Source organism: Kitasatospora sp. NPDC034035 (assembly GCF_055575755.1).
Genome location: NZ_JBVISA010000003.1, coordinates 1 through 89,072 on the forward strand (window position 1 = coordinate 1; position 89,072 = coordinate 89,072).

Genomic DNA, 89,072 nt, shown 5'->3' on the forward strand with positions numbered 1-89,072 from the left:
TGCGGTAGATGAACGGCCACGCACCCCACTGGTACGCCAGCACCCAGATGTTCTTGGGCGCGAAGTAGAACAGCGTGGGCGCCACCGCGGCCTGGGGCAGGCCGCTCTGGCCGGCCGACGCCATGTCCGACCAGTTCGAGAAGGGACTGAACATCATCGAGCCGTACGACGACCCGTTCACGTTCGACGCGTAGACCAGGTGCTTGCCGTTGTAGACCACGTCCGTGAAGTCCTTCACCGAGGCCCACCCGTTCGCCGGCTGCGCCAACGCACCCGTCGACGACCAGCGGTACGTCGACGGCAGGGCACACGTGCCGCCCGGCGGGGTCGACGTCCCGGACAGGCCGGCCCACTTCTGGTTGCTGCCGCCGGACCAGCAGGTGTACAGCTGGATCTTGGTGGCGTTGGCGGTGCCCGCGCCGACGGCGTCGAGGCACAGCCCGGACCGGACGCCGGCGATCGAGCCGTCCGCGTTGATGTTCCACTGCTGGTCGGCGCCGCCGTTGCAGTCCCCGATGACCGCTGCCGTGCCATTGCTGGTGCCCTTGGCCTTGGCGGCCAGGCACTTCTTTCCGTAGACCATCAGCTGTTTGCCAGAGGTGTAGGTCCACCGCTGGTTGGTCTGTCCGTTGCAGTCCCACAGCTGCGCCTGGGTGTCGTTGACGGTGGTGAAGCCGTTGATGTCGATGCAACGACCGGAGGCGACGCCCTTGATCTCCCCGGTGCCGCTCCCTCCGCCCGTCCCACCCGTTCCGGTGCCGGAGGCGGCCTTGAAGGCGTTCATGACGGCGGTGTAGGCGGGCTTGGGGTTGCCGTTGCGGTCGAACAGCAGCGGGTTCTCGCCACTGCGCCAGGAGTCGCTGTCGCGGATGCCCCATACCGTGATGCCGGTGCACCGGGCGACGGACAGGCAGGCGTTCACCGCGTTGGCGTACGCGGTGGTGGACGCCTGGGCGATGTCGAGCTCGGTGAGCTGGACGTCAACGCCCAGAGCGGCGAAGTCGGACAGTGTGGTCCGGAAGTTGGACGGCGGGCCGCCGGCGCCGAAGTGGCTCTGGAAGCCGACGCAGTCGATGGGCACGCCGCGGGACTTGAAGTCCTTGACCATGGTGTAGACGCCCTGGGTCTTGGCGTCCGTCCAGTTCTCGATGTTGTAGTCGTTGTAGCAGAGCTTCGCCGAGGGATCGACGTTCCGGGCGGTGCGGAAGGCCTCCTCGATGAAGCCGTCGCCCAGCACGTTCTGGAACACCGAGCTGCGGTGCCGGCCGCTGCCGTCGTCGGCGAAGGCCTCGTTGACGACGTCCCAGGCGTAGATCTTGCCCTTGTAGTGGGACATCTCGGTGGTGATGTGATTGTCCATCACGCCGCGCAGGGTGTTCGCGTCGCCGATGGAGCTGACCCAGGACGGGAGCTGCGAGTGCCAGACCAGGGTGTGGCCGCGCATCCGCTGGCCGTGCGCCGAGGCGTGGTTGACGATCGAGTCGGCGCCCCCGAAGTTGAAGTTGCCGCGGGACGGCTCGATCGCGTCCCACTTCATCTCGTTCTCCGGGGTGATCATGTTGAACTCCCGGTCCGCGATCGCGGTGTACGTCGAGTCCCCGAGCCGGCCGGCGGCCACAGCGGTGCCGAAGTACCTGCCGGAGGGGGTCGCCTGGGTACCCAGGGCGGCGGCTCCGGCGGAATTGGGGAGGAGCGCCACGACACCGGCCACCAGCGCCGCGGCCGACGTTGCTACCGCCACTACCTGGCGACGCCGGCTGAGCCGGTGCAGACCCTTCATGACTCTCCCCGCGGGTTGCGGGTCACCCTTGGCGCCGCGATCGTGCGCGCCTCGGCCGGGGGTTCGTGGGTGTGTCGCATCATTGGAGCGGCTTTCTTCCGGGGATTCCTCAGTGGGGAAGCACCTCCCATGCCGGCCCGTCAGGGTGAGCGGCGGGAAGAGCACCCCACACATGGGAGGCCTCCGGACTCACGGCCCCGTAACGAAAAAGGTGGCGCGATCCGGACGATTGCCCGGTGATGCATCTCGCAGGCGGAAAGCGTTACGCCGAGCCCTGCGGCCTGGTCGTCCCCGTCAGGCCTTGCGGATGATGAAGGAAGCCTGGCCGGCGAAGGCCCGAGTGCCGTCGGAGCCGTCGAGCCAGATGCCACCGTCGCGGTAGCGGAGGACCGATCCGGGATAGTTGTGCGCGTGCAGGGTCACCGACCCGGCCACCGCCCCGGGGAGCGGACAGAAGGTGGCGTCCTCACGGAACAGCTCGCTGCCGTCGTCGGTGCTCAGCCGTAGCCGCAGGTCGCGATGGCGCAGGTAGCGGCCGTCGGCGGCGCGGAAGGTGACGCACCGGGTGTCGGCCAGGCCGCCGATGACCGTGAAGGTGACCCGCTGCCGGGTCTGCGCGCTGCTGGACGCGTCGACGCGGCCGAGCGTCGCGAAGTCGCCGGCGTACGTGAGGTACAGGGCGGGGTCGTCCACGGACTCCAGCGACTGTGCGCCCAGCGGAACCACGGCTGCGATGGCGGACGGGCTCACCGGAGACGGTCCGGCCGAGGTGGTGGTGCCCGGCGAGGTCGGCGTGGGACTGCCGACCGTGGGAGCGGCGGTGACGCCGGGCACCCGAGGCGCCGGTTCGGGCCAGGTCGCGTAGGTGGTGGCGGCGCCGGTGATGAGCACCGCGCCGGTGGCGAGGCTCACCAGAGGATGAGCGGTCACCGCGGAGAGTTTGGCGATCAGCGAGCTGTGCAGGCCGCCTCCCCCCGTCGCCGTGCCTGCCGCGACCTGTGCCGTGGCCAGGCCGGCGGCGCTCGCGGCCGTACCCGACAGCAAGCCCTTGGCGGCCAGCGCGGCGATGAGCCCGGCCGGGACCGCCAGCGGCGCGACGCCGAGGAGCAGGAGTTCGGCCGGAATCCGTTCGGCCGTCGTCGCCGCGCAGACCGGGCATCCGCGGGTGTGCCGCGCGATCCGCTTGCGCCACACCGATGCGGGGCGACCGTCCCAGCCGACGACGGTCTCGTCCAACTGCGGACAGCGCGGGTCGGCGTTCAGCGAGGCGACGATCGTCCGGCTCAGATCCAGCTGCTCGCGCATGCGTTGCAGGCGCACTCCGATGTGGGCGGCCGTGAGCCCCGTCGCGGCGGCGAGGTCGTCACGGCTCAGCGAGCCGGCGCCTTCCTGCCACCACAGCGACAGCAGCACCCGATGGTCCGGGTCGAGCCACCGGCCGGCTTCGACGACCTGGCGGCGCTCGTCCGACACGTGCAGACGCAGGATCGTCATGTCCTCGGATTCGGCGCCGGCGTCCGGTATCTGGTGCGCCTCGTCGATGACCGCGCTCCGGCCGGCGAAGACGCGTTGCCGGTGGCGGTGGGTACTGATCTGACGGAGCGTGATCGACACCAGCCAGGACCGGAAGCTCTCCGGGGCACGCAGGGCAGGCAGGTCGCGCACCACGCGCAGCAGGGCTTCCTGGACGACGTCGTCGACGTCGGCATGTCCGCTCAGCGCACGCCCGACGATGTTGTAGAGCAACGGCAGGTACGCGGCGATCAGTTCCTCGCGCGCCCGGTCGTCACCGGCCTGCGCCGCGACCACCAGCCCCGCGTGGTCTGCATCCATGAGCCCCATCCCAACCTTCCTCAGGGGAGCGATCCGCCGCGTAGGCGCCACACCTTAGCGTCGGCAAAGGACTGCGGCCAAAGGCGGCCGAAGCAGGTGCCATGGGTCACGGACCGGCCCGGGGTGTCAGTCGGGTGGGAGGGTGAGGGTGGCGAGGGCGCCGCCGGCGGGGTGGTTGGCGAAGGTGAGGGTGGCGCCGATGACGCGGGTGTGGCCGGTGGCGATGGTGAGGCCGAGGCCGTGGCCGCGGCCGCGTTCGGGGACGTTGGTGCGGAAGCGCTGGGGGCCGTGCCGGAGCAGGTCGTCGGGGTAGCCGGGGCCGTGGTCGCGGACGGCGATGCGGTGGCCGTCGACGTGGAGGTGGACCGGGGCGGCGCCGTGGCGGTGGGCGTTGAGGATCAGGTTGCCGAGGATGCGGTCCAGTCGGCGCAGGTCGGTGCGGACCTGCCGGTCGGCGGTGGCTTCGGTGACCTCGACCGTGACGTCCAGTCCGGTGAGGGAGACGGTGCGGCGCACCGCGCGTTCCAGGGGGACGGCGCAGAGGTCGGGGGACTCGGCGTCTGCGTCGAGGCGGGAGACCTCCAGGAGGTCCTCGACCAGGCCGCGCAGGGCTTGGACCCGGTTCTGGACGAGCTGGGTGGGGCGGCCGGGCGGCAGCAGTTCGGCGGCCGTGACGAGGCCGGTGAGCGGGGTGCGCAGCTCGTGGGCGACGTCGGCGGTGAAGCGCTGCTCGTCGGCGAGGCGGCGGTGCAGGGTGCGGGACATCAGGTCGACGGCGGCGGCGAGGTCGGCGACCTCGTCCTTGCCGTCGACGAGTTCGCCGATCCGGGTGTCCGTCCCGCCGGCGGCGATGCCCCGGGCGGCCGTGGCGGCGGTGCGCAGGCGGCGGCTGATCCGGTCCGCGACGAGCACGCCGGCCAGCACGGTGGTGAAGACCGCGGCGACGACGGTGAGCAGGATGATCCGGTCCAGGTCGGCGATGGCCTGCCGGTCCTGGGCGAAGCCCACCCGGACGGAGAGCACCCCGTCCTGGACCGGGGAGGCCGCCCACATCGACTCGCCCTTCCCGTCGGCCGCGAGCAGCGAGCCCTGCCGGCCGCCCCCGGCGAGGGTGCGCAGGGGGCCGGGCAGGGTGGGGTCGTCCAGCGCGGCGCCCCGGCCGGCCAGTTCGCGGTTGCGGCCGTAGTCGGTCAGGGCCGAGTCGAGGGCGGCGAGCGCGGTGGCCCGGGCCTGGTCGACGTGCTGACGGATCATCGCCTGGTGGACCAGCAGGCCGACGGCCACCGCGACCAGGACGGAGATGGCGGCGACGGCGGTGGCGATCTGGCGGCGCAGGGTCATGCCGGGCGCCGCAGCTTGTAGCCGAACCCGCGGACGGTCTCGATCCGGCCGGAGCCGATCTTGGCGCGCAGCCGCTGCACGTGGACGTCCACGACCCGGGTGTCGGCGCCCCACTCGTAGTCCCAGACCCGTTCGAGCAGGGTGGAGCGCTCCAGCACGATGCCGGGCGCGGCGGTGAACTCCAGCAGCAGCCGCAGTTCGGTGGGGGTGAGCGGGACGAGGCGGTCGTCGACCCGCACCTCCATGCTGTCGGTGTCCACTCGCAGGCCGTCGAAGCTGCGGACGGCGGCGGAGGACGGGGACGCAGGGGCGTCCGGGGGCTGCGGGGCGTCGGTCGCGGCTGCGGGGATGCCGACTGTGGGGGAGCCGGCTGCCGGGGAGTCGGCCGAGGGGATGCCGGGCGCGTCGGCCGCCGGGACGACGCGGATGCGGCGCAGCACCGTACGGATCCGGGCGACCAGGACGGCGCTCTCGAAGGGCTTGACGACGTAGTCGTCCGCGCCGGCCTCCAGCCCGGAGACCACGTCCACCGGGTCGGTGCGCGCGGACATCATCAGGATCGGCAGCTGGCTCTCCTCGCGGATCCGGCGGCAGAGGCCGACCCCGTCGAGCAGCGGCAGCATGACGTCCAGCAGGAGCAGGTCGGGCCGGACGGCGTGGAAGGCCTCCAGGCCCTCCAGGCCGTCGGCGGCGGTGGTGACCGGGAAGCCGTAGCGCTCCAGGGCCATCCGGGTGGCCTCGCGGATCACCTCGTCGTCCTCGACCAGGAGGATGTGCGGGTGGGCGGGGGCGGTCATCGCTTCGGCTCCGGGGTCGCGGTGGGGGCGGCGGGCTGGGAGGTCGGGCGGGCCGCGCGCGCGGAGGGGACGGCCGCGCCGGGGGCCGGTTCCGGCGGTCCGACGACGGGGGAGCGGGCCGGCGACGCGGGGGACCTGGGGGTGGCGCTGGGCGGCTGGGCGCTGTCCGGGCCGGTGGGCGGCAGCACGCCGAGGCCTTCGTCCTTGCGTTCCAGCAGGACGAGCCTGACCCCGTCCCAGCGGTAGTGGCTGCTGGTGCGGACGTAGACGCTGGTCGACTCGTACAGCCACAGTTCGGAGCCGATGGTCTCGGCGCTGAAGGTCCGTTGGACCTGCACCCGCAGGACGGGCAGGAGCCGGTCCTCGGTGGGGGCGAGGGTGTAGACGTGCAGCACCACCGGCCCGGGGGTGCTGACGGTGGTGATCAGCGAGAGCCGTCCGTCCCCGGTGAGGTCGCGGAACTCGGGGCTGCGGACCTCGCACCCGGTGCAGGAGCCGAGCGCCTGCCGCTCCTCCGGGGTCACCGCCGGGTCCTTGGCGAGGACGGTGCGGACGTCGAGCGCGGTGATGTCGCGCCCTGGGACGGTCAGGTCCGGTACGGGCTGCGGTGGCGCCTGGGTGGCGCCGCCGGCCCCGGTGTCGGACGGGGGCGTCGACTGCGAGGAGGCCGGGTTCGGCCACAGCGGCCGGGGGACGGGCGATGGCGTGACGGCCCGGGCCGGGCCCTGGTCCCGCAGGCCGCCGGGGGTGGCCCGGCCGAAGGCCAGGGCGGCGAGGGCGAGGAGAACGACCAGGCCGGCCAGGGCCGCCACGGGGACGGCGCCGGGCCGGCGACGGGGTGCGGGTGGTGCTGCCACGGTCGGTGTTCGTCCTCCTGGTCTGCGGCGCGGTGCCGGTTCGTCGCCCCGTGGCCGTCCTGGTGGTAGGTCGCCCGGACGGCGGCCCGCGGTTCCGCCCGGGCCGGAGCGGCGCGGGTCAGGCCGGGACGACGGGCAGGTCGGGTCAGGCCGGGACGACGGGCAGGTCGGGCCCGGTCAGGCCAGGTCCGCCAGCACGATGATGTTGTCCGTCCAGTGGCCGTCCGAACCGATCCGCCCGCCGCAGGTGATCAGCCGCAGCGCGGGTGCGGGCGTGTCACCGTAGACCTGCTCGGTGGGGAAGCCGTCCTTGGCGGCCTGGAGCAGCGTACGGACCTTGAAGTCCACGGTGCTGCCGTCCGCGCGCCGTACCCGGACCAGTTCGCCGGGCTGCAGCTTCGGCAGCTGCCGGAAGACCGCCGGGCCGTGCACGGTGTCGTAGTGCCCGATCAGGACGGCGGGCCCGGTCTCGCCCGGGGTGGGGCCGTTGCGGTACCAGCCGACCTCGTCGCCCCGGTCGGCGGGCGGCACCTGGACCGTCCCGTCGGAGTTCAGGCCGAGGTCGGTCACCGGCGCGTCCACCCCGGCGGAGGGGATCAGCAGGCGGGTCGGCGGCGCGGGCGCGAAGGGCTTCGGCGCGCCGGGCACGGCGGTCGTGGGGGCCGAGGCGGCCCCGGTGGCCGGTGCCGCCGGCGGGGTGTCGGCGGTGCCGCCGTGGCCGGAGGTCTCGATCCGCACCACCGGGGTGTCCCGGCCGGAGAGCGCCAGCGAGGTGCCGAGCACCAGGCAGAGCAGGCCCGCCGCGCCGAAGGCCGTACGGCGCAGGGCGCTCGGCCCGGGTCTGGCGGCTCGACGCCGCCCGCGCGCGTGCCCGCGGCCGCGGGCCTGCCCGGCCCCGGCGTCGCGGTGGCTGCCGGTCCCCACCGCCGGGGCGGCCCCGGCGCCGCTTCCCCGCCTGGCCAGGTGCGGGGGAACGGCGCCGGGGTGCCCGGCGGACTCGGGACCGGTGTCAGCCGCGCGCACCGGAACGGCGGCGCAGGACGGCGAAGCCCAGCGCCCCGGCGCCGACGGCCGCGACGGCGCCGCCGCCCGCGAGCATCAGGCCGGAGCCGTCGGCGGCACCGGAGCCGTCACCGGCCTGCGCGGCGCCCTTCGGCACCTCACGGACCTGCGGCTGGGCGCCGTTGGGGGCCTGCGGAGTGGGTACGGCCCGCGGGCTCTCGGACGGCGAGGCCACGGCGGCGGGGGCCTTCGGGTTGGCCGGCGCCGGGGAGGCGGTGGGCACGGCGCCCGAAGCCGGCGAGGCGACGGCGCCGCCCGGGGCGGTCGCGACGGGCTTCGGCGCGCCGTCGGCCCAGGCCTGCCCGCCGGTGACGACGGTCAGCAGTGCGGCCCCGGTCAGGGTGCAGGCCGCCAGGAGGCGGCGGGCGGGCGAACGGTCGGTACGGCTCCTGCTCGTGCTCATGCGGTGTTCTCCATCTGCATCGGTGGTGTACGTCGGTCGTCGGTGCGGACCGATCGCGTCACGCGCGGCCTCGCGGATCGCGTCGCTCGGGACGTCGCGGATCGCGTGACGCGGCGTGATGCGCAGCGGTCGCGGACGTTCGTCGTCGGCGCCGGACGCGCACGTCCTCGTCACGGACGCCCACCGGCCGGTACAGCCGGAGCCGGTACGGCCGGAGCCGGTACGGCCGGTGCGGCCGCTACGGCCGGGGCGTCGACAGTGACGGTAGGAGGGCCGTGTCGCGGTCCTCGGCCGGTCGTGTCACGGTCGGCCATCGGCTGCGTAACGGCTGCGGGCGGCGACGTCACCGCGCCCCGTGACGTCGCCGCCCGGTGCCGCCGGAAGCACCCGCACCGGCACCGACGAACACTCCGCGCCGCCCACGAAGTCACTCCGCACCGCCCATGAAGACCCTGCGCATCGCACCGACGCGCCGGTGAGCGCCCCCGCCCTCCGGCGCGTACCTCTGGGTGGGGGACCGAGCGGGACCAACAGAGAGGTGACAGCGATGAGCATGCTGGCCAACCTGGTGCCGGCGATGCGGCATCCGCGCAAGCGGACCGGGACCGGCAAGGAGACCAGGCACTCGAAGACGAACGACCGTCGCCGCCGTCGTGGAAGCAACTCGCGGCACTGACGGCTTCGCCGTCCTGTCAGGGCCGGGCCGTCACAGGCCCGGCCACGTCCCATGGGCTGGATTCGTACCGTGTGGTCGCTGCGGCGCCTGATGGCCGTCGACGCGGGTGACGGCGACGGCCGGGCGGACCCGGTCGTCGAACCGGCCCCGGCCGTCCCGCTGCGGCGGACGTTCGGGCGGTTCTGGCCCTACACCCGAGGCGGCCGGCGCTGGCTGGCCCTGTTGCTGGGGTTCGTCCTGCTCGGGCCGCTGGTCGACGTGGCCGCGATCTGGCTGTTCAAGGTCGTCGTCGACGATGTGCTGGTGCCGCGCAGGCTCGGGCTGTTCCTGCCGGTCGCGCTCGGCTACGCCGGGCTGACGCTGGTGGCGGGGGGTCTGCGCTTCGCCGACGAGACGACCTCGACCTGGGTCAGCGAGCGCTTCCTGCTCGCCGTGCGCACGGACGTGTTCCGGCATCTGCAGGGCCTCTCCCTGGGTTTCTTCGAGCGGCGGCGGCTCGGCGACGTCCTGTCGCGGCTGACCTCGGACGTCGAGGCGGTCGAGACCTTCCTCCTCTCGGGCGTCCTCGACGCGGTCGCGTACGTCGCCGAGCTGGCCGTCTTCCTCGCCGTGCTGTTCTACCTGCGGTGGGACCTCGCCGCGGTGGCCCTCGTCGTCGCGCCGGTGTTCTGGTTCACCGCGCGGCGCTTCTCCGTGCTGGTGAAGGCCGCGTCGCGGGAGCGGCGGCGGCGCAGCGGCTCGGTGAGCGCGCTCGCCGAGGAGACCCTCGACAACATCGCGCTGGTGCAGGCGTACAACCGGCAGGACTGGGAGCAGGACCGGTTCCACCGGGAGAACCTGGCGCGGTTCCGGGCGACCATGGCCGCGACCCGGCTGCGGGCCCTGTTCGCGCCGATCGTGGAACTGCTGGAGCTGGTCGGCGCGCTGATCGTGCTCGGGCTGGGCGCCTGGGAACTCGCCACCGGCCGTCTGACACTCGGCGAACTCCTCGTCTTCGTCGCTCTGCTGAGCCGGCTGTACAGCCCGATCCGGGGCATCTCGCGGCTCAGCAACGGCTTCTACTCCGCCTCGGCCGCCGCCGAGCGGATCATCGAACTGCTCGACCAGCGGCCGCAGGTGGCCGATCCGCCGACCCCGCTGCGCCCCGGCCGGATCCGCGGCGCGGTGGCCTTCGACCGGGTGTGGTTCCGCTACCCGGGCACGACCCGGGTGGCGCTGTTCGACGTGTCCTTCCGCGCCGAGCCGGGCGAGACGGTCGCCCTGGTGGGGGAGAGCGGGGCGGGCAAGTCGACGAGCGCCAAGCTGCTGCTGCGCTTCTACGACCCCGAGCGCGGGGCCGTCCGGCTCGACGGCATCGACCTGCGCGAACTCGCCCTGTCCGACCTGCGCGAGCACATCGCGGTCCTGCTGCAGGAGACCCTGGTGATCCACGGCACCGTCCGGGAGAACATCGCCTACGGGCGGCCGGGCGCGACCGACGCCCAGGTCGTCGCGGCCGCGAAGGCCGCCGACGCCCACGAGTTCGTCAGCCGGCTGCCGGACGGCTACGACACGCTGGTGGGCCGGCAGGGCGGCCTGCTCTCCGGCGGGCAGCGGCAGCGGATCGCGATCGCCCGGGCGATGGTCCGGGACGCGCCCGTCCTGCTGCTCGACGAGCCGACCACCGGGCTGGACGCGGAGTCCGGACGGCGGATCCTGGAGCCGCTGGGCCGGCTGATGCGCGGCCGGACGACGATCATCATCTCGCACAACCTGCTGACCGTACGGAACGCCGACCGGATCGTGCTGCTCCGCGGCGGCTGCGTCGCCGCCTGCGGCACCCACCGGGAACTGCTCGCCCGCGACGACGGCTACGCCCGGCTCGACGGGCTGCACCGGCCACCGCTCCAGGGGGTGGCCTGATGGGCTCCCGACAGCCGCTCCCCGCAGGCGAGTCCATCGCCCCCGGCTACCGGGTCCTGGCACATCTGTGCCGCACCGGCTGGCTCGACGTGTACGACTGCTGGAGCGAGGAACGGGACTGCCGCTGCGTGGTCAAGGTGCTCCGGTCCGACCGCCGCCGCGACCGCCGACTCCGCGAGCGCCTGCTCCGCGAAGGCCGCTGGCTGGCCGAGTTCACCCACCCGCACCTGGTGCGCGGCTACGGCACGGGCGAGCGCCCGCAGCCGTACGCCGTGCTGGAGACCCTCACCGGCGAAACCCTCGCCCACCTGCTGGACACCCGACCGCGCCGCCCCGCCGCCACCGACCTGGCCATGCTCGGACTGCACCTCTGCTCGGCGACCCGCTACCTGCACGGCCAGGGCCTCCTGCACCTCGACCTCAAGCCCTCCAACATCGTGATCGACTGCCGGCGCGCCATCGTGCTCGACCTCAGCATCGCCCGCCCCCCGGGCCCGGGCACCCCCGGCATCGGCACGGACGGCTACCTCGCCCCCGAACAGGCCTCCGGCGGCCTGCTCACGGCGGCCACCGACGTCTGGGGCATCGGCATCACCCTCTACGAAGCCGCCACCGGCACCACCCCCTTCCCCGGCCCGTCCCCGCACGGCCCGGTCCCCCCGGTCGCCCGCAGCCGCCGTCTTCCGCGCCCCCTCGCCGCCGCCATCGACGACTGCCTCCACCTCGATCCCGCCGCCCGCCCGAACCTGCCCCAACTGGCGGAAACCCTGGACGAGTTGCTCCCCCAGGGGCGCCGTTGGGTGCCGCCGGAGGAGTGACCGGCGCCTGCCGCGCCCGGGCAGCCTCGGCTACCGCGCCGCTCGCAGCTGCCGGAGGGTCCGGCCCGGCCCGAGCTTCCCGCTGTGGCCGGCGAAGAGTTCGGCGGCGCGGCGGTAGGAGAGGCGGGCGCGGCCGGTGTAGGGGCAGCGGTCGGGGGCGGGGGTGCCGGCAGGGGCGCGGCGGTCGGTGAGGAAGAGCGGGCCCGTGCTGCGGCCGGCGAGGAGGAGGGGGAGGAGACGGGCGGTGCCGGACTGCCAGTGGACGGGGGTGTGCCCGGGGCGGGTGCGGCGGCGGGGGAGGTCGAGGTGGTCGGTGTCCAGGGCCAGGACGGTCTCGATCGCGGCGCCGGACTCGTGCAGCAGGTGCCAGAGCGTCTGACTGCTGATTGCTCGGCCGCAGGCCGGGCCGCCCGCTCGCGGTGGCCACCGTGGTCGGCCTGGGCTGGGCGCTGCCCTCCGGGGCGCTCGCGGCCGGGGCGTCATTGCTCTGGGTGGTCGCCGGTGCGCTGGTGGCCGGGGTCGGTTCGGCGGTCTGCGGGACGCTCTACAGCGCGACGACGCAGAAGTGGGTGCCGGTGGAACTGCTCGGCCGGCTGACCTCCTTCGGCGCGCTCGGTTCCTTCGCTCTCGGCCCGCTCGGCCTGGCGGTGGCCGGTCCGTTGGCCGGCCGGTTCGGGACGGACAGCGTGTTGCTGCCCGGCGCGCTCTGGCAACTGGCCTCCGGAGCCGTAGTGTTGGCCATACCGGCGGTACGGAATCGCCGCTGGGAGGAGGGCCCGGAGAACTGACCCACCCCTCGGACGGCTTCGGGGCGCACCCCCGGCCCCCGGTGCGGCCCACCGCGCACCGCGCCCGGCCGGCCCCGGAGCGCAACCGGCTGCCCCACCCGCGCACGCACGCCTCCGCGGCGGGCGGGGCGGCCGACCCGGTCGTACCGTGGAGGGTGCGGGGGTATGGAGGAGGTTGTCCAATGCCCGGTTCGCTCACCATCAGCCACCACGAGTCCGCGGTCTCCCTGGACCACGCGGACGCCGAGCGGCTCGCCACCGTACTGGCCGAGCTGGCGTACCTGCTGGAGATTCCGGGCCCGAACCGGATCAACGACGCGCAGCTCGCCCTCCTGTGCGAGGGCCGCGCCCCGGACCGCGCCGGCCTGGCGCACTGGTCGCAGGCGCTCGCCACCCAGCTGAAGGGGCGGCTCTGACCGAAGCCGACCGCGGCCGGGAAACCGATCGCGACCGGGCAGCCGATCGCGACCGGGCAACCGGCCACGATCAGGCTGCCGACCATGACCGGGCAACCGACCGCGGCCAGGCCGTCGGCCGCCCGCCGTACGATGGCGCGCGGGGCGGGGACGCCCTCCGGGTGCCGGGGTGGCCGGCGGCCGGTCCGGCGGAGGGTGGGGGCCCGAGCGTGCCGCAGTCCTGGTCGATGTCCTGGCTGACCGTGCCGACGCCGCTGCCCAGCGGCCCGATGCACATCGCGGTGACCCCGCTGGGCGTGGCGGCGGCCGGCTACGGCGGGCGCGAGGACGAGGCGCCGCCGTGCACCGACGAGTCGAAGGTCGCCGCCGTCACCGAGCGGATCGGCGCCTACCTGGCGGGCCGCACGCGCGAGTTGGGCCTGCCGATCGACTGGAGCCTGAGCTCCGGTCCGCACCGCGCCGTCCTGCAGACGCTCTGGCGCGAGGTGCCGTACGGCCGGACCGTCACCTACGGCGAACTGGCCGCCCGTAGTGGGGTGTTCGAGGACGTCACGGAGCCCGGCCTGGCCGCCCGGACGGTCGGGCAGATGATGGCCGCCAACCCCGTCGCCCTGCTGGTGCCCTGCCACCGGGTGGTGGCGGCGGACGGGATCGGCGGTTTCGGCGGCGGCCGGGTCGGGATCGAGGTGAAGCGCTGGCTGCTCACCCTGGAGGGGGTGCTGGAGCCGACGCTCGACTGGAACGGGCCGCTGTAGCAGGCGAATCGCCGTCGCCGTCGCCGGGGCCGTGGGAAGATGGGGTTCGGGATTCCAGTACTTTCGAATAAATAGTCGAATGAACTTCGATCAGGTGATCGAGTCGTACTATTTGTTCGGTTATTCCAAACCACTCGAATGAGTGATTGCGGGCTGCCCTCGAACGGGCCCACCATGAAGCTGCAACACGAATGTGCAGAGCGACACTTCATCGGGCACGCGAAGGGTTCCCCTCATGTCGACCGAAACCAATGCCGGTATTCCTGCGCCCGGCGCGCAGGCGGATATCCGGCAGCAGCAGAGTCTGAGCACGGCGGGCGCGCGGAACCTCGCCACGACCACCAAGTCCGCGCCGCAGATGCAAGGCATCAGCCCGCGCTGGCTGCTCAGGCGGCTGCCCTGGGTGCAGGTTTCCGGCGGGACCTACCGGGTCAACCGCCGCCTGCGCTACGCGGTCGGCCGCGGCCGGGTGAGCTTCGTCAAGACCGGCGCCGAGGTGCGGATCGTCCCGCCGACGCTCGCCGAGGTGCCGGTGCTGCGCGGATTCCAGGACGAGGCCGTGCTCGAGGAGCTGGCCTCGCGCTTCGTGCAGCGGGAGTTCAACCCGGGGGACGTCCTCGTCGAGGCCGGTACGCCGATCAGTGAGGTCTTCCTGATCGCGCACGGCAAGCTCGACCGGATGGGCACCGGCAAGTACGGCGAGGAGACGGTGGTCGGCACCCTCGCCGACGGCGACCACCTCGGCGACGAGGCGGTCCAGCAGGACGGCGGCACCTGGCCGTACACCGTCCGCGCCGCGACCTCCGGCACCGTGATGGCGCTGTCCTGGCCCTCCTTCGAGGAACTGCACGACCGCTCCGAGGCGCTGCAACTGCAGGTCATCGAATACCTGAACGGCTTCCAGCAGGCGCAGAACAAGCACGGCGAGGCCGCGATCGACCTCTCCGCCGGCCACCTGGGCGAGTACGAGCTGCCCGGCGCCTTCGTGGACTACGAGCTCAAGCCGCGTGAGTACGAGCTGAGCGTCGCGCAGACCATCCTCAAGGTCCACAGCCGCGTCGCCGACCTCTACAACCAGCCGATGAACCAGACCGAGCACCAGCTCCGGCTGACCATCGAGGCCCTGCGCGAGCGCCAGGAGCACGAGCTCGTCAACAACCCCGAGTTCGGCCTGCTGGCGAACGCCGCGTACGACCAGCGGATCCAGACCCACTCCGGCCCGCCCACCCCGGACGACATGGACGAGCTGCTCAGCCGCCGCCGCAGCACCAAGATGTTCCTGGCCCATCCCAAGGCCATCGCCGCCTTCGGCCGGGAGCTCAACAAGCGCGGCATCAACCCGGGCACGGTCGAGGTCGAGGACAAGCAGATCATGTCCTGGCGCGGGGTGCCGGTCTTCCCGTGCAACAAGATCCCGATCGTCGGAAACACCAGCTCGATCATCGGGATGCGAATCGGCGAGGACAACCAGGGTGTCATCGGGCTGCACCAGACCGGAATTCCGGACGAATACCAGCCGAGCCTTTCGGTGCGGTTCATGGGAATCGATGACAAGGCCATCATTTCCTACCTGGTGAGCGCCTACTACTCCGCCGCGATCCTGGTGCCGGACGCGGTCGGCGTCCTGGAGAACGTGGACATCGCGCAGCGCTGACGGGCCCGGCGGGGCCGATCGGAGATCCACGCCGTCCGGCCGGAGGTGCCCACCGCACCCCGGCCGGCAGGCGTTCCGACGTGTTCCGGCGCGTTCCGACGCATCCCGGCCCCGATGCGTCCCGCCGCGCCCGGACACTGCCCGACACCCACAGCGGCACGACCCCGGCCCGCCCGCGCCGGGCCATCCCACGACAGGCGCCAACAAGGGGGAGAGACCCATGACGAGTCCCACGCTGGAGCGGGACCACAAAGAGGGGCACGAGGCGGCCGAGATCCTCGCCCGCGCCCGCGCACTGGTCGACCCGGTCATGCGGGCCGCCGTCGACTCACTGCCCGGCACGATGCGCAAGGTCGCCGGCTACCACTTCGGCTGGTGGGAGGCGGACGGCACGCCCGCCGCGGCCTCCTCCGGCAAGGCGATCCGGCCGGCCCTGGTCCTCGCCGCCACCCAGGCCCTGGGCGGTACGCCCGGCGAGGCCGCCGCCGCGGCCGCCGCGGTGGAGCTGGTGCACAACTTCACCCTGCTCCACGACGACGTCATCGACCGGGACGACACCCGGCGCCACCGGCCCACCGCCTGGCGGGTGTTCGGCACCACCGAGGCCATCCTGGCCGGAGACGCCATGCACTCCCTCGCGCTGCGCCTGCTCGCCGAGGACACCCACCCGGCGGCCCACGGCTCGATCCGCCGACTCGCCGACTGCGTGGTCGAACTCTGTGAGGGCCAGCAGATCGACTGCGCCTTCGAACAGCGCAACGACGTCTCGCTGCCCGAGTGCCTGGCCATGGCGGAGGCCAAGACCGGCGCGCTGCTCGGCGCCGCCTGCGCGCTGGGCGCCCTGTACGGCGGCGCGTCCGAGGAGGCGGCGCAGGCGATGGACGGCTTCGGCCGGGAGATCGGCCTGGCGTTCCAGCTGATCGACGACCTGATCGGCATCTGGGGGGACCCGGCGGTGACCGGCAAGCCGGTCGGCGCGGATCTGGTCGCCCGGAAGAAGTCCCTGCCGGTGGTCGCGGCGCTGGGCTCCGACACTGTCGAGGGCAAGCGGCTGGCCGAGCTGTACGCACTCGAACGCGCCCTGAGCTCCGAGGAGTTGGCGCAGTGCGCGGCGGCCGTCGAGGGGGCCGGCGGGCGCGGCTGGGCGCAGGGGCAGTCGTGTGAGCGGATGGCCACGGCGATGGCGCAGCTGGCCGCCGCCGTACCGGAACCGTCCGCGGCCGACGAACTGCTGGCGCTCGCCGAGCTGGTCACCCGCCGGACGCATTGAGGCTCTACGCCCTGAGGCTGTACGCACCGAGGCCGGACGCACCGAGGCCGTACGCACCGAGGCCGGACGCACCGAGGCCGTACGCGCGGGGTGCCGTTGGTGAGTGGGAAGTCGGCCGGTCCGACTTCCCACTCCGCCGGCTCGCTCCGGCCCTCGCTCACCCGGCTCGCTCCGCGGGCTCGCTCACCCGAAGGCGGCCAACAGCCGTCGCTCCTTCGCGGGTTCGATGCCCTGTCGCGCCACCGCGCCCGGCCGCCCCTTGCGCCCGTCGGCATCGGTGTCCTCGGCGGGCCCGCGGGTCCGCAGCCACTCCCAGGTGTCCCGCGCGGTGTCGGCGAACGGCCGGCAGCGCAGCCCGGCCGCCTCCGCCCGGCTGGTGTCGGCGAGCCAGGCGCCCGCCATCCCGGGCAGATCCGGGGCCCAGAGCGGCAGTTCGGTCCACGGCTCGACCCGGTCCGGCCCCTCGGCGAGCAGCGGCCCGTCCGGGACCCAGACCAGTTCGGTGTCCGGGGCTCCCGCGACCGCCCGACAGGTCTCCAGCCACTCGCCGAAGCGCAGCCGTCCGGGCGGCGCCGTGGTGAGGAACCGGCCCGTCGTCCGGGCCGTCAGCAGGTCCAGCCCGAAGGCGGCGAAGTCCCGGACGTCGATCACCTGCATGGTCCGCTGCGGATCCCCCGGGGCGAGCACCCGCCCGCCGCGCGCCATCCGCTCCAGCCACCAGGGCAGCCGGCCGCCGTTCTCGTACGGTCCGATGAGCAGCCCGCTGTTGAGGAGCAGCGAGCGCTCGGCGCCGAAGCCCTCCAGCACCGCGCGTTCGCAGCCGGCCTTCAGGGCGGGGCTGAACGGCTGGTCGGGCGGGGTGTCGGCGGGGCAGGGGTGTCGTGGGGAGTCCTCGCCGATCACCCGGGCGGGCCAGTCGGTGAAGGCGTGCACGGAGGAGACGAAGGTGTAGTGCCCGGCCCGTTCGCGCAGCAGCCGCGCGGCGAGCGAGGCCTGGGCGGGCTGCTGGGCGGAGGTGTCGACGACGGCGTCCCAGTCGCGGCCGTCGACCAGCCGGGCGAGGTCCTCGGCGCTGTCGCGGTCACCCCGGACGGCCTCGACCCCGGGCAGGTCGGCGGCGCTGTGGCCGCGGTTGAAGGTGGTCACCTGGTGCCCCCGGGCGAGGGCTTCGGCGGCGTAGGCCCGTCCGAGGAAGGACGAGCCCCCGAGCAAGAGGATCTTCATACCGCTCACCTTCTCCCCGCCGCTCCGCCCGTACGCCCGGATTCGCGCTCAGCAGATGCCGCGGTGTCGAGCGAATGCCGTGGCGCCGAGCGAATGCCGCGGTGTCGAGCGAATGCCGCAGCGTCGAGCAGATGCCGCGAGGCACCCGATCCGACATGCCGCCCCCTCCCGCCCCACTTAGCATCCCATCTGTACAGGTCTGTACAGATCTGTGGCGGTTCCACCGGATTCGGAGTGGGAGAGCGACAGCATGGTCAACCCGGCACTCGTGGACCCGGCCACCGTCCGCGCGACCGCCGCCGAGGCCTGGATCCGCGCCCAACCGATGCTGCGCAACTACCGCGCCCTCTACGCCCAGGCCCTGGACGACGCGGACCCGTCGTACGTCGGCGGCTTCGGCGTCTTCCGCCACCACCCGCAGCCACCCACCCCCGCCGACACCTCCGCCCGCACGCCCGCCGAGCCCCTGACCGGCGGCGTCACCGGCGGCATCACCGGCGGTGTCACCGGCGGCGAGGCCGGTGACACCCCGTACTCCCGGGCCTGGCTCGACCTGCGCACCGAGCCCTGGGTGGTCTCGGTCCCCGCTGAGGACCGCTACTACGTCCTCCCGTTGCACGAACTCGACACCGTGTACGCCGGTTTCATCGGCTCCCGGACCACCGGCCCGGAAGCCGGCGACCACCTGGTGGCCGGCCCCGACTGGCACGGCGAGCCCCCGCCCGGCATCCGCGGCGTGATCCGTACCGCCACCCGGCTGGTCGGCATCCTCGGCCGCACCCGGCTCGCCGGGAACACCCCCGCCGAGGTCGCCGAGCTCGCCGCCGTCCAGGAGCGGTACCGGCTGCGCCCGCTGCACGAGTACGCCGGTACTCCCGCGCCGCCGCCCGCCCCGGAGCCGCTCTGGCCGGTCTGGCGCGAGGAGGTCCCGGACGGCGTCGAGTTCCTCGCCTTCCTCGACTTCCTGCTCGGCTTCTTCCCGGCGGACGGCCCCGTCCGGCTGCCGCCCGCCGAGACCGACCTGCGCGGCCGCCTCGCCGACCTCGGCGTCGACGGCCGCGGCGAGTTCGAGCCCGCCGCCCTCCCGCTGGAGCTGCGCGCCGAGATCGAACGAGGCATCGCCGACGGCCGCGCGCAGCTGCGGCGCGCCACCGCCGAACTCCGCGACCGCGCCGGGCTGTTCGGCACCCGCGAGCAGGTCGGCGCGGACTTCCTCCGGCAAGCCGTCGGCGCCGCGGCCGACCTCCACGGACTGCCCACCGAGGAGGCCTGGTACGGCCGTTGGGAGGCGGACGGCACGGGCCGCCGGCCGCCGGACGCGAGCGACCGCGACCACGTCATCCGCTTCACCCCGGACGCGCTGCCGCCGGCCCGCTTCGCCTGGTCCGCCACCCTGTACGCGCTCCCGGACCACCGGCTGGTCGACAACACCCTGGACCGCTACTCGATCGGCGACCGCACCCCCGGACTGGTCCGCGACCCGGACGGCGGACTCACCCTCTATGTCCGGCACAAGCGGCCCGCCAACGCCGAACACTCCGCCAACTGGCTGCCCGCCCCGGACGGCCCGTTCACCGTGGTGCTCCGGCTCTACGGCCCGGACCGGGCCGTCCTCGACGGCCGCTGGCGGCTCCCGCCGCTCGACCCGCGCTGACCGAAGCCCCTCGTCCTGACCGAAGCCCCTCGTCCCGACCGACCCCCTTGTTCCGACCGACCGTACGAAGGACCCCCGATGAACCAGCCCGAGCTGGAGGCACTGGCCGCCGACGCGTACGTCTACGGCTACCCGCTGGTCGCCGGCCTCACCATGGTCGATCGCTTCACCCGGGGCGGCCTGGGCACCCTGCCGGCGGCGCCGTTCAACCACTTCAGCCACGCCACCCGGCTGGCCGGCCCGTCCGACGAGTTCGTCTCGGTCAACAACGACACCATCTACTCGATCGCCCAGCTCGACCTCTCCGAGGGCCCGCAGGTGCTCCACGTCCCGGACACCGCGGGCTCCTACTACGTGCTGCAGTTCATCGACGCCTGGACGGACAACGTCGCCTACCTCGGCCGCCGCGCCACCGGCACCAGCGCGCAGACCTGGCTGATCGTCCCGCCCGGCTGGCACGGCACCCCGCCGGACCCGGACCGGGTGATCGAGCTGCCGACCACGGTCGGCACCGTGGTCGGCCGGTTCGCCTGCACCGGCCCGGACGACCTGCCCCGGGTCCGGGCCCTGCAGTCCGCCCTCGTCCTGGAACCGCTGGAGCCCGGCGGCCTGGTCGCCGGACTGCCCGAGCCCGACCCGAACGTCCCCGAGCGGCTGGCCTTCTTCGAACGCCTTCGGGTGTGGATGCAGGCCTTCCTGCCGGCCACCGCGGACATCGAGTACCAGCGGCGCTTCGCCCCGCTCGGCCTGCTGGACGACGGCGCCTCCCCGTACCGCGCGGCCGTCCCCGAATGGACGCTCTCACTGGCCAAAGGCCTGGCCGCCGGCCGCGAACGGGTCGAGGACGCCACCCGCCCACCCGAAGACCACCCGCCCGGCGAATGGCGCTCCGCACTCCACCTCTTCGACTACAACACCGACCACCTCGGCCCCGGCACCCTGGACGACCCCGAATGGCGCATCCCCGACCGTCGCGCCGCCTACCTCAGCCGCGCCGCCGCCGCCCGGGCCGGCCTCTGGGGCAACCACGCCTACGAGGCCTCGTACGCGATGACCTACGACGACTCGGACGGCCGCCCCCTCACCGGCGCCAACAGCTACACCCTGCGTTTCGACCTGCTGCCCCCGACCGAGGCCTTCTGGTCCGTCACGATGTACTCCGTCCCGGACTACTACCTGGTGGAGAACCCGATCGACCGCTACTCGATCGGCGACCGCACCCCCGGCCTGGTCTACGGCGACGACGGCTCCCTCACCCTGACCCTCCAGCACGACCAGCCCGAGGACCCGACCGCCGCCGCCAACTGGCTCCCCACCCCACCCGGCGACTTCCGCCCCATCATCCGCCTCTACCAGCCCAAACCCCTGGTCCTGGACGGCACCTACCAGGTCCCCCCGATCCACCGCACCTGACACCACCCCAGCCCCGGCACCGAAGCCCGGCCAAGCTCCGTCACCCGTGCACGGGAAGTCGGCCTGGTCGACTTCCCGTGCACGGCTCACGCGGCTCGGAAGCCCGAAACGCCCGCCGGGTGACACCTCTCTGCCGAACCGGCGTTCGCCCTAATGCGCCGATGCCGGTGCCGATGCCGGTGCTGACGCCGGAGCCGTGGGCCGCCCCGTCGGACGTGGAGAGGCGCTGCTCGTCGGCGCTGCCGTCGGGGTGCCCGAGGGGGACGGCGAACCCGTCGGCGGGCCGGACGGCGTCGCCGGTGACGAGGGCGACGACGGCGAGCCCGACGGTGAAGGCGCGCCCGTGGCGGTCGGCGAAGGGGTGGCCGTCGGTGGGGCGGTGGCCGTCGGGGACGGGTCGGTCGGGGAGGGGGTCGAGCCGCCGCGGTTGTGCGGGCCGCCTTCCAGGGTGACCACCGCCTGCGAGGGCGGCAGTGCGATCCGGGCGGTCCAGTGCGTGGTCGGCGCGAGGTCCTCGTCCACGGTGACGATCACGGTGATCCGCTGGCCGGGCGCGAGTGTGCCGGAGTCGCGGCTGAGCCGGAGCCAACCGGCGTCCGTCACCGCGTGCCAGCGGATCTCCGTGGTGCCGGAGTCGGTGAGGGTGAGGACCGTACGGCTGCCGTACTCGCCGGCTTCGACGGTGAGGAGTCCGGTCGGGGTCGGTTCGGGCGCCCCCGGTGCGGAGGCCCGGTCGACGACGGGGGCCGGGGCGGCGACCAGGGTCGGGCTGCTGAGCGGGGTGGCGCCGTGGGCTGGGACCGGGATCACCGCGCCCTGGAAGGTCAGCCGTGGAAAACCTGGAAGCAACGTTTCTGCACCGCTGACACCGCCCGCGCCGGCACCGCCCGCCAGCTCCAGCCCCGGTACCCCCGGCCCGGCCGGGCCCCCGACCCCCGATTGCGGCGGCCGCTGCCCGGTCTCCCGACCGGCCTCGTCCACTCGCACCGCCGACACGGAGGCCGCCGCGCCCGGCCCGCCGCCGTTCCGGTGCCCGGCCCAGAGCGCGACCACCGGTGCCGCCAGGACGGCCGCGAGCACCCCCGTGGTCACCACCCGTCGGCGGACCGCCAGCCCGCGCCCGGCGTCCGGCGCCCGGTGCCGGGGAAAACCGCTCTGGTCGAACCGCAGCGCGGGCTCCGCCACCCCCCGACCGGAGACACCCCCGACAACCGCGGCACCCCCGACAACCGCGGCACCCCCGACAACCGCGACACCCCGGACAGGCATGGCACCTGCCACCCCCACCACACTCTGCGGAGCGCCCAGCAACGGCAGCCCGGACAGCCCCGCCGACCCCTCCGCCGCCTCGCCGGCCACCCGCTCCGCCGTCCCCCGGCAGGTCGGGCAGTCCACCACGTGCTGCACCAGTTCCCGCCGCAGCGCCGGGCCGAGCACCCAGTCCCGCCAGGACTCCGCCCCGGCCCCGCCGAGCCGGTCCAGCTCCGGGCAGCTGCCCACACCGAGCACCAGCAGCGCCGCCCTCGTCCGGGCGACCTCGGCCTCGGCGCCGGCCAGCAGCTCGCGGGTCCGTTCGAACGGCTGGCCCAGCACCGCCGCCACTTCCAGCGGGGTCAGCCGGTGCCGGACGGACAACTCCAGCGCCTCGCGCTGCTCCGGGTCGGTGCCGGCCGCTTCCGGCCAGGCGAGCGAGGCCAGCTCGCGGCGCCGCCGGGCCGCCTCGGCCTCGCTCGGCTCCACTCCGGAGGCCCGACCGCCCTCGAACCCATTCCCGCCCCCGACCCCGACCCCAGCGCCGGCCCCGGTCCCGGCCCCGTCCGCGAGTCGCCGCAGGCAGCAGTACCGGGCCAGCGAGAACAGCCAGGCCCGTACCAGCCCGGGCTCGGCCAGTCGGGCGCCGTGCCGTTGCGCCAGTTCACGGACCTCGCGCAGGGCGTCGGCGGCGGCGTCGTGCTCGCACAGCACCGAGAGGCAGTAGGTGAAGAGGCCGTCCGCCTGCCGGTCGTACGCCGCGAGTACGGCGGGTGTCTGCGGCCCGGCCGGCCCAACAGTTCGCGTTGTCACCCGTCCGACGGTAGAGACCCCGGACGCCCTGTCCCCGCCAATCGACGGGTATGTACTTCTTTCGGGTAACAACATCGCCCATCTGTGTGGATGCACGGCGAGTCCGGTGGCGGACGGTCGCTGTCGTACCCAGGCGCTACCGTGGGCCGCATGCCTCCGCGTTCCAAGACCACCGCCAAGCCGCGCCCGGCGTACCGCTGCACCGAGTGCGGCAACCAGCTGCCCAAGTGGGTCGGCCGCTGCCCGGAGTGCAACGCCTGGGGGACGGTCGAGGAGTACGGCGCCGTGCCGATCCGGACGACGGCCGCCGGCCCGGTCAGCGCGCCCGCCCGTCCGATCGCCCAGGTGGACGGCCAGGTCGCGACGGCCCGTTCGACGGGCGTGCCGGAGCTGGACCGGGTGCTCGGCGGCGGGCTGGTCCCCGGCGCGGTGGTGCTGCTGGCGGGCGAGCCCGGCGTCGGCAAGTCCACCCTGCTGCTGGACGTCGCGGCCAAGGCGGCCACCGACCGGCACCGCACGCTCTACGTCACCGGCGAGGAGTCGGCCGGCCAGGTCCGGCTGCGCGCCGACCGGATCAACGCCCTCTCCGAGCACCTCTACCTCGCCGCCGAGTCCGACCTGGGCGCCGTGCTGGGGCACATCGAGGCGGTCAACCCCGGCCTGCTGATCCTGGACTCGGTGCAGACCATCGCCTCCGCCGAGCTGGACGGCGCCCCGGGCGGCCCGGCCCAGGTCCGGGAGGTGGCGGCCGCGCTGATCCGGGCGTCCAAGGAGCGCGGCATGGCCACCCTGCTGGTCGGTCACGTCACCAAGGACGGTCAGATCGCCGGCCCGCGCCTGCTGGAGCACCTGGTGGACGTGGTGCTCAGCTTCGAGGGCGACCGGCACGCCCGGCTGCGCCTCATCCGCGGGGTCAAGAACCGTTACGGCGCGACCGACGAGGTGGGCTGCTTCGAGCTGCACGACGAGGGCATCGTCGGCCTGGCCGACCCGTCGGGCCTGTTCCTGACCAGGCGTGACAAGCCCGTCCCCGGCACCTGCCTCACCGTCACCCTGGAGGGCAAGCGCCCGCTGGTCGCCGAGGTGCAGGCGCTGATGGTGGATTCGCAGATCCCTTCGCCGCGCCGGACGACATCGGGCCTGGAGTCGCCCCGGATCGCGATGATCCTGGCCGTCGTCGAGCGGCACGGCGGTGTGAAGCTCGGCAAGCAGGACATCTACACCGCGACGGTGGGCGGGGTGAAGCTGAGCGAGCCGTCCGCCGACCTCGCGGTCGCGCTCGCGGTGGCCAGTTCCTCCACCGACACCCCGCTGCCCAGCAACCTGGTGGCGATCGGGGAGGTCGGCCTGGCGGGCGAGGTGCGGCGGGTGACGGGTGTGCAGCGGCGGCTCGCCGAGGCGCACCGGCTGGGCTTCACCCATGCCCTGGTCCCGCCGGACCCGGGCAAGGTGCCGACGGGCATGAAGGTGGTCGAGGTGGCCGACATCGGCGAGGCGCTGCGGGCCATCCCGGGCCGCCGCCGGGCCGCCGCCAAACCGCGCGGTGAGGCCCGTGCCGAGGCCCGTGGCGAGGCCCGCACTGAGGCACCGTCGGCGCCGCCGGCCCCGCGCTCGGCCCGGGTCGCGGCCTACCCGGAGGAGCTGATGGACGGCTGGGAGCCGCTCGACTCCGACGAACTCCGCTGACCCAAGCCCTGCCGAAGCCACACACAGTTAGACTTTCCCCAGTCTCATTGGCCAGAAGGCAGTACCGAGCGGTACTGAGCGACAGAGCAACAGACCGCGGACCGTCGCACGGCGCGAGGCGCGCGGCACGGGGTCGACCGGAGGAGTCACGTGGCAGCCAGCGACCGGGGGGCGGACAAGGCCTCCCGTGAGGAGGCCCTGCTGCGTGCCTCCCTCACCGCCATCGCGCCCGGCACGGCGTTGCGTGACGGCCTGGAGCGGGTCCTGCGGGCCAACACCGGTGGCCTGATCGTGCTGGGTTTCGACAGGACCGTCGAGCCCCTCTGCACCGGTGGCTTCGTCCTGGACGTCGAGTTCACCGCCACCCGGCTGCGCGAGCTGTGCAAGCTCGACGGCGCGGTGGTGCTCGACAAGGACATCACCAAGATCGTCCGGGCCGGCGTGCACCTGATGCCGGACTCGACCATCCCGACCGACGAGACCGGTACCCGCCACCGCACCGCCGAGCGGGTCAACCGGCAGACCGGCTACCCGGTGGTCGCGGTCTCGCACTCGATGCGGCTGATCGCGATGTACGTCAACGGCACCCGCCGGGTGCTGGAGGACTCCACCACCGTGCTGTCCCGCGCCAACCAGGCGCTGGCCACCCTGGAGCGCTACAAGCTGCGCCTGGACGAGGTGGCCGGCACGCTCTCCGCGCTGGAGATCGAGGACCTGGTGACGGTCCGGGACGTGACGGCCGTGGCCCAGCGCCTGGAGATGGTCCGGCTGATCGCCACGGAGATCGCCGGCTACGTGCTGGAGCTCGGCATCGACGGCCGTCTGCTCTCGCTGCAGCTGGACGAGCTGATCGCGGGCGTGGAGCCGGAGCGCGAACTGGTCGCCCGGGACTACTTCCCGGAGCGGGCCGCCAAGAAGGGCCGGACGGTCAACGAGGTGCTGGCCGACCTGGAGGCGCTCACCCACGCCGAGCTGCTGGACCTGCAGACCGTCGCCAAGGCGCTCGGCTACTCGGGTACGCCGGAGTCGCTGGACTCCGCCGTCTCGCCGCGCGGCTACCGCCTGCTGGCGAAGATCCCGCGGCTGCCCAACACGGTGATAGAGCGCCTGGTCGAGCACTTCGGCGGCCTGCAGAAGCTGCTCGCCGCGAGCATCGACGACCTGCAGACGGTCGAGGGCGTCGGCGAGACCCGGGCCCGTTCGGTCCGCGAGGGCCTGTCCCGCCTTGCCGAATCGTCCATCCTGGAGCGCTACGTCTGACCCGACGCGCGAACGGCGGACGGCCCCCGGGGGAAACGCTTCCCCCGGGGGCCGTCCCGCGTCCCGGCCCGGTGCCCTTGCCGCAAGCCTGAGAGCCGGCAAGCCCGAAGGAGCCCGTAAGCCCGAAGCCCGAAGCCCGAAGCCCGAAAGAATTGGAAGAGCCCGGAACGCCGGAGCCCCCGGCCGCGCGGCGACCGGGGGGCTCCGAGGGAGTCGACCGTCCCTCAGTTGTCCAGCCGGATCGAGGCCCGCGCCGAGACCTTGTCCCCGGAGAGCCCGGTGAGCTCGGCGAGCACCACGTAGGTGCCGTTCGCCGGCGGCGCCGCGTCCGCGGTCGCGCACTGGGGCTTGCTGCGGCTGCGGTCCCAGGTGAAGGTCTCGGTCTGGCTGCCGTTCGCGGCCAGCTGCACCCAGATGCTGCCCTTGTCGGCCGGGCAGTCGCCGGAGGACCAGACCCGGTCGCCGTTGCTGGCGCTCACGGTGATCGCGGAGGCGACCCGGCCCAGGTCCACCCGGCAGTTGGCGCCGGAGGAGTTCTTGACCGTCAGGGCGAGCCGCGGCTTGTCCTTGGGCTGGTACGAGTTCTGGGCGCCGGCCAGTTCCAGGGCGACCTGCGAGGAGGCGCAGACCGGAAGTGCCATGACCTCGGGGGTGTTGAACGCCGGGGCGCCGCCGGAGCCGCCTGCCGCACCGCCGCCGGAGCCGCCCGCCGCGCCGCCACCGGTGCCGCCGGCCCCACCGCCCGTGCCGCCGGAACCGCCTGCGGGGGCCGGGTTGGCTCCGCCGGTGCCGCCGCCGCTGAGGTTGACCTCGGTGCCGCCGCTGCCCGCCACCGGGCCGCCGGCGGGGTTGCCCGATCCGCCGGGGCGCGCCGCGGGGCCGCTCGGCGAGGCGCCGGGCGTGATGGCCTGGGCCGGAGTCTGGTTCTGGGACGGAACGGCCTGGGCGGCCTTGCTCGGTGAGCCGCCGTCACCGCCCCCGCCCTGATCGGTCATCAGCCAGGCGATCAGGGCGATGACCGCCGCGACGGCGGCGAGCACGACGACGCGCCGACGCCAGTAGATCGAGGCCGGCAGCGGTCCCACGGGTTGACGCAGAGAGGGCACGATCAAACTCTACGAGACTGTGTGTGGCGTTTGACTCACCAACACCGCACAGTCGTCCCTTCCTTCACATGATCCGCCATTTGATCCGTTCGAGGGAGCCCCGGAGGGCTGATTTCCGGGAAATCCTCCGGGGGATCCGGAGTAATTTCCTCCGCTTCGACGCCGCTTCTCCTCCACGTCGACTCCGTCCCGACTCCACTTCGACCGGGTCGGCGGGCATGGGAGGATCGAAGGGCCATGACTGCCATCACCGCCACCGCTGCCGCCACCGAAGCCGCCCGGCTCCCGATGCCCCTGCCGCTGTTCCACTCGACCGTCCTGGACTGGTACGAGGCGACCAAGCGCGATCTGCCCTGGCGGACCCCCGACGCGACGCCCTGGGCGGTCATGGTGAGCGAGTTCATGCTCCAGCAGACCCCCGTCAAGCGCGTGCTGCCCGCCTGGGAGGCCTGGCTGACCCGCTGGCCGACCCCGGCCGACCTCGCCGCCGAGGCGCCCGGCGAGGCGGTCCGGATGTGGGGTCGACTGGGCTACCCGCGCCGCGCGCTGCGGTTGCACGCGGCCGCGGTGTCGATCACCGAGGAGCACGGCGGCGAGGTCCCGGACGACCACGCCACCTTGCTCTCGCTGCCCGGCGTGGGGGAGTACACCGCCGCCGCGGTCGCGTCCTTCGCCTTCCGCCAGCGGCACGTGGTGCTGGACACCAACGTGCGCCGGGTGTTCGCCCGCGCGGTGACCGGCGTCGAGTACCCGGCCCAGGCCACCACCGCCGCCGAGCGCCGCACCGCCACCACGCTGCTGCCCGACGACGCCGAGACCGCCGCCACCTGGGCGGTCGGCGTGATGGAGCTGGGCGCGCTGGTCTGCACCGCGCGCGGCCCGGAGTGCGGGGAGTGTCCGCTGTTCGCCGGCTGTGCCTGGCAGCGGGCCGGCCGCCCGCCGTACGAGGGCCCGGCCCGGCGCGGCCAGTCCTACGAGGGGACGGACCGCCAGGTGCGCGGCAAGCTGCTCGCGGTGCTGCGCGACGCGCACGGCGAGGTCGAGCAGGCCCGGCTGGACGCGGTCTGGCCGGACGCCGTGCAGCGGGCCCGGGCCCTGGACGGCCTGGTCGCGGACGGTCTGGTCGAGCCCGTCGAGCAGGGCGTCTACCGACTTCCCCAGTAGGCGCCGGAACGCGACGGCGCCCCGGGAGCGGAACTCCCGGGGCGCCGTTCGAAGCGGGGGCGGTCAGACGGCCGCCGCCTCCAGCGAGGCCTCGGCCGGCTTCTCGCCCTTGCCCGCCCCGCGCAGCGGCACCTCGCGCAGGAACAGCGCGGCGGCGATCGAGATCACGGCGACCCCGGCACCCACCAGGAAGACGGTGTGCATGCCGTTGGACACCGCGTGGTGGTAGGCGTCCTGGATGTTCTCGGGGAGCTTGCGCAGGGCGGCCGGGCTCATCTGGCCCGGGTCCTTCACGCCACCGCCCGCCGCGGCCTGCTCGCCGAGCTTCTCCTTCATGGTGTCGGTCACCCGGTTGTTGAACAGCGCGCCGAACAGCGCGACACCGAAGGAGCCGCCGATGGTGCGGAACAGGGTGGCGGTGGAGCTGGCCACGCCCATGTCCTTGAGCTCGACGCTGTTCTGCGCGACCAGCATGGTGATCTGCATCAGGAAGCCCATGCCGGCGCCGAGCACGATCATCCAGCAGGCCGAGGTGAAGCTGCTGGTCCCGGTGCCCATGGTGGAGAGCAGGACCAGGCCGCCGGTCATCACGATCGTGCCGATGATCGGGTAGATCCGGTACTTGCCGGTCTTGGTCACCGCCTGGCCGACCACCAGCGAGATCACCAGCATGCCGAACATCATCGGCATCAGCAGCAGGCCGGAGTTGGTCGCCGAGGCGCCCTGGACGACCTGCTGGTAGAGCGGCAGGAAGACGGTCGAGCCGAACATCACGAAGCCGACGATGAAGCCGATGATCGAGACCAGGGTGAAGTTCAGGTTCTTGAAGAGGCTCAGCGGCAGCATCGGCTCCTCGACCCGCTGCTCCACGTAGCAGAAGGCGATCAGCGAGGCGGCGGCGAGCGCGGCCAGGCCGAGGATCTGCTTGGAGCCCCAGGCGTACTGCTGGCCGCCCCAGGTGGTGATCAGCACGAGCGAGGTGATGCCGGTGGTGAGCAGGATCGCGCCGAGGTAGTCGATCTTGGCGGTGCTGCGGACCTTCGGCAGCTTCAGGGTGACGATGACCACGGCGAGCGCGACCACACCGAGCGGCAGGTTGATGTAGAAGGTCCAGTGCCAGCTCAGGTGGTCGGTGATGAAGCCGCCGACCAGCGGGCCGCCGATGGTGGCGAGGGCCATCACCGCGGCGAACATGCCCTGGTACTTGCCGCGGTCGCGCGGCGGGACCAGCGCGCCCATGATCGACATGACGCCGACCATCAGACCGCCGGCGCCCAGGCCCTGCACGGCGCGGAAGCCGATCAGCTCGTTCATGTTCTGCGACAGGCCGGACAGCGCCGACCCCACCAGGAAGATCACGATCGAGGTGAGGAAGGTGCCCTTGCGGCCGTACATGTCGCCGAGCTTGCCCCAGATCGGGGTCGAGGCGGCGGTGGCCAGGGTGTACGCGGTGACCACCCAGGACAGGTGCTCGGCGCCGCCGAGATCGCCGACGATGGTCGGCATCGCGGTACCGACGATCAGGTTGTCGAGCATGGCGAGCAGCATGGTGACGACCAGGCCGATCATCACGAGGCGGATCTCGCGGGGCGACCGCGGCTGCTCCTCCTCGGCCGTCTTGTCCTCCGGTACCGGGCCGGCGGTCTTGGACTGTGACATGAGGTGGTGTCTCCCGGAGGGGTGGTTCGGACGGAGCGTCGGGCCGTGCGGCGGCTCACTTACTTGTCGCCCGGCTAGTTTTATCGATCGTCGGCACGGTAAGTTGTTTACTAGCCGGTCGTCAAGCCAGTTTTCGAACCGGCCACCTGGGCAGGGAGAATGGTGCCCGGGGCGGACGCCACCCGGGAGTCCGCAGCAGTCACCGACGCAGTCATGAGGCAGGCCATGGGCACTCCGCACAGCCCCCGCAGCGACACCCGGGCTCGCATCATCGAGGTGTCACTGGAGCTCTTCTCCGAGCATGGCTACGAGCAGACCTCACTGCGCGAGATCGCCGACCGCCTGAGTGTGACCAAGGCCGCCCTCTACTACCACTTCAAGACCAAGGACGACATCGTCCTGGGCATCGTCGAGCGGATGGCCGCGCCGATCGACGAGACCATCGAGTGGGGTCGCAAGCAGTCCTGGAGCCCGGAGATGCGGGACGAGCTGATCCGCCGCTTCGCGGACGGGATGGCCGAGCGGGCCCCGCTGCTGCGCTTCTTCCACGAGAACCAGCCCGCGCTGCGGGAGTCCCCGGCCGGGCTGGCCTTCCGGGACCGCATGGTCACCATGATCCAGCTGGTGCACGGGCCGGAGGCGGACTTCCCGGACCGGCTGCGGGCCGCGATGGCACTGTTCACCGTCCACTCGGCGCTGTTCCTGCTCAAGCAGGACAACGCCCCGGACTGCGCTCACGCCGAGAACGTCTGGGGCGAGCCGCTGGAGACGGCGGCCACGCTGGACGAGGCGATCGGCGCGGCCCGGGACGTCGCGCTGGAGATCGGCGGCCGGATCAGTCACCCGGCACCGGCCGCCCCGGCCCCCGTCCCCGCGCCTGCCCCGGCACCGCCCGCACCCGCGCCGGAGCCCGTCCGCTAGTGGCGGGCGGTCAGAAGTCCGTGACGCCGTGCCCCGCGAGGTACGCGAGCGGATTGACCACCGCGCCGTAGCGGTTGCTGGTGCGGATCTCGAAGTGCAGGTGCGGCCCGGTCGAGTTGCCGGTGCTCCCGGACAGCCCGATCCGCTGGCCGGCCGACACCTGCTGGCCCGCCGAGACCGCGAGCGAGGACAGGTGCGCGTACTGCGCGAAGTGCCCGTCCGCGAGCCGCAGGACGACCTCCTTGCCGTACGCGCCGTCCCAACCGGCCGACACCACGGTCGCGTTGCCGACCGCCAGCAGCGGCGTGCCCGGGGAGACCGCGAAGTCCACCCCGGTGTGGTACCCGGCCGCGTACCCGCGGTTGGCCACCCCGTACGGGTTGCTGGTCGGCGCGTTCGGCACCGGCGCCGACCACTCGGGTGCGGGTGCGGCCGCGGGTGCGGCCTCGGGTTCGGGCGCCGGCGCGGCGGCGGGCTCCGGCTCCGCGGCCGGGGCGGGCGGCTCGAGCGGCAGCAGGTTGACCGCCACCGCCACGAACTGCTGGGCCGTGTCGCCGTCCTCGGGCAGCTTGTACGGGCTGGGCCCGGCCACCTGGACCAGCCCCGCGTTGGGCACCTCCGCCCGCGGGGCGGTGAAGGCCGAGCTGCCCGGCGTGGTGGGCAGTACGGTCTGCGCCGAGGCGCTGCCGGGCGCGGCCACCAGCAGCACGCCGGCGAGCAGTGTGGCGGCCGCCCCGACCGAGATCAGCGCGTGGTCGTGCTCGGCCCGCTGACGGCTGCCCGGCAGGGTGGTGTGCCGGGGCGTGGCGAGCGTGCGCAGCGGAGCGGCGTGGGTGCGGACGGCGTGGCCGAGTCGGGGCTGCCAGGCCGCCGCCTGGGCCGCCGTTCGGGCGGCGAGCCGGCGCAGGGCCGGCCCCACGGGCGGGACGGTGGACATCGGTGGCCGTACCTCACGGGTTGTACGAGGGCAGCACGAGAGACCCGTTCGGGCGCGTGCTGAGCGGGGGACCACTCAGGTGTAACCGCCACCGAACGGACTCCCAAACCGTGTGACGTACTACCGCGTGTAGTCGGCGTGGCGCCGGATGTTCGAACCGACGGGGTGACGATCATGAGATCCGGTCGCCCACCGCCGCTTCGGGGTGGCTCGCGGGCCCGACCCGACCCACTACTACCCTCGGTCGTACCGGGCCGGAGGCCTGTGACCAGGCCCACGCGCGGCCGGGGTTTGACGGGCTCGGACCGCTTCCGTCCGCACCGCTGACCGGCCCGGCCCGCTGCGGGACCATCGACCCATGTATGGCAACAGGAGCGAAGACCCCGACGCCAGTGACCGCCAGAACCCGGCGGACCGCCGCTTCGCCGCCCTGCGCGGCTGCGAGCGCATCCTGTCCGGCGCCCGGCCACAGACCATCCGCGAACGCCTCGCCGCCCTGGCCGACCCGCTGTCGGAGGCGGCCGGGGCCGCCCCCGGCCTGGACCGCCGGCCGGACCAGTACGGGGACGGCGTGGTCCGCGCCCTGGAACTCCGGGTCGCCGGGCTGCTCGGCACCGAGGACGCGGCCTTCTTCCCGACCGGCACGATGGCCCAGCAGATCGCCCTGCGGATCCACGCCGAGGCCGCCGGGCTGCCCACCGTCGCCACCCACCCGCTGGCCCACACCGACCGGCACGAACGGCACGCGCTCGGCGTCCTCACCGGTCTGCGCAGCGTCTGGCCGACCACCGCGCCGCGCCAGCCCACCGCCGCGGAGCTGCGCGCCCTGGACGAGCCGTACGCCGCGCTGAGCCTGGAACTGCCGCTACGCGACGCCGGGTTCGTGCTGCCCGACTGGGAGCGGCTGCGGGCCCTGGCCGCGGTGGTGCGGGAAGAGCACGGTGCGGCGCTGCACCTGGACGGCGCCCGGATCTGGGAGTCCGCCGTCGCCCTCGGCCGTCCGCTGCCGGAGGTCGTCGCCCTGGCCGACTCCGTCTACGTCTCCTTCTACAAGACGCTCGGCGGGATCAGCGGCGCCGCGCTGGCCGGTCCGGCCGGCTTCGTCCGGACCGCCAGGGCCTGGCGGCACCGTTACGGCGGGCAGCTCTTCCAGCAGTGGCCGTTCGCGCTGGCCGCGTTGGCCGGGCTGGAGCGCGAACTGCCGCTGCTGGAACGGTACGTGTCGCACGCCCGGACGGTCGCCGAGGCGCTGGCCCGGGCCTTCGCCGCCGTCCCCGGTGCCCAGGTGCACCCGGCCCCGCCGCACACCCACCAGTTCCGGCTCTGGTTGCCGTACCCGGCCGAGGAGTTGGAGGAGGTCTCGCTGGCGCTGGCCGAGGAGACCGGGATCGGGCTGTTCGGCGCCTGGCGCGAGCGCGAGCTGCCGGGCCTGGCGATGACCGAGGTCACGGTCGCCTCACCCGCCCTGGACTGGACGGGCACCGACGTCGAGGTGGCGGCGGCCGCCTTCCTGGACCGGTTGCCCGCCGTCCACAAGGCCGACAGCACCTGACCGACAGCACCTGACCGGCAGGGCCTGACCGACGGACCGACAGGGCCCGGTAACCGGCAGGGCCCGGCAAAGCGTCCGGCCCGCCCCCGCGCGATGCGGGGACGGGCCGGACGTGGAGTTGTCAGAGCTGCCTGGTCACAGGCTGATCGCTACGGGCTCGATCAGTTGTCGACCGGACGGACCCGGATCCAGGTCTCCAGGTAGTTCGAGGACTCGTTCTCGACCTCGATGCTGGTGCCGGTCTTCGGCACGTCCACACCGCTGTACGGGTTGTCCTTGGACCACCACGACTTCAGGTCGTTGAACTCGTCGACGCCCTTCGCCTTCGGGATGACGGTCTCGACGCCGGCCTTGTGCAGGGTCAGCGCGGGGACGCGGCGCGAGCCGAAGGTGGAGTCGGCGCCCTGCACGCGCGGACGCATCAGGCTGCCATCGCTCCACTTGACCGGGGTCGGGTGCGAGTCGACCGGCAGGACCAGGCCGTGGCCCGGGTGGGCGCTGACGTTGTTGTCGGTCTGCGACGCGTCCCAGTACCAGATCAGCAGACCGGGCTGGTACGCGTAGTGCTCGACCCAGCCCGGCTTGTCGGCGAAGCCGAAGTTGTACGGGCCGGTCTTCAGCGTCTGGTCGAACGACACGTACTGCTTGTTCTCCGCGATGTAGTACTGCGCGTAGTCCTTGGTGTACGAGCCGCCGAAGCGGGTGAAGCCGGTGGCGGCCCAGCCGTTGACACCGTTCTCCACGTCGTCGCTGAACACGGTGGCGCCGTCGGCGGTCACCGAGACGTTGTCCACCGCGAAGCCGCGGTAGTGCAGGCCGCCGTCAGTGGTGTTGTGGTAGCGGAACTGGACCTTCTGGCCGGCGTAGGCGTCCAGGTTGAAGGACAGGTCGCCCCAGGCGGCGGCGAGGCCGTTGACGGCCGGGCGGCCGTTCTCCTTGGGGAGCGGGGCGCCGTTCCAGGTGCCGTCCACGACGGTCCAGGTCTTGCCACCGTCGGTGGAGACCTCGCCGAAGGCGTAGTCGAAGTCCGGCTCCAGCTCGTACCAGGCCTTGGCGTTGATGCTGGCCTTGGTCTTGCCGGTCAGGTCGAGCTCACGGGTGAGCGTGACGTTGAGGTTGTCGGCGCTGCCGCTCCACCACTCGTTGCCGCCCGCGAACGGCTTGTTGATGTCGGTGGTGATGCTCTTCTTCGGCAGGTCGACGAGGAGCGCCTGCGGCAGGTTGGTGTTGTACTCCACCGGGCCGATGTGGTGCGTCGACTCGGTGCCCGCCTTGGCGCGGTCGACCTTCAGCCAACCGAGCTGGTACTTGCTCCAGGCGTCGAGGTCGTTCGGCATGTCGCCGATGCTGTCCTTGCCCTCGCCGAGCCAGGAACCGGAGGACATCAGCGACCAGAAGCCGACCGAGTTGTCGATGCCCTTGCCGGCGGTGTCGTAGAGGTCCGGCAGACCGAGGTCGTGGCCGTACTCGTGGGCGAAGACGCCGAGGCCGCCGTTCTCCGGCTGCATCGTGTAGTCGCCGATCCAGAGGCCGGAGCTGCCGACCTGGACGCCACCGAGCTTGTTGCCCTCGGGGCCGGCCTGGCCCGTCAGGTTGCCGTAGACGTAAGAGCGGTGGGCCCACAGGGCCTTGGTGCCCTGCTTGCCGCCACCGGCCGACTTGTCCTCACCGGCGTGCACGATCTGGAAGTGGTCGATGTACCCGTCGGGCTGGTTGAAGTTCCCGTCGTGGTGCGAACCGTAGCGGTCCCACTGGTCGTACTGGGCCAGCGTCGCCTTGATCTGCGCGTCGGTCTGACCCTTGGCCAGCTGGTCCTTGTACCAGATGTCCACGGCGTCGCGGATCAGGTCCTGGGCGCTGGCGCAGACGTTGGAGCCGCAGTAGTCGGAGCCGTACCGGGCCTCGTTCCACGGCACCCGGACCCAGTCCGAGACCACGCCGTCGACCGAGTAGCGGCCCGAGGACTGCTTCTCGTAGAAGGTCTTCAGCGAGGGCTTGTCCTTGGAGAAGTACAGCTCCTGGTAGTGCTGCTGGTTGTAGTCGGCCTGCCAGGCGGTCGAGTTGTTCGTGGCGCGATCCGGCGCCGCGATCTCGTTGTGCTTGGGGCCGGCCTCGCCACCGTACTTGACCTTGCCGTCGGCGGTCTTGGTGGTGTTGTCGACCTGGTCGCCGAAGTCGACGAGGATCGTGAAGATCTTGTCCGTGCGCTCGCGGGCGAGCTCCACGTACTTGTCCTTGCCGAGCTTCACGCTGGTGCTGCCGTTGTGCTGCTCGACCTGGGCGGTGCCGTTGAGCACCTGCTCGGTGGCGGCCTTCTGCTCGGCCTCCACCTTCGCGGTCAACGGGCCCGGGATGTTGTGCTCGGTGTTCGACTGGACGGCATCAGCCGGGTCCTTCGGCACGGGGGCCGAGCCGGCGGCGACGGCGGTGCTCGGGAAAAGACCCGCGCCGAGCGCGACTATGACCGCCGCGGCCGTCGCGGCCGCAGCGGTTCTCCTGGTGTTCTTCAACGGTGTGACGTCCTCCCCGACCGGGGCCAGCTCTTAGCCAAAGCCCGGCAAACCAAAATGAAAGACAGGTGGACGTCATTTGATACAAGCGTGCACAAAAAAGATAGACCTTGACCATGACATGGCCACGGCGCTATGCTCCGCGACTTCCCATCAGCTGACCATCTGTCAACCGTATGTTCGTTAAACCTGCCTGAGAAATCGAGCGCATCCGTACTAACCAGCCCGGGGGCCGCCCGCTCCGGCCGGTGGTGGCACCCGCTTCGGCGGGGCGGAACGCACCGAGCCCCCGGCGCGAACGCCGGGGGCTCGGTTGCTGTGAAGTTGTCTGTTAAAAGTTGGGCTACTTCGTCAGGTCGGGACCGGACGAGGCGACCGCGGCCGGGGTGTCCGCGACGGCCGACTTCTCCTCGCCGCGGAAGGTGAACTTGGCCTCCTTGCCCTCACCCTCGACGTCGACGACGACGATGTGGCCGGCCCGCAGCTCCCCGAAGAGGATCTTCTCGGAGAGGTGGTCCTCGATCTCGCGCTGGATGGTGCGGCGCAGCGGACGGGCACCCAGGATCGGGTCGTAGCCGCGCTTGGCCAGCAGCTTCTTGGCCTCGACGCTGAGCTCGAGGTCCATGTCCTTGTCCTTGAGCCGCTCGTCCACCTTGTCGATCATGAGGTCGACGATCTGGATGATGTCTTCCTCGGACAGCTGGTGGAACACCACGATGTCGTCGACACGGTTCAGGAACTCGGGGCGGAAGTGCTGCTTGAGCTCCTCGCCGACCTTCGCCTTCATCCGCTCGTACCCGCTCTGGGTGTCACCCGTGGCCGCGAAGCCCAGGTTGAAGCCCTTGGAGATGTCCCGGGTGCCGAGGTTGGTCGTCATGATGATGACGGTGTTCTTGAAGTCGACCACGCGGCCCTGGGAGTCGGTCAGGCGACCGTCCTCCAGGATCTGCAGCAGCGAGTTGAAGATGTCCGGGTGGGCCTTCTCGACCTCGTCGAAGAGGACGACCGAGAACGGCTTGCGGCGGACCTTCTCGGTCAGCTGGCCGCCCTCCTCGTAGCCCACGTAGCCGGGCGGGGAGCCGAACAGCCGGGAGACGGTGTGCTTCTCGGAGAACTCGGACATGTCGAGCGCGATCAGCGCGTCCTCGTCGCCGAAGAGGAACTCCGCCAGCGTCTTGGACAGCTCGGTCTTACCGACGCCGGACGGGCCGGCGAAGATGAACGAACCGCCGGGGCGCTTCGGGTCCTTGAGGCCCGCACGGGTGCGTCGGATGGCCTGGGAGAGCGCCTTGATGGCGTCCTTCTGGCCGATGACGCGCTTGTGCAGCTCGTCCTCCATGCGCAGCAGACGCGAGGTCTCCTCCTCGGTCAGCTTGAAGACCGGGATGCCGGTGGCGGTGGCCAGGACCTCGGCGATGAGCTCCTCGTTGACCTCCGCGACGACGTCCATGTCGCCGGCCTTCCACTCCTTCTCGCGCTTGGCCTTGGCCTGCAGGAGCTGCTTCTCGTCGTCGCGCAGGGACGCGGCCTTCTCGAAGTCCTGCGCGTCGATCGCGCTCTCCTTCTCGCGGCGCACGTCGGCGATCTTCTCGTCGAACTCGCGCAGGTCCGGCGGCGCGGTCATCCGGCGGATGCGCATTCGGGAGCCGGCCTCGTCGATCAGGTCGATCGCCTTGTCCGGCAGGAAGCGGTCCGAGATGTACCGGTCGGCCAGGGTGGCGGCGGCGACCAGGGCGGCGTCCGTGATGGAGACCCGGTGGTGGGCCTCGTAGCGGTCGCGCAGGCCCTTGAGGATCTCGATGGTGTGCGGCAGCGAGGGCTCCGCGACCTGGATCGGCTGGAAGCGGCGCTCCAGCGCGGCGTCCTTCTCCAGGTGCTTGCGGTACTCGTCCAGGGTGGTGGCACCGATGGTCTGCAGCTCGCCGCGGGCCAGCATCGGCTTGAGGATGCTGGCGGCGTCGATGGCGCCCTCGGCGGCGCCCGCGCCGACCAGGGTGTGCAGCTCGTCGATGAACAGGATGATGTCGCCGCGGGTGCGGATCTCCTTGAGCACCTTCTTCAGGCGCTCCTCGAAGTCACCGCGGTAGCGCGAGCCGGCCACCAGGGCGCCCAGGTCCAGCGTGTAGAGCTGCTTGTCCTTGAGCGTCTCCGGGACCTCGCCCTTGACGATCGCCTGCGCCAGGCCCTCGACCACGGCGGTCTTGCCGACGCCGGGCTCACCGATCAGCACCGGGTTGTTCTTGGTGCGGCGGGACAGCACCTGCATGACCCGCTCGATCTCCTTCTCGCGCCCGATGACCGGGTCGAGCTTGGCCTCGCGGGCGGCCTGGGTGAGGTTGCGGCCGAACTGGTCCAGGACCAGCGAGGTCGACGGGGTGCCCTCGGCGGGCCCGCCGGCCGTGGCCGACTCCTTGCCGCCGCTGGTCTGGTAACCGGAGAGCAGCTGGATGACCTGCTGGCGCACCCGGTTGAGGTCGGCACCCAGCTTGACCAGGACCTGGGCGGCGACGCCCTCGCCCTCGCGGATCAGGCCGAGCAGGATGTGCTCGGTGCCGATGTAGTTGTGGCCGAGCTGCAGGGCCTCTCGGAGCGACAGCTCCAGGACCTTCTTCGCCCGGGGGGTGAAGGGAATGTGACCGGACGGGGCCTGCTGGCCCTGGCCGATGATCTCCTCGACCTGCTGGCGAACGGCCTCAAGAGAAATCCCGAGGCTCTCCAGGGCCTTGGCGGCGACGCCCTCGCCCTCGTGGATCAGACCCAGGAGGATGTGCTCGGTGCCGATGTAGTTGTGGTTGAGCATCCGGGCTTCTTCCTGAGCCAGGACGACAACCCGCCGCGCGCGGTCGGTGAACCTCTCGAACATCGTTTATCGCTCCTCAGAGCGGTCGGGCAGTTCGGGGTCCGTCCCCGCCCTGTCCTTCCGCATGCTAGTCCCGCTCAGCGGCGCGGCCCACGGATTCACTCCCCGGTAGAGGAGCGAGATGCTGCGCGACCAGCCGACACCAATCCCAACCTGATGCTGGGATTCGGTGTTCCCACTGGTGGGCCGGATGCACCGGAATCCGCTACGCCATCGGCGAACAAGCGCCGCCGGACGCGGTCGGACTCCCTCCGGCCGGTCACGCATACTGCCCCTGGACGGGCGCAGAACCCGTCCACCTGCATTCATACCCGGTATCGGGGCGGTTCTCGCGCAGTTTCCGCGGTGGCGGTGTTCGCCTGGCGAGAAGTCGGGCCGTGGTGACGGTGGTTCAACGGAGGCCCAGGTGGTCGGTACGCCATCCCGGTGGTGTCCGCGTTACCGCTTCGCCCCTACAGCGTTGCACAGCTCGTGATTGTTCCGCCGCCCGAGTCCGACCCCCGGACGTCCCCCGGGACCGGACCCGGCACCGGCGGCGCCCCGGTCGTTCGGGCACGCGCTGCGGGGCGCGGAGGAGGCTCCTCCGCGCCCCGCGCGTGTGTCGTCGACGCCGTGCACAGCCGCCGGGGCCCCGCACCCGCTCCGGCGTGCCGGCAGCGCCGGGGTCAGGCCGCGTTGGCCTTGTCGTAGGCCTCGCGGACCGTGCTCGGCACGCGGCCGCGGTCGTTGACATCCATGCCCTGCTCCTTGGCCCACGCGCGCACCTTCGCGGTGTCCGGAGCGCTGCCGGAGGGGCGCTGGGCCGTGCCGCGGCCCGGGCGGCGGGGGCCTGCGAGCCGGCCGCTCTGCTTGCGGCCCTTCTCCACGTACGGCGCCAGCAGACCGCGGAGCTTGTCCGCGTTGGCGCTCTTCAGGTCGATCTCGTAGGCAACGCCGTCGAGCGCGAACGTCACCGTCTCGTCCGCCGAACCACCGTCGAGATCGTCTTCAAGAATGACCTGCACCCTCTGTGCCACGGGCTTCCCTTTCCGCTAAACGACCCATTGCCTAAGGAAAGGAAAGCGCTTTTCTCCGGAAAACACAAACCCTTGACCCCGGCGGAGCCGCTCAGAGGTGCAGCAGCATGCGCGAGTTGCCCAGTGTGTTGGGCTTCACCCGCTCCAGGTCAAGGAACTCGGCGACGCCTTCATCGTACGAGCGGAGGAGTTCTTCATAGACATCCGTAGCGATCGCCGCCGGGTCTGTCGTACCATCATCGGTTTCCTGGAGCTCCCCGATCTCGACGAAACCGTGTTTCGCGAAGAACGCGACCTCGAACGTCAAGCAGAAAATCCGACGGACGCCGAGCCAGCGCGCCGTCTGTACCAGCTTCTCCAGCAGCAGATGCCCGATGCCGAAGCCCTGGCAGACCGGATCCACCGCGAGTGTCCGGACCTCGGCGAGGTCCTCCCACATCACGTGCAGGGCGCCGCAGGCCACCACCGCGCCGTTGTCGTCGCGTTCCGCGACCCAGAACTCCTGGACGGATTCGAACAGTGTGACAGTGGGCTTGTCCAGCAGAATGCCGTCGCGCGAGTAGGCGTCGATGAGCCTGCGTACTGCCCGCACGTCCGTGGTCCGTGCGCGGCGGATGGTGACCTCCATGGCGGGACGTTATCGCGTCGGCCCCGGCGCGGTCTCCCCGGTATGCGGTCCGCCGGTATCCGGTCCGCCGGTTTCCGCCCCGTCGGTATCCGGCCCGTCCGCCGGGGAATCGGCCCCCGGCGGATCGGCCGGGAACAGCGCGGCGACCCGCAGCGCGTCCCGGAGTGCCTCGCGTTGCTCGGGCGACATCAGGCCGAAGAAGTGCACCAGGGCGGCCGCCGGATTGTCACTGGTGGCCCAGGCGTCGTTCATCAGGGCCGCCGTGTACGCCTCACGTGAGGAGACCGGTTCATATCGATAGGCCCGGCCGACCCGCTCGCGGCGCAGCCAGCCCTTTCTGTGGAGCTTGTCCAGGACGGTCATCACCGTGGTGTACGCGATTTCGCGTTCCGACCGCAGATCCAGGAGAACCTCGCGAACCGTCACCGGTCGGTTCCACTGCCACACCCGGGTCATGATGGCGTTCTCAAGTTCGCCGAGTTGCCGGACCATAGTGCGGCCAGGATAGGGAGTGATTGGGGCAAATCTTGTGAAGTGCACCAAACCGGCGCGCCGCCACCCCGGGGAATCGGGAATGGCGGCGCGCCGGTCGTCCGGGGCCCGGAACCGTCCGGGACCCCGGGGGATCAGTCGAAGTCTTCCTTGGCCCGCTGGCTCCCGCCCTGGCTGCGGACGATGGCCCGCACCAGGAACCCGAAACCGATCGCCATGACCAGCGGCGGCACGATCGCGCTGACGTAGTCCATCAGGTCACTCCTCCTCGGTCTTCTCCGCCGTCGCGGCGGCAGCCTTCGGCTCCGGCTTCACCAGCGGGAAGAGCACGGTCTCCCGGATGTTCTTGCCGGTCAGCAGCATGATCAGGCGGTCCACGCCGAGGCCGAGGCCACCGGTCGGGGGCATCGCGTACTCCAGGGCGCGCAGGAAGTCCTCGTCCACCTGCATCGCCTCGACGTCGCCGCCGGCCGCCAGCAGGGACTGGGCGGTGAGGCGGGCGCGCTGCTCGACCGGGTCGACCAGCTCGGAGTAGGCGGTGCCGATCTCGGTACCGAAGATCACCAGGTCCCACTTCTCGGCCACGCCCGGGATCGAGCGGTGCTGGCGGGTCAGCGGGGAGACCTCGGTCGGGTAGTCCTTGATGAAGGTCGGCCGGACGGCGTTCTCCTCCAGCAGACGCTCGACCATCTCCAGGACGATCTGGCCGTGGCCCCAGTCCTTCTCGAACGGGATGCCGTGCTCGGCGGCCAGCTTGCGCAGCTCCTCGACGCCGGTCTCCGGGGTGACCTCGGCGCCCAGGCGGGCGGAGATGCCCGGGTAGACGCTGACCTCCTCCCACGGCTCGGCCAGGTCGATCTCGTGCTCGACGCCGTGGGCGTCCACGCCCTTGATCACCGTGGTGCCCAGCGCGTCCCGGGCCGCGTTGACGATCGTCTCGCGGATCAGCTCGGCCTGGGTGTCGTAGTCGCCGTAGGCCTCGTACGACTCCAGCGAGGTGAACTCCGGGTTGTGGGTGGAGTCCGCGCCCTCGTTGCGGAAGTTGCGGTTGATCTCGAAGACCTTCTCGGCGCCGCCGACCACCAGCCGCTTGAGGTACAGCTCGGGGGCGATGCGCATGTAGAGGTCGATGTCGTACGCGTTGATGTGCGTCTTGAACGGACGCGCGTTGGCGCCGCCGTGCACCGGCTGCAGCATCGGGGTCTCGACCTCGATGTAGCCGCGGTCCTCGTAGGTGCGGCGGATCGAGCGGACCACGCGGCTGCGCAGGTGCAGGATCTCGCGGGCCTCGGGGTTGACGATCAGGTCCACGTAGCGCTGGCGGACCCGAGCCTCCGGGTCGGTCAGGCCCTTGTGCTTGTCCGGCAGCGGGCGCAGGCACTTGGCGGTGAGCTCCCAGCGGTCCACCATCACGGACAGCTCGCCGCGCTTGGAGGTGATCACCTCGCCCTCGACGCCGACCTGGTCGCCGAGGTCGATGTCGGCCTTCCAGGCCGCCAGCCGCTCCGCGCCCAGCTTGTCCAGGGAGAGCATCACCTGCAGGTCGCCGGTGCCGTCGCGCAGGGTGGCGAAGCACAGCTTGCCACCGGTGCGGGAGAGGATCACCCGCCCGGTGATGCCGGCCCGCTCGCCGGTCGCGGTGTCCGGCTCCAGGTCTGGGTGCTTGGCACGCAGGTCCGCAATGGTGCTGGTGCGGGGGAATCCGACCGGGTACGGGTCGACGCCGGCCGCCCGGAGCCGGTCCAGCTTCTCGCGCCGGACGCGCATCTGCTCGGGAAGGTCGTCGGTCGCGGGAACAAGACTCTGATCGCTCACCCCACAAGGGTAGCCAGCCACACACGGTGCTCCGTGACGGGACCGGCGGGAAGCGGGCCGGGACCGGCGGGAAGGACAGGCCGGGACGCGGAAGGGGGGAGACCGCCGTCGCGGTCTCCCCCCTGCGGGGCGGGCGGGGCGGCTCAGCCGGTGCCGGTGGCGAGCTCGATCTCCTCGGGGGCCTCGTCGCCGGCCGGGGCGGGCCGGGCCGGGGGCTTGGGCCGGCGGCCGAAGAGCTCGGCCGGGGTGGGCATCCGGTGCGGGCGGGGCGGGGTGTTCGCGGCGGCGGGCTCGGCGGGCTGCTCCGGGCGGGAGTCGGTGCTGCTCATGGTGGTCCGTCCTCCTACAGGGGTGGGGTGACTGCTCGGGGGTGCGGCGGGGCTCGGTACGGCCACCAGGTGGCGCGGCTGGCCGGTGGTGAGGGCGAGGCGTTCGCGGACGGCGGCCTCGGCCAGCGCGTGGCAGCGCCCGGCCAGCCGCGAACGGCGCGACCGTTCACCGTGGCCGCAGGGCTGACGGATCAGCCCGCGCAGTGCGGTGAGGTCCTCGGGCCCGGGCAGGTACCCGTCGGACACCGCCTCCTCCAGCCGTTCCAGGTAGCCGGGCGCGCTGCCGGGCAGGGCGGAGCGGTAGCGGCCGAGGTCGGCGAGCAGGAAGGCGCGCAGTCGGCCGCCCTCCTGGACGGCCTCGTCGATCGCCTCGGTCAGACGCAGCGCGTCCTGGACGTCCTCCGCCCACAGTTCGGCGCCCGGCCCGGTGAGGGCCGGCCGGTCGGGCACCTGGAGATGGACGGGAACGGCGGGGTGCAGGGCTTGGGCGAGGGCTCGGCGCAGCACGCGGACTTCGTCGGCGCTGAAGGCCATGCCGCCGCGCGATCCGTGTGGCGTAGGCATGGGTTGACACTACGTGACGAATATCCGATTTGTCGGTAACGTCGCGCCGAACCACCCACGTTCGGCCCGACGGGGGGAGCCGGTCAGCTCGGACGGTTGCGTTCGTAGACCAGGCGCAGGCCGATGAGGGTGAGCCAGGGCTCGTGGACGTCGATGGTGGTGGCCTCGCCGAGGACGAGGGGGGCCAGGCCGCCGGTGGCGATCACCTGGACGTCGTCCGGGTCCTTGGCGAGTTCGCGGGCCATCCGGTCGACCAGGCCGTCGACCTGCCCGGCGAAGCCGTAGAGGATGCCGGACTGCATGCCCTCGACGGTGTTCTTGCCGATCACGTTGCGCGGGCGGGCCAGCTCGATCTTGCGCAGCTGGGCGCCGCGGACGCCGAGGGCCTCCACCGAGATCTCGATGCCGGGGGCGATCGCGCCGCCCACGTAGTCGCCGCGGGCGTTGACGGCGTCGAAGGTGGTCGCGGTGCCGAAGTCGACCACGATGCACGGGCCGCCGTACAGGTGGTTGGCGGCCAGGGCGTTGACGATCCGGTCGGCGCCGACCTCCTTGGGGTTGTCCATCAGGACGTGCACCCCGGTCTTCACGCCGGGCTCCACGATCACCGCGGGGACGTCGCCGTAGTAACGGCGGGTCACCTCGCGGAGCTCGTGGAGCACGGCGGGAACGGACGAGCAGATCGCCAGGCCGTCCACCGTGGCCTCCCGGGCCGCGGTGTGGTTGCCCATCAACCCCTGCAGCAGCACCGCCAGTTCATCGGCGGTGCGGCGCGGATCGGTGGAGATCCGCCAGTGTTCCACCACTTCCTCGCCGTCGAACAGGCCGAGCGTGGTCTGGGTGTTGCCGACGTCGATGGTGAGGAGCATGGGGCGCTTTCTGCGAGTCGGGACGGGTCTGCGCTGGTCCTGACGGTCAGGCGCGCAGGTCCAGGCCGATGTCCAGGATCGGCGAGGAGTGCGTGAGCGCGCCCACGGCCAGGTAGTCCACACCAGTCTGGGCGACCTCGCGCGCGTCGGCCAGGGTCAGTCCGCCGGAGGCCTCCAGCTTCGCCCGGCCGGCCACCAGCGCGACGGCCTCCTTCAGCTGCTCGACGGTGAAGTTGTCCAGCAGGATCAGGTCGGCCCCGGCCTCCAGCACCGGCGCGATCTGCTCCACCTCGTCCACCTCGACCTCGACCGGCAGCTCCGGGTACGCGGCCCGGACGGCCCGGAACGCCTCGGCCACACCGCCGGCCGCGACCACGTGGTTGTCCTTCACCAGGGCGGCGTCGGACAGCGCCATCCGGTGGTTGGCGCCGCCGCCGCAGCGCACCGCGAACTTCTCCAGCGCCCGCAGGCCCGGGGTGGTCTTGCGGGTGTCGCGGACCACCGCGCCGGTGCCCTCCAGGGCGTCCGCCCAGGCGCGGGTCGCGGTGGCGATGCCGGACAGGTGGCAGAGCAGGTTGAGCGCGCTGCGCTCGGCGGTCAGCAGGTCGCGGGTGCGGGAGCGGACCGAGAGCAGCACCTGGCCGGCCTCGACCCGGTCACCGTCCTCGACGTGCCGCTCGACCTCGAACTCCTCCTCGCAGATCAGCGAGACGACCGCCTCGGCGACCCGCAGACCGGCCACCACGCCGGCCTGACGGGCGGTGAAGTCGGCGGTGGCGACGGCGTCGGCGGGCACGGTGGCCACCGAGGTGACGTCCTCGCCGCCGGCCAGGTCCTCGGCCAGCGCCAGGGTGGCGATGTCCTCGACCTCGACCGGGTCCAGCCCGGCCTGCTCCAGCAGCTCGGCCAGCTGCGGGTCCAGGCCGGTCTCGTAGCCCTCGCCGTCCCCGCAGGCGCAGCCGTCGCCGCAGCCGCCCTGGTCGGCCAGGGGGAGTTCCTCGTGGGAGTGGGTCATGGTTCTACTGCTCCTCAGGGGTGCTGACGGGGCCGCCAGTGGCGGCGAGGGTGGTGATCAGGTGGCGCCGCCAGTGGGCGTCGTCGCGCTCGGGGAAGTCCTCGCGCCAGTGGCAGCCGCGGGTCTCCTCGCGCTGCGCGGCGGCCGCGACCAGCGCGGTGGAGACCAGCAGCAGGTTGGCGGCCTCCCAGGTCTCCACCCGGGGGTCGGCCGGTTTCTCCTCGGCGACGTGTGCGTAGGCCTGCTCGGCGATCAGGGTGAGCCCGGCCGCGGCGTCGGCCATCGAGGCGGCCGAGCGCAGCACGCCCGCGCCGCGCGACATCAGCCGCTGGACGTCGGCGCGTGCCTCGGACGGCGGCAGCGGGACGGGGTGCGCGGCCTGCGCGGCGGCGACGTCCACGGCGCGCTCGGGCAGCTCGCCGGCCAGGTGCCGCCCGGCCAGGTCGGCCGCGATCCGCTCGGCGAAGACCAGGCCCTCCAGCAGCGAGTTGGAGGCCAGCCGGTTGGCGCCGTGCACCCCGGTGCAGGCGACCTCGCCGCAGGCGTACAGGCCGGGGACGGAGGTACGGCCGTGCCGGTCGGTGCGGACGCCGCCGGAGGCGTGGTGCGCGGCCGGGGCAACGGGGATCGGCTCGGTGACCGGGTCGATGCCGTGGGCGCGGCAGGCGGCGAGGATGGTCGGGAAGCGGTGCTCCCACATCTCGGCGCCGAAGTGCCGCCCGTCCAGGTACATGTGCTCGGCGCCCTGCTCCTGCATGCGCCGGGTGATCGCCTTGGCGACGATGTCGCGCGGGGCCAGCTCGGCCAGCTCGTGCTGCCCGACCATGAAGCGGACGCCGTCCGCGTCCACCAGGTGGGCGCCCTCGCCGCGGACGGCCTCGGAGACCAGCGGCTGCTGGCCCTCGGCCTCGGGGCCGAGCCAGAGCACGGTCGGGTGGAACTGGACGAACTCCAGGTCGGTGACGGCGGCGCCGGCCCGCAGCGCGAGCGCCACACCGTCGCCGGTGGAGACCGCCGGGTTGGTGGTGGCGGAGAAGACCTGGCCCATGCCGCCGGTGGCGAGCACCACCGCACGGGCCCGGACGGCGCCGACGCCGTCCCGCTGACCCTCGCCCATCACGTGCAGGGTGAGGCCGGCCGCGTGGCCCTCGGCGTCGGTCAGCAGGTCGAGCACCAGCGCGTGCTCGATCAGCTCCAGGTCCGGGTCGTCGCGGACGGCGGCGACCAGGGCGCGGGAGACCTCGGCGCCGGTGGCGTCCCCGCCCGCGTGCACGATCCGGCGGCGGTGGTGGCCGCCCTCGCGGGTGAGCAGGATCTCGCCGGCCTCGTCGCGGTCGAAGGCGGCGCCGACCGCGATCAGCCGGCGGACGGCGTCCGGGCCCTCGGTGACCATGGTGCGCACGGCCTCCTCGTCGCAGAGCCCGGCGCCGGCCACCAGAGTGTCGTCCAGGTGCTGCTCGGGGGTGTCCCCCTCGCCCAGGGCGGCGGCTATGCCGCCCTGGGCCCAGCGGGTGGAGCCTTCGTCCAGCATCGCCTTGGTGACCACCATGGCCCGCAGGCCGGCCTTGCGGACGTTGAGGGCGACGGTGAGACCGGCGATGCCGGAGCCGACCACCACCACGTCGGTGGCGGCGGTCCAGCCGGGGGCCGGGGCGGTGAGGCGATGCGTAACGGACATGGCTCAGTGGCTCCTTCAGCGAGAGGCGGCGTCGGCCGCGTCGTCCCGGCCACCGTACGCCGCGTCGCCGCGGAGCAGCCCGGTGCCCTCCTGGGCCTCCGCCGGGTCGCCGCCCAGGCCGGTGATCCGGTTCCGCTCGTCCACGAAGACGATGCTCGGCTCGTAGCCCTTGGCCTCGGCCGTGTCCATCTGCCCGTAGGCGATGAGGATGACCAGGTCGCCGGGGTGGACCAGCCGGGCGGCGGCGCCGTTGATGCCGATCACGCCGGAGCCGCGCGGGCCGGCGATGGTGTACGTCTCCAGCCGGGCGCCGTTGTTGATGTCGACGATGTGGACCAGCTCGCCGGGGAGCAGGTCGGCGGCGTCGAGCAGGTCCTCGTCCACCGTGACGGAGCCGACGTAGTGCAGGTCGGCCTGGGTCACGGTGGCCCGGTGGATCTTGGACTTGAGCATGGTGCGGAGCATGGGGTCACGCCTCCTGTGAGTGCATGCCTGAGGGCTGGGCTACCGAACGGTGGTGCTTAGCGAACGATGATGCGGACGTTGTCGATGAGGCGGGTCGAGCCCACCTGCGCGGCGACGGCCAGCACCGCCTCGCCCTGGAAGCCGTCCGCCGCTTCGCTGAAGTCGTGCGGGTCGATCAGGGCGAGGTAGTCAAGGGTGACACCCTCGGCGGCGTCCAGGACGGCCGAGGCGGCCTCGCGGACGGCCTTCGGGCCCTGGGCGGCGGCGTCCCGGCCGGCGAACAGGGCCTTGGACAGGGCCAGGGCGCGGGCGCGCTCCTCCTCCGAGAGGTAGCGGTTGCGCGAGGACAGCGCCAGGCCGTCCTCCTCGCGGGCGGTCGGCACGCCGACGATCTCGACGTCGAAGTCCAGGTCGGCGACCATCCGCTGGATGACCGCCAGCTGCTGGGCGTCCTTCTCGCCGAAGAAGGCGAAGTCCGGGTCGGTGATGTGCAGCAGCTTGGCGACCACGGTCAGCACGCCGTCGAAGTGGCCGGGCCGGGTGGCGCCCTCGAAACGCTCGCCCATCGGGCCCGCCACGATGCGCACCTGCGGCTCGCCGTTCGGGTAGACCTCCTCGACGGACGGCGCGAAGACCACGTCGGCGCCGTTCTCCTCGGCCAGCTTCACATCGTCGTCGAGGCTGCGCGGGTAGCGCTCCAGGTCCTCGCTCGGGCCGAACTGCAGCGGGTTGACGAAGACCGTCACCGCGACCCGGCCGTCCCGGCCGACCTGCTTGCGGGCGGCCCGGATCAGCGCGGCGTGGCCCTCGTGCAGCGCGCCCATGGTCATCACCACGGCGTTGTCCACCGGCTGCTCGTCCGGCCAGAACGCGGCCTCGAAGTCGTCCACGGTGCGGGTGACGACGGCCCGGTGGACCTTCGGCGTCCGCTGGGGCTTGTTCGGCTGCTTGCCGCGTGCCATCAGGGCTTCTCCTCGTTCAGTACGTCCAGCAGCGCCGCCGCCGACGTGTCGTCGATCGTTCCGTTGGCGAGCGCCCGCTGCGCGGTGGCGCGGGCCATCGCTCGGTACGCCGCCGGGATGTCGGGGGACACCGTACTGAGCTGCGCCAGGTGACGCCGTACGGTGCCCGCGTCGCCCCGGGCGACCGGGCCGGTGAGGGCCGCGTCGCCGGAGCGCAGGCTGTTGTCCAGGGCGGCGCCCAGCAGCGGGCCGAGCATCCGGCCGGGCTCGGCGACGCCGGCCGTGCGCAGCAGCTCCATCGCCTGGGCGACCAGGGTGACCAGGTGGTTCGCGCCGTGCGCGAGGGCGGTGTGGTAGAGCGGGCGGACCTCCTCGGGCACCCACTCGGGCTCGCCGCCCATCTCCACCACCAGCGCCTCGGCGACCGGCCGCAGCTCCTCGGGGGCGGTCACGCCGAACGGGCAGCCGGCCAGCCGGTCCAGGTCGACCGAGGTGCCGGTGAAGGTCATCGCCGGGTGCAGGGCCAGCGGCAGCGCCCCGGCCCGGGTGGCGGGCTCCAGGATGGCGACACCGTGCGCGCCGGAGGTGTGCACGACCAGCTGGCCGGGGCGGACGGCGCCGGTGGCGGCCAGACCGACCACCAGGTCGGCCAGCGCGTCGTCCGGGACGGTCAGCAGGACCAGGTCGGCGGCGGCCAGCACCTGCGGCGGGGTGACGATCCGCACGCCCGGCAGCAGCGCCTCGGCACGGCGGCGGGAGGTGGCGGACACCCCGGAGGCGGCGACCACGGTGTGCCCGGCGAGCTGCAGGGCGGCGCCGAGCGCGGGGCCGACCCGGCCGGTGCCGACCACGCCGACGGCGAGTCGGGCCGGACGGTTGCCGGGATCGCTCGGGTCGCCGAGGCCGTCGGCGAGCGGGGCGAACTCGCCGAATTCGGCGAAGTCGGACGGATCCACGCATCCACCCTTGTCGTGAATGACCGTTCCGGTCCACTCATCGGGTACCGGACGTACCGCCCCAGTCTACGGTCGGCGCCCGGACGCCGAGGAGGCTCAGTCGGTGGCCCCGGCGCGGATCAGCCCGGCCTCGTACGCCAGCACCACGGCCTGGACCCGGTCGCGCAGGCCGAGCTTGGCCAGGATCCGGCCGACGTGGGTCTTCACGGTGGCCTCGGAGAGCACCAGCCGGGCCGCGATCTCGCCGTTCGACAGGCCCTGGGCGACCAGCAGGAACACCTCGCGCTCGCGCTCGGTCAGCGGGCCGAGGACGTCCGAGCCGGGCGCGCTCTGCGGGGTGGGCAGCACCTCGGCGAAGCGGTCGATCATCCGGCGGGTGGTGGTCGGGGCGACCACCGCGTCCCCGCCGTGCACCGCGCGGATCGCGGCCACCAGCTCGGTCGGCGGGACGTCCTTGAGCAGGAAGCCGCTGGCGCCGGCCTTGAGCGCGGCGAAGGCGTACTCGTCCAGGTCGAAGGTGGTGAGGATCAGCACGTGCGGGGCGCCCGGCAGCGGGCTGCCGTCCTCGGCGAGGCAGATCCGGCGGGTCGCCTGCACGCCGTCCAGGCGCGGCATCCGGACGTCCATCAGGATCACGTCCACCGTGGTGTGCCGCAGCAGCTCCAGGGCCTGCGCGCCGTCGCCCGCCTCGGCGGTGATCTCGATGTCGCCCTGCGACTGCAGGATCATCCGGAACCCGGTGCGCAGCAGTTCCTGGTCGTCGACGAGCATCACGCGGATGGTCAAGGTGGCTCCTAGAGAGAGGGCGGAGGGTCAGTGTGCGGCCTTGAGCGGCAGGACGGCGCGGATCCGGAAGCCGCCGCCGGGGCGGGGGCCCACGTCGAGGCTGCCGCTGACCATGCCGACCCGCTCGCGCATGCCGATCAGGCCGTGGCCGAGACCGTCCGTGCCGCCGGAGGCCAGCTGTTCGTCGGTGCTGCCGCGCCCGTCGTCCTCCACCAGCACGGCCAGCTCGCGCTCGCCGAAGTCGACCGCGACCCGGGCGTGCACATCGGGGCCGCCGTGCTTGCGGACGTTGGTGAGCGCCTCCTGGACGATCCGGTAGACGGTCAGCTCGACACCGCGCGGCAGCTCGCGCGGGTGCCCGGAGGTCGCGTAGTCCACCTGCAGTCCGGCCGTGCGGACCTGCTCCAGCAGCTCCGGCAGCTCCTCCACGCCCGGCTGCGGCACGTACTCCTCGGCGGTGTCGGCGGTGCGCAGCACGCCCAGCAGGCGGCGCATCTCGACCAGCGCCTGGCGGCCGGTGGAGGCGATCGTGCCGAGCGCCTCCTTCGCCTGCTGCGGGGAGTTGTCGAGGACGTACGCGGCGCCGTCGGCCTGGACGATCATCACCGAGACGTTGTGCGCGACCACGTCGTGCAGCTCGCGGGCGATCCGGGCCCGCTCGGCGGCGACCGCCACCTTGGCCTGGGCGTCCCGCTCGCGCTCCAGCCGGGCGGCGCGGTCCTCCAGCTCGGTCAGGTAGGCGCGGCGCACCCGGGTCAGCCGGCCCCACGCCCAGCACAGGATGAACGGCGTGCTCATCAGCAGCATGATCAGCGCTGCTTCACCGAGGTTGTAGTCGCGGGAGATGTAGTGACCGGAGTTCTCGCGGACCGTCTTCATCGGGTGCATCTGCCAGAACACCAGCGGCCCGGCGGACAGCCCGGCGACCAGCGCCAGCCGCGAGGTCCACTTCTGGCCGAAGGCGGCGCCGGTGTAGGCGAAGACCAGGTAGGCGATCGAGGAGGCGCCCGGCTCGACGCCGGCGAGCACCTGGCTGACGCCGAGGCCGGTGGCGGCGGCCACGGTGACGTCGGGGTAGCGCCGGCGGACGACCATCAGCGCGGGCAGCACCAGCGCGACCAGGATGTTCGCGTCGAAGCGCCAGCCGCCGTCGGGGAAGTTGCCGTCCGGGAGCAGGCCGAGGAAGAGCACGATCGCCGCCCATGCGGCGTCGACCACCATGGGGTGACGGCGGAGCCAGGCGTTGAGTCGATGCACGTGTCCAGCGTAGGCAGTCGCTCCACGTGTCCAGGTCCGCCGGTAGGGCGATCCGTCCTACTCCGTAGGTCGGAGAAGCCCCGGCTCCGATTGGGAGGGCCTTCCGACTGCCGGGTAGCGTCCCGCCCCATGACTTGGATGCGGTGGGCGCCCGCCATGGAACAGGCCCTCTACGACCCCGACCGGGGCTTCTACCGCAGGCCCGAGGGCCCGGCCGGGCACTTCCGCACCTCGGTGCACGCCTCGCCGAGGTTCGCCCGTGCGGTGGCCCGGCTGCTCCTCCAGGTTGACGCGGCCCTCGGTCGTCCGGAGGAGCTGGCCTTCGTCGACGTCGGGGCCGGTCGGGGGGAACTGCTGACCGGGGTCCTGGCCGAGCTGCCCGCCGAGGTGCTGGCGCGGCTGCGCCCGTACGGCGTGGAGATCGCGGACCGCCCGGCCGGGCTCCCGTCCACAGCCCTGTGGACGGACGAGCTGCCGCAGGGCGTGACCGGGCTGCTGTTCGCCAACGAGTGGCTGGACAACGTGCCGCTGGACGCCGGCGAAGTGGACGAGGACGGAGTGCTGCGCTGCGTCGAGGTGGACACCGAGAGCGGAGCGCTGCGGCTGGGCGCGGAGGCGCCGGAGGCGGAATCGGCCTGGGCCGCGCGCTGGTGGCCGGTCTCGGAGCCCGGGGAGGTGGTGGAGTTCGGCGGACCGCGGGACGCCGCCTGGGCGCGGGCCGTCGCCGGACTGGAGCGCGGCCTGGCCGTCGCGGTCGACTACGGGCACACGGCGGGGCGGCGGCCGCCCCTCGGCACCTTCACCGGCTTCCGGGACGGCCGGGAGGTGTCCCCGGTGCCGGACGGCTCCTGCGACGTGACCGCGCACGTGGCCCTGGACGCCATCGCCGTCCCCGGTCTCCACAGCCTGTGGACGACGCAGCGCGAGGCCCTGCGCGCGCTCGGCGTGAGCGGCGGGCGCCCGCCGCTCCTGCTCGCCTCCACCGACCCGGCGGGCTACCTGCGGGCGCTGAGCGGGGCGGGGGAGGGGGCCGAGCTGACCGACCCGAACGGGCTGGGCGGCTTCGGGTGGCTGCTGCAGGCTGTCCGCATGCCGCCCCCTGAGATTTTGAGGAGGGCGGCGAGCTTGGAGCTCCTGCCGGGATGGCAGACTCTGGGGGCATGAGGGAGACCACGGTCGGCATCGGGGCGGGAGCCGAGAACGTCAGCGGCGCGGCGGGCACCACCGACATGGTGCTCAACATCGGCCCGCAGCACCCGGCCACGCACGGCGTGCTGCGGCTGCGCCTGCTGCTCGACGGCGAGCGCATCATCACCGCCGAGCCGGTGATCGGCTACATGCACCGGGGCGCGGAGAAGCTGTTCGAGGCCCGTGACTACCGGCAGATCATCATGCTGGCCAACCGGCACGACTGGCTCTCCGCCTTCTCCAACGAACTCGGCGTCGTCCTCGGCGTCGAGCGGATGCTCGGCATGGAGGTCCCCGAGCGGGCGGTCTGGATCCGCACCCTGCTCGCCGAACTCAACCGGGTGCTCAACCACCTGATGTTCCTCGGCTCCTACCCGCTGGAGCTCGGCGGCATCACCCCGATCTTCCACGCCTTCCACGGCCGCGAAGACCTCCAGCACGTCCTGGAGGAGGCTTCCGGCGGCCGGATGCACTACATGTTCAACCGGGTCGGCGGCCTCAAGGAGGACCTCCCGGCGGGCTGGCTCGGCCGGGTCCGCGCCGCCGTCGCCAAGGTGCGGTCGGAGATGCCGGTGTTCGAGGAACTCGTCCTCGGCAACGAGATCTTCCGCGCCCGCACCGCCGGCGTCGGCACCCTCACCCGGGCACAGGCCGAGGCCTACGGGGTCAGCGGCCCCATCGCCCGGGCCAGCGGCCTCGACCTCGACCTGCGCCGCGACGAGCCCTACCTCGCGTACGGCTCCGAGGAACTGCGGCAGGTGCTCACCGTGGTCACCCGCGAAGAGGGCGACTGCCTGGCCCGCTTCGAATGCCTGCTGGAACAGAGCCTCAACGCCCTGGACCTCGCCGACGCCTGCCTTGACAAGCTCGCCACCCTGCCGCCCGGCCCGGTCAACCAGCGGCTGCCCAAGGTGCTCAAGGCACCCGAGGGCAGCACCTACGCGTGGACCGAGAACCCGCTCGGGATCAACGGCTACTACCTGGTCTCGCGCGGCGACAAGACGCCCTGGCGGCTCAAGCTGCGCTCGGCGTCCTTCAACAACATCCAGGCGCTGACCGAACTGCTGCCGGGGACGCTGGTCGCGGACATGGTGGCGATCCTGGGGTCGATGTTCTTCGTCGTCGGGGACATCGACAAGTAGGTCAGTCCTTCTTGGCCTTCTTGCCCGTCCTGGTCGGGTCCGCCTTCTTGGCGGGGTCCTTCCTGATCGGGTCGGCCGGGTGCGGGGCGATCCTGCGGTCGCCCTTGGTGGCGATCCGCTCCTCGCACAGGCGGGCCAGCACGTCGTACGCCGCCCCGCCCATCAGCTCGGTGAGCTCGGGGCGGTAGCTGACGTACACCGGCTCCGCGCCCTGGTGGGCCGCCGGGGCGCCGGTGCACCACCAGTGCAGGTCGTGGCCGCCCGGGCCCCAGCCACGGCGGTCGTACTCGCCGATCGAGACCTGGAGGTAGCGGGTGTCGTCCGGGCGGTCGATCCAGTCGTAGGTGCGGCGGATCGGCAGCTGCCAGCAGACGTCCGGCTTGGTCTCCAGCGGCTCGCGGCCCTCCTTGAGCGCCAGCGCGTGCAGGGCGCAGCCGGCGCCGCCCGCGAAGTCCGGGCTGTTCACGAAGATGCAGGCGCCGTTGACCCGGCGGGTCTGGCGGTCGCCGTCCTCGTCCAGCATGGTGATGCCGCGGGCGCCGCCGTTACCGCCGTTGCCGGGGTCGGAGACCAGTCGGCCCTTGGCGTCGGTGCCCTCGGCGAAGTTCTCCCACAGCTCGGGCGTCAGCCGCGCCGCGTGGCCCAGGACGCGCTTCTCGTCGTCCTCGTCCGAGTAGTGCGCGCCCAGCGTGCAACAGCCGTCCGACTCGCCGCGGCCCTCACGGATGCCGTGGCAGCCCTGGCCGAACACGCAGGACCAGCGGGAGGTCAGCCAGGTGAGGTCGCAGCGGAACACCTGCTCCTCGTCGGCGGGGTCGGCGAACTCGACCCAGGCGCGCGGGAAGTCGAGCGGGACCTCGTCGCGCGGGATCTCGCGGCGCAGGGTCGGCATCGCGAGGTCGACGGGGGCGGGGGAGGCCGGGGGCTTCGCCTTGGCCTTCTTCTTGGACGTTTCTGCTGGTGCCACCCGGCAAGGGTAGAGCTTTCGCGGGCGTGGTGACGGGGTCGGTGCGCGTGGCGGCGGTTTCGGCACGGCGCTCGGGCCGGGTTCGGGCCGGGCTCAGGCCGGGTTCGGCGCCGGCTTCGGCACGGGGCCGGGCGGGGGCCCGGTACGGGTGAAGGCGGGGTGAAGAGGTCCGTCGGGCGCTGCGGGCAGGCCCGGGAGCGTGCCTAGGATGGCGGTCCGCTACGGGGAGGTACGGGGATGGCAGGCGGCAGCACCGGGGCGTCCGACCGCGCGGGCGGCGCGTTCGTCCTCAAGCCGTGGGAACTGCACGGCGAGGGGCGGGAGTTCGAGAAGATCGGGGGCGAGCTGACGAAGGCCGTCGCCGCCCTGGAACGGGACCTCGCCGCGCTCGGCGCCCCCTGGGGAACGGACACGCCGGGCAGCGGCTTCGCCACCGTGTACGGTCCGGCGCACGGCGAACTCGTCGGCGGGCTGCGGGGGTTGGCCGGACGGGTGGGGAAGGTCGGGACCGGGCTGCACGCGATGGCCGAGCGGACGACGGACACGGACACCTCGGCGGCGAGCGGCTTCGGCGGTGGGGTCGAGGGCGTGACCGGGCCCGGGCCCGGGGCGGCGGCGGTGTCCGCGGTCTATTCGACGACGGGGGCAACCCCGGGGGCGGCGCCCGCCGTCCCCAAGGACATGTCGGTCTGACGGACCCGGCTCGGAGGGGGAAGCGCGTGTCCCGGAAACTGCCCGAGGAACTGGCCCCGGTGCTGGCCAGGACCGGCCACCAGTGGCCGCAGGCCGACGAGGAGGGCCTGCGCAAGGCGGCCGGAGTCTGGCGGGAGTTCGGCAAGGAGGCCGACCGCCTCACCCGCCGCTGCGGCGAGTCCGTCCAGCGCGTCACCGCCGACAACTCCGGCCACGCGGTCGAAGCCTTCGGCGCGTACTGGCAGGCCTTCAGCGGCGGCGGCAAAGGCCACCTGGACGACGCGCACGCCGCGGTCGGGCTGGTCGCCGGCGCCTTCGACACGGCCGCGCGGGCCGTGGACACCTGCAAGGCCGAGATCATCGCGACCCTGCAACAGCTCGCCGCCGACCTCGCGCAGGCCGAGGAGCAGGCCGCCAAGGCCAAGGAGGCGGCGGGCAAGCTCGCCGCGGCGGCCGATGGCGCCCCCGGGCCGGGGGCGGAGAACAGCGGGGTGGTCGGCGGGCTGAAGAAGGCCGTCGGCGGCCTCGCGACCACGGTGCAGAACACCGCCACCGAACAGGTCGCGGCGGGCGTGGCGGCCGTCGTCGTCGACGCCGCCGCGCTGAAGATCGGCGGGCTGCTCGCCGAACTCGGCCGTGCCATGAAGGACGCGCTCGCCACCGTGCTCAAGGAACCGGCCGCCGTCGCCCTGCTCCGGCTCGGCACCGCGCAGGGGACGGGGATCACCGCCGCCTCGTACCGCACCGGCGCCTTCGACCCGCTCGCCGCCGGACTGCCCGTCGCCCTCGGCGAACCGGGCGTGCTCGGCGCGGACGGCACGGGGCTGGTCCTGCTCGCGGGCAAGGACGGCAAACAGCTGGTCGGCGTGCCCGGGCTCACCGTCAAGCTCGACGAACACGGGCAGCCCGTCCTCGGCCAGGACGGTCGGCCGGTCATCCTCCGGGCCGACGGCACGCCGGTGGGCGACCCCTCCGGGCTGCTGGTCGTCCCGGGGCCGGACGGCAAACCGGTCGTCGGGGTGGCCGACCTGGCCGTCCGGCTGGACGAGCACGGGCAGCCGGTGCTCACCGACGAACACGGCCAGGAGGTCCACGGGCTGCCCGTCGTGGGGCTGCCACCCGCCGGGCTGCCCGAGACACCGGACAAGCCGGCCACCGCGGACGGGAAGCCGGCCGACGGCACGGGGCCGGACGGCAAGCCGGATCCGAAGACGCCCGGCGTGGTGACCGTGGCCTCGGCCGTCGTGGCGGACCCGGGTGCGGTCGTGGGCGGGGCGGACACCGCCGTCGCCGCGAGCGCGCCCGCCGGTGCGGTGGCGGCGGGGGCCTCGTACGCGACCGGGGGCTGGCAGGGGCAACACCGGGCGGTGGCCGGCGGTGCCGACTGGACGCCGCCGGCGCGCGACGACGGGTCTCCCGGGCGGTCCGTCGCCGCGCCGGTCCGCCAGGGCGGCGGGTCGGCGGGCTGGGCGGACGGCGACTACCCGCTCCAGGCCCCTGCGGCTTCGGGTTCAGCTCCGGCTTCGGTTGCGACGTCGGCTTCGGCTCCGGCACACGGTGGGGGCGGTGGGGGCGGCGGGCCGGTGACCGTACGGACCGACTCGGTGAGCGCGCCGCCCGCGCCCAGTGCCGCGCAGTCCTCCAACAGCTCCTCCGGCTCCTCGTACACACCGGCGCCGGACGCCCCGCCGGCGATCCGGCCGGTCGGCGTCGCCGGGCCGTTCGGGACACCGGCGTACGGCGCCGGGTACCCGGTGGCCGGAGGGGTGGGTGCAGTCGGTGCGGTCGGGGCCGTTGGCGCGGTCGGGGCCGTTGGCGCGGTCGGGCCAGGGCCGCTCGCGGGCGGCGGCGGAGGGCCTGCCGCGCAGGTGGCGGCACCGTTCGGCAGCGGAACGGGTGCTGCCGCGCCGCAGCCCGCCGTCGGCGAACCCCGGCCGGGCGCTCCCGCACCCCGCACCCCGGTCGGCGCCGCGCCGCACCCCGTCACCGGTCCGCCGACCCCGGTTCCGGTCACACCGCCGATCGTCGGCACCACCCCGGTGCTCGGCCGGCCCGAGCCGCACCACGTCGACACCCGACGCCGGGACACTGCCGAGACCGTCGCCGACCCCACCCTCGCGTGGGGCGCCGTCCCGGTCGCGACCACCCACGCCATGGCCCTCCAACTCGCCCTGCGCGCACGGCGCGGAGCCCACCCCGACGACCCGGCCGCCCAGCCGCGCAGCATCACCGACAGCCGCCCGTACGGGCTGCCCGGCGGGCTCGGCCCGGTCGACCCGGAACACCAGGCCGAACTCGAACGCCGCGCACCCCGCGACGCGGACGGGCTCCCGGTCCGCCACCCCCACCCGGCCATCGGCGGCTGGGCGGAGGCCGTCAACGCCGGCGGCTACCGCGAACCGGGCCGGGCCAACAACAGCCTGGAGATCGCCCTCTCCGCCGTCGAGTGTCACACCGGCCGACCCACCTGCGCCGCCCCGCGCATCCCCACCGAGGGGGACGCCGGCGAACGCGGCGGCCGGGACCGCGCCGAACGCGAACTCGGCGCCCCCTTCCGTGACCTGGGCGACGGCGACCAGGCCATCGACCGCCTCGCCGACGACCTCCGCCGCGCCGGCCACGGCTCCCAGGCCGTCCTCCTCACCCTGGACGCCTTCGGTCGCCCGCACGCCTGGAACGCCGTCAACCACCAGGACACCGTCACCTACCTCGACCACCAACTCGCCCGCCAGGGCCCCACCCCCCTCCACCCCGCCACCCACGGCCTCTGGGCCATCGCCCTCACCCCGGAAGGCCGCCCCCTCGCCCTCACCCCCACCGGCTAGCCACCCGCAGTTTGCGCAGGAAGTCGACCAGGCCGACTTCCTGCGCTCGCTCACCTCCGCCAGGGCAAATATGCAGACCGGTCTCCATATTGGCCGGATGGGGACGGAAAGCGTGCGTGCGTGAGAAGTCGACCGGGCCGACTTTTCGCGTGCTGGGTCGGCATGTAGACCGATCGCCGGGGTTGGGTGGGCGTTGCGCGAGAAGTCGGCGGGGTCGACTTCCTGTGTGCGGTGGGGGTCGGCTACCCGTAAATCTGTAGCTGGTCGCCATATTTTTGCCTATGTGCGTGGGAAGTCGGGCGGGCCGACTTTTCGTGCGTGGGCTCGCTGTGGATCTGTAGACCGGCCTTGATGGTCGTGCAGGGGTGGGCGGGATTTGCTCAGGCAGTCGGTGGGGTCGACTTTCTGCGTGAGCCGGCAGGGGAGTTCGGGTGGAGGCGGCACTCCTTGGTGTGAGGGCGTAGGGTCGCGGCGCGGTCGGGTTGGGTGTCGGGGACGGGGGTGGCCGGGTGGTTTCGCGGGCGCAGGCGGTGGCGGCGGGGCATCGGTGGATCAACGGGGATCTTCCGCAGGGCGCCGCGGTGGTGCGGCGGGTGTGCGCGCACGAGTTCGAGCTCGGGTGGGTGGTGTGGGCGGAGCCCGCGCGTGTGGAGGTGGATCCGCGGACCGGTGAGCGGCGGGCGCCCGAGGAGGTGGGGGCTGCCTGTGCCGTGGTGGACCGGGAGAGCGGGCGGTTCACGGTGTGGCCCTCGGTGCCGGTGGACGAAGTGGTCGGGCTGTACCGGGACTTCGTCGGCGCGGGCGGGCACGACCCGACCCGGCCGCCGGCGACCGGCCGCGGTGCCCGTGCCGAGCTGACGTACCGGGACGACGCGGGCGAGGAGCGGTCGCTGGCGCTGCGTTCGGCGGCGGGCCTGCCGCATCCGGCGCTGCGCGGCTGGTGGTGGCTGCGCGAGCAGGGGGTGGCGGCCGGGGACGTGCTGGCCGTCCGGACCGACCTGCGGATGAGCGCCCTGCCCGGCGGCTACTGGGCCCACGCGCTGGCCGCCGAACTGCCGGACGCCCGGGTCGACTTCGAGTTGCCGTACGGCCCGCGGTTCGACCACCGGGCCGCCGCCGTACGGGCGCTGCCCGCGCCCCCGGACGGGCCGGCCCGCAACCGGGTGCCCTTCCCCCGCCCGGTGCGGAACGCGCCGGACGAGCCCGACGCGGCGCTCGCCGCGCGGCTCGCGGAGCGGTTCGGCCCGGCGGGTGTGCAGCGTTTCGACCCGGCGGACGTGGCGCGGGCCGAACTGCCCGGGGACGCGGCCGCGTTGCTGCTGGCGGTGGGTGTGCCGACGGCCGTGCCGGGGTTCTTCGCCCTGCACCACCCCGGCGCGGAGGCGATCGCGGACGGTACCCGCCCCGGCACCGTGCTGCCGCCGCTGGCGGCCCACCTGGCGGCGCTCGGCCGCGGCGCCCGGGTGGCCGAGCGCGAGCGTCCGGCGCTCGCCGGGCAGCTGGTGCTGGGGACGGACGGCTGGGCGCTGGTAGCCCTCGACACGGTGGACGGCGCCGTCCGGGCGGTGGATCCGGACTACGCGACCGCCCGCCACTGCAACGCGGACCTGCGCGCCTTCGCCCGCTGCCTGGAGGTGTTCGCCGGCTGGTGGCCCGCCCTGCGCGGCCTCGGCCCGGTGGCGGCGGGCGAGGCGGTGGACGGTCTGCAGCGTGCTCTGGTGGAGGCGGACGGTTCGGTCTTCGCCGATCCGGAGAACTGGTGGGCCGTCATCGTGGAGCAGCTGTGGGACGGCCTGCTGTGACGGGACGCCGGGGAACCTGACGCCGGGGGGCGAACGCCAGGGAGCCGGAGGCCGCCGAGGGCCCGGACGCCGCCCCGGACCAGCGTGAATACCGTCGCAACCCCCCTCGCCCGGGCCCGGATCGCGTAGCGTGGAGAGTTATGCGACTCGGTGTTCTCGACGTAGGTTCCAACACGGTCCACTTCCTCGTGGTGGACGCCCATCCGGGCGCCGCCCCGCTGCCCGCGTACTCCCACAAGGCCGAACTGCGCCTGGCCGAGCTGCTGGACGAGGACGGCTCGATAAACGAGGCCGGTATCGAGCGGCTGGTCGGCCACATCGCGTCCTCGCTGCGGGTCGCCGAGGACAAGGGTGTCGTCGACATCCTGCCGTTCGCCACCTCCGCCGTGCGCGAGGCCGCGAACGGCGAGGAGGTGCTGCGCCGGGTGACCGCCGAGACCGGTGTCGAGCTGCGGGTGCTCTCCGGGCAGGACGAGGCCCGGCTCACCTTCCTGGCGGTTCGCCGCTGGTTCGGCTGGTCCTCCGGCCGGCTGCTCAACCTGGACATCGGCGGCGGCTCGCTGGAGATCGGCTGCGGTCTGGACGAGCAGCCGGACGTCGCCTGCTCGCTGCCGCTGGGCGCCGGGCGGCTGACCGCCCGCTGGCTTCCCGGGGACGTCGCGGACCCGGACGGGCTGCGCGAGCTGAGACGCCACATCCGGGCCGAGATGGCCACCGTGGTCGGCGAGATCTCCCGGCTCGGGCCGCCGCAGCACGCGGTCGCCACCTCCAAGACCTTCAAGCAGCTGGCCCGGATGACCGGCGCCGCGCCCGCCGACGCCGGCCCGTACACCGACCGCCGGCTCACCCGCAGCGGGCTTGGCGCCTGGCTGCCGCGGCTGGCCACGATGACCGTCGCCGAGCGCGCCCAGATCCCCGGCGTCTCCGAGGGCCGTGCCAAGCAGTTGCTGGCCGGCGCGCTGGTCGCCGACGCCGCGATGGACCTGTTCGGCCTCGACGAGCTGGACGTCTGCCCGTGGGCGCTGCGCGAGGGCATCATCCTGCGCCGCCTGGACGCCATGGACAGCCCCGCCGACCGGCGCCGACCGGCGTTGACTCCGTAGGACGGCGTCCCGTTCGGAGCGAGCTCCGCTTACGCTGTCTCCCGTGGTGCAACCAGCGGGCGAGGACGGGACGCGGGAGGGCCGCGCTCCCGGGGACGGGCAGCCGCGGCCGGACAGCCCGCGCCGCCGGCTCGGCAAGGCGGTCAAGGGCGCCACCGCCGCGCAGGCCGCCAAGGCTGTGAAGGCGGCCCAGCGCACCACGAAGAAGGCCGCCACGAAGAAGGCTGCCACGAAGGACGCCCCGAAGACGGCCGCACCGAAGACCGCCGCGACGACGCGCACCGCCGCCGAGAAGCCGACCGCGAAGAAGCCGACCGCGAAGAAGACCACGGACAAGAAGGCCACGGACAAGAAGCCCCCGACGCGGCCGCCGGAGCAGCCCGGGGCGGCGCCCGCCCGCGGCCCGGCCCCCCGCAAGGCGGCCGCCAAGGCCGCGCCGCGGGAGACCCGCACCGCCCGGGCCGCCGGTGCCGCGAAGGCGGCCGTCCAGTCGGTGCGCTCGGTCAAGGCCGCCCGCCGGGACGCCGCCCGTCCGCCGTTGCTGCGCACCACCGACCGGCTGGTGCTGCCCCAGCACCCGGCGCTGCACATCCCCGACACCAAGGTGGCCCTGTCCACCGCTTCGGTGTACCCGGCGAGCACTGCCGTCGCTTTCGAGCTGGCGGCGAAGCTCGGCTACGACGGGGTCGAGGTGATGGTCTGGAACGATCCGGTCAGTCAGGACATCGAGGCGCTGCGCCGGCTCTCCGACGCCCATCAGCTGCCGATCCTGGCCGTGCACGCGCCCTGTCTGCTGATCACCCAGCGGGTGTGGACCACCGACCCGTGGACCAAGCTGGTCCGGGCCCGGGCGGCGGCCGAGAAGCTCGGCGCGAGCGCCGTCGTCGTCCATCCGCCGTTCCGCTGGCAGCGCCAGTACGCCCGGGACTTCGTCGAGGGCATCAACCGGATGGCGGGCGAGACCGACGTCCGCTTCGCCGTCGAGAACATGTACCCGTGGCGCTACCGCGACCGCGAGGTGCTGGCGTACGCGCCCGGCTGGGACGTCACCGACGAGGAGTACCGGCACTTCACCATCGACCTCTCGCACGTGGCGACGTCCCGGATCGACACCTTCGCCATGGTCGAGCGGATGGGCGACCGGCTCGCCCACGTGCACCTGGCCGACGGCAGCGGCTCCGGCAAGGACGAGCACCTGATCCCCGGCCGCGGCAAGCAGCCCTGCGCGGAGCTGCTGGAGCACCTCGCCCGTACCGGGTTCGACGGCCACGTGGTGCTGGAAGTCAACACCCGGCGCTCCGCGTCGCCCGCCGAACGCGAGGCCGATCTGGCCGAGGCCCTGGCTTTTACCCGCTTGCACCTGGCCACCTCCTCGCGCGTACGCTGAGCCGCACGGGCACGCCCCGCTGTTGGTGCGAACTTCCGTACGGAGGGCGAGACATGACGGAGGAGCGGAACTATCGTGAGGCCGCCGGGAGCTTCGGCGCGGTGGCCGCCGAGTACGACCGGGGCCGCCCCGGCTACCCCGACGAGCTGTTCGACGCGCTGGAGCGGCTGTGGGGCCGGGGCCTCAAGGGCGCCCGGGTCCTGGACGTCGGCGCGGGCACCGGCATCGCCACCCGGCTGCTGGCCGCCAGGGGCGCGGACGTCGTCGCCGTCGAGCCCAGCTCCGGCATGGCCGCCCAGTTCCTGGCCTCCTCGCCCACGCTGCCGCTGGTCCGCGGCAGCGGCGACGACCTGCCCTTCCACGACCACTCCGCCGACCTGATCACCTACGCCCAGGCCTTCCACTGGACGTACCCCGAGCGGTCGGTCCCCGAGGCGCTCCGGGTCCTGCGGCCGGGCGGCGCCGTCGCCGTCTGGTGGAACGTGCACGACGAGACCGTGCCGTGGGTCCGGGCCCGGGACCGGCGGATGGCCGCCGCACTGCCCGCCCGCTACCGCGGCTACGGCGGGATCAGCGACCACACCAGCCACTTCGCGCCGGCCGGCCTCGCGGTCGAACGGGCGGTGCTGCACTGGGAGCGGCGGGTCACCGTCGACCACGTGCTGACCGACCTCACCTCCCGCTCGTACCTGGCCTCGCTGAGCCCCGAGGAGCGCGCGCCGGTGCTGGCCGCCGAGCGGGAGGCCATGCTCGTCGAGTTCCCGGACGGCATCGTGGTCGAGCCGTTCGCCCTCGACCTCACGGTGGCCGTCACCCCGGGGTGATCCCGCAGCGCCGCCCACCGACCAGCCGCCCACCTCCCTGCCGACTGCCCGCCGCCCCCGCCGGCCAGCCGCCCCCCGCCCACCGCCCGTCGACAACCCCCCGGCCCGCACGCCGGCCCGCACGCCGGCGGTACGACCGCATCGCGGACGGCCCGTCCGCCGCCCGGACGGCGGGCGTAGGCTCGGTAGCCACAGCGGCCCCCGCACCCTCCCACCGGCGGGGCGCCGGCGAGAGCCCGAAGGAGTGGAGCACAGTGCCCGAGCTGAGGTCCCGTACGGTCACCCACGGTCGCAACATGGCAGGCGCCCGGGCGCTTCTCCGGGCGGCCGGTGTAGCCCGCGAGGACTTCGGCAAGCCGATCATCGCGGTCGCCAACTCCTTCACGGAGTTCGTCCCCGGCCACACCCACCTCCAGCCGGTGGGCCGGATCGTCTCCGAGGCGATCAAGCAGGCGGGCGGCATCCCGCGCGAGTTCAACACCATCGCCGTGGACGACGGCATCGCGATGGGCCACGGCGGCATGCTCTACTCGCTGCCCTCGCGCGACCTGATCGCCGACTCGGTCGAGTACATGGTCAACGCGCACTGCGCGGACGCCCTGATCTGCATCTCCAACTGCGACAAGATCACCCCGGGCATGCTGATGGCCGCGCTGCGCCTGAACATCCCGACCGTCTTCGTCTCCGGCGGTCCGATGGAGGCCGGCAAGGCCACCCTGGTCGACGGCACCGTGCGCAAGCTCGACCTGGTCGACGCGATCTCGCAGGCCGTCAACGAGAACGTCTCCGACGAGGACATCGCGATCATCGAGGAGAACGCCTGCCCGACCTGCGGCTCGTGTTCCGGCATGTTCACCGCCAACTCGATGAACTGCCTCACCGAGGCCATCGGCCTCTCGCTGCCCGGCAACGGTTCGGTGCTCGCCACCCACACGGCCCGCCGGGCGCTGTACGAGAACGCCGGGCAGACCGTCGTCGCGATCGCGAACCGCTACTACGACGGTGACGACGCCTCCGTCCTGCCCCGGGCGATCGCCACCCGCGCCGCCTTCGAGAACGCCATGGCCCTGGACATCGCCATGGGCGGCTCGACCAACACGATCCTGCACCTGCTCGCCGCCGCCCAGGAGGCCGAGCTGGACTTCGACCTGCGGGCCATCGACGCGATCTCCCGCAAGGTGCCCTGCCTGTCCAAGGTCGCGCCGAACGGCTCGTACTACATGGAGGACGTCCACCGGGCCGGCGGCATCCCGGCGATCCTCGGCGAGCTGTACCGCGGCGGGCTGCTCAACGAGGACGTCCACACCGTGCACGCCGACTCGCTCGCCGAGTGGCTCAAGACCTGGGACGTGCGCGGCGGCTCGCCCTCCGCCGAGGCCGTCGAGCTGTGGCACGCCGCCCCCGGCTGCGTCCGCTCCTCCGAGGCCTTCTCCCAGTCCGAGCGCTGGGAGTCGCTGGACACCGACGCCGCCAAGGGCTGCATCCGCGGCGTCGAGCACGCCTACTCCGTCGAGGGCGGCCTGGCCGTGCTGCACGGCAACCTCGCCGAGGACGGCTGCATCGTGAAGACCGCCGGCGTGGACGAGTCGATCTGGACCTTCAGCGGCCCGGCCGTCGTCGTGGAGTCCCAGGAGGACGCGGTCGAGGCGATCCTGGCCAAGCGGATCAAGGAGGGCGACGTCGTCGTCATCCGCTACGAGGGCCCCAAGGGCGGCCCGGGCATGCAGGAGATGCTCTACCCGACGTCCTTCCTCAAGGGCCGCGGCCTCGGCAAGGCCTGCGCGCTGGTCACCGACGGCCGTTTCTCCGGCGGCACCTCGGGTCTGTCCATCGGCCACGCCTCCCCGGAGGCGGCCTCCGGCGGCACCATCGCCCTCGTCGAGGACGGCGACACCATCGCCATCGACATCCCCGGCCGGACCATCTCCCTGGAGGTCCCGGACGAGGTCCTCGCCGAGCGCCGCCGCGCCCTGGAGGCCTCGGGCGGCTACCGCCCGAAGAACCGCGAGCGCCAGGTCAGCCAGGCCCTGCGCGCCTACGCCGCGATGGCCACCTCCGCCGACAAGGGCGCCGTCCGCGACGTGACCAAGCTCGGCTGAGCCCCGGCAGTACGCGAAGGAGCCGTCCCGCAGGCCGGGACGGCTCCTTCGCCGTAGGGGACGGCTCCTCCGTCGGTTCGGACGGCTCCTCCGCCGGATGGGGCGGTCGGGTGATAATCGACGGCGTGAGCGAGCAGCCCCCCACCCCCGCGCCCAAGGCCGTCGGCGCCCCCAAGACCGTCGGCGCGCCCGAGCCGGAGCCGATCCGCTGGTTCGGCACCAGCTGGCTGAACCGGGACGGCGGCTACTGGCCGCGCCGGGTCGCCGTGTCCGTCGGCGCCCTGGCCGCGACCGCCGCCGTGGTGCTGGTGCTGCGGTTCGGCGTCGAGGGCATCGCCCTCTCCGACAACGGGACCTTCGTCAACGGGCTGATGACCGCCGCCATCGCGATCTGCTCGATGATGTCCGTCCGGCGCACCTGGAAGCTGCTCACCGAGGGCAGGGACCAGCTGACCGGCTGGATGGCCGAGGACAAGTCGCTCGGCGCGGTCTGGCTCATCGGCAGCGCCGGCGCCCTGGCCGCCTACTTCGCCCGCAGCCTGGTCGAGGCGCCGGGCGAGGCGGTGCGCCGCGCCGCGTACCAGCGGGCCGTCGCCCAGTACGAGAAGCGCCAGGCCGGCCGCAGCGGCCGGCCCGACGCCAGGGCCAAGCGCAAGCGCTGACCGGTCAGTAGCGGCTGATCGTGCCGCACTCGTCGGTCTGCTGGATGTCCTTGCTGCGGTCGTACGGGTCGATGGCCGGGCCGGTCGGCCGGGAGCCGGGGGTGTCCGGTCGCAGCGCCGCGAACTGGTCGAACTGCGGGTGGAAGAAGCCGTCGTAGACGTCGCAGGCCGAGTTGGCGGGGTCCGTCTGGCTCTTGGCGTACACGATCTTCTTCGGCTGGACCTGGTAGCGGCCCGGGTCGTAGAAGCGGAACGTGTCCGCCCGCCGCACGATCGTGCGGGTGGTCCAGGTGTCCCCGGCCACGTCGTCCGTCGGCACGAGGAGACCCGCCGGCTTGGCCGTGCCGCCGCCCTGCGGCGCGGCGGGCTTCGTCGGCTGCGGGGCGGGGGTCGTCGGCTGGGGCGACCCGGCCCGCTTGGCGGCCTCGGGGCCGGGGCGCAGCGCGTACACGAAGCTGAAGTCGGTGTGGATCAGGACGCCCTTGTCCCCGTCGCCTTCGTAGGTCATCCGGCCCTGCACCTTGACCGTGTCGCCCACCGGGATCGCGTCGCGCGGGTCGAACCGGCTGAACCAGTTGGTCGGGTCGTTGTCCTTGGACGGGTGCTCCAGTGCGGCCTTCGCGCCGTCCTGGTCCTCCCGCTCCAGCAGTGCCAGGGCGGCGTCCGGACGGCCGCCGGCGACCACCTTGGGGTCGAGGTTGGCGGCGATCAGGTAGTCCTTGACGGACTGCAGTTGGGCGGCGACCTGGGCGGTGGAGAAGACGCCGGTGGCCTGTGCCTCGGGGAGGACGAAGGCCTCGGCGCCGTTCGGCCAGCCCTCGGCGAGGGACCCGGCCCAGGGGTGGTCGACGGTCGGCTGCTGTTCGTCGACCTTCGGCGGCGCGGTGGTCGGCCGGGCCGTCTCGGGGGCGACGGTCGGCGCGGGGGTGTGGGCCGAGGAGGAGCCGCCGTAGTGGTCCGAGTACCAGTTGCGCAGCCCGTTGACGTTCAGGGCCGCGAGCAGCACGGTGACGGTCAGCACGACGTAGAGCGGTGTGCGCCACGGCAGTTGGCGACTGCGCGGGCGCGGGTTGCCCCAGGGGTCGACCGCTTGGGGCTTCGGCTTGCGCCCGAAGCGGCGCTTGGCCTTCTTCGCCGGGCCGTCGTTGACCGAGCGGCGGCCGCCCGGGTCGACCGGCGGGGTGTGCTTCCACCGGGCGGTGAGCATGCGGGTGCGCCCGCTCTGTTCCTTGACGGCGGCGCCCCGGACGAATTCGTCGTCCAGGACGAGGTCGGCGAACGGGTCCTTCGCACCCGTTCCGGACGGGTCGGACCCGCCCGGCTCGTCGCCCCTGACGGGGCGCGGTTCCGGATCTTCGGCTATCGGCATCGCGCCAGTATGACGACGGGGTGTGACGATGCGCTGATCGGGGGCGCTCCACGTGGTGAACTCGTGCCCGCCGGGTGGCGCTTCACCCTGTTTCGTCCTGAACCGTGCCGGTGCGTCAGCCCTTGCGGCGGGCCTGCTTCACCGACCCCACCACCCCGGCGATCGCCAGCAGGAGGCCGGCGGGCAGCAGCGAGATGAAGAAGGAGCCGAACAGACCGGAGTCGCCGAGGAACAGCTGCGCCAGGGTGTTCAGTGCCAGCAGCCCGCCGGCCGCCGGGAGGGCCGACTGCCACGGGTGGTCGTTCGCCCAGCGGCGCAGCCGCCGGTCGGCGGTGTCGCGGCGCAGTTGCCCGCCGACGGTGCCGACCAGGAAGAAGAAGAACAGCGCCCAGCCGGCCGGTCCGGCCAGCATGCTCAGCGACCAGCTCCCGGAGATCGCCTCGATCCCCAGGGAGGTCGCCCCCACCACCGCACCGACCCCCGCGGCGGTTCGCCACGGGCCCACGGTCGCCGAGGCGACGGCGAGTTGCCGGTTCTCACGTCGGGACATTTCGTCGTGTGCCATGGTTCAACGGTGCGCCCGCCCGGCCCCGGAGGCCATAGGGGAACCCCCTGGTTTTCTCCCTAGGGGCGGGAAGGTCGACAAGGGCCGACAAGGCGCGACAAGGCGCGGCGACGGCCGAGCGAGCGGCGCACCCCGCCGGGCCCGGCGACCACGAACCGGACGGTCCCGCCGGGCGCCGACGTACGGTGCGAGGATGGCCGCAGTACCAAGGCAAGGAGCGGACCATGGGCAGCAGCGCAGCACGCGGACAGAAGATCGCCTTCCTGGGCACCGGCAAGATCGGCGAGGCCCTGCTCTCCGGCCTGCTGCGGGCGGGCAAGAACCCGGCGGACGTCCTGGTGACCGCCCGCCGCCCCGAGCGCGCGGTCGAACTCGCCGCCCGGTACGGCGTGGTGGCGGTCTCCAACGCCGAGGCCGCCAAGCTCGCCGACACCCTGATCCTCGCGGTCAAGCCGCAGGACATGGGTACCCTGCTGGAGGAGCTGGCCCCGCACGTCGGTGCGGACCGGCTGGTGATCTCGGCCGCGGCCGGCGTCCCGACGGCCTGGTTCGAGGAGCGGCTGGCGGCCGGCACTCCGGTGGTCCGGGTGATGCCCAACACGCCGGTCCTGGTGGACGAGGGGATGAGCGTCATCTCGGCGGGCTCGCACGCCACCGAGGAGCACCTGGCGCGCACCGAGGAGATCTTCAGCTCGGTCGGCAAGGCGCTGCGGCTGCCGGAGTCCCAGCAGGACGCGGCCACCGCGCTCTCCGGCTCCGGCCCGGCCTACTTCTACTTCCTGGTCGAGGCGATGACCGACGCGGGGATCCTGCTCGGCCTGCCCCGCCAGGTGGCGCACGACCTGATCGTGCAGTCCGCGATCGGCGCGTCGGTGATGCTGCGGGACTCCGGCGAGCACCCGGTGAAGCTACGCGAGGCGGTCACCTCCCCGGCCGGCACCACCATCGCGGCCATCCGCGAGCTGGAGAACCACGGTGTGCGGGCCGCGCTGCTGGGCGCCCTGGAGGCGGCCCGGGACCGTTCCAGGGAGCTGGCCTCCGGCGGGAAGTAGTCCGCGGCGGCCGGGGCAGAAGTCCCTGCGCGACCCCTCCCGCAATCGCGGCGCACCGCCTACGCTCTCGCCAACATCGTCCTACCGGGCGGTAGCGAGGTCGCCGGGAGGCCCGTGTGGAGGTCCGTATGAGTGCCGCGCCGTCCGCGGTCCCGCCCGGCCTGCGGGTGGGGCGGGCCGCACTCGCCGTCAGCTTCCTGCTGCAGGGCACCACCTTCGCGCTGCTGGTCACCTGTATCCCGGAGCTGCAGCACCGGTACGGGCTGAGCGACGGGCTGCTGCCGGTCTTCCTGGCCGCCGTGCCGATCCTGGCCGGGGTCGGCTCGATCACCTCCGAGCAGCTGGTGAAGCGCACCGGCGCGCGGGCCGTGCTGCGGGTGGTCCAACCCGCCGTCTGCCTCAGCCTGGCGGCGGCCGGGCTCGGTGACACGCTGTGGCAACTCGCCCTCGCGCTGGGGGCGTTCGGGCTGCTGGTGGGGGCACTGGACGCCAGTATGAACATGCTCGGGGTGGGCCTGCAGCACCGCTACGGCCGCTCGATCATGATCGGCTTCCATGCCGCGTTCAGCCTGGGCGGCATCGTCGGCGCGGCCCTGGCGGGCCTCGGCTCGCACTACGACCTCGGGCTGCCGGTGCTGTTCGGCACGGCCGCCGCGGTGATCGCCCCGCTCGCGGTGGTCACCGGCACCAGCTTCGCGGGCCCGGCCGAACTCGGCGACGCCGTCCGGGAGGCCGCCGAGGCCGCCGCCCGGTCCATCCCCTGGCGGCCGCTGCTGCCGCTCTGCCTGGCGATGGCCTTCGCGTACATCGCCGACGCCTCGGTCTCCAACTACAGCGTCAAGTACCTCACCGACGGCCTGGGCAGCCGCGAGGACCTCGCCAAGCTCTCCTACCTCGGCTACATGGTCGCGATGCTGCTCGGCCGCGCTCTGGGCGACCGCGCGGTGCAGCGCTTCGGCGCCGTCCTGGTGGTCCGCGCGGGTGCGGCGCTGGCCGCGCTCGGTTTCGGGGTGGCCGCGGTGGCGCCCGCCGCCTGGGCGGGCGTCGCCGGGTTCACTGTGCTCGGCTTCGGCATCTGCGCGATCATCCCGCAGGTCTTCGCGGCCGGCGGCCGGCTCTTCCCGGCCGACTCGGACGCCGCGGTGGCCCGGCTCAACCTCTTCAACTACGTGGGTTTCCTGATCGGTTCGCCGCTGGTCGGGGCGATCGCCGACGCGAGCTCCTACCGCTGGGCGCTGCTGGCCCCGATGCTGCTGGTGCTCGCCGTCCTGCCGCTGGCGGACCGCTTCGCCCCGGCACCGGCGCTGGCCCCCGCCGCCGCGTGACGACGGGGGCCGTTGGCGGGACGGGGGTCAGCTGATCACGGTCTGCAGCTCGGGCAGCCCGGAGAGCGAGCCGCCCTCCCTGACGTCGGTCGGACTGCCCACCTGGCCGAACTCGTAGTAGAGGTAGGTCGCCCAGTTCACCGTGTAGGGCCCGGCGCCCCACGACGGGGTGTCGGCGATCTTGACGGTGAGCGTGACGGTCCTGGTCGCTCCCGGCGCGATCGGCGCGTTGAAGTGGAAGTTGGCGCTGTTCCCGCTGATCACGCAGTCGACCGTGTCCCCGGTGCAGCTCGTGACGGTGAAGGCGCCGCTGGTGTTGGCGGGCCAGGTCGGCGAGATGGTCTCGTAGCCGAAGTAGATGTCGCTGGTCTCGGTGTTGGTGAGGGACAGCGTCAGGGTCAGCTGGTCACCGGCCTTCGCGGTCGACCTGTCGACGGCGAAAGCGGGTCCGCTGACCGCGGCGGAGGCCGGCTGGGCGGCAAAGAACAGGCCAAGTCCCAGTATTGCAGCGAGAATTACCCCAAGGCGTTGCACGCTGAATGGCTTCATGGCGGAGAGGATAGGGAGCCGGATAGCTTTTGTCTGTACCGCCTCAACAAAGCGCTTCCGCCCCGGCGCGCCCTGGCGGCGGCCCGGCCACCGCCACCCGCTACGGTGGAGGCCATGCCCGAAGCCGAGCGTGACACCCCCTGCGGCCTGCACCTCTTCTGGGACGAGGCCGTCACCGCCTACGACTTCGGCCCCGGCCACCCGATGGACCCGACCCGGCTGGCGCTCACCATGCGTCTGGTCGAGGCCCTCGGGCTGGACGGCGGTCCCGGGGTGACCGTCCGGTCCGGGCCGGCCGCCGGCGAGTCCACCCTCCAGCTGGTGCACACCCGGGAGTACGTCGAGGCGGTCAAGCACGCCGCCGCCCACCCCGATCGGACCGACCCCCGGCACGGCCTCGGCACCGACGACAACTGGTCCTTCCCCGCGATCCACTCGGCCTCCGCGCTGATCGCCGGCCAGTCGGTGGCCGCCGCCGAGGCGGTCTGGCGCGGCGAGACCCCGCACGCCGTCAACTTCGCCGGCGGACTGCACCACGCGATGCCCGGCAAGGCCTCCGGTTTCTGCATCTACAACGACCCCGCGCTGGCCATCGCCCGGCTGCTCGAACTCGGCGCCGAGCGGGTCGCCTACATCGACGTGGACGTCCACCACGGCGACGGCGTCCAGGAGGCCTTCTGGAACGACCCCCGGGTGCTCACCGTCTCCCTGCACGAGCACCCCGCCACGCTCTTCCCGCAGACCGGCTGGCCGATGGAGACCGGCGGCCCGGACGCCCCCGGCTCCGCCGCCAACCTGCCGCTGCCGGCCGGCACCGGCGACGCCGGCTGGCTGCGCGCCTTCCACGCCCTGGTGCCCGACCTGCTCGACGCCTTCCGGCCGCAGGTCCTGGTCACCCAGCACGGCGCCGACACCCATGTGGAGGACCCGCTCGCCCACCTCGCCGTCACCGTGGACGCCCAGCGGCTGATCGCCGAGGAGCTGCACGACCTCGCCCACCGCCACGCCGACGGCCGCTGGGTGGCCACCGGCGGGGGCGGCTACGCGGTGGTCGACGTCGTCCCGCGCACCTGGACCCACCTGGTCGCCACCGCCGCCGGACGACCCGTCGACCCCGCCACCGAGACCCCCGAGTCCTGGCGCGCCGAGGTCTACCGCCGTACCCGCCGCCCGGCCCCGCTGCGGATGACCGACGGCGCCCGCCCGGCCTGGCGCGACTTCGACGCGGGTTACGATCCGGCCGACCGGCTCGATCAGGCCATCCTCGCGAGCCGCCGCGCGGTGTTCCCCCACCACGGTCTGCTGGCCTGAACCCGCCGCCCCGGCCGGGCAGCGAGGGCGCCCCGGCCGCCCGCCCGCCGGGCCGTGCGTACGCCGACCCGTGCGATCCGCCGAGTGGCTACGTACTGCAACAGTCCTATCTCTCACCGTACGAGGACTGCACCTCCCCTCTTCCCACTGGTACCACCCATAACTACTCTGGGGATACACGTGTGCCGGTGGAGTCACCGGAGGGGAAGCCGGTGCCTTGCACACGGGTAAGGGTCGGGTGATGGTCATGAGTTCCCTGGAGCGTCCCCTGCAGGAAGTCGTCTTCCTGACCGTGGCGGAGGTCGCTGCGGTCATGCGGGTGTCCAAGATGACGGTGTACCGGTTGGTGCACAGCGGAGAACTGCCGGCCATCCGGGTCGGACGGTCCTTCCGGGTGCCCCAGCAGGCGGTGCACGAGTACCTCAAGGAGTCGTACGTGCGGCTCGAGAGCGCGTAGGACCGGGCCGGCGGGGGCGGGTCCGCAGCCGCGGGCCCACCCCCGTTCGTCCCCGTTCGCCCTGGATTTCCCGCGAGTTTCCCGGCTACCGGGAGCGGGATTACGGCCTTCGCGCCATGGACGGTAGGCTAGGCCCTCACGTCAGTCGTATGGACTCCGTCTCTCACGGACGAGAGTCTCAGTGAGCGAGGGTTGTTCCGTGGGCTCTGTCATCAAGAAGCGTCGCAAGCGTATGGCCAAGAAGAAGCACCGCAAGCTTCTCAAGCGCACTCGCGTTCAGCGTCGCAACAAGAAGTAAGCGCCCCCGGCCGCGCCCAGCGCGTCCAGCGCTTCCACCGCCCGCCCTGGCCCTCGTGGCCCGGGCGGGCGGTGTCGTTTCCCGGCCCGGCAGGGCGGCGCGGTACGGTGCACACAGGCCGCTCGGGTCGAGGAATGGGGTGCAGCACCGTGGGCGTGGTCGTGCTCGTCACCGGCGTGGCGCGCCGTCTCGGTGCCCGCTTCGCCGCCGAGGTCCGTCGCCGTCCGGGCGTGGACCTGGTCGTCGGCGTGGACGTGCAGCCGCCCCGGGTGCCGGCCGAGGAGCCGGCCGGCCCGGCCGCCCCGTACCGCTTCCACCAGCTCGACCTGCGGCGCCCGGCGCTCGCCCGGGTGCTCGCCGAGCACCGGGTGGACACCGTCGTGCACCTCAGCGTCAGCGCCACCGGCCTGGGCTCCACCAACCGCTCCGCGGTGAAGGAGTCCAACGTCATCGGCACCATGCAGCTGCTCGGCGCCTGCCAGAAGGCACCCGGGGTGCGTCGGCTGGTGGTGAAGTCGACGACCGGCGTGTACGGCTCCGCGCCCCGTGACCCGGCGGTGTTCAGCGAGCGGATCCAGCCGAAGGACCCGCCCGGCGGGGGCTTCGCCAAGGACGCGGCGGAGGTCGAGGGGTACGTCCGGGGCTTCGCCCGGCGCCGCCCTGACGTCGCGGTGACGGTGCTGCGCTTCGCCAACATCGTCGGTCCGAACGCGGACACCCCGCTCGGCGAGTACTTCGCGCTCCCGGTGCTGCCGACCGTCCTCGGCTACGACCCGCGGCTGCAGTTCGTCCACGAGGACGACGCCGTCGCCGTGCTCTGCCGGGCCGTGGGCGAGCCCGAACCGGGCACCGTCAACACCGGGACCTTCAACGTGGCGGGGGAGGGCGTCCTGCTGCTCTCCCAGTGCGCCCGCCGGCTCGGCCGGCCCACCCTGCCGCTGCTGCTGCCCGCGGTCAGCTGGATGGCCGTCCTGGCCCGGCAGACCCGGCTGGTGGACGTCTCGCCGGAGCAGCTGCGGCTGCTCACCCACGGCCGGGTGGTGGACACCACGCGGCTGCGCGAGACCTTCGGCTACCGCCCGGCGTTCACCACCCCCGAGGCCTTCGCCGACTTCGCCGCCGCCCGGGGCCCGGGCCTGCTGCCGCCCGGGCGGCTGGCCGCCGTCACCGACCGGCTGACCGCCCTGCTCGGCCCGGAAGGGGCGGCCGCCGCCGACGACGCCTCCGCCGTACCGAACCGCCCCCGCCGACCGAGGAGCTGAACCCGCGATGAGTGCCGCAGCCGAGAACGCGTCGGGCGAGGCCAAGGTCATCCCGATCGAGTCCGCCCCCAGCTGGTCCGAGCCCGAGGGCCCGGGCCCCGGCCTGGCCGACCGGCTCGCCGGGGCCGTCGGCGGGGCGCTGTCCGGGCCGCTCGGCCCGGCGGCCACCCGGCTGTTCGGCAAGGGCTGGGAGGGCCGCGCCGCCGAGGGGCTGGCCTTCCTGCGCCGCCGGGTCACCGGCGACTACGAGGTGGACGAGTTCGGCTTCGACCGGGAGCTCACCGAGGAGGTGCTGCTCGCGCTGCTGCGCCCACTGGCCGAGAAGTACTTCCGGATCGACGTCCAGGGCGCGGAGAACATCCCGGCCGAGGGCGGCGCGCTGATCGTCGCCAACCACTCCGGGACGATCCCGCTGGACGCGCTGATGACCCAGGTGGCCATCCACGACCACCACCCGAACCGGCGGCACCTGCGGATGCTCGCCGCCGACCTGGTCTTCGTGCTGCCCGGCATCAACGAGCTGGCCCGCAAGGCCGGCCACACGCTGGCCTGCAACGAGGACGCCCAGGCGCTGCTGGAGCGCGGCGAGGTGGTCGGGGTCTGGCCGGAGGGCTTCAAGGGCATCGGCAAGCCCTTCTCCGAGCGCTACAAGCTCCAGCGCTTCGGCCGGGGCGGCTTCGTTGCCTCGGCGCTGCGGGCGCGGGTGCCGATCGTGCCGTGCTCGATCGTCGGGGCGGAGGAGACCTACCCGATGATCGGCAACGTGAAGACGCTGGCCCGGCTGCTGGGCCTTCCGTACGTGCCGATCACGCCGACCTTCCCCTGGCTGGGCCCGCTGGGGATGCTGCCGCTGCCGACCAAGTGGACGATCCGATTCGGCGAGCCGATCGCCACCGACGGGTACCCGGCGGAGGCGGCGGACGACCCGATGCTGGTCTTCGACCTGGCCGACGAGGTGCGCGAGACCATCCAGCACACGCTCTACCAGCTGCTGATGCAGCGCCGCTCGGTGTTCTTCTGACCGTCCGTACCAGCGCGGGGGTGCGGCAGCGCACGAGCGTACGGAGCGGGCCCGGCGGATATCGCACTCCGCCGGGCCCGCCGCACAACCCCGGTCAGCCGCCGAGGATCCGCAACCCGGGCAGCAGGCCCGGGACCAATGGGGGCACCTCGACGCCCTGCTGCCGGGCCTCGTCCGGGACTCCGGGCGTGCCGGACGGCTTCGGCGCCGACGGCGGGGCCGCGTCGGGGTTCGGCGAGGGCTTGGCGCCGGTGAGCCCGCCGGTGAGGTCGCCGACCAGCCCGTTGACGGCGTCCGGGGCGCTGGTGGGCAGGGTGCTCGGCAGGCCGGCGCCCTTGCCGCCGCTGCCGCCGGCGCCGGGGTTGGCCGGGGCGTGTTCGGTGGCACCGGGGCGGTTGCCGCCGGTGGCGCCGCTGCCCGGGGCCTGGCCGCCGCCCTGGGTCGCGCCGGAGCCGTCGGCCGGGGTACCGGCGGGGGAGCCGCCGGTCCGGTCGGAGGAGCCGCCGCCCGCCCCGGAGCCTGCCGTGCCACCGCTGTTGGCGGGGGGCTGGGCCAGGCGCAGGGGCGCGACGTCCTCGCTTATGTCGTCGAAGAGCTGATTCACCAGGGAGGCCTGCTGGGTGAGTTGCACGGGCAGCTTGCCCTGCAGCTCGGTCCAGCGGCCGTCCTCGTCCTGGGCGAAGCCGGCCAGCGCGCGCATCGGCTCGAGCGAGCCGTTGCTGCGGTAGACCGAGCGCAGCAGCTCGCGGCCCTTGAGGGCGTCGGCGTGCATGTCGTCCAGGGCGTGGCGGACCTGCTCGACGGTGCCCGGGCTGAGCCCGCCCGCCGGGCCGGTGCGGCCGACCAGGACCTTCGCCTCGCCGAGCCGGGTGGCGGCGTTGTCGAGCAGCAGCTCGCCGCGCTCAGAATCGGAGCCCGCGAAGTCCAGTCGGAGCCCTTCGAGGCCGCGCTTCAGCCCGTACAGCGTGTCGCCGGGTACGGAGCCGGTGCTCGCGGCGGCGGCACCGGCCAGGCTGCCGACGGCGAGCCCGGCCACGAGTCCGCCGATCGCGAACCGGCGGCTCCAGCGGCCGCGTGGCGCGCTCCGGATCGCCCGGTGGCGGCGCTGGCGGGGCACCGCGGCCCCCGGTCCGCCGGCGAAGGCCTGTTCGAACGCGGCCATCAGCTGGGCGCGTTGGACCGTCCGGACCTCGCGGTCCAGCACCGGTCCGGGCAGCGCTTCCAGTGCGTCGGTCAGGCCGACCAGTTCGGCCATCGCGGCCGAACCGGGGCCGGTACCTGCGGCGTTGGCCGATTCCGCGTCGGTTGCAGCGCGTTGCTCCGTCCGGTGGGCCTTCAGCACCTCGGCGAAGGCCTTCGCCCGCCGGTGCTCCAGCACGTTTGCCGTCACGGGCCACACCTCCCTTCGTCGTTGTCGACACCCCGGCCTGCCGGACGGTTGCCCCGGCTGGCCAAAGCCACTCCATCGGGTGACAGGTCACAATTCGGCTTGACCGTACGCCTGGTGGAGGCTTGCACTCTGGCCAACGATCGGTGCGGGCGGTCGGTTACGCACGGCTGATCATCGGATCGACCGTTCACTCTGACGTGTCGGTCGGGTGCGGACGGTGACGGCCGGCCGGGCGACACCCCGGCTGTGTCCCCCTCGGTCACGACAGGCTCACCGCGCGTCGGGCGGGAGCAGCCGGGCCAGGGTGCGGACGGCGCGGTACTGGAGGGTCTTGATGGCGCCCTCGTTCTTGCCCATGATCCTGGCCGTCTCGGCGACCGAGAGCCCCTGCAGGAAGCGCAACGTGACGCACTCCTGCTGCTGCGGGTTGAGCCGGCGCACGGCGTCCAGCAGGGCGGCGTTGGAGAGCGACTCCAGCACCGACTCCTCGGGGCTGCGCTCGCACTCGTTGGAGTCGAGCATCTCGCCGGTGGTGACCTCCAGCCGGAAGCGGCTGGACTTGAAGTGGTCGGCGACCAGGTTGCGGGCGATGGTGACCAGCCAGGCGCCGAAGTCGCGACCCTGCCAGGTGAAGGTGCCGATCCGACGCAGCGCGCGCAGGAACGTCTCGCTGGTGAGGTCCTCGGCCGTGGCCCGGCTGCCTACCCGGTAGTAGATGTAGCGGTACACGGTGTCCGCGTAGTGGTCGTAGAGCCGGCCGAAGGCCTCGCTCTCGCCGGCCTGGGCCCGCTCGACCAGCTCCATGATCGGGTTGTGCTCGGTCTCGTAGCCGGGGCCGGTCGTGGTCCGGGCGCGGCCGCGGCCGACGCCGGTGCTGCCGGTGCGGCCGCGCGAGCCGGTGCCCGTCGAGCCGGTGCCGGTCGAGCCGGCGGCGGTGGTGCGCAGGGCCAGGCCGGGGCCGTGCGGGTGGTTGAACGATCCGCCGGCGGGTGCGAGTTGGGGCGAGGTGGCGAGCTGGCTGCGGAGCAGGTTGCGCAGCATGTCCAGACCGGTGGAGATCTGCCGCTCGGCGGTCGGACGGCTGCGGTGGCCGGTACGGGGGCGCAGGGGCGCGGACGACGGGCGGGAGGGTGCAGGCGCGTCGTTCCGGACGGGTGGGTACACGGGACTCCCAGAGGCAGAACTGTGGACGGATCACCTCCGCCTGCGCGGAGAGCACTCCCCGAAGCATCCGTTCGAGCGGGACGCGTGGGTGACGTGCATCCAGGAGAGAATAACGCTTTGTGCAATGACAGCTACACCGTGTGGTTGAAGTGGTCGTTTGGGATCCATTTGTTGCGCATATTCGGCTGACACTGACCGGAGCTGTCATCGTTCATCCGGCTCAACGTGATCGAACAGGCGCCCAGGGTGACCAATTCGGCGGCCTGGCGGGCGGTTTCCCAGCCTTGGGGCTCCGCAACCCCTGACTTTCCCGGCCTGGCGAACAATCAGAACCGGTCACCAGCAGACAGGTTCGCACATGGGGCCCGGACTGTCCTGTCACGCACGGGAGTTCGCCCGTACGAGCGGCCAGGTCAGGGCCCTGGTTGACGTCCGGTCACCCGCGCGGGCGAGCTCGTCGGGTGACCTCGCGCAAGCGCGCCTGACGGCTCCGGCGAGGGGATCGGGCGGGAAATCAGGCGTGGCGGCGACGGCGGTACAGCGCCACCCCGGCCGCCGTCGCGCCGGCCAGCACCCCGACCGCGGCCGCCGCCGGCAGCCCCACCCGGGCCGCCTTCCGACCGGTGCGGAAGTCCCGCACCCGCCACCCCTGGGCCCGGGCGTGGCGGCGCAGCGCGCCGTCCGGGTTGACCACGTACGGGTGGCCGACCAGCGAGAGCATCGGGATGTCGTTGGCCGAGTCGCTGTACGCGGCGCAGCGGTCGAGGTCGAGGCGTTCGCGGCGGGCCAGCGCGCCGACGGCGGCGGCCTTGGCCGGGCCGTGCAGCAGGTCGCCGACCAGTCGGCCCGTGTAGTGGCCGTCCCGGGCCTCGGCGACGGTGCCGAGCGCGCCGGTCATGCCGAGCCGCCGGGCGATGATCCGGGCCACCTCCAGCGGGGCGGCGGTGACCAGCCAGACCCGCTGGCCGGCGTCCAGGTGCATCTGGACCAGGGCGCGGGTGCCCGGCCAGATCTTGTCGGCGACGACCTCCTCGAAGATCTGCTCGCAGATCTCCTCCAGGTCGGCGGCGCGCTTGCCGGCGACGATGCCGAGGGCGGTGTTCCGGGCGTCCGAGATGTGGTCCGGGTCCTCGGCGCCGTGCAGCCGGAACCAGGCCTGCTGCCAGGCGAAGCGGGCGATGTCGCGGCGGGTGAGGAAGCCGCGGCGGTAGAGGCCGACGCCGAGGTAGAAGACCGCGGCCCCGCGCAGGATGGTGTTGTCGCAGTCGAAGAAGGCGGCGGCGCGGGGGTCGTCCGGGTCCGGGGTGTGGTTCTCGGTGGGCGCCTGGGGGGTCCTGGGGGCCCTGGGGGCCTTCCCGGGCTTGGCCGTGGCCGGCGCCTCGGCGGTGTCCGGCGCGGTCTCCGCCGCGGGGGTCGGGACGGGCTCGGGCTCGGCGCGCAGCGCGGCCTCGGCCGCCTCGGCCGCGGCCTCGCCCGCCAGGGCGCTCCGCTCGCTGGTGGAACGTCTTGCCTGGGTGAGCCTTCGGAGCACGGCCATGGCACCGAGCATAGCCAGCCGGGCGCGGAGCGGCCGTGACGGTGCCGTGCCCGAGAGGTGAACAGCTCCACCGCGCGCGGGGGCGGGTGCGCGGTGGGCGCAGAATGGGGCGGTGAGCCCACTGCTGCGACGTAAGAGCCCCGAGCCCGCGGACCGTACCGTGACCCTGGTCGGCAAGCCCGGCTGCCACCTGTGCGACGAGGCCCGCGAGGTGATCGTCCGGGTGACGGGCGAGCTGGGGGCGTCCTTCGAGGAGAAGGACATCACCCAGGACGAGGAGCTGTACCGCCGCTACTGGGAGCAGATCCCGGTCACCCTGATCGACGGCCGTCAGCACGACTTCTGGCGGGTCGACGAGCGCCGGCTGCGCACGGCCCTGGGCGGCTGACCCGGCCGCCCGCGCGGGCACCGCCGCCCCCGCCACTCGGCGGGGGCGCTTCGCCGAATCGTTGCCAAAGACACTCCGTTTCGGCGTGCGGCGGGGCGGGTTGGTCGGCTTACGATCGAACGCGTTTGCGCCCGAGGGGGGCTGAGCACACGAGGAGTGCCGCCATGCTTCCCGGCCCGACCCCTGCGACACCCGAAACCCCGCCCGGGGCCCGGGGCTTCGCCGTGGTCGACGTGGAGGCGACCGGCCGCAGTCCGTGGCGGCACCGGGTGGTCGAGGTCGCGGTGGTGCTGCTCGACGAGCGGCTGCGCCCCGAGGGGGAGTTCGCCACCCTGCTGGATCCGCTGGGTCCGGTCGGCCCGACCCATGTGCACCGGATACGGCAGTGCGACGTCGAGGGCGCCCCGCGTTTCCGTGAGATCGCCCCGCGGCTGCTGGAGCTGCTGGCCGGCCGGGTGCTGGTCGGCCACCACGTCAGCTGCGACCACGCCTTCCTCGAGCGTGAGTTCGCCCGGATCGGGGTGTCGCTGCCGCCCGTCCCGCTGTTGTGCACGATGCGGCTGGCCGGCGCCCACCTGCCGGAGGCCCGCAGTCACGGCCTGGCGGCCTGCGTGGAGGCGGCGGGCCTCGGCTGGTACCCGGCGCACACCGCGTTGGGCGACGCCCGGGTGACCGCCGAACTGCTGCGGTACTGCCTGGGCGCCACGTCCTGTCCGCCGGACGACTGGGCGGGCCCGCTGCGCGAGGCGGCCCGGGTGCCCTGGCCGCGGCTGGGCCGGGCCCGCTCCCGCCCGTCCGGCGAGGCCGTCCCGTTGCTGCGCCGGGAGGCGCCGTACGGCCCCTGGCTGCCCGGTTCCCGGGCCCCGGAGGTGGTGCTGACGCAGGCCGGTGCTATGGGTTCGACGGCGTGATGCGCATCACTGTGCGGGGACAAAACGGACACCATCTTTGTGCACACGTTCACAAACGCATAGCCTGGCTGCCAAAGCCCAGCTTCACCCACAGGAGCACCGTGGCAATCGGCCGATCACCACAGAGCAGTTCGCAGACGCCCGACCAGGGCGCCGCGCGCCGACCCTCGCGTGCCCGGGGCATCCCGGAGGCGACCGTCGCCCGCCTGCCCCTCTACCTGCGGGCCCTCACCGCGCTCTCCGAGCGCTCGGTGCCGACCGTCTCCTCCGAGGAGCTGGCCGCGGCGGCCGGCGTGAACTCGGCGAAGCTGCGCAAGGACTTCTCCTACCTCGGCTCGTACGGCACCCGCGGCGTCGGCTACGACGTCGAGTACCTCGTCTACCAGATCTCCCGCGAGCTGGGCCTGACCCAGGACTGGCCGGTCGTCATCGTCGGCATCGGGAACCTCGGCCACGCCCTCGCCAACTACGGCGGCTTCGCCTCCCGAGGCTTCCGGGTGGCCGCCCTGCTCGACGCCGACCCGAACGTGGTCGGCACCAGCGCGGCCGGCCTGCCGGTGCGCCACATGGACGAGCTGGAGTCGATCGTCGAGAGCCAGCACGTCTCCATCGGCGTGATCACCACCCCGCCCGGCGCCGCCCAGCAGGTGTGCGACCGACTGGTCGAGGCGGGCGTCACCAGCATCCTGAACTTCGCCCCGACCGTGCTGACCGTCCCGGACGGCGTGGACGTGCGCAAGGTGGACCTCTCCATCGAGCTGCAAATCCTGGCCTTCCACGAGCAGCGCAAGGCCGGCGAGGAGCCGGACGACCGCGCCGAGTCGGTCCTCGACCGCGCCCCCGGCCCGGTCCGCGCGGCCGCCGCCAAGCTGCGCCGTGCGGCCGGCGGCAACGGCAAGGGCCGCGGCACCGCCGAGTCGGCGGCCAAGGACCCGGTCGAGCCGGCCAAGGGAAAGTCCGCCAAGGGCGGCGACGGGGATCTCTCCGCGGTGATGCCCGCATGAACACCGAGAGCTGTGGGGGGCGGGCATGAGCCTTCTCGTCGTAGGGCTGAGCCATCGCACGGCCCCGGTCGGGGTGCTGGAGCGCGCCGCGCTGACCGGTGACGTGCCGACCCGGCTGCTGCACGACGCGGCCGCCACCGCGACCGTCGCCGAAGCCGCGCTGCTGAACACCTGCAACCGGATCGAGCTGTACGCGGACGTGGACAAGTTCCACGCCGGCGTCGCCGAGCTGTCGCTGCTGCTGGCCCACCACAGCGGGGTGGACCTGGAGGAGCTGACCTCCCACCTGTACGTCCACTACGAGGACCGCGCCGTCCACCACCTCTTCTCGGTGGCCTGCGGCCTGGACTCGATGGTGGTCGGCGAGGGCCAGATCCTCGGCCAGCTGCGCGACGCCCTGGCCAAGGCCCAGGAGGAGCACACCGCCGGGCGCGGCCTGAACGAGCTGTTCCAGCAGGCGCTGCGGGTCGGCAAGCGGGCGCACAGCGAGACCGGCATCGACAAGGCCGGCCAGTCGCTGGTCACCTTCGGCCTGGAGCAGGTCGCGGCGGGCGCGGGCGAGATCGCCGGCAAGCGCGCGCTGGTGGTCGGCGCCGGCTCGATGAGCTCGCTGGCCGCCGCCACCCTGATCCGCTCCGGCGTGACCGACCTGCTGATCGCCAACCGGACGCCGGCCCGCGCCGAGCGGCTGGTCGAGATCCTCGGCCCGGACGTGGCCCGCACCCTGGACCTCGCCAAGGTGCCGGAGGCGCTGGCCGACGTGGACCTGGTGATCTCCTGCACCGGCGCGGCCGGCGTGGTGGTCAAGGCCGAGGACGTGGCCGCCGCCGTCGCCCTCCGCTCGGCCGCCGAGCCGCTCGCCCTGCTCGACCTGGCCATGCCGCGCGACGTCGACCACGCCGTGCACGAGCTGGACGGCGCCCTGCTGGTCGACCTGGAGAGCCTCTCCCACGCGCACGCCGCCACCCCCGGCGCCGGCGACGTCGACCAGGTCACCCGGATCGTCGCCGACGAGGTGAGCGCCTTCGGCGCCGCCCAGCGGGCCGCCCGGATCGCGCCGACCGTGGTCGCGCTGCGCTCGATGGCCTCCGACGTGGTCGCCGCCGAGCTGGGCCGGCTGGAGTCCCGGCTGCCCGACCTGGACGAGCGCTCCCGCGCCGAGATCGGCCAGACCGTCCGCCGCGTCGTCGACAAGCTGCTGCACGCCCCGACCGTCCGGGTGAAGCAGCTGGCCGCCGAGCCCGGCGGCGCCTCCTACGCGGAGGCACTGCGCGAGCTCTTCGACCTCGACCCGGCGGCCGTGCACGCCGTGTCCGGAACGCCCGTCGGCGGCGCGCCCCAGCCCTCCGCCGGGGGCACCAGATGAACCGTCAGCCATCCCACGAGTACCACCGGGACGATCACCTCATGAATGGTCAACCGATCACGGAGCAGCCCTCCGCCGCCGCACCCCTGCGGCTCGGCACACGGCGCAGCGCCCTCGCCATGGCCCAGTCGGGCATGGTGGCCCGCGAGGTGACCAGGGTCACCGGGCGCCCTGTCGAGCTGGTCGAGATCACCACCTACGGCGACACCTCCCGGGAGGCGCTGGCGCAGATCGGCGGCACCGGCGTGTTCGTCTCCGCACTGCGGGACGCGCTGCTGGAGGGCCGGATCGACTTCGCCGTGCACTCGCTCAAGGACCTGCCCACCGCCGCCCCCGCGGGCCTGGTGCTGGCCGCCGTCCCCGAGCGCGAGGACGTCCGGGACGCCCTGGTCGCGGCCGAGGGCCTGAACCTGGACGAGCTGGTCGAGAAGCTGGCCGGCGCCGGCCGCCCGGCCCGGATCGGCACCGGTTCGCCCCGCCGGATGGCGCAGCTGAACGCCTGGGCCACCGCCCGCGGCGCCCAGCTGGAGACCGTCGCGATCCGCGGCAACGTGGACACCCGGATCGGCTACGTGACCGACGGCGAGCTGGACGCGGTGGTGCTGGCGACGGCCGGCCTGAACCGGCTCGGCCGCAGTGCCGAGATCTCCCAGCACCTCGACCCCGAGCTGATGATCCCGGCCCCCGGCCAGGGCGCGCTCGCGATCGAGTGCACCGCCGGGAACACGGACCTGACCGCCGCGCTCGCGGCCCTGGACCACGCCCCCACCCGGGTCGCCGTGGCCGCCGAGCGCGCCCTGCTGGCCACCCTGGAGGCCGGCTGCTCGGCGCCGGTGGCCGCGCTGGCCACCTGGGGCCGGCAGAACGAACTGCGGCTGGACGGCGTGGTCGGCGACCCCGACGGCTCCGCCCTGCTGAAGATGTCCGCCAACGGTCCGATCGTCCTCGACGAGACCGCCGAGCAGCAGGCGGCGGCCCTCGGCCGCGCGCTGGCTGACCGGCTGCTCGGCGCGGGCGCGGCCACCCTGATGGGGGAGCGAGCCCGATGAGCCCCACCGCCGCCACCGACGCCCTGTTCCCCGCAGGGCAGCCCGCCACCGGACGGTGCACCTTCCTGGGCGCGGGCCCCGGCGACCCGGGCCTGCTGACCCTGCGCGCGGTCGAGGTGCTGTCCACGGCCGACGTCCTGGTCGCCGACCCGCTGACCGCCGCCGCCGTGCGCAGCCACTGTCCGGCCGCCGTGCAGGTGCACACCCCGGCCGTCGAGGGCATCGACTTCGACCTGGCCAAGGTGGTCGCCGAGGCCGTCCGCTCGGGCAAGCACGTGGTCCGCACCGTCGACGGCGACCCGGGCCTGGACGGCTGCGCCGCCGAGGAGATGCTCAGCTGTGCGGGCGACGGGATCCCCTTCGAGGTGATCCCGGGCGTCGCCCAGTCGGTCGGCGTCCCGGCCTACGCGGGCGTCCCGCTGCGCGTCGGGGCCGGCACCGACGTGCGCTTCGTGGACGGCGCCCAGCTGCTGTCCGGCGGCCCGGTGGACCTGGGCGCGCCGGAGACCACCCTGGTGGTCCGCACCACCCTGGGCCAGCTGCCGGCCACCGCCAACGCGCTGGTCTCCAACGGGCGCAAGCCGGACTCGGCGCTCAGCGCGACGCTCTCCGGCACCACCACCCGCCAGCGGACCTTCACCTCCACGCTGGCCGGCATCGCGGCCGACCTGAAGGCCGCCCGGGTGCTGCCCTCGCCGGTCTCCGCCCCGGTCGACCCGGCCACCTCGGTGATAGCCGTGGTGGGCGAGCAGGTCGCCCACCGGGCCTCGCACTCGTGGTTCGAGACCAAGCCGCTGTTCGGCTGGAACGTCCTCGTGCCGCGCACCAAGGAGCAGGCCACCGGCCTGTCCGAGCAGCTGCGCTCGTACGGCGCGGTGCCGCAGGAGGTGCCGACCATCGCGGTCGAGCCGCCGCGCACCCCGCAGCAGATGGAGCGGGCCATCAAGGGCCTGGTCACCGGCCGCTACGAGTGGATCGCCTTCACCTCGGTGAACGCGGTGCGCGCCGTCCGGGAGAAGTTCGAGGAGTACGGCCTGGACGCCCGCGCGTTCGCCGGGATCAAGGTCGCGGCGGTCGGCGAGACCACCGCGCAGGCCCTGGTGGACTTCGGCGTGAAGCCGGACCTGGTGCCCTCCGGCGAGCAGTCCGCCGCCGGTCTGCTGGAGGACTGGCCGCCGTACGACCCGGTCTTCGACCCGATCGACCGGGTGCTGCTGCCGCGCGCCGACATCGCCACCGAGACCCTGGTGGCCGGCCTGGTCGAGCTCGGCTGGGAGGTCGACGACGTGACGGCGTACCGGACGGTGCGCGCCTCGCCGCCGCCGGCCGAGACTCGTGAGGCGATCAAGGGCGGCGGCTTCGACGCGGTGCTGTTCACCTCGTCCTCGACCGTCCGGAACCTGGTCGGCATCGCGGGTAAGCCGCACAACGTCACGGTCATCGCCTGCATCGGCCCGGCCACCGCCAAGACCGCCGAGGAGCACGGCCTGCGGGTCGATGTGATGGCCCCGGCTCCGTCGGCCGCCGCGCTGGCCCAGGCCCTGGCAGACTTCGGGGCCAAGCGCCGCGACACCGCGACGGCCGCCGGTGAACCGGTCTACCGGCCCAGCGAGCGCCGTCCCGGTTCGCGCCGCAAGGCCCGCTGAGGGCCCGCCCCAACCCCGGCCGGGGGCGGCGAGCCGTCGCCCCCGGCACTGCACAACCGTTCGGAGAGAGAAGCCGTGTCCGCTGAATTCCCGTACGTACGCCCGCGCCGACTGCGGCAGAGCCCGGCGATGCGCCGCCTGGTCGCCGAGACCCGGCTGCACCCGGCGGAGCTGATCCTGCCGCTGTTCGTCCGCGAGGGCGTCAGCGAGCCCGTCCCGGTCAGCTCGATGCCGGGCGTGGTCCAGCACTCCCGGGACACCCTGCGCAAGGCCGTCGTGGAGGCGGCCGAGGCGGGCCTGGGCGGCGTCATGCTGTTCGGTGTCCCGCAGGTGCAGGACGCGATCGGCAGCGAGGGCACCAACCCGGACGGCATCCTGCAGCAGGCGATCCGGGACGTGGTCTCCGAGGTCGGCGACTCGCTGGTGGTCATGTCGGACCTCTGCCTGGACGAGTACACCGACCACGGCCACTGCGGCGTGCTGGCCGCCGACGGCAGCGTGGACAACGACGCCACCCTGGAGCGCTACGCCGAGATGGCCCGGGTGCAGGCCGACGCCGGCGTCCACCTGGTCGGCCCCTCCGGCATGATGGACGGTCAGATCGCCGTCGTCCGGCGGGCGTTGGACGAGGCCGGCCACCAGGACGTGGGCATCCTCGCCTACACCGCCAAGTATGCCTCGGCCTTCTTCGGCCCGTTCCGCGAGGCCGTCGGATCCTCGCTCAAGGGCGACCGCAAGAGTTACCAGCAGGACCCGGCCAACGCCCGCGAGGCGCTGCGCGAGCTGGAGCAGGACCTCGCCGAGGGCGCCGACCTGGTGATGGTCAAGCCGGCCATGGCCTACCTGGACATCCTGCGCCAGGTCGCCGACGCCTCCCCGGTGCCGGTCGCCGCGTACCAGGTGTCCGGCGAGTACGCGATGGTCGAGGCGGCCGCCGCGAACGGCTGGATCGACCGGGAGCGGATGATCATGGAGACGCTCACCTCGATCCGCCGGGCCGGCGCCGAGCAGATCCTCACCTACTGGGCCGTCGAGGCCGCCGCGATGCTGAAGCAGAGGTAACTCGCAGGCCGAACGCAGAAGGCCGGGCCGCTCCCCGTCGGGGGCGGCCCGGCCTTCCGGGTTCTACTCCCAGCCGTTGACGTGGGCGAAGCCCTCGCCGCGGCCCGTCAGGTCGGTGGAGGTGGCGGCGCCGCAGCCGAAGCCGCCCGCGGTGGTGTTGCTGGTGTGGGCGAGGCCGAAGCCCTCGCCGGCCACGAACGGCTCGTCGGCGGTGGCGACGACCGCGCCGCCGCCGACCAGGCCCACGTGGGCGAAGGCGGGGGTGGCGGCACCGGCGAGTGCCAGCGCGGCGGTGGCGGTCAGCGCGGCCTTGGCCAGCATGCTCTTCATGGATCTGCCCTCTCTCTGGGAGCGCCCGCACGGGCGCTCTGACACGTGTTCACATCCGGCCGCTCGGCCCGACGCCCCGCCGGGCCGGACGGCCGGTCACCCGGCCGGTCCGCTGCTGCGGCCGACCGGACACTTCGTCCGCCAAGCCCGGAGGGCCCGGGGAGACCTTCCTCCCCGGGCCCTCCGTCCGTGCGGTGCCCCTTGATCAGCCGATCAGGTGCGAGATACCCGCGTCGCCCGAGGACTGGGTGTTCTGGCCGACGTTGCAGATCTGCTTCGGGGTGCTGTTCAGGATCGGCACCTCGATCGGAACCGCGGCACCGGCAGCGGCGACGGCGATGTTGTGGATCTCGGGCAGGCAGATGTTCGGGTTGTCCAGGGTGTGGAAGTTCGGGCTGCCGTTGCCGTGGGTGCCGGTCTGGTTGGTGCCGCCGTTGCCCTGGACCGTGGTGGCGGCGCCGTCCGAGTCGACGATGGCGGAGGCCGAGCCCGCGGACATCGCGATGGCGGCGGCGGCCAGGCCGGCGGCGGCGAGGGACTTCTTGATCATTTCCGGTTTTTCCTCTCAAAGGGTGAATCGGGGGACGATTCGAAGGGTGGTTCAGGGGCCCTGCAGGGGAGTGCAGTTCTGGGGGGCGTCAGCCGACCAGGTGGGAGACGCCCGCGTCGCCGTGGCTCTGGGTGCCCTGGCCCTGGGTGCAGTACTGCCTGCCACCGCTGTTGGCGATCGGGACCTCGACCGGGATGGCCAGACCGACCCCGCTCACGGCGATGTTGTGGATCTCGGGCAGGCAGATGTTCGCGTTGTCCAGGAAGTGGAAGTTCGGGCTGTTGTTGCCGACCGTGCCGGTGAAGTTGGTGCCACCGTTGCCCTCGATGGAGGCGGCGGCGCCGTCCGCGTCACCGATGGCCGAGGCGGGCGCGGCTGCGGCGGCCAGCGCGGCGACGGCCAGGCCGGCGGCGGCGAAGGACTTCTGGATCATGGGGAGATCCCTCTCTGAAATGCTCTTGGTTTCCGTGCGTACAACGCGTAGAACGAACGCTCAGACCCGGTCTGCAGTCACTGACGTCCAGATCAAAGAATGACGGCACGGAAGGTTACGGGGATTTTTGAAAAGAGTCCGGGAGGCGCGGCGACAGGGGGTTTCTGGTCGGATTATTAGGCCGAACCAGTTAACCGGCGCAATCCGCGCTCCCGGTCACTCGTTGAGACAGATTGTTTTCCGGCTGCGCCCGCGCAGCCGTTCCTCAGTGAACCCCAGTACGGACAGCAGAACGGTGAAAAGCATGAAGTTCTCCAAGCGGGCCGGCGCGATGTTGCTGGCGGTCGGTGCGGGCATGCTCGCCTCCCAGGGACCGGCCTGCGCCGCCCCGGTCGGCCTCGACCACGTCGGAGCCCTGGAGGACGCGCTGGCCACCCAGCAGGTCCCCGCGGACGTGCCGCTCACCCCGCTGGGCAGCCATGTCTCGGCCGGCATCCCGACCTCGCTGCTCATGCCGCCGGTGCCCGGCCGGACCACCAGCACCAGCACCGAGCTGGTCCCGGAGCGGATCGTCCCCCAGCTGAGCACCGGCAAGGTCGGCCCGAGCGCCAAGGCCGAGCTGCCGCTCCCGCTGGTCGACCAGGGCGCCGACCTCGGCCAGGTGCTGCTGGACGCCCCGACCGCGCCGCTGCACGCCGACACCCCCGGCCTCAGCCTCGGCAAGCCGCTCTCGCTCGCCCAGGACGGCGCCGGCCAGCTCGCCGACGGCCGGCTCAAGGTCGGCGAGGTCGACCCGAGGCTGCTCACCGGCGCCGTGCAGGCCGTCCCCGGGGCCAGCGCGAGCCTCGGCAGCGACGACCAGCGGCTCTCCGTCACCGACGAGGTGAACGACCTGACGGCGACCACCGCCGCCACCACCGCCGGTGTGGTGCAGCAGACCGGACTGTCCGACCCCGCAGCCGCCACCGCGACCGCCACCGGGGTGCTGCAGTAGGCCGGGCTGACCGGCCTGACCCAGCTCTGACCAGCCGTCGGGGGGAACAAGAGGCCGGGACACCGCCGCGTGAGAGGGGGGCCGGGGTTCCGGGGCGGCCACAGGATTAGCCCCGCGGGGGTCCTGTTAGCCCGCCCGACCGCGGCAGGTGCC

At 73.2% G+C, this 89,072-nt stretch carries 78 protein-coding genes; 40 read left to right on the plus strand and 38 right to left on the minus strand.

The features are described 5' to 3' along the window. The 7 genes from ACZ52J_RS04865 to ACZ52J_RS04895 form a co-directional block, all read right to left on the minus strand. A partial coding sequence (locus tag ACZ52J_RS04865; RefSeq protein ID WP_465615887.1) for a non-reducing end alpha-L-arabinofuranosidase family hydrolase occupies positions 1 to 1,780 on the minus strand: 1,780 nt, incomplete at its 3' end. 294 nt (positions 1,781 to 2,074) lie between these two features. Next, positions 2,075 to 3,613 (minus strand): sigma-70 family RNA polymerase sigma factor, encoded by a 1,539-nt coding sequence (locus tag ACZ52J_RS04870; RefSeq protein WP_465615889.1) that lies wholly within the window; start codon positions 3,611 to 3,613, stop codon positions 2,075 to 2,077. 126 nt (positions 3,614 to 3,739) lie between these two features. Continuing rightward, positions 3,740 to 4,954: a sensor histidine kinase gene (locus ACZ52J_RS04875; RefSeq protein ID WP_465615891.1), complete on the minus strand. Its 1,215-nt coding sequence runs from the start codon at positions 4,952 to 4,954 to the stop codon at positions 3,740 to 3,742. Then, entirely contained in the window at positions 4,951 to 5,751 is an 801-nt protein-coding gene (locus ACZ52J_RS04880) for a response regulator (protein ID WP_465615893.1), read from the minus strand. Before ACZ52J_RS04880 ends, ACZ52J_RS04875 begins: the two co-directional genes overlap by 4 nt. Next, positions 5,748 to 6,608, minus strand: a complete 861-nt coding sequence (locus tag ACZ52J_RS04885) for a hypothetical protein (protein ID WP_465615895.1) — start codon at positions 6,606 to 6,608, stop codon at positions 5,748 to 5,750. Before ACZ52J_RS04885 ends, ACZ52J_RS04880 begins: the two co-directional genes overlap by 4 nt. A gap of 177 nt (positions 6,609 to 6,785) precedes the next feature. Then, the gene (locus ACZ52J_RS04890) at positions 6,786 to 7,631 is read right to left on the minus strand and encodes a class F sortase (protein ID WP_465615897.1); all 846 of its coding nucleotides are present in this window, start codon (positions 7,629 to 7,631) and stop codon (positions 6,786 to 6,788) included. Next, on the minus strand, positions 7,618 to 8,073 hold the full coding sequence (locus ACZ52J_RS04895) for a hypothetical protein (RefSeq protein WP_465615899.1): 456 nt from the start codon (positions 8,071 to 8,073) through the stop codon (positions 7,618 to 7,620). The genes ACZ52J_RS04890 and ACZ52J_RS04895 overlap by 14 nt, the downstream gene beginning before the upstream one ends. Before the next feature lie 547 nt (positions 8,074 to 8,620). Here ACZ52J_RS04895 and ACZ52J_RS04900 point away from each other — a divergent pair. Genes ACZ52J_RS04900 through ACZ52J_RS04910 form a run of 3 tightly spaced genes read left to right on the plus strand, consistent with a single transcriptional unit; the run spans position 8,621 to position 11,469 of the window. After that, positions 8,621 to 8,749, plus strand: coding sequence for a hypothetical protein (locus tag ACZ52J_RS04900; protein WP_360495807.1), 129 nt, complete (start codon positions 8,621 to 8,623; stop codon positions 8,747 to 8,749). A gap of 51 nt (positions 8,750 to 8,800) precedes the next feature. Continuing rightward, on the plus strand, positions 8,801 to 10,651 hold the full coding sequence (locus tag ACZ52J_RS04905) for an ABC transporter ATP-binding protein (RefSeq protein ID WP_465615901.1): 1,851 nt from the start codon (positions 8,801 to 8,803) through the stop codon (positions 10,649 to 10,651). Then, the gene (locus ACZ52J_RS04910) at positions 10,651 to 11,469 is read left to right on the plus strand and encodes a serine/threonine-protein kinase (protein ID WP_465615903.1); all 819 of its coding nucleotides are present in this window, start codon (positions 10,651 to 10,653) and stop codon (positions 11,467 to 11,469) included. Before ACZ52J_RS04905 ends, ACZ52J_RS04910 begins: the two co-directional genes overlap by 1 nt. 30 nt (positions 11,470 to 11,499) lie before the next feature. Here ACZ52J_RS04910 and ACZ52J_RS04915 read toward each other — a convergent pair whose 3' ends face one another. Further along, the gene (locus ACZ52J_RS04915) at positions 11,500 to 11,952 is read right to left on the minus strand and encodes a hypothetical protein (RefSeq protein WP_465615905.1); all 453 of its coding nucleotides are present in this window, start codon (positions 11,950 to 11,952) and stop codon (positions 11,500 to 11,502) included. A gap of 8 nt (positions 11,953 to 11,960) precedes the next feature. On the opposite strand from ACZ52J_RS04915, the gene ACZ52J_RS04920 reads away from it, so the two are divergent. The 5 genes from ACZ52J_RS04920 to ACZ52J_RS04940 all read left to right on the plus strand — a co-directional run bounded on the left by ACZ52J_RS04920 (position 11,961) and on the right by ACZ52J_RS04940 (position 16,352). Then, positions 11,961 to 12,257: a hypothetical protein gene (locus ACZ52J_RS04920; RefSeq protein WP_465615907.1), complete on the plus strand. Its 297-nt coding sequence runs from the start codon at positions 11,961 to 11,963 to the stop codon at positions 12,255 to 12,257. 182 nt (positions 12,258 to 12,439) lie between these two features. Next, complete coding sequence (locus ACZ52J_RS04925) at positions 12,440 to 12,673, plus strand: hypothetical protein (protein ID WP_360495792.1); 234 nt, start codon at positions 12,440 to 12,442, stop codon at positions 12,671 to 12,673. A 209-nt stretch (positions 12,674 to 12,882) separates the two neighbouring features. Beyond that, complete coding sequence (locus ACZ52J_RS04930) at positions 12,883 to 13,428, plus strand: methylated-DNA--[protein]-cysteine S-methyltransferase (protein WP_465615909.1); 546 nt, start codon at positions 12,883 to 12,885, stop codon at positions 13,426 to 13,428. A gap of 235 nt (positions 13,429 to 13,663) precedes the next feature. Then, entirely contained in the window at positions 13,664 to 15,082 is a 1,419-nt protein-coding gene (locus ACZ52J_RS04935) for a family 2B encapsulin nanocompartment shell protein (protein ID WP_465615911.1), read from the plus strand. A 220-nt stretch (positions 15,083 to 15,302) separates the two neighbouring features. Further along, a complete protein-coding gene (locus ACZ52J_RS04940; RefSeq protein ID WP_465615913.1) occupies positions 15,303 to 16,352 on the plus strand; it encodes a family 2 encapsulin nanocompartment cargo protein polyprenyl transferase in 1,050 nt (349 codons plus the stop codon). Between the two features lie 183 nt (positions 16,353 to 16,535). On the opposite strand, the gene ACZ52J_RS04945 is transcribed toward ACZ52J_RS04940, so the two are convergent. Then, positions 16,536 to 17,576, minus strand: a complete 1,041-nt coding sequence (locus ACZ52J_RS04945) for an NAD-dependent epimerase/dehydratase family protein (RefSeq protein ID WP_465615915.1) — start codon at positions 17,574 to 17,576, stop codon at positions 16,536 to 16,538. Positions 17,577 to 17,826: 250 nt separating this feature from the next. On the opposite strand from ACZ52J_RS04945, the gene ACZ52J_RS04950 reads away from it, so the two are divergent. Beyond that, complete coding sequence (locus tag ACZ52J_RS04950) at positions 17,827 to 19,230, plus strand: DUF1254 domain-containing protein (protein WP_465615917.1); 1,404 nt, start codon at positions 17,827 to 17,829, stop codon at positions 19,228 to 19,230. A 78-nt stretch (positions 19,231 to 19,308) separates the two neighbouring features. Next, positions 19,309 to 20,643 carry a DUF1254 domain-containing protein gene (locus ACZ52J_RS04955; RefSeq protein ID WP_465615919.1) on the plus strand — a complete coding sequence of 445 codons (1,335 nt, stop codon included), beginning with the start codon at positions 19,309 to 19,311 and terminating at the stop codon, positions 20,641 to 20,643. Between the two features lie 150 nt (positions 20,644 to 20,793). Here the strand turns inward: ACZ52J_RS04955 and ACZ52J_RS04960 are convergent, their stop codons facing one another. Beyond that, positions 20,794 to 22,707, minus strand: coding sequence for a BACON domain-containing protein (locus tag ACZ52J_RS04960; RefSeq protein ID WP_465615921.1), 1,914 nt, complete (start codon positions 22,705 to 22,707; stop codon positions 20,794 to 20,796). A 150-nt stretch (positions 22,708 to 22,857) separates the two neighbouring features. On the opposite strand from ACZ52J_RS04960, the gene radA reads away from it, so the two are divergent. Both radA and disA read left to right on the plus strand, forming a co-directional pair. Beyond that, a complete protein-coding gene (gene radA, locus ACZ52J_RS04965) occupies positions 22,858 to 24,393 on the plus strand; it encodes a DNA repair protein RadA (protein ID WP_360495769.1) in 1,536 nt (511 codons plus the stop codon). A 201-nt stretch (positions 24,394 to 24,594) separates the two neighbouring features. Beyond that, positions 24,595 to 25,653: a DNA integrity scanning diadenylate cyclase DisA gene (gene disA / locus ACZ52J_RS04970; RefSeq protein ID WP_360496087.1), complete on the plus strand. Its 1,059-nt coding sequence runs from the start codon at positions 24,595 to 24,597 to the stop codon at positions 25,651 to 25,653. Between the two features lie 224 nt (positions 25,654 to 25,877). Here the strand turns inward: disA and ACZ52J_RS04975 are convergent, their stop codons facing one another. Beyond that, positions 25,878 to 26,759 carry a hypothetical protein gene (locus ACZ52J_RS04975; RefSeq protein WP_465615923.1) on the minus strand — a complete coding sequence of 294 codons (882 nt, stop codon included), beginning with the start codon at positions 26,757 to 26,759 and terminating at the stop codon, positions 25,878 to 25,880. Between the two features lie 237 nt (positions 26,760 to 26,996). Between ACZ52J_RS04975 and ACZ52J_RS04980 the strand changes: the two genes are divergently transcribed. After that, entirely contained in the window at positions 26,997 to 27,923 is a 927-nt protein-coding gene (locus ACZ52J_RS04980; RefSeq protein ID WP_465615925.1) for an HhH-GPD family protein, read from the plus strand. A 63-nt stretch (positions 27,924 to 27,986) separates the two neighbouring features. Here ACZ52J_RS04980 and ACZ52J_RS04985 read toward each other — a convergent pair whose 3' ends face one another. Then, positions 27,987 to 29,582, minus strand: coding sequence for an MDR family MFS transporter (locus tag ACZ52J_RS04985; RefSeq protein WP_465615927.1), 1,596 nt, complete (start codon positions 29,580 to 29,582; stop codon positions 27,987 to 27,989). A 225-nt stretch (positions 29,583 to 29,807) separates the two neighbouring features. On the opposite strand from ACZ52J_RS04985, the gene ACZ52J_RS04990 reads away from it, so the two are divergent. After that, positions 29,808 to 30,503 (plus strand): TetR/AcrR family transcriptional regulator, encoded by a 696-nt coding sequence (locus tag ACZ52J_RS04990; protein ID WP_465615929.1) that lies wholly within the window; start codon positions 29,808 to 29,810, stop codon positions 30,501 to 30,503. A 10-nt stretch (positions 30,504 to 30,513) separates the two neighbouring features. Here the strand turns inward: ACZ52J_RS04990 and ACZ52J_RS04995 are convergent, their stop codons facing one another. After that, complete coding sequence (locus ACZ52J_RS04995; RefSeq protein WP_465615931.1) at positions 30,514 to 31,440, minus strand: M23 family metallopeptidase; 927 nt, start codon at positions 31,438 to 31,440, stop codon at positions 30,514 to 30,516. Between the two features lie 358 nt (positions 31,441 to 31,798). On the opposite strand from ACZ52J_RS04995, the gene ACZ52J_RS05000 reads away from it, so the two are divergent. Beyond that, positions 31,799 to 32,992 carry a threonine aldolase family protein gene (locus ACZ52J_RS05000; protein WP_465615933.1) on the plus strand — a complete coding sequence of 398 codons (1,194 nt, stop codon included), beginning with the start codon at positions 31,799 to 31,801 and terminating at the stop codon, positions 32,990 to 32,992. Positions 32,993 to 33,153: 161 nt separating this feature from the next. On the opposite strand, the gene ACZ52J_RS05005 is transcribed toward ACZ52J_RS05000, so the two are convergent. The 15 genes from ACZ52J_RS05005 to ACZ52J_RS05075 all read right to left on the minus strand — a co-directional run bounded on the left by ACZ52J_RS05005 (position 33,154) and on the right by ACZ52J_RS05075 (position 51,194). Next, positions 33,154 to 35,502, minus strand: a complete 2,349-nt coding sequence (locus ACZ52J_RS05005; RefSeq protein WP_465615935.1) for an immune inhibitor A domain-containing protein — start codon at positions 35,500 to 35,502, stop codon at positions 33,154 to 33,156. 343 nt (positions 35,503 to 35,845) lie between these two features. Next, a complete protein-coding gene (locus ACZ52J_RS05010; RefSeq protein ID WP_360495749.1) occupies positions 35,846 to 38,365 on the minus strand; it encodes an ATP-dependent Clp protease ATP-binding subunit in 2,520 nt (839 codons plus the stop codon). A gap of 662 nt (positions 38,366 to 39,027) precedes the next feature. Beyond that, positions 39,028 to 39,378 (minus strand): histone-like nucleoid-structuring protein Lsr2, encoded by a 351-nt coding sequence (locus ACZ52J_RS05015; RefSeq protein ID WP_360495746.1) that lies wholly within the window; start codon positions 39,376 to 39,378, stop codon positions 39,028 to 39,030. A 91-nt stretch (positions 39,379 to 39,469) separates the two neighbouring features. Next, a complete protein-coding gene (locus ACZ52J_RS05020) occupies positions 39,470 to 40,006 on the minus strand; it encodes an amino-acid N-acetyltransferase (RefSeq protein ID WP_465615938.1) in 537 nt (178 codons plus the stop codon). 9 nt (positions 40,007 to 40,015) lie between these two features. Further along, positions 40,016 to 40,498: a BlaI/MecI/CopY family transcriptional regulator gene (locus ACZ52J_RS05025; RefSeq protein WP_465615940.1), complete on the minus strand. Its 483-nt coding sequence runs from the start codon at positions 40,496 to 40,498 to the stop codon at positions 40,016 to 40,018. A 258-nt stretch (positions 40,499 to 40,756) separates the two neighbouring features. Continuing rightward, positions 40,757 to 42,313, minus strand: coding sequence for a bifunctional lysylphosphatidylglycerol synthetase/lysine--tRNA ligase LysX (gene lysX, locus ACZ52J_RS05030; protein WP_360495738.1), 1,557 nt, complete (start codon positions 42,311 to 42,313; stop codon positions 40,757 to 40,759). A gap of 143 nt (positions 42,314 to 42,456) precedes the next feature. Next, positions 42,457 to 43,206 (minus strand): hypothetical protein, encoded by a 750-nt coding sequence (locus ACZ52J_RS05035; RefSeq protein WP_465615942.1) that lies wholly within the window; start codon positions 43,204 to 43,206, stop codon positions 42,457 to 42,459. A gap of 83 nt (positions 43,207 to 43,289) precedes the next feature. Continuing rightward, positions 43,290 to 44,075 carry a type III pantothenate kinase gene (locus tag ACZ52J_RS05040; RefSeq protein ID WP_360495734.1) on the minus strand — a complete coding sequence of 262 codons (786 nt, stop codon included), beginning with the start codon at positions 44,073 to 44,075 and terminating at the stop codon, positions 43,290 to 43,292. A 46-nt stretch (positions 44,076 to 44,121) separates the two neighbouring features. After that, positions 44,122 to 45,090: a carboxylating nicotinate-nucleotide diphosphorylase gene (nadC, locus tag ACZ52J_RS05045; protein ID WP_360495731.1), complete on the minus strand. Its 969-nt coding sequence runs from the start codon at positions 45,088 to 45,090 to the stop codon at positions 44,122 to 44,124. A 4-nt stretch (positions 45,091 to 45,094) separates the two neighbouring features. Beyond that, complete coding sequence (locus ACZ52J_RS05050) at positions 45,095 to 46,768, minus strand: L-aspartate oxidase (RefSeq protein ID WP_465615945.1); 1,674 nt, start codon at positions 46,766 to 46,768, stop codon at positions 45,095 to 45,097. Positions 46,769 to 46,783: 15 nt separating this feature from the next. Further along, positions 46,784 to 47,233, minus strand: coding sequence for an aspartate 1-decarboxylase (panD, locus tag ACZ52J_RS05055; RefSeq protein ID WP_360495726.1), 450 nt, complete (start codon positions 47,231 to 47,233; stop codon positions 46,784 to 46,786). 56 nt (positions 47,234 to 47,289) lie between these two features. Continuing rightward, positions 47,290 to 48,195, minus strand: a complete 906-nt coding sequence (gene panC, locus ACZ52J_RS05060; protein WP_465615947.1) for a pantoate--beta-alanine ligase — start codon at positions 48,193 to 48,195, stop codon at positions 47,290 to 47,292. Continuing rightward, the gene (locus ACZ52J_RS05065; protein WP_465616354.1) at positions 48,195 to 49,046 is read right to left on the minus strand and encodes a Rossmann-like and DUF2520 domain-containing protein; all 852 of its coding nucleotides are present in this window, start codon (positions 49,044 to 49,046) and stop codon (positions 48,195 to 48,197) included. The genes panC and ACZ52J_RS05065 overlap by 1 nt, the downstream gene beginning before the upstream one ends. 201 nt (positions 49,047 to 49,247) lie before the next feature. Beyond that, a complete protein-coding gene (locus ACZ52J_RS05070; protein ID WP_360495718.1) occupies positions 49,248 to 49,937 on the minus strand; it encodes a response regulator transcription factor in 690 nt (229 codons plus the stop codon). A gap of 27 nt (positions 49,938 to 49,964) precedes the next feature. Then, positions 49,965 to 51,194: a sensor histidine kinase gene (locus ACZ52J_RS05075; protein WP_360495715.1), complete on the minus strand. Its 1,230-nt coding sequence runs from the start codon at positions 51,192 to 51,194 to the stop codon at positions 49,965 to 49,967. 129 nt (positions 51,195 to 51,323) lie between these two features. Here ACZ52J_RS05075 and ACZ52J_RS05080 point away from each other — a divergent pair, with 129 nt between their 5' ends. Together ACZ52J_RS05080 and ACZ52J_RS05085 are read left to right on the plus strand one after the other, a co-directional pair. Next, positions 51,324 to 52,358: an SAM-dependent methyltransferase gene (locus tag ACZ52J_RS05080; RefSeq protein WP_465615950.1), complete on the plus strand. Its 1,035-nt coding sequence runs from the start codon at positions 51,324 to 51,326 to the stop codon at positions 52,356 to 52,358. Next, positions 52,355 to 53,524 (plus strand): NADH-quinone oxidoreductase subunit D, encoded by a 1,170-nt coding sequence (locus ACZ52J_RS05085; protein ID WP_360495709.1) that lies wholly within the window; start codon positions 52,355 to 52,357, stop codon positions 53,522 to 53,524. Before ACZ52J_RS05080 ends, ACZ52J_RS05085 begins: the two co-directional genes overlap by 4 nt. A 1-nt stretch (position 53,525) precedes the next feature. On the opposite strand, the gene ACZ52J_RS05090 is transcribed toward ACZ52J_RS05085, so the two are convergent. Beyond that, positions 53,526 to 54,416: a DUF3109 family protein gene (locus ACZ52J_RS05090; RefSeq protein ID WP_465616356.1), complete on the minus strand. Its 891-nt coding sequence runs from the start codon at positions 54,414 to 54,416 to the stop codon at positions 53,526 to 53,528. 312 nt (positions 54,417 to 54,728) lie between these two features. Between ACZ52J_RS05090 and ACZ52J_RS05095 the strand changes: the two genes are divergently transcribed. From ACZ52J_RS05095 to ACZ52J_RS05130, 8 genes are all read left to right on the plus strand, one after another. Then, the gene (locus ACZ52J_RS05095) at positions 54,729 to 55,184 is read left to right on the plus strand and encodes a WXG100 family type VII secretion target (protein WP_465615952.1); all 456 of its coding nucleotides are present in this window, start codon (positions 54,729 to 54,731) and stop codon (positions 55,182 to 55,184) included. 26 nt (positions 55,185 to 55,210) lie between these two features. Continuing rightward, positions 55,211 to 58,009: a toxin glutamine deamidase domain-containing protein gene (locus tag ACZ52J_RS05100; RefSeq protein ID WP_465615954.1), complete on the plus strand. Its 2,799-nt coding sequence runs from the start codon at positions 55,211 to 55,213 to the stop codon at positions 58,007 to 58,009. Positions 58,010 to 58,518: 509 nt separating this feature from the next. After that, positions 58,519 to 59,811 (plus strand): SUKH-4 family immunity protein, encoded by a 1,293-nt coding sequence (locus tag ACZ52J_RS05105; RefSeq protein WP_465615956.1) that lies wholly within the window; start codon positions 58,519 to 58,521, stop codon positions 59,809 to 59,811. A gap of 140 nt (positions 59,812 to 59,951) precedes the next feature. After that, positions 59,952 to 60,914 (plus strand): Ppx/GppA family phosphatase, encoded by a 963-nt coding sequence (locus ACZ52J_RS05110; RefSeq protein ID WP_465615958.1) that lies wholly within the window; start codon positions 59,952 to 59,954, stop codon positions 60,912 to 60,914. A 583-nt stretch (positions 60,915 to 61,497) separates the two neighbouring features. Beyond that, positions 61,498 to 62,301: a sugar phosphate isomerase/epimerase family protein gene (locus tag ACZ52J_RS05115; protein ID WP_360496078.1), complete on the plus strand. Its 804-nt coding sequence runs from the start codon at positions 61,498 to 61,500 to the stop codon at positions 62,299 to 62,301. 53 nt (positions 62,302 to 62,354) lie between these two features. Beyond that, the gene (locus tag ACZ52J_RS05120) at positions 62,355 to 63,125 is read left to right on the plus strand and encodes a class I SAM-dependent methyltransferase (RefSeq protein WP_465615960.1); all 771 of its coding nucleotides are present in this window, start codon (positions 62,355 to 62,357) and stop codon (positions 63,123 to 63,125) included. A gap of 254 nt (positions 63,126 to 63,379) precedes the next feature. Then, complete coding sequence (gene ilvD, locus ACZ52J_RS05125) at positions 63,380 to 65,224, plus strand: dihydroxy-acid dehydratase (protein WP_465615962.1); 1,845 nt, start codon at positions 63,380 to 63,382, stop codon at positions 65,222 to 65,224. A 125-nt stretch (positions 65,225 to 65,349) separates the two neighbouring features. After that, a complete protein-coding gene (locus ACZ52J_RS05130; protein ID WP_465615964.1) occupies positions 65,350 to 65,886 on the plus strand; it encodes a hypothetical protein in 537 nt (178 codons plus the stop codon). Positions 65,887 to 65,890: 4 nt separating this feature from the next. On the opposite strand, the gene ACZ52J_RS05135 is transcribed toward ACZ52J_RS05130, so the two are convergent. Both ACZ52J_RS05135 and ACZ52J_RS05140 read right to left on the minus strand, forming a co-directional pair. Then, a complete protein-coding gene (locus ACZ52J_RS05135) occupies positions 65,891 to 67,255 on the minus strand; it encodes an SCO2583/SCO2584 N-terminal domain-containing protein (RefSeq protein ID WP_465615966.1) in 1,365 nt (454 codons plus the stop codon). Positions 67,256 to 67,370: 115 nt separating this feature from the next. Then, entirely contained in the window at positions 67,371 to 67,820 is a 450-nt protein-coding gene (locus ACZ52J_RS05140; protein WP_465615968.1) for a hypothetical protein, read from the minus strand. Between the two features lie 224 nt (positions 67,821 to 68,044). Here ACZ52J_RS05140 and proC point away from each other — a divergent pair, with 224 nt between their 5' ends. Then, entirely contained in the window at positions 68,045 to 68,872 is an 828-nt protein-coding gene (gene proC / locus ACZ52J_RS05145) for a pyrroline-5-carboxylate reductase (RefSeq protein ID WP_465615970.1), read from the plus strand. Between the two features lie 128 nt (positions 68,873 to 69,000). Then, positions 69,001 to 70,197 (plus strand): MFS transporter, encoded by a 1,197-nt coding sequence (locus ACZ52J_RS05150; protein WP_465615972.1) that lies wholly within the window; start codon positions 69,001 to 69,003, stop codon positions 70,195 to 70,197. A 27-nt stretch (positions 70,198 to 70,224) separates the two neighbouring features. Here ACZ52J_RS05150 and ACZ52J_RS05155 read toward each other — a convergent pair whose 3' ends face one another. Then, positions 70,225 to 70,746 carry a hypothetical protein gene (locus ACZ52J_RS05155; RefSeq protein WP_465615974.1) on the minus strand — a complete coding sequence of 174 codons (522 nt, stop codon included), beginning with the start codon at positions 70,744 to 70,746 and terminating at the stop codon, positions 70,225 to 70,227. Between the two features lie 114 nt (positions 70,747 to 70,860). On the opposite strand from ACZ52J_RS05155, the gene ACZ52J_RS05160 reads away from it, so the two are divergent. From ACZ52J_RS05160 to ACZ52J_RS05180, 5 genes are all read left to right on the plus strand, one after another. Continuing rightward, positions 70,861 to 72,057 carry an acetoin utilization protein AcuC gene (locus ACZ52J_RS05160; protein WP_465615976.1) on the plus strand — a complete coding sequence of 399 codons (1,197 nt, stop codon included), beginning with the start codon at positions 70,861 to 70,863 and terminating at the stop codon, positions 72,055 to 72,057. 247 nt (positions 72,058 to 72,304) lie between these two features. Next, the gene (locus ACZ52J_RS05165) at positions 72,305 to 72,514 is read left to right on the plus strand and encodes a helix-turn-helix domain-containing protein (protein ID WP_360495668.1); all 210 of its coding nucleotides are present in this window, start codon (positions 72,305 to 72,307) and stop codon (positions 72,512 to 72,514) included. Between the two features lie 199 nt (positions 72,515 to 72,713). Further along, on the plus strand, positions 72,714 to 72,812 hold the full coding sequence (locus ACZ52J_RS05170) for a 30S ribosomal protein bS22 (RefSeq protein ID WP_003948845.1): 99 nt from the start codon (positions 72,714 to 72,716) through the stop codon (positions 72,810 to 72,812). 149 nt (positions 72,813 to 72,961) lie between these two features. Further along, a complete protein-coding gene (locus ACZ52J_RS05175; protein ID WP_465616358.1) occupies positions 72,962 to 74,074 on the plus strand; it encodes an NAD-dependent epimerase/dehydratase family protein in 1,113 nt (370 codons plus the stop codon). Between the two features lie 7 nt (positions 74,075 to 74,081). Continuing rightward, positions 74,082 to 75,095: a lysophospholipid acyltransferase family protein gene (locus tag ACZ52J_RS05180; RefSeq protein ID WP_465615978.1), complete on the plus strand. Its 1,014-nt coding sequence runs from the start codon at positions 74,082 to 74,084 to the stop codon at positions 75,093 to 75,095. 94 nt (positions 75,096 to 75,189) lie between these two features. Here ACZ52J_RS05180 and ACZ52J_RS05185 read toward each other — a convergent pair whose 3' ends face one another. The 3 genes from ACZ52J_RS05185 to ACZ52J_RS05195 all read right to left on the minus strand — a co-directional run bounded on the left by ACZ52J_RS05185 (position 75,190) and on the right by ACZ52J_RS05195 (position 79,186). Beyond that, a complete protein-coding gene (locus ACZ52J_RS05185) occupies positions 75,190 to 76,485 on the minus strand; it encodes a DUF5667 domain-containing protein (protein ID WP_465615980.1) in 1,296 nt (431 codons plus the stop codon). A 270-nt stretch (positions 76,486 to 76,755) separates the two neighbouring features. After that, positions 76,756 to 77,526, minus strand: coding sequence for an ECF subfamily RNA polymerase sigma factor, BldN family (locus ACZ52J_RS05190; protein WP_465616360.1), 771 nt, complete (start codon positions 77,524 to 77,526; stop codon positions 76,756 to 76,758). Positions 77,527 to 78,163: 637 nt separating this feature from the next. Continuing rightward, positions 78,164 to 79,186 carry an HAD family hydrolase gene (locus ACZ52J_RS05195; protein WP_465615982.1) on the minus strand — a complete coding sequence of 341 codons (1,023 nt, stop codon included), beginning with the start codon at positions 79,184 to 79,186 and terminating at the stop codon, positions 78,164 to 78,166. A 112-nt stretch (positions 79,187 to 79,298) separates the two neighbouring features. Here ACZ52J_RS05195 and ACZ52J_RS05200 point away from each other — a divergent pair, with 112 nt between their 5' ends. The 7 genes from ACZ52J_RS05200 (at position 79,299) to hemB (ending at position 86,612) form a co-directional block, all read left to right on the plus strand. After that, positions 79,299 to 79,574, plus strand: coding sequence for a glutaredoxin family protein (locus ACZ52J_RS05200; RefSeq protein ID WP_360495653.1), 276 nt, complete (start codon positions 79,299 to 79,301; stop codon positions 79,572 to 79,574). Between the two features lie 164 nt (positions 79,575 to 79,738). Further along, on the plus strand, positions 79,739 to 80,485 hold the full coding sequence (locus tag ACZ52J_RS05205; RefSeq protein WP_465615984.1) for a 3'-5' exonuclease: 747 nt from the start codon (positions 79,739 to 79,741) through the stop codon (positions 80,483 to 80,485). 101 nt (positions 80,486 to 80,586) lie between these two features. Next, positions 80,587 to 81,489: a redox-sensing transcriptional repressor Rex gene (locus ACZ52J_RS05210; RefSeq protein ID WP_360495647.1), complete on the plus strand. Its 903-nt coding sequence runs from the start codon at positions 80,587 to 80,589 to the stop codon at positions 81,487 to 81,489. A 25-nt stretch (positions 81,490 to 81,514) separates the two neighbouring features. After that, positions 81,515 to 82,855: a glutamyl-tRNA reductase gene (locus ACZ52J_RS05215; protein ID WP_360495644.1), complete on the plus strand. Its 1,341-nt coding sequence runs from the start codon at positions 81,515 to 81,517 to the stop codon at positions 82,853 to 82,855. Positions 82,856 to 82,896: 41 nt separating this feature from the next. Beyond that, on the plus strand, positions 82,897 to 83,904 hold the full coding sequence (hemC, locus tag ACZ52J_RS05220; RefSeq protein WP_465615987.1) for a hydroxymethylbilane synthase: 1,008 nt from the start codon (positions 82,897 to 82,899) through the stop codon (positions 83,902 to 83,904). After that, positions 83,901 to 85,550 (plus strand): bifunctional uroporphyrinogen-III C-methyltransferase/uroporphyrinogen-III synthase, encoded by a 1,650-nt coding sequence (locus ACZ52J_RS05225; protein WP_360495638.1) that lies wholly within the window; start codon positions 83,901 to 83,903, stop codon positions 85,548 to 85,550. The genes hemC and ACZ52J_RS05225 overlap by 4 nt, the downstream gene beginning before the upstream one ends. 75 nt (positions 85,551 to 85,625) lie before the next feature. Beyond that, positions 85,626 to 86,612: a porphobilinogen synthase gene (hemB, locus tag ACZ52J_RS05230; RefSeq protein WP_465615990.1), complete on the plus strand. Its 987-nt coding sequence runs from the start codon at positions 85,626 to 85,628 to the stop codon at positions 86,610 to 86,612. 63 nt (positions 86,613 to 86,675) lie between these two features. Here the strand turns inward: hemB and ACZ52J_RS05235 are convergent, their stop codons facing one another. From ACZ52J_RS05235 to ACZ52J_RS05245, 3 genes are all read right to left on the minus strand, one after another. After that, entirely contained in the window at positions 86,676 to 86,942 is a 267-nt protein-coding gene (locus ACZ52J_RS05235) for a hypothetical protein (RefSeq protein WP_465615992.1), read from the minus strand. Positions 86,943 to 87,147: 205 nt separating this feature from the next. Then, positions 87,148 to 87,492: a rodlet layer protein gene (locus ACZ52J_RS05240; protein ID WP_465615994.1), complete on the minus strand. Its 345-nt coding sequence runs from the start codon at positions 87,490 to 87,492 to the stop codon at positions 87,148 to 87,150. 88 nt (positions 87,493 to 87,580) lie between these two features. After that, positions 87,581 to 87,925, minus strand: coding sequence for a rodlet layer protein (locus tag ACZ52J_RS05245; RefSeq protein ID WP_280675437.1), 345 nt, complete (start codon positions 87,923 to 87,925; stop codon positions 87,581 to 87,583). A gap of 304 nt (positions 87,926 to 88,229) precedes the next feature. On the opposite strand from ACZ52J_RS05245, the gene ACZ52J_RS05250 reads away from it, so the two are divergent. Beyond that, on the plus strand, positions 88,230 to 88,919 hold the full coding sequence (locus ACZ52J_RS05250; protein ID WP_465615996.1) for a hypothetical protein: 690 nt from the start codon (positions 88,230 to 88,232) through the stop codon (positions 88,917 to 88,919). The last annotated feature ends 153 nt before the right edge of the window (positions 88,920 to 89,072 follow it).

Bases quoted from the DNA above. Each gene is read 5' to 3' on its own strand.
- ACZ52J_RS04870 (WP_465615889.1), bottom strand. From the start codon at position 3,613: ATGGATGCAGACCACGCGGGGCTGGTGGTCGCGGCGCAGGCCGGTGAC.
- ACZ52J_RS04875 (WP_465615891.1), bottom strand. From the start codon at position 4,954: ATGACCCTGCGCCGCCAGATCGCCACCGCCGTCGCCGCCATCTCCGTC.
- ACZ52J_RS04880 (WP_465615893.1), bottom strand. From the start codon at position 5,751: ATGACCGCCCCCGCCCACCCGCACATCCTCCTGGTCGAGGACGACGAG.
- ACZ52J_RS04895 (WP_465615899.1), bottom strand. From the start codon at position 8,073: ATGAGCACGAGCAGGAGCCGTACCGACCGTTCGCCCGCCCGCCGCCTC.
- ACZ52J_RS04900 (WP_360495807.1), top strand. From the start codon at position 8,621: ATGAGCATGCTGGCCAACCTGGTGCCGGCGATGCGGCATCCGCGCAAG.
- ACZ52J_RS04905 (WP_465615901.1), top strand. From the start codon at position 8,801: ATGGGCTGGATTCGTACCGTGTGGTCGCTGCGGCGCCTGATGGCCGTC.
- ACZ52J_RS04910 (WP_465615903.1), top strand. From the start codon at position 10,651: ATGGGCTCCCGACAGCCGCTCCCCGCAGGCGAGTCCATCGCCCCCGGC.
- ACZ52J_RS04915 (WP_465615905.1), bottom strand. From the start codon at position 11,952: ATGACGCCCCGGCCGCGAGCGCCCCGGAGGGCAGCGCCCAGCCCAGGC.
- ACZ52J_RS04925 (WP_360495792.1), top strand. From the start codon at position 12,440: ATGCCCGGTTCGCTCACCATCAGCCACCACGAGTCCGCGGTCTCCCTG.
- ACZ52J_RS04935 (WP_465615911.1), top strand. From the start codon at position 13,664: ATGTCGACCGAAACCAATGCCGGTATTCCTGCGCCCGGCGCGCAGGCG.
- ACZ52J_RS04940 (WP_465615913.1), top strand. From the start codon at position 15,303: ATGACGAGTCCCACGCTGGAGCGGGACCACAAAGAGGGGCACGAGGCG.
- ACZ52J_RS04945 (WP_465615915.1), bottom strand. From the start codon at position 17,576: ATGAAGATCCTCTTGCTCGGGGGCTCGTCCTTCCTCGGACGGGCCTAC.
- ACZ52J_RS04950 (WP_465615917.1), top strand. From the start codon at position 17,827: ATGGTCAACCCGGCACTCGTGGACCCGGCCACCGTCCGCGCGACCGCC.
- ACZ52J_RS04955 (WP_465615919.1), top strand. From the start codon at position 19,309: ATGAACCAGCCCGAGCTGGAGGCACTGGCCGCCGACGCGTACGTCTAC.
- radA (WP_360495769.1), top strand. From the start codon at position 22,858: ATGCCTCCGCGTTCCAAGACCACCGCCAAGCCGCGCCCGGCGTACCGC.
- ACZ52J_RS04980 (WP_465615925.1), top strand. From the start codon at position 26,997: ATGACTGCCATCACCGCCACCGCTGCCGCCACCGAAGCCGCCCGGCTC.
- ACZ52J_RS04985 (WP_465615927.1), bottom strand. From the start codon at position 29,582: ATGTCACAGTCCAAGACCGCCGGCCCGGTACCGGAGGACAAGACGGCC.
- ACZ52J_RS04990 (WP_465615929.1), top strand. From the start codon at position 29,808: ATGGGCACTCCGCACAGCCCCCGCAGCGACACCCGGGCTCGCATCATC.
- ACZ52J_RS04995 (WP_465615931.1), bottom strand. From the start codon at position 31,440: ATGTCCACCGTCCCGCCCGTGGGGCCGGCCCTGCGCCGGCTCGCCGCC.
- ACZ52J_RS05000 (WP_465615933.1), top strand. From the start codon at position 31,799: ATGTATGGCAACAGGAGCGAAGACCCCGACGCCAGTGACCGCCAGAAC.
- ACZ52J_RS05010 (WP_360495749.1), bottom strand. From the start codon at position 38,365: ATGTTCGAGAGGTTCACCGACCGCGCGCGGCGGGTTGTCGTCCTGGCT.
- ACZ52J_RS05020 (WP_465615938.1), bottom strand. From the start codon at position 40,006: ATGGAGGTCACCATCCGCCGCGCACGGACCACGGACGTGCGGGCAGTA.
- ACZ52J_RS05025 (WP_465615940.1), bottom strand. From the start codon at position 40,498: ATGGTCCGGCAACTCGGCGAACTTGAGAACGCCATCATGACCCGGGTG.
- ACZ52J_RS05035 (WP_465615942.1), bottom strand. From the start codon at position 43,206: ATGCCTACGCCACACGGATCGCGCGGCGGCATGGCCTTCAGCGCCGAC.
- ACZ52J_RS05040 (WP_360495734.1), bottom strand. From the start codon at position 44,075: ATGCTCCTCACCATCGACGTCGGCAACACCCAGACCACGCTCGGCCTG.
- nadC (WP_360495731.1), bottom strand. From the start codon at position 45,090: ATGACCCACTCCCACGAGGAACTCCCCCTGGCCGACCAGGGCGGCTGC.
- ACZ52J_RS05050 (WP_465615945.1), bottom strand. From the start codon at position 46,768: ATGTCCGTTACGCATCGCCTCACCGCCCCGGCCCCCGGCTGGACCGCC.
- panD (WP_360495726.1), bottom strand. From the start codon at position 47,233: ATGCTCCGCACCATGCTCAAGTCCAAGATCCACCGGGCCACCGTGACC.
- panC (WP_465615947.1), bottom strand. From the start codon at position 48,195: ATGGCACGCGGCAAGCAGCCGAACAAGCCCCAGCGGACGCCGAAGGTC.
- ACZ52J_RS05080 (WP_465615950.1), top strand. From the start codon at position 51,324: ATGACTTGGATGCGGTGGGCGCCCGCCATGGAACAGGCCCTCTACGAC.
- ACZ52J_RS05085 (WP_360495709.1), top strand. From the start codon at position 52,355: ATGAGGGAGACCACGGTCGGCATCGGGGCGGGAGCCGAGAACGTCAGC.
- ACZ52J_RS05090 (WP_465616356.1), bottom strand. From the start codon at position 54,416: ATGCCGACCCTGCGCCGCGAGATCCCGCGCGACGAGGTCCCGCTCGAC.
- ACZ52J_RS05095 (WP_465615952.1), top strand. From the start codon at position 54,729: ATGGCAGGCGGCAGCACCGGGGCGTCCGACCGCGCGGGCGGCGCGTTC.
- ACZ52J_RS05110 (WP_465615958.1), top strand. From the start codon at position 59,952: ATGCGACTCGGTGTTCTCGACGTAGGTTCCAACACGGTCCACTTCCTC.
- ACZ52J_RS05120 (WP_465615960.1), top strand. From the start codon at position 62,355: ATGACGGAGGAGCGGAACTATCGTGAGGCCGCCGGGAGCTTCGGCGCG.
- ACZ52J_RS05135 (WP_465615966.1), bottom strand. From the start codon at position 67,255: ATGCCGATAGCCGAAGATCCGGAACCGCGCCCCGTCAGGGGCGACGAG.
- ACZ52J_RS05140 (WP_465615968.1), bottom strand. From the start codon at position 67,820: ATGGCACACGACGAAATGTCCCGACGTGAGAACCGGCAACTCGCCGTC.
- proC (WP_465615970.1), top strand. From the start codon at position 68,045: ATGGGCAGCAGCGCAGCACGCGGACAGAAGATCGCCTTCCTGGGCACC.
- ACZ52J_RS05150 (WP_465615972.1), top strand. From the start codon at position 69,001: ATGAGTGCCGCGCCGTCCGCGGTCCCGCCCGGCCTGCGGGTGGGGCGG.
- ACZ52J_RS05155 (WP_465615974.1), bottom strand. From the start codon at position 70,746: ATGAAGCCATTCAGCGTGCAACGCCTTGGGGTAATTCTCGCTGCAATA.
- ACZ52J_RS05160 (WP_465615976.1), top strand. From the start codon at position 70,861: ATGCCCGAAGCCGAGCGTGACACCCCCTGCGGCCTGCACCTCTTCTGG.
- ACZ52J_RS05165 (WP_360495668.1), top strand. From the start codon at position 72,305: ATGAGTTCCCTGGAGCGTCCCCTGCAGGAAGTCGTCTTCCTGACCGTG.
- ACZ52J_RS05180 (WP_465615978.1), top strand. From the start codon at position 74,082: ATGAGTGCCGCAGCCGAGAACGCGTCGGGCGAGGCCAAGGTCATCCCG.
- ACZ52J_RS05190 (WP_465616360.1), bottom strand. From the start codon at position 77,526: ATGCTGCGCAACCTGCTCCGCAGCCAGCTCGCCACCTCGCCCCAACTC.
- ACZ52J_RS05195 (WP_465615982.1), bottom strand. From the start codon at position 79,186: ATGGCCGTGCTCCGAAGGCTCACCCAGGCAAGACGTTCCACCAGCGAG.
- ACZ52J_RS05205 (WP_465615984.1), top strand. From the start codon at position 79,739: ATGCTTCCCGGCCCGACCCCTGCGACACCCGAAACCCCGCCCGGGGCC.
- ACZ52J_RS05215 (WP_360495644.1), top strand. From the start codon at position 81,515: ATGAGCCTTCTCGTCGTAGGGCTGAGCCATCGCACGGCCCCGGTCGGG.
- hemC (WP_465615987.1), top strand. From the start codon at position 82,897: ATGAATGGTCAACCGATCACGGAGCAGCCCTCCGCCGCCGCACCCCTG.
- ACZ52J_RS05225 (WP_360495638.1), top strand. From the start codon at position 83,901: ATGAGCCCCACCGCCGCCACCGACGCCCTGTTCCCCGCAGGGCAGCCC.
- ACZ52J_RS05235 (WP_465615992.1), bottom strand. From the start codon at position 86,942: ATGAAGAGCATGCTGGCCAAGGCCGCGCTGACCGCCACCGCCGCGCTG.
- ACZ52J_RS05240 (WP_465615994.1), bottom strand. From the start codon at position 87,492: ATGATCAAGAAGTCCCTCGCCGCCGCCGGCCTGGCCGCCGCCGCCATC.
- ACZ52J_RS05245 (WP_280675437.1), bottom strand. From the start codon at position 87,925: ATGATCCAGAAGTCCTTCGCCGCCGCCGGCCTGGCCGTCGCCGCGCTG.
- ACZ52J_RS05250 (WP_465615996.1), top strand. From the start codon at position 88,230: ATGAAGTTCTCCAAGCGGGCCGGCGCGATGTTGCTGGCGGTCGGTGCG.